Here is a 115343-nt window from a genome sequence, read left to right as displayed (position 1 = left end):
GCCGCAGCAGGACGATTCAGGCTCACTCGCGCAAGCCAGAAGCGGGCAGGAGCAAACCTGAACCGTGAAGCGACCCCCAGTATATGCAGCGCACCAACCTTCAAAAAATGAATTTAAATAATAAAAAACATGCCTTTTTGGCATGATTTAGCACATCAGAAGAGACGGCCCTTTATCCGCTAACAGCACCATCAGGATCAAGGCAGCCCGGGCCCGAACGTCCCGTCGACGGGGTTGTAGTGGTAGGCCCGATAGTCAAAGTCCACCTTATCAAGGCGCGGATTGGCCAACTCGAACAACAGGCGCCTGGGGAGCTGCGCCTGCTCGAGGGAAGGTTTGAAGTGGCGCAGCCAGAGCTGTTGCAGCGAGCCATCCCGCCACGCCAGCTTGAGGCCGACCGAGAGGCGGCGGATGGCGGCCTGATTATCCTTGTGGGTGTAGAAGAGGTGGAGGAAGGGATAGTGCAGCGCCACTCGCCGATCCACGGTGAGACCGGGCAGATCACTGTGCTGCTCCTGCTCGATAAAGAGCTCGTTGGCACCGCGGCAGAAGAGGTCGATGCGACCGCGAGCCACCAGCTTGAACAGCCGCTCGTAACCGTCGATCTCCTGTACCTTGAATCCCCCATGACGCAGGATCTCCGCATCCTGCCAGCCACGCCCCTGCCCGTGCAGAAATTGTTGCAGGTCGGTCAGGGTATTGACCCTTGCCACTGCGTCGGCCTGCTGCGGGCTGACAAAGCAGATGCGATAACCGAGGATGCCCAGCTCCACCGGAAAGCGGACGTAATCCAGCGCTTCGCTCTCTGCGGCCGGGCGCAGACTGTCGGCCACAAACAGATTGGGGTATTGCTGAGTCTGCACAATCTGTCGCATCCGGATACGGTTCATCGGCGGCGCGGTTCGCAGCTCGTAGTCACCGAAGCTGTCGCGGGTCTTCTCCAGCGCCAGCTGCAACAGATCGCGAAAATAGAGGGTACGCAAGTCCCGATCGCTTTCGGGGCTGATATGAGTGATGACGTCACTCGCCCGTAGGGGACTGGCAAGGAGGGAAAGACTGCACAGCAGCAAGCAGGAAGCGAGGCGATGAAAGGTCATACTGCTCATCCCGGAAATACACGCTCACTAGAGTGTAGCGCCGGGACGAGCAGCCTTCTAAAGGGAAGCCCGGCCTACCAGAACAGCTGGCCCAGCAGGGGCGCCAGCAGCACGGTCACCATACCGGCGATCATCATCACCATGCTGGAGACCACTCCCTCTTCATTTCCCATCTGATAAGCCCTGGCAGTGCCGGCTCCGTGGGCCGAGGCACCAAACCCCGCCCCCTTGCCGAGGCGGCTGCGAATGGCCAGCACGGTGAGCACGCTCTCCCCCACCGCCATGCCGATGACACCGGTGAGCACCACAAACAGCGCAGTGAGATCGCTCTGACCACCGATGGCGCGGGTCGCCTCCACCGCAAACGGCGTGGTGATGGAGCGCATCGCCAGACTGCGTTGCAGCATGTCGGAGAGATCGAGCCAGCGAGCCAGCAGCACGGTACTCCCCACCGCCATAATGACCGAGGCGACCACCCCCACCGACAGCGACAGCCAGTGGCGACGAATGAGCTGGCGGTTCTCGTAGACCGGCACCGCGAAGGCGACGGTCGCCGGGCCCAGCAGCCAGAGCAGCCAGTGGGATTCCGCCATGTAGTCCTGATAGGGGATGTGGAACAGCAGCACCACGGCCACCAGCAAAGTCGGCGCCAGCAGCAGCGGCATCAGCGGCAGAATGCGCTTTTTGCCGTAGAGCCATTTGCTGGCGTAGTAGAAGAGCAGGGTGAGGGCGAAACAGATCAGCCCGAGCAGGGTATCAGACATGGCGGCGACTCCGGCGGGCCAGTTTCAGTTCGAGGCGGTAAACCCGATCCACCACCAGAGCCGTGGTACCGAGCACTAGCGTAGTGCTCACCAGCAACACCACCATGATGCGCCACCCCTCCTGCAACAGCAGATCCTGATAGTTGACCACCGCCACCACGGCGGGCACGAAGAAGAGCAGCATCTCGGCCAGCAACCAGCGCGCACCCGCGCTGAACCACTCGGCTTTGACCACTCCGAGCAGGATGCAGGCCAGCAGCAACAGCATGCCGGTGAGGTTGGCGGGCAGCGGCAGATGGAGGGTACGCACCGCGGTATCGGCCAGCAGCCAGATGGCTGCCAGCAACACAATCTGGAAGGGAGTCTGTAACCAGCGCAAGCAGAGGGCTTTCATGATCATCGTCTTTCTGTGAACCGGCTCACAGTATAGAGTTGAGCAAAACCTGCCAGAAATGAATTAAAATTATCGAATTCATGCCGAATAGGCATACTTCATCCCGTACCCGCCAACACGAGTCGAGAGAGTCCATGGATATTCGCGCCCTGCGCTATTTTGTCGAACTGGTGCGGGAAAAGAGCTTCACCCGCGCCTCTGAAAAGCTGTTCGTCACCCAGCCCACCATCAGCAAGATGATCCGCAATATCGAAGAGGAGCTGGGCCAGCCCCTGCTCAACCGGGAAGGGCGCCGCTTCACCCTGACCGACAGCGGCCAGGTGCTGTTCAACCGTGCCCAGACCATCTTGGCGGAGATGCAGCAGCTGGAGGCCGAACTGGCGGATCTGCAGAGCCTGCAACACGGTCGCCTCACCCTCGGCATTCCCCCCATGGTGGGTCACGTCTATGCGGACCTGATCCGCGCCTACCGCACCCGCTATCCCAAGGTGGAGCTGACCCTGGTGGAGTACGGCGGTCGCCGCATCGAACAGGCGGTGCTGGAGGGGGAGCTGGATCTCGCCATCACCATGCTGCCGACCAAAGAGGAAGGCGCCCTCAGCGCGCTGGAGCTGGATCAATACCCGATCCGGGTGGTGCTGCCGGATCAACCCCGCTGGCATGGCGAAGCGCCGCTGCGGCTGGAGTCCCTGCAGGAGGAGCCCTTCCTGCTCTACACCCAGGCGTTTACTCTGAGCGAGCGACTGGAGCAGGCGTGTCAGGAGGCGGGCTTTGTGCCGCAGGTGGCGGCGCGCAGCAGCCAGTGGGATTTTCTCACCGCCATGGTACGCAGCGGCATGGGGGTCGCCTTCTTGCCGGAGCCGGTCTGCAACCGGCTGACCCCGGATGGTCTGGTGCTACGGCCGCTGGAGCCCGAATTGAGCTGGCGACTCGGGGTGATCTGGCCGAGCGAGCGCTATCTGTCGCGCACTGCCGAGGCCTGGCTGGCCCTCTGCCGCCAGCGGCAGGCACCTCAGTAATCGCCGAAGCGATCGGTTTGCGGATTGTAGAAGTAGGGGCGGTAATCGAAGCGGATCCCGTCGAGGAAGGGGTTATCCAGTCGCAACATTCGGCGCTGGGAGAGCTTGGCAAAGGCGATGGCCGGGCCAAAGCTCTTGCGCCACAGAGCCTGTAGCGAGCCATCCTGCCACGCCAGCTGCAACCCCCGCTCGACCCGCTTGAGCGCCTCGCGATTGTTGGGATTGGTGTAGAAAACCCGGGGCAGCGGGTAGTAGATCAACAGTGCGTCATCCACCAGCAGATCCGTCATCTCCTTGTGGGTCAGCTGCTCGCTGCGCAGCTCGCTCACCCCGCGGCAGAAGAGATCGAAGCGGCCCCGCGCCACCATCTTGAACAGCTTCTCGTACCCCTCCACTTCCACCACCTCCATCCCGGCGTAACGCAGGATATCCACATCCAGCCACCCCTTGCCCTGACCGAAGGTGAATTGGCGCAGCCCCTTGAGGTCGGTCACTTTGCTCACCGCCGCCTTTTGCTGCGGGCTGACAAAACAGATGCGGTAGCTGACGATCCCCAGATGGATGGGAAAACGGACATAGGCGAGCCCCAGATCCTCGCGGGTGCTGCTGTAGCTGTCCATTACAAAGAGGTTGGGATAGCTGTCTAGCTGCATGCTGAGCCGCTCGCGCGCCTTGGTCATGGGCGGCGCAGGCTCCAGCAGATAGTCGCCAAACTGGTCGCGGGTCTTGTCGAGGGCGAGCCGCAGCAGCTCCCGATCATAAGTGGTACGCGGATCCCGCTCGCTCTCCGGGCTGATATGGGTAAACCGGGTGGCCGCCTGTCCGGTCAGCGACAACACGCAGAACAGAGCGGCAGCCAGCAGATGCAGGGGTGACATAAACCGCGCCTTGGCTGAAAGGGTACTTTCAGTGTAGCCCTGAGCGTGGGCACCCCACCCTGGCGCGGCCTGTGCGAGGATAAGCAACACGACAAACAGGGGGACGCGGGCAGATATCCTCACGAGTCACATCGCCTCCGGGCCGCCACAGGCCCGGAGAGCAGGTTCACACCGTGCCCGGCACTACTCTTCGCCGATGGGAGCGGCGATCCACTTCATCAGCGTCAGCATATCCTGCGGCGCCACGCCGACCGAGAGGCCGCGCTTGCCGCCGCTCACCAGGATCTCGTCAAACTGCAGCGCCGACTCATCGAGCACGGTAGGCAACAATTTCTTCTGGGCCAGCGGGCTGATGCCACCCACCTTGTAACCGGTCAGCTTCTCCGCTTCCGCCGGTTTCATCATCTCCACCTTCTTGAGACCAGTCGCCTTGGCCAGCTGCTTCAGACTGCACATGCCGGATGAGGGAACGATGGCCACCACCGCCTGCTTGTCGTGATGGGCGATCAGGGTCTTGAACACCTGCGCCTCCGGCAGCCCGAGCTGGGTCGCGGCATGCTTGCCGAAATCGTCGTGGGCTTCGCACTCGTAGGGGTAGAGCTTGTGGGGGATCTTGAGCTTCTTCAGCAGGTTGATGGCAGGAGTCATGATGGTTGCCTTGAATCGAATCGCATAAAAACAAGGCCAAACAGTCTGCGCCTCACTCTGGGGTGATGCAAGGGGGGATGGGGGATGGAAGTTGCAAGGGCCATTGACTGGCCGCCATGCCATGCACGCTTGGTGGCGAGCGACCAGAAGACTTGACCAAACAGAGTCCAAACGGGTATTGCTTTAACCCTTTGACGCCACCACAACCCATACTGCAGGAACCCATATGCAACTAACCCCACCCCAACCGCCTCAGGACGATGATGTTGAAGCGCTGCGCATTGGCCTGACGGGATACAACGTAAGCCAGGCAGGCCCTCAACTGTACGAACTTCGGCGCGAGCGGATCGCCAGCTTTATCAAGGATAAAGAGGGCAAGGTACACGGCGGCATCATCGCCGACATCAAGTGGGGCTGGCTGCACGTCGACTGGCTCTGGATCGACGAAAGCATCCGCCGCGATGGCTGGGGCGGCCGCCTGCTCGGCGCCATGGAGCAGTACGCCCAAAGCAAGGGCATCAGCAACTACCACTTGGAAACCACCAGTTTTCAGGCCCTCCCCTTCTACCAGAAGCAGGGTTACGAGGTCTTTGGCCAGCTGCCCGATATGCCGCCGGGGCATATCAGTTACTTTCTGAAAAAGCAGGATAAGTGATGACACTCCCGCGCCTTGCCAACGCTCAACTCGTGATCCGCCCGTTCGAACCGGCCGATGCCGACGAGTTTGTCCGCGCGGCCCACGAATCCATCGAGACAGTCGGCAAATGGATGAGCTGGCGCACCCACTCATTTACTCGGGAGAGCACGCTGGAGTGGTTTGCCAGCTGCGCGCAGGATTGTGCGGCGGGACGCGCCTTTGACATGGGTATCTTCTGCGCCACCACCGGCCAACTGCTGGGTGGCGCAGGTATCAACCAGCTGTCGCCCCATCATCGCTTCGGCAATATCGGTTACTGGGTACGCCAATCCCGCCAAGGCTGCGGCATCGCCCGTCAGGCGGTCGCCCTGCTCCGTGACTTTGGTTTTCAGCAGTTGGGACTATTTCGGCTGGAGATCGTGATGGGGGTTGGCAACACCGCCAGCGAAGCTGTTGCCATCGCCGCAGGGGCTACCTTTGAGTGCCGGGCAAGGAATCGTATCTTTCTAAATGGCCAGCCTATTGATGCACATATCTATGCCCTGTTTCCGCTGATTGACGCGTGTAACTGATTGTATTCTGCTGACTTCTTTCACGTGAACAGGAGATAATCATCGTAACCACCCTGTTAGGTCGCCTCTGAGCCAAGATAACAACTTGCTCACTCACAATCGTAGATGTATCAAAGTCGTCCAAAAAGGCTTCATTTAAACCTTAACATGGCGATATAATGAGTATCTCTTTTTAGACCTATACAATAAATTTAATATGTGAATTATATATGAACCAACAAGCCACATCATCAAACCTCGTTGTCGGTCAGCATAGAAAATACAATTATTGGGAATCATTGTTTGATGAGAATTTCAATACTGCTAATTTCTCGACATTAAAAATAAACGACATTCCTTCAAGAATGACAAATGGCTGCCACTTCAAAAAGTATGTTATAGATATCACTTTTGCAGAGGTTAGAAGGCGCGTAAAAATTAAAGGCGCTTTTTTTGATGAATGTGACATACATGGCAATAATAAAGGAATGAAAATCACCTTTGAAGGGTGCAGATTTGAGAGAGTTTTTTTTGGATATTCAGAACTAAATGATGTCAACTTCGAGAGCTGTATCTTCATAAACTGTTCATTCTCCCTGACTAGATTTCATCGGTGCTCTTTCGATACTCACTGCACATTCCAAAATATATCTATATCGGGAGGGAGAACTATTTTCATAGACAGCATAATTACCCCCAGCAAGCTACTAAACAATACATTTAAATATGCAACCGAAGATTACTGCAAAAAACACAGCTATGATTTTCAAGAACAAAAATACAGAATGAATTTATCTATCGCTAAGTTAGCTAGAACACTACTGACGTCTGTCTCTACAGCTGGTGATGATGATGATTATTATGATGCGATTAAATCTCTTTTCACATCCAGAATCACAGAGAGAAAATCAAAACGCCTGTTCATAGCAAGACAATATGAGCTACAGATAAATAAAAATAATAGTCGGTTAAAAAACTCATTGTTGCGTATTAAATCAGCATACTATTCATATACTTCTCCTCTATATAATCTAGAGAGCTTGTTTATGCGTCTATTTGGTTTTATAAATGGCTGGGGAGGTAGTTTTATTAGGTGCATTGTTTTTGGCTTTTCCATTCTAGCTACATATTCCGTGGTGTATTTTTTCAAAAATACTGTCGGAGAGAGTGGCGAATTCATAAATGGGGCATTAGAAGCAATAGTAAAAAGCATCGACATAACTTTTGTCGCTGGTTATACAAAACACAGCACTGCTGATGACGGCCTAACCTTGCAACTAATTCACATTTCCAATATGCTTTTAGGATTATCTTGGTACGCGGTAAGCATACCAACCATAGTGAATAAAACTTGCTTAGCCAGAGTATAAAACCATGATTTCAGGTATCAACAAAAATCTACAATGCCTTATCCTTTTTGGAAGTCATGCCAGAGGTGATGTAGATAAAAACTCTGACTTAGATCTATTGGGTATAGATAATACGACTCAACATAAGACAGTTTCAGTAAACAAGGTTAACTTGTCACTTTATACATACGATAACCTTATTGAAATGGCTCAAAATGGAGATTCGTTTTTATTACACTTAATAAAAGAAGGTAAGTGCCTTTTTGGTGAAGATAAGTTTGCTTTAATTCAGGAATCATTCAAATATAAAGATAATAAAAAATACTTGAATGACGCAAAGGCTGCTTATTATCTAGCATCAAAAATCCATGATAGCCAATACGATGTCCCTTCTTCGAAGTGGTGGCTAGCCAATAAAAGAATTAGTTGGTGTGTAAGAACTATTCTGATATCTCTTTTGATGTGTGAGAGAAATGTGGTTTTCTCAAAATCAGCACTTGCAGAATGCCTTTCAAACTCACATAACGACATTAATTTTGACGATGCAATGTTATTAGTGGATGCTAAATCCCATAGAGAAAAAAATGGAAAGATATTGCGACTTCTATCAGCTTTTCTTGCGTCAAAGAAAGAGCTTAGTCATATAAATAAAAGAGAGATTTATGCCAGAGACATTATAAGCAAAACTATCAATAATATCATCTCACATGATGAGTATCACTATTAGAAGGAGTGATATCTATTACATCATTAGAGGATAAACTATCTGTATGACTCTCCTAAAGTTATAACTTCCATGGTATTTCATCCCCCTTCAAACTACTACGATCGGGAGGTGAAAAAATAGGTATAGGATTAGCACAGGAGAAGAACTTTGGTGACTTTGGGTCTTTCCAAAGTCACTCGCCCAAGCCCGAAGGGCGGGCGAAACCCCTTCGAGGCCAGCGGCCTCGCGTCCTGCACGGCAAAGCCGTGCCAACACACAACGGCCCCTGCCGCCAACGCCATACCTCGGAACGGACGATTACGCCTACCGGCTAATCGACCCTACGATTGCATGGCGCAGCCGTGCCAGCTCGCCACAGGCACGAAGTCTGGCTGGACGCCGTGATGCCACCGGCAAAGGGGCGTGGCCGCCCCTATCGGCCCAAGAAGGGTTCCCAATCCTTAAACACCGGCTGCAACCCCGCCTGCCGCACGGCGGCGGCCACTTCCCCCACCGGGCGGTCGTCGTGGATGGCGAACTGCTCCAGCTCCTCTTTATCCCCTTCGGCATAGCCACCCGGCTGGGTGCGCGACTCGGCCGACATCTGGGTGATGCCAAGGCGCACCGCGCCGTTGCGAAACGTAGCCGACTCTCGGGTGGAGAGGGACAAGTCCAGCGTCGGCGAGAAGAGGCGCCAGGCGCAGATCAGCTGGGCCAGCTGACGATCCGACATGATGACGGCAGGCTCCAGCCCGCCGGTGCAGGGGCGCAGGCGCGGGAAGGAGAGCGAATAGCGGCTCTGCCAGTGGTGGCGCTCAAGCCAGCTCAGGTGCTCGGCGACAAAGTAGCTGTCGGCGCGCCAGTCCGAGGAGAGGCCGATCAGCGCCCCCAACCCGATTTTGTCGATACCGGCACGGCCGAGCCGATCCGGCGTGGCGAGGCGCCATGCGATGTCCCGCTTGTTGCCGCGCAGATGGTGGCGGGCGTAGGTGGCGGCGTGGTAGGTCTCCTGATAGACCATGACGGCGTCGAGGCCGAGGGTTTTCAGCTCGGCATACTCGGCCTGCGAGAGGGGCTGCACCTCCATCCCCACCGTGCTGAAGTGGCGGCGAATGATGGGCATCACCTCGCGAAAATAGGCGAGCCCCACCTTGTGCTCGTGCTCGCCGGTCACCAGCAGCACGCTGTCAAAACCGCGCGCCTTGATGGCCAGACACTCGCGCTCAATCTCCTCTGCATTCAAGGTCTTGCGCTTGAGGCGGTTGCTCATGGAGAAACCGCAGTAGGTGCAGTCGTTGGCGCAGAGGTTCGACAGATAGAGCGGCACATAGAAGCCGATGGTGTTGCCAAAGCGCTGGCGGGTCAGCCGCTCGGCCTCGGCCGCCATCTGCGGCAGATAGGCCTCGGCAGCCGGCGAGATCAGCGCCATAAAATCGCTCAGGGTGCGGCGGGGGGCGCTCAGCGCCCGCGCCACATCGGCGGCAGTTTTGCCGCGGATCTGCATGCCGATATCGTCCCACTCCAGCTCCTGCCAACGGCTGATAAAGGATGGCGCATCAGCCCTCCCCCCCAGCCCCTCTCCCTTATTTTGTGAAGAGCCGAGAGGGGGGCTAAACACATCAGCCTCGGGAGAAACCGAGAAAGAGGACATGGCCATTGGCTCTTGCCCCGAGCCAGCATCATGACTCATAACGCCCCCAGAAAATCGGTGAGCGGGCTGGAGGCTTGGGCCTGCAGAGCGCGGGCGCCGAGGCCTGCCTCATAGGCGCTGCGACCGGCGGTGCAGGCCAGCGCAAAGGCGCGACCCATGGCGACCGGATCGCCGCTCACCGCGATGGCGGTGTTGACCAGCACGGCGTCGGCACCCAGCTCAAAGGCGGCTGCGGCATGGCTCGGCGCACCGATCCCCGCATCCACCACCACAGGCACATTGGCCTGCTCGACGATGATGGCGAGAAACTCCCGGGTCACCAGCCCCTGATTGGAACCGATGGGCGCACCGAGCGGCATCACGGCGGCGCAGCCCACCTCTTCCAGCCGTTTGCAGAGCACGGGGTCGGCACCGCAGTAGGGCAGCACCACAAAGCCCTCTTTCACCAGCTGCTCGGCGGCTTTCAGCGTCTCGATGGGGTCGGGCAGCAGATAGCGCGGGTCGGGGTGGATCTCCAGCTTCAGCCAGTTCGTCCCCAGCGCCTCGCGGGCGAGGTGGGCGGCAAACACCGCCTCGGCGGCGGTCTTGGCGCCGGAGGTGTTGGGCAGCAACTTAACCCCGAGTTGCAGCAGGGGGCTCAGGATATCGTCGTGGGCCTTGCCCGGTTCGAGCCGCTTGATGGCCATGGTGACCAGTTGGGAGCCACTCGCCTCGATGGCGGCGGCCATCAGATCCGGGCGAGCAAACTTGCCGGTGCCGGTAAAGAGGCGCGATGAGAAGGTGTGATCGGCAATGGTCAGCATGTCAGCCTCCCGCAATGGCGGTGAAGAGATGGAGTTCGTCTCCGTCATTGAGACGGGTCTCAGCCCAGCGGCCACGGGGCAACACGGAGCCGTTAAGGGCCACAGCAACCCCTTGGGGGTTGACCCCTTGCGCCGCCAGCAGGTCGGCCACACTCTGCCCTGCCGCCAGCGACTGGGCTTTATCGTTGAGTCGAATGGTCAAGGTCATGGGGTGATCTCCTTATCGTGTGTCGGGCATCGGCGCTGCCCGCAAACCGGGCAATCGGGATCGGGGGACAAAGTGAGGGTCTGCCACTGATGGGTCAGGGCATCGAAGCGGCGCAATGTGCCAGCGACCGGGCTCGGCATCCCGAGCAGCTGTTTCAGTGCCTCCAGCGCCTGCAAGGAGCCCATCACCCCCACCAGCGGGCCGGTGACGCCGCTGGTCTCGCAGCTCTGGGCGAGCTTGGTATCCAGCGGATAGAGGCAGGCGTAACAGGCGTGCTCCGAGCTGGTACGCACCATCAGCTGCCCCTGCCAACCCACTGCGGCGGCGGAGATCCAGGGCTTGCCCTGAGCCACGCAGGCGGCGTTGATGGCATGGCGGGTGGCGAGGTTGTCGCAGCAGTCGATCACCAGATCGACCTCGGCCACAAACTCCGGCAGGCTGTCGGCATCGAGCCGCTGGTTGATGGCAATCAGCTCCACCAGCGGGTTGTGGGCAACCAACCGCTCGCGGGCCAGCTCCGCCTTGGAGTGGTTGACCGCCTCGCTATCGAACAGGATCTGGCGCGGCAAGTTGCTGGAATCCACCGTATCCCCATCGGCCAGCCACAAGGTACCGACCCCGGCCCCGGCCAGATAGAGGGCGAGCGGCGAGCCAAGCCCGCCGAGGCCGACGATCAGCACAGACTTATCTTTCAGCCGTGCCTGCCCTTCTTCACCGACTTCCGCCAGCATCAGCTGGCGGCCGTAGCGCAGATACTCTTTGTCACTAAGAGAAGCGGCATCAGAGCGCATGTTCTGCCTCCCGTATAACGGTGGCCGAGCGCGGCTCATCCCCCGCCCCCACGGCCGCGAGCAGCCGTTCGGTCGCCCCCTGCCAGTCGTCGCTGGCCGTGATAGCCGAGACCAGCGCGATACTGCCGACCCCGCTTGCCTTGACCGCCGCCACCCGCTCCTCGCTGATGCCGCCGATGGCCACCGTCGGCCAGTCACACATCAGGGCGCGGTAGCGATGCAGCCGCACCAGCCCCTGCGGGCGTGAAGGCATCGCCTTGGTATTGGTCGGGAAGATATGACCCAGCGCCATATAGGAGGGAGCCAGCTCGCGGGCTCGCATCAGCTCGAAGTAGCCGTGGGTGGAGATGCCAAGGCGTAGCCCGGCCGCCTGAATGGCGGCGAGATCGGCGGTCTCCATATCCTCCTGCCCCAGATGTACGCCCCAAGCGCCCGCCTCGATGGCCTGCTGCCAGTAGTCGTTGATAAAGAGCCGCGCCCCATGGCGGCGACCAAGATCTACCGCATCACGAATAGCCGGCGCCACCTCTGCGGCGGGCAGATCCTTGATCCGCAGCTGGATGGTCTTGACCCCCTGCCCCAGCAGGCGGCGCAGCCACTTGACCGAATCCACCACCGGATAGAGGCCGAGATTGTGCTCGGTGGCGGCAAAGGGGCCATCCGGCAGGCGGGCGATGCTTGTTTCATAAAGTCCGAAGCGGCGATCGAGGGTTGATCCCGCCAAGACGGCGCGGGGGAAGTGGGCAAGATCGGCTGGCCAGCCGAGATGGGCGATGGGGCCCGGGCCTGCGCCCACTCCCTGCGCTGCAGCCAACCCCTGTTGCAGGTAGGCTCGCGCCAGGGTGATGGCGTCCTCCACCGGATAATCCTGCGCCACCACAGCGGCGATGGCGCTGGCGTAACAACAACCGGTGCCGTGGCCATGGCGGGTATTCAGGCGCGGCGCCGCCAGCCAGAATTCGCGGGTCTCGTCCTGGTAGTAGTCGAGGCAGAGCTCACCGCTCCACTCCAGATGACCGCCCTTGACCAGCACGGCGCGGGCACCGAGTTCGCGCAGCCGCTGGGCGGCGAAGCGCACCAGCACAGGGCTGGTCGCAGGAATGCCGGTCAGGGCTTCCAGTTCGGGGCCGTTGGGGGTGATGAGCGACAGACGTGGCAACAGCTGCTCGCGCACCGCTTCCAGCATATTGGGCTCCGCCATCGGGGTGCCGCTGCTGGCAATAGCCACCGGGTCGTAGACCACGAAGGGGGCCGGGGTGGCCGCCAGTCGGCGGGCCAGCACCTCCACATGGAGCCGGGTCGGCAGCAGGCCGATCTTGATGGCGGCGGGCGGCAGATCGACGCCAAGGGCGTCGATCTGGGCGGTGAAGGTCTGCATCAGCACAGGGTCGACCATCTTCACCGCCACCGAGTTCTGGGCGGTAATGGCGGAGATGACCGAGCAGCCGTGCACGCCGAGGTCGTGCAATGTGTGCAAGTCGGCCTGAATACCGGCGCCACCGCCGGAGTCGGAACCGGCGATGGTCCAGACCACAGGGCGAGAGTCGGTCACAGGCGACAGATCGGCGGGGCTGACAGCCCCGCTTGCGCTGCTCACGCCTCCTCCCCTGCAGCCTGTTTCAGCGCCGCCGCCTGATGGTAGATCTCGCCGCCGGTCTCCTTGAAAGTCTCGGCCATGCGGGCCATGCCGCTCTCCACCTGAGCCACTACCTGCTCCTGCTGGCCATCCATGCCGACCAGCTTGATCTCCACGGCCTCGAGTTTCGCCGCGTAATCGCGCACGTCCTGAGTGATCTTCATGGAGCAGAACTTGGGCCCGCACATGGAGCAGAAGTGGGCCACCTTGCCGGACTCCTGCGGCAGGGTCTCATCGTGGTAGGCACGGGCGGTGTCGGGGTCGAGGGCCAGATTGAACTGATCCTCCCAGCGGAACTCGAAGCGTGCCTTGGACATGGCGTTGTCGCGGATTTGGGCACCCGGATGCCCCTTGGCCAGATCGGCGGCGTGAGCGGCGATCTTGTAGGTAATCAGCCCCTGCTTCACATCCTCCTTGTTGGGCAGCCCCAAATGCTCCTTGGGGGTGACGTAGCAGAGCATGGCGCAGCCGTACCAGCCGATCAGCGCCGCACCGATGCCGGAGGTGAAGTGATCGTAACCCGGGGCGATGTCGGTGGTGAGCGGGCCCAGCGTATAGAACGGCGCCTCGTGACAGTGCTCAAGCTGCTCGGTCATGTTGCGCTCGATCATGTGCATCGGCACGTGACCCGGCCCCTCGATCATCACCTGCACGTCATACTCCCACGCAATCTTGGTGAGCTCGCCCAGGGTGCGCAGCTCGGCGAACTGAGCCTCGTCGTTGGCGTCATAGACGGAGCCCGGACGAAGACCGTCGCCCAGCGACAACGCCACATCATAGGCGGCGCAGATCTCGCAGATTTCGCGGAAGTGCTGGTAGAGGAAGTTCTCCTTGTGGTGGGAGAGGCACCACTTGGCCATGATGCTGCCACCGCGCGACACGATGCCGGTGAGGCGCTTGGCGGTCATCGGCACGAAACGCAGCAGGACGCCGGCATGGATGGTGAAGTAGTCCACCCCCTGCTCGGCCTGCTCCAGCAGGGTGTCGCGGAACAGCTCCCAGGTGAGATCCTCGGCGATGCCGTTGGTCTTCTCCAGCGCCTGATAGATGGGCACGGTACCGATGGGGACAGGGCTGTTGCGCAGGATCCACTCGCGGGTCTCGTGGATGTAGCGACCGGTGGAGAGATCCATCACGGTGTCGGCGCCCCAGCGGGTCGACCAGACCAGCTTCTCCACCTCCTCTTCGATGCTGGAGGTGACCGCCGAGTTGCCGATGTTGGCGTTGATCTTCACCAGAAAATTGCGGCCGATGATCATCGGCTCCGCTTCCGGGTGGTTGATGTTGCTGGGGATGATGGCGCGACCGGCGGCCACCTCATCGCGCACAAACTCGGGGGTGATGTTCTGGGGCAGGCGGGCACCAAAATCGCGGCCCGGATGCTGGGTGCGCAGGAGCTCGGAGCGCACCCGCTCGCGCCCCATGTTCTCGCGAATGGCGATAAATTCCATCTCGGGGGTGACGATACCGGCGCGGGCGTAGTGCAGCTGGGTGACCCGGCGGCCTGGCTTGGCACGGCGCGGTTTCGGCAGATGCTCGAAGCGCAGGTGATCCAGCCCCTCGTCGGCCAGCCGCTCCTGAGTGAAGGTGGAGCTGAGCCCCGGCAGTTCGTCGGTATCATCCCGCTCCAGCACCCAGTTCTCCCGCAGGCGCGGCAGACCGCGGCGCACGTCGATGGCGCCCCCCTCCTCCCCGTAACGGCCCGAGGTGTCGTAGACCGGCACCGGCTCGTTGGGCTCGAATTGGGGATTTTCTTTGGTGCCGCCGACGAAGGTGTCGGCCAGTTGGATCTCCCGCAGGGGTACCCGGATATCGGCGCGAGAGCCTTCGATAAAGATGCGCCGGGAGTTGGGGTGAGCCATCCCTTTGAGGCTGTCGATAAAGGCCTGGGCGCTGGAGCGCTGCTCGCGGCGGCTGGATTTGGCGGTATCAGATACAGAAGTAGACATAGCAAAACTCACATTAACTGGTTGAAGTTATGGGTATTTGCTTGTCTGGAGTTCGAGGAGAAGATGAACTTGCGGCGGGGTGTTTATCTCGGGAGGGAGTGCGTGCGGGATGGATCTCCGCGCTGCTGTTCTGCCGCTTCCCGCTATCTGCATGCTGTGGGCAAGGCGCCCCACGTGCTGGACAACCGGACGGGACAGACTCCCTCCTGTGCGCCCTGACCCATCAGGGTTACCCCTTCGATGAGCGGAAGAGGCTTGTTCCTCCTCCGGCGCGGTAACCCGCAAGTTACCCTTGTTCCCTTCGCAGGTTTTAACCTGATCAGGTTCCACGGATCCCGAATTAACGGTCTCAGCTTCGCGTCGTTCGACGGTCAGCACTCCGACAAGATGGCGCCAGTATAAGGGGGAAAATCTAAAGCACAAGCCGTTAACAAAGTCGACCTCTTGCTCCCCTTGGGGTCTAAGGCTAGTCGAGGATGATATGGGGCAGGAAACGGGAGCTGTCTTTGGTGATCAGGGTCGCATCCTCGCGAATGCCAATGCCAGCCGCCGCATCGCCGACCACCCAGCTGCCGATCAAGGTGTAACTGCCAGCAAAGCAGGGTAAGGGGTGAAAGGCCTGAAGCACATAACCCGAGTCGTTGTATGGGCCTGGCTCATGCAAGCGCATACCCTGATAATCCATCAGCTCGATATTGGCCCCCTCTCGTGAATAGAGAGGCTTACGTACCCAACCCGGCGCCATCTGACTAGCGGGATCGGGATCAAAAAAAGCGGGCAGCAGGTTGGGATGGTCAGGAAAGGCCTGCCACAACAGGGGCAACATCCCCTTGTTGGAGAGAATCATCTTCCAGGCTGGCTCGATAAAGCGGGTCTGGCTTGTGAGCAGCGTCTGGCCAAATGGCTCGCGCACCATGAACTCCCAAGGGTAAAGCTTGAATATCTCGTGGATCGGCTCGTTGCCCAGATCCACCAGCTGGCCCTGCAGCTCGCCGATATCCTCCAGATCCACAAAACGGGCATCACAACCAGCCTGCAGGGCGATATCGATGAGGTAGTCGAGGTTCCCCCTGTCTTCCAGGTTCTCGCCCACGCAGGTGAAGTGCAAAGGGCCACGATTGCCACGGGCCGCGAAGGCGCCGTACAGCTTCTCCTGCAGGGAGTTGAACTGATCGACTCCGGCTGGTAGCACACCGCTATGCAGCTGATCCTCCAGCCAGATCCACTGAAAAAAACCCGACTCATAAAGGGAGGTGGGGGTGTCGTAGTTAAGCTCCAGCAGCTTGGCGGGCCCATGCCCGTTATAGGCGAGATCCAGCCGACCATAGAGATGGGGATCCCGACGTCGCCATGAGGCCTCCAGTGCGGGCCAGCAGTATTCGGGAATATCGAGTCGGGTCAGCAACTCTTCGCTGCCCACTATCTTTGAGACCAGCGAGAGGGCCATCTGATGCAGTTCCTCGGTGGGCGCCTCCAGATCATCCTCTATCTGCGAAAGGGTGAAGCGATAGCAAGCGCTCTCATCCCAATAGGGCTCCCCATCGAAGGTGTGAAACTCGAAACCAAGCTCGGCAGCCCGTTCGCGCCAATCCGGACGTTCGGGTAAGGAAATGCGCTCCATCTTTAACCTCCGCTGCTGTAGCTATTGCTATGGCAGAAGTTGGCTCGCCGCGCAGCTTCTCCACCGAAGCCACCACGCCGTACTTGTAAGGCGGGCTCCAGTGTCACCGCACTCTGGCAGACCCGAACCAGGCTACTGCCTGCGGGCAAGCGTGTTCCCTGAGCGGTGCGCAGCGCATAAGGCTCATCTGTACGTTGATAGAGCGGCTGGGTCGGGATCCCGGGGAGAGGGTCTGTTCCGATGGCAACGCCGCTGGTCAGAATCCCCCTCATCCGCGGCACCTTATCCTCACACCCTCCTGCGCCAAAATCCGCCTCACACTCCACCCGGTCAGGATAACGGGGCGCCCGCAGGAGGTGGCGACTGCGGGCCTCTGCAAAGGCCAGCTGGCACCGAGCCGGATCATTACCTGGGACAGCGACACATGTCTCGACCGAGGTGTAGACATAGGCCAGCTCGGGGCGTTCGTTGCACCCCTGCAGCCAGAGGGAGGCTGTCGGCACCATCATGACCAGTGCGACCTGGCTACTTCGCTTGTTGCTGCTCTTCATGGGATCCTCAGTAGGTCATGCAGGCAGCGTTGAGCAGCCCCACCGACAGGGACGCAGCAGCCAGCAAAATGGCGCCAGCCATCTCCCCACGGGAGATCCGTTCGCTCAGGTCGGTGAGCCAGCGTTGCATTACCCGAAACGCGGCAACCTGCACCAGCAGGGCAATCGCGCCCCAGATGGCGCAATCGAGCAGGGAGAGAGAGTGACTGATTGCACTGGCCAAGGGCAGCGCAAAGCCAATCAGCGCGCCGCCAAACGCGGTGGCAGCAGCCGGATTACCCGAACGGATCAGGGCAAATTCGTGGTGTGGCGTCAGCCAAGTATAGAGGCGAATGAAGGTCGCCAGCTGCGCCATGGCCAGCAGAAAGTAGGCGATAAAGGGGAGCAGCCCACTCAAGGAGCCGAGCAATTGGGAGAGCATCTCACAGTTCCTGTGACAAAAAGAGTCGACATCATAATGAAAGGAAAAAGGGACCACAATGGGCCCCTTGAGAACGGCGGATACGAAAACAGGGTCCCCCCGCCAAGGGGATTTACCCCTTGGGTCAATAGGCAGGAGTCACCGTCAGACTGACATTGCCAAACCCTTCGTTGGCAAGGGCCTCCTGATCCAGATCCACACCGGTCAGAGCCACACCTTCAGCAGAGGCGTTACGCAACTGGGCAGAGGCCGCGGAACGGGTCTGGGGCTGACCGATTTCGATATCGCCGGCAAACTGGCTCTCGGCATAGAAGTCACCGGTCACTGCCGAACGGATCGGGCGCAGCACACGACCCAGGTTATTCTGCATGGTCGACAAACCATACTCGCTGATGGTCCAGTTCCAGTCCCACCACTTCACTTCACCCGGGATATAACGCTTGTCCCACTGGTAGCGGATGCTGCTCGCCTTGTCGCGGAACGGGCCGACGGCAAAGGTGTGCTCCCAGGTCGGGCGATTCTCAGGATGGGTATACCAGGCATTGCCGCCCCAACGCAGGAAGCCCTTCATGGTCAGGTCATAATTGACCTCGGCCTTGAACTCGTAGGGGTAGGAGATGTTGGACTTGTAGAGGGCAACCCGCACCGGCAGGCTGGAGTGAGGCGGCACCGTCGGGCGCGCTTCAACCGAGACGGTCTCGGTCGTCGAACCCCCTTTCTGGGAGGCCCAGCTCTGGCTCGCAGCGATCTCGATGGCCAGTTCGGTTTCCCCCACCAGCGGCCACTGAAACTTGTTCTTGGTGGTCACCTTCTCGCTCAGGCTGTAGGTATCGGTCTTCGACCAGTTGGTGGCCTTGTCGTACTTCAGGGTCACCACCACCTGCTGGGGCAGGTCGGTGTAGTTGGTCGCATTGGCCGTGATGGTCTTGACCAGCTGCTTGCCGCTCTCGGTGACCTGACCATGGCTGAAGGAGTCGGGTTCCAGGGTATATGAGAAGTTGCTTACCTTGATGGAGCTCTTCTCCCCGCAACGATATCCGGAGCAGCCGCCGTCATTATTCCCCTTTATCAGCCAGCCATCGCCAACCCGGGTAACATCCATATCTTCCCCGACATAGGGGCTATGATTTCCACCCACCCAAGCGTATCCCAAATAATGGGCGAGATAACTGACCGGTTTGATAAAATAATCATTATCATGGACAAGCCGCCATTGCACATCGACCTCATCACCCGCCGGAATATTCCAGTCAGAGAGTGTTGGTATTTCTCCGGAAACTGGTGAGTTGGGATAACACCAGGTTTCTCCGGCAGTGCCCTGTTTGATTTCGCCATTATATCCCGGCCCCATAATCACCCAGCGATCCGCCAGCCCGGTGATCTGCCACTGCCCCATGCGGCTGACCAGATTACCCTTGATACTCATGGCTTCATCGCGGGTCAGAGGACGATAACCACTGGCACAGACGCCCGTCCCAAGACCCGCCCACTTGACCTGATCAGGGTAGACAGGTTCAGCCGCCTGCACCTGAGCGAGCATCAATGAAGACGCCAAAAACGCCAGATTGGCGGTAATTATTCTATTCATCATTTATCCCTCTTTCAGACATACGATAATTGTTATTGTGTAGAAATATCCTTTTTCATTTGACAGGTATGGACTCCGACAAAACCTGACACAAATAAAATAAACCACCAAAAAACATCCATGACAAACAAAATAATGGTGATACAGGAAAATAATTAGAGCGATGACTTTATTGAGGAATAAATCATAAATATTGTGACAGTCATTATTTAATGGCTGCCACAATATGGTGAAACCATATTAAATAAGAAGATACTGAATTACTCTTCCGGATTGATCACTTCAATTCCCTGCAATATTCCATCCGCCGAACGGATCAATACCAGCTCGCTCCCGGCATGCAGATCGGCGGCGGAACCGTTGACCCAGCGCACCTGCGGATTGAGTGGCACAGTGCCCAGGGTGGCCAGCGTGAGCTGCCGATCATCGAAGGATTGCAGGCGATCTTGCGCTCGCTGCCAGGGCTGATTGGCCAGCGGGGCTCTGGCGGCCAGCAGCTCGATCCGGGTGGCAACGCCATCTGCCACCAGCAGGGCGAGCTGGTCGCCGGGTTTGAGTGGCTGTGGCCAAATCTCCCCCTGCCGCCAGATGGCGGCACTGCCCAGCTCCACTTCGGCCCCCTGAAATTGCAGGCGGATGCCGTCGCTGTGCTCCAGCTCCACCAGCCACAATTCGTCGGCTCCCGCCTGCGCCGCCCAGAGCGGCACACCCAGCATCCATGCACACCACTTTCTCGATTGTTCCATCTTCGTTCGTCCCTGAACAAAAAGCCCATGCTGGACAAGCATGGGCTTCATTCGGGAGCATTTCTAATCGGAACGCAGAGATCGGATCAGTCATCCTCGCGACAGCGGCTCAGGCGCATGCCGTCAAACTTGCACTCCAGCTCGAGCCAGCGCCCTTCAAACGGCGCCAGACTGTTATCCGAGGTGGTGTAGCCCCAGATCCGCCCCCCTTCCACCGGCCCCTCCAGATCCATCTCGTCCTTGTCATCTTCGTCGAGGGCTTCGACCTTGCGTACATAGCGCACGCCGCTCTCCACCACCCCCTTCATCTCGACCCAGGTGCCGCCGAGATCATCCTCGTTGAGCCAATCCTTGAAGCGGGTCTGGTCATCGATCACGAACGGCATGCCGTTGACCATCAACTGGCCAAGCTGCCAGGTGGTGCGGCCGGTCAGTTTGAATTCGGTCGCCTGTGCGGTGCCAAGTGGCAACAAGATCAACAGCAGGAGGGCGCAGAGAGACTTCTTCATCAGGGATCCTCGGGGTTACACTGGCAAACAGGATGCCGAATCCGGTGTGAAAAGAGCGTGAAACGCTCGCCAACCAGGAGAGCAAAGCATGAAGATTTTGGTTGTGGAAGACAATCCTCAGGTGGCGGAAACCATCATGGATTATCTGGAGCTGGCCGGTCACCGCCTCGATTGTGCCTATCACGGTCAGGCGGCGCTGCAACTGCTGGAGGAGCAGCGTTTCGACGTCATCATCATGGATGTGATGATGCCGCGCCTCGATGGCCTCAGCACGGTGGCGCGCCTGCGCGAGCAGGGGATTGCCACTCCCGTGCTGTTTCTCACCGCCCGCGACAGCCTGGAAGACAAGCTGGCAGGCTTCAAGGCGGGAGGGGATGACTATCTGGTCAAGCCGTTCGCCATGGAGGAGCTGGAGGTGCGGCTACAAGCTCTGAGCCTGCGTGGCCCGCGCGGCGATGTGGGGGCCATCAGCTTTGGCGATCTGACGGTCGATGTCGCCAGCGGCCGCGCCACCCGCGCCGGTGAGCCCCTCAAGCTCGGCAAGATCCCGTTCCAAATCCTCGCCCTGCTGGCCCGCCGCGCCCCCGCCATCGTCAGCCGTCAGGAGGTGCTCGACACCGTCTGGGGAGATGAGGAGCCCGACTCCGATGCCCTGCGCAGCCATATCTACGCCCTGCGCAACGCGCTCGACAAACCCTTCCCCACTCCCATGCTGGAGACCCTGCACGGCCAGGGCTACCGACTGGTGAGCGCATGAGCCTGCCGAGCCTGCGCCGCCGCCTGATCATGGCGCTCGGCGGCGCCGGGGTGGTGCTGCTGATCCTGCTCTCCGGCCTGATGCTGGTGGCCGAGGACAAGATGGAGGAGCTGAGCCTGCGCCACTGGCTGGAAGCCGAAGTGACCCGCTACAGCGATGACTGGCTGCGACTCGGCCCGGCCGCCGCCGCCCCAAGCCCCAGACAGTTCTCCAGCTACTGGACCGAGTCGGGCCGCCTGCCGAAATGGCTGAAGCCCTACCAGACCCCCGGCTTTTTCGAGCACCAACTGGGCAAGGAGGACAAACACTTTCTGGTGGCCCGCCACCCCTCCGGCGAGGGACTGCTCTATCTGGTCTTCAACGACGACGCTGACGACTACCTCGACCCCTACGAAGACAAGCTGCATCTGGCGACCCGACTGATCGGGGTGACCCTGCTGCTGGGCTGCCTCGGCTTCGGCATCTGGCTGGTGCGCCATATCACGGGGCCGCTGCAACGGCTGCAACAGAGGGTTGCCCACCTCACCCCGGATCAGGCGGATTTCGAGCCCGATGCCCCCTGGCAGGAGCTGCGGGACATCGAGCTGGCGCTGCTGGCCGGCAAGCAGGAGGTGAGCGCAGTGTTTGCTCGCGAGCAGGAGTTCAGCCGCTTCACCAGCCACGAGCTGCGCACCCCCAACATGGTGATCCAGGGCTCGGCGGCCCTGCTCGGCAAGGTGACGGATCTGCCCGCGCCAGCGGCCCGCGCCACCACCCGCATCCGCGCCGCCGCCGACGAGATGGCGCTGCTCACCGAGACCTTCCTGCTGCTGGGCCGCAAGGAGGCAGTGGAGCGACCGCTGCAGCAGGTCACCCCGCTGATCCGTCAGGAGCTGGCCCGCCTCGCCTCGCTGTTGCAGCGGGAGGCCCTCGATATCCGGCTTAATCTGGATGAGAGCAGCGAAGTAAATGCCCCCCTCTCCCTGCTCGCCATCGCCCTCGGCAACCTGCTGAAAAATGCCCTGAGCTATGCCGAGGGACATATCGACATCGAGCTGTGCGGCCCGGTGCTCACCATCAGCAACCCGACGGCAGCGGCGCCGGATCAGATCCTCGGCTACGGCTGTGGCCTCACCATCATCCAGCGTATCTGCGAGAAGCTGGGCTGGCAGATCGACACCCGGCTCGAGGATGGCGTATTTAGCGCCCGGCTGGCGATGATTGCCGCCGGAGAGTTCCCTCTCCCTTTGGGAGAGGATTAGGGTGAGGGCGCAGTGGCACCGCCAACCCACCAGCCAGATAGCAACAAGGCGCCCGAGGGCGCCCTGTTGCTATCTGACAGATGCAAGCCTAAGGCTCACTCCGCCGGTTTGTTCTTGCGGCTCGCCTTGAGTTCGAGGAACTCGATGATCTTGCCAGCCACATCCTTGCCGGAGGCGGCTTCCACCCCTTGCAGGCCGGGGGAGGAGTTGACCTCCAGCACCAGCGGGCCGCGGGCGCTACGCAGGATATCCACCCCCGCCACATCCAGCCCCATGATCTTGGCGGCCTGCACGGCGGTGGCGCGCTCTTCCGGGGTGATCTTGATCGCCTCGGCAGTGCCGCCACGGTGCAGGTTGGAGCGAAACTCTCCCGGCTGGGCCTGGCGGCGCATGGCGGCAACCACCTTGCCGTTGACCACCAGACAGCGGATATCGGCGCCATTGGCCTCGCGGATATACTCCTGCACCAGAATGTTGTTGTTGGTCTGGATAAAGGCCTCGATCACGCTTTCGGCGGCCTTCTGAGTCTCGCAGAGCACCACGCCAATCCCCTGGGTTCCCTCCAGCAGCTTCACCACCAGCGGCGCCCCGCCCACCATGGTGATGAGGTCGGGTACGTCGTGGGTGCTGTGGGCATAGCCGGTGATGGGCAGGCCGATGCCATGGCGGGAGAGCAGTTGCATCGCCCGCAGCTTGTCGCGAGAACGGCTGATGGCCACCGAGCTGTTGAGGGCCATGGTGTTCATCATCTCGAACTGGCGCAGCACGGCGGTGCCGTAGGCGGTAATGCTGGCCCCGATCCGCGGGATCACGGCGTCATAGCTTCCCAGCTCCCCACCCTCGTAGTGAATGGAGGGGTTGTGGGAAGCGATATTCATATAGCAGCGCAGGGTGTCGAGCACCTCTACCTGATGACCGCGCGCCTGTGCCACCTCGACCAGACGGCGGGTGGAGTAGTTTTTCGGCTCACGGGATAAAATGGCGATCTTCATGACAATTCCGCTAGAAGGCTGTGCCTGGGCAGGATGGGGCGGGAGAGTATAAGGTGCCACAGCGCCAAGACAACGCCAATTGTTTATCCTGACAACAAGACAAACCACACCAAACAGCACTCTACCCTGTCACTGTGACCAACAGGTTAAACGGCGGCTCTGCGCAGGTTGTTCAACCCGTGCAAGGATGCCGCCGTTTCTCGTTAAAGATCAACCGGTGTCACGCGGGAGTCAGTTCAGGTTTGGCCCCAACCAGCGCTCGGCCTCGGCCAGCGTCATCCCCTTGCGAACGGCGTAATCTTCCACCTGATCTTGCTGGATCTGCGCCACCGCGAAGTATTTGCTCTCGGGATGGGAGAAGTACCAGCCCGACACCGCCGCCCCCGGCCACATGGCGTAGGATTCGGTGAGCTGCATGCCGATAGCCTGCTCCACCTCCAGCAGCTCCCAGATGCTCCCCTTCTCGGTGTGCTCCGGGCAGGCCGGATAACCGGGGGCCGGGCGGATACCCTGATAGTTCTCGCGGATCAACTCTTCGTTGCTGAGGGCCTCGTCGGGAGCATAACCCCAATGAACCTTGCGCACCTGCTCATGCAGATACTCGGCAAAGGCTTCGGCCAGACGGTCGCACACCGCCTGAATAAGGATGGCATTGTAGTCATCGTGCTGCGCCTTGTAGGCCTTGGCGATGGCCTCCTCACCGATACCGCCGGTCACCGCGAAGGCGCCGATCCAGTCGGGCTTGCCGCTCTCTTTCGGCGCCACATAGTCCGCCAGACAGTAGTTGGGGAAGCCCTGCTTTTCGCTCTGCTGGCGCAGGTGGTGCAACACCTTGATGACCTCGGTGCGGGACTCGTCGCTGTAGACCTCGATGCTGTCCCCTACCGCGTTGGCCGGGAACAGGCCGACCACCCCGGCGCAGCGCACGCTCTGATCCTTTTCCAGCTGGTCCAGCATGGCGTTGGCGTCGGCAAACAGCTTGGTCGCCTCCTCGCCAATGATCTCGTCCTCGAGGATGCGCGGATACTTGCCCGCCAGCTCCCAGCTGAGGAAGAACGGCGTCCAGTCGATGTATGGGCGCAACACCGAAATGGCCACATCTTCGAACTTCTGCACCCCGAGCTCGCGGGGCTTGGGTGGCTGGTAGCCAACCCAATCCAGCTGATGCCGGTTGGCGCGGGCATGGGCCAGACTGACCGGGCGGGAGCGCGGCTGCTTGCGGGCATGCTGATCCCGGGCGATCTCGTACTCCTTGTCGATGCGGGCGACAAACGCCTCCTTGAGATCCGGGCTGAGCAGGCTCTGGGCCACCCCCACCGCACGGGAGGCGTTGGAGACATAGACCACAGGCTCCGAGTAATTCTGCTCGATCTTCACCGCAGTGTGGGCCTTGGAGGTGGTGGCACCGCCGATCAGCAGCGGCAGCTTGAAGCCCTGACGCTCCATCTCCTTGGCCACGTGCACCATCTCGTCCAGCGACGGGGTGATGAGACCCGACAACCCGATGATATCGGCGCCGACCTCCCGCGCAGTCTTGAGAATGGTCTCGCAGGAGACCATGACCCCGAGGTCGACAATCTCGAAGTTGTTGCACTGCAGCACCACCCCGACGATGTTCTTGCCTATGTCGTGCACATCACCCTTGACGGTGGCCAGCACGATTTTGCCATTGCTGGAGCCGCCCGATTTTTCCGCCTCGATATAGGGCTGCAGGTAGGCCACCGCCCGCTTCATCACCCGGGCCGATTTCACCACCTGCGGCAGGAACATCTTGCCGGCGCCGAACAGGTCGCCGACCACGTTCATGCCATCCATCAGCGGCCCTTCGATGACGTGCAGCGGCTTCTCGGCGCCAGCGCGCGCCTCTTCGGTATCCTCTTCGATAAAGTCGGTGATCCCCTTGACCAGCGCGTGCTCCAGCCGCTTGCCCACAGGCCAGCTACGCCACTCCTGATCCCGCGGGTCCTCCGCCTGGGCACCGGCTCCGCGATACTTCTCGGCGATGGCCAGCAGCTCTTCGGTGGCGTTGTCATTGAGGTTGAGCACCACCGCCTCGACCTTCTCTTTCAACTCCGACGGAATGTCTTCATAGATGGCGAGCTGGCCGGCGTTGACGATCCCCATGTCCATACCGTTCTTGATGGCGTGGTAGAGGAAGACGGCGTGAATGGCTTCGCGCACCGGCTCGTTGCCACGAAACGAAAACGAGACGTTGGAGACGCCGCCAGAGATCATGGCGTGAGGCAGGTGCGTTTTGATGTCCTTCACCGCCTCGATGAAGTCCACCGCGTAGTTGTTGTGCTCGTCGATGCCGGTCGCCACCGCGAAGATGTTGGGATCGAAGATGATGTCTTCCGGCGGGAAACCGACCTGATCCACCAGGATCCGGTAGGCACGCTGGCAGATCTCGAACTTGCGGGCGCGGGTGTCGGCCTGCCCCACCTCATCGAACGCCATCACGATGACGGCGGCGCCGTAGCGGCGCAGCAGTTTCGCCTGCTGAATGAACTTCTCCTCCCCCTCTTTCATAGAGATGGAGTTGACCACCGGCTTGCCCTGCACGCACTTGAGGCCCGCTTCCAGCACCTCCCACTTGGAGGAGTCGATCATCACAGGCACCCGGGCGATATCCGGCTCACCGGCGATGAGGTTGAGGAAGCGCACCATGGCCGCTTCGGCGTCCAGCATCCCCTCGTCCATGTTGATGTCGATGATCTGGGCGCCGTTCTCTACCTGCTGCTTGGCAACATCGAGCGCCTCGTCGTAGAGCCCCTCCTTGATCAGCCGCTTGAACTTGGCCGAACCGGTAACGTTGGTGCGCTCCCCCACGTTCACGAACATGGATTCAGGGGTAATGATCAGCGGCTCAAGACCCGACAGGCGGCAGGCCACCGGCAGCTCGGGCAGCACACGCGGCTTGATGCCCGCCACGGCGTCCGCCATGGCGCGGATATGGGTCGGGGTGGTGCCACAGCAGCCACCGACCAGATTGAGAAAGCCGCTTTGGGCCCACTCGCGGATATGCTCTGCCATCTCACCCGCATCGAGGTCGTACTCGCCGAACGCATTGGGCAGACCGGCGTTGGGGTGGGCGCTGACGCAGGATTCGCTGATGCGCGACAGCTCCTCCACATACTGGCGCAGCTCATCGGGTCCCAACGCACAGTTGAGGCCGAACGACACCGGTTTGACGTGGCGCAACGAGTGATAGAAAGCTTCGGTGGTCTGGCCGGAGAGGGTTCGGCCGGAGGCATCGGTAATGGTGCCGGAGATCATCACCGGCAGGCTGTAGCCCAGCGCCTCGAACACCCCTTCCACCGCGAAGGCGGCGGCCTTGGCGTTGAGGGTATCGAAGATGGTCTCGATCAGAATGATGTCGGCGCCGCCCTCGATCAGGGCATGGGTCGATTCGGTGTAGGCGGCCACCAGCTGGTCATAGGTGACGTTGCGCTTGCCGGGATCGTTCACATCCGGCGAGATGGAAGCGGTGCGGTTGGTGGGGCCCAACACCCCAGCTACGAAACGCGGCTTGGCGGGATCTTTTGCCGTCCACTCGTCTGCCACGGCGCGGGCCAGACGGGCGGCTTCACGGTTGATCTCGGCGGAAAACGCTTCCATCTCGTAATCGGCCATGGCGATGCGAGTGGCGTTGAAGGTGTTGGTCTCGAGAATGTCGGCCCCGGCAGCGCAATACTGCTCGTGGATCTCGCGGATCACCGCCGGACGGGTCAGCACCAGCAGATCGTTGTTGCCCTTGATGTCGGTATGCCAGTCGGCAAACCGCTCACCCCGATAATCCGCCTCCCCCAGCTTGTAGCCCTGGATCATGGTGCCCATGGCCCCGTCGATGATCAGGATCCGCTCCCTGAGGCAGGCTTCCAGCTTCTTTGTTACGTCCGACTGCTTGCTCGGCTCTCTGCTCGACATTACGTTCGACACCGCGTGTTCCTCTTACATCCATGCAACTGCGTAAACAGCATCCTAACAGCAAACAAATAAAATGGAAATCTAGCCGTCTATCAGTCCAAATGCGCCACCATATACTCATTTATGGGTAATGAGTAACATAGGGCCCGAGAGTAACCTATGCCCGTCCTGCATAGGGATACGTGCTTGCTGTCTACCAACGAGAAAAAAATAACTATGAGCGTCTACTACACACTCTGTTTTCTGGCAGCGTTGGCGATTTTTATCGCCTTTGCCAACCAGTATGTTGTGAAGATCCAGACCACCATCGCCATTACTGCGGGCTCCATGCTGATCTCCGCACTGCTGGTGCTGTTTGGCAAACTGGGCTGGTTCAATCTGGAACCTCTTGCCGTCAAGACCATGGAGAGCATCGACTTCCAGAACTTCCTGCTGAAGGGGATTCTGGGCTTCCTGCTGTTCGCCGGTGGCCTTGGCATCAACCTCAAGGCGCTGCGTAGCCAGAAGTGGGAGATCACCATTCTGGCCATCATTGCCACTCTGCTCTCCACCTTCCTCATCGGCTACGGCTTCTGGTTTATCGCCAAGCTGCTGGGCTGGGAGTTGCCGCTGGTCTACTGCATGCTGTTCGGCGCGCTGATCTCCCCCACTGACCCGATTGCCGTACTGGCCATCGTCAAGAAGATGAAAGCGCCACCCCAGATCGCCATCCAGATCGAAGGGGAATCCCTGTTCAACGACGGTGTTGGCCTCGTCATCTTCGCTACCGTGTTTGCCGTCGCCTTTGGCGGTGTCGAGCCCACCTTCGGTAGCGTGGCCGGTCTGTTCCTGCACGAAGCCCTCGGTGGCATCCTGTTTGGCGCCGTGCTGGGCCTCATCGCTCACGTGATGATCAGCGCCACCGATGACGGTTCATTGGAGCTGCTGCTGACCCTCTGCATCCCGACCGCCGGTTTTGCCTTTGCCAACATGATCGGCGTCTCCGGCGCACTGGCCATGGTGGTCACCGGCATCATGATCGGCAACTGGACCCGTCACTCCGGCTTCTCCGAGCAGAGCAGCCATCACCTGGATCACTTCTGGGAGTTGATGGACCAGTTCCTCAACGCCCTGCTGTTCCTGCTGATCGGTCTGGCGCTGGTACTGCTGGATCTCGCCTGGCGTGACTGGATCCTGCTGGTCATTGCGGTGCCGCTCTGCCTGGGTGCCCGCTTTATCAGCGTGTCGCTGCCCTATGTGGCTTTCCGCCGATTCCGCAATTACAACACCTTCTCGGTGCGGATCCTCACCTGGGGTGGCCTGCGCGGTGGTCTGGCGATGGCGATGGCACTGGCACTCCCCTCCGGCGTCATGATGATCCCGGAACATGGCGTCGACCTGCGTCAGGTCATCCTGGTGATGACCTACTCGGTGGTGATGTTCTCCATCGTGGTGCAAGGCATGACCATCACCCCGATGATCACGGCTGCCAAGAAGGCCTGTGGCGACTACTGAGTCGGCCCACTGTGCTGATTGCAGAATGAGAGAGGGCTCCCGTCGGGAGCCCTCTTTTTATGGCGGATAGTTGCGAATATTTGCTGCTGATAGCACCTTGATTACACAGAGGAAAAGCGTACTGGCTTCAACATCGGCAAATTATTGTTTGCTTTTTATTCATTTCGAGGAGAGAATGCGCGTCGGCTAGTTAATCAGCCTGTTTATGTTTGCCCTGCAATGCTTCACCTCACGATGAATCCTGTCAGTACCCGCATAACCTTCTTCTGATTTACTCGCCTTGAGAACCGTCAGGCTGTCTGCCTGCGTTGCCCGGCTCTCACGGTGCAGACCCGATCTGCCCACCCAATTTGATTTATGCATCAGCATATTCCTTGAAAGTGCAGACGCCCCTTAACCGGGCTGGGTATTCCTGCGCGCTTGTCGTTCACCCAATCGACCGCGCCCATTGACCTGACATTTGCCAATACAAGGAGCAAACACCTAATTTATATAGAGAAATACCATGATGAAAGCAGTACAAACACACAAGCCCCTGCGTCGTAGCAAGCCCATCAACCTGCCTGTGCAAGAGCACGACAATGATGCGTTTCTGATCCAGTTCAGCACCCGCTTCAGCGGCGGTTTCGCCATCTCCTGTGATGGGATCGCTGGCGAGTTCTCCATCGAAGACCTCAACTGATCCTGCCTGCCCTCCGGCAGCGCCCGATGCAGACAGGCCGCAACTCACGGCGGCCTCTTTGCTTCTCTCTCACGACTTTAGCCAGACCCGGGCTCTTGCTTGTCACTCAGCCTGACAGCCACCTCGCCATTCGCTTTCCAGCTCTCTGACCCTGATCACTGCTCCAGCAGCAGACACTCATCGGCATCTTCGCTCAACTTGACCAGTCGACTGCGCACCAGCCCCAGCTTGGCCAACAGGCCGATGGATCGCTCGTTGCCCGGAGTGACGATGGCAACTACCTGCCCGATCCCCAACCGGCTTTTGCCATCGGCAAGGGCGGCCTGCGCCGCTTCAATGGCGTAGCCCTGACCGCGATATTGCGGCAGGAAGGCGTAACCGATATCGACCTGCTCCAGGGTATCGCGCTTGATCAGGCCGCAAATACCGAGGCTGACACCGTCCTCCTTACGCTCCACCAGATAGAGCCCGTGACCATAGCGGGCATAGCTGACCGCCGGCCCCTGCTGGATATACTCCTGCGCCTGCTCCAGGGTGCGAATGCCCCGATCACCGATGTAACGATAAAAGTCGCCGTCATTGAGCAGCTCAAGGATGAAGGGGGCATCGGTGGCGATCATTTCGCGCAGGATCAGGCGGGAGGAGGCAATCATGGCAAGGGCTCTCAAACGGAAAGTGAAGGGCAAAGAGTGCCCCGTCACTCCCGAGCTGGCAAGCTTGTGGCGCCATCGGCCATGAAAAAGGGGCCGCGTTGGCCCCTGATGAGATGGAATATACGGGCTCAGGCGGCCAGCAATCCGGCATAGCCATTACCCTGCTCGCGCAGTGCAGTGAACTGGGCGGCGCAATCGGCCCAGTTCAGCCCCAACGCGTCTGCCACCTTGTGGGGCCACTCGGGTGGCGCCTCTTCACCCACATCGGATTGTGCTGCCAGTACGATCGCCAGATGGATCAACCCAGCCTCGGGAGAGAACTCCTTGGCCAGCATGGGGTTGTAGTGATACTCCACCGCATTGCTGATGGTCTCGGGGAACTTCCAGTAGCGTGCCATGGCCGCCCCGACCTGGGCATAGTTGAAGCCAACCACCAGCTCTTCCGCCTTGGCCCGCCCCTTGTGCAATTCCAGATCGTGAATGTGGTGGACGGTGTTTTCCGGCAGGCCCACATGCATCACCAAGCGGCCGAGATCGTAGAGCAGGGCGCAGGTAAAGACCTCATCCCCCTTCATCCCCTTCTTCACCGCCAGACGACGGGCCAGCTCTGCCACGTTGAACACGCTGCCCCAGAAGTGTTTGAGGTCAATGCCGGGCACCGCAGTGACCGATTCGGTGAGCCCGCAGGCCAGCACCATGTTGCGCACCATCGCCAACCCCAGCCGCACCGCGGCCTCATTGACGGTGCCGATCTGGCGACTGCTGCCGAACTTGGCCGAGTTGGCCAGCCGCAGCAACTTGGCGGAGATGACAGGGTCCTTGTTGATCAACTTGCTGATCTTGAGCAGATCCGGATCCTTTTCATTGAAGGTCTGGATCAAATCGCGCATCACTTCCGGGATCTGGGGCAGTAGCTTGGGCTCGGCCAGCAGGGAATCTATCGTGGGCATAGGCGTGTCCATCCGTGTTATCTGTGTTCCAACCTGTTTGCCTTGGCAAACTCCTCCTAATTATGGGTAACAAATGGCCTCCCCATCGGATTGTTTATTCGCTGGCCATTCAAGGTGTTAGTCACATTCAGGCTATACTGGCCGCCACATTCACTGTTGCGGATATCCCATGAACGACACTCAGGAATTTTTTGATGAAGACGCGCTGCTGGAGATGGTGGAGAACCAGCTCAACGACGGTCACCCGCCCCATGTGAAGGCGACACTGATGCGGCTGGTAATGAAGGGCACCCCGCGGGAAGAGGCGCTGCAATATATCGCCTGCGCCCTCGGGGCCGAGCTGATGGCAATGGAGGCCGATCAGGGCCCCTTCAATCTGGCCCGTTACGGCGAGTTCCTCGACAGCCTGCCCGAGATGCCGTGGGCAGACGACTGACCCGAACTGGATAACGGATGCAAAAAGGGCGGGTGCCAATGGCCCCGCCCTTGTTGCATGGATCCTCTCCGGATCAGAACTGGGAGTTGATGATCACCTCTTCCCCCAGCGCCCCTGCCAACGGCAGTGGCCGATAGCTGGAGTTGGCGGCCCGCAGCAGACGAATGCCGCGAATGCCGACCTCCTGCGCTGCCTTGATATCCCCATCGGCGTCGCCGTAGAACAGCTTCATCTGCTTATCCTTGAGCCACTGCACCTTGGTGTTCTGGCCCGGCTGATCACCGGCGAAGATCACCGGATTGAGCTGGTCGGCCGGAATATTCATGGTCTGCTGCAAGGTCTGGCTAACGGTTTCAGTCTTGGTAGCCGAGCGGCCGGTGACGAAATAGATGTGGTCACCGCGCTTGAGATGCATGGCGATGAGCGCCTTACCCACCTCTTTCGGCATGCTGAACGCATCCCAGCCATTGTTCATCTTCTCCCAGAAGGCGGGGTTCTTCAGATAGCTCTCGTCGTTGGGCGAGAACTCCTGCTTGCCGCGATAAAAACCCGGGCTGGAGAAGAGCAGGGTATCGTCGATATCAAACCCGACCGCCATCGGGGGCAGGCCATCCAGACTTTTGGCAATCTGCTCCACCGACACCCAGTGAATCGGCGCCTGCTGGGCCAAAGTGACGGTGGTGACACCGGCAGGGACCGGCTGAACGGTAGCGGCTTGACCCGCGACGGCAGGCAGAGAGAGGGCAGCAGCCAGCAAGGAGGCAAGCAGCGCCGGACGAGAGACGTGTTTCATAAGGCAGGTTGTCATCTTCAATCAAAAGAGGGGGCCAATAGTGCCCCCATCCCGCCCTTCAAATCTGTGAATGCTCCTGCAAAAGGGAGCATTTGACGCCCGATAATTAATCTTCGATTGGCAGCAGATCGGTAAAGACAAAGCCGTCGCGCAGCACTGTCTCGCCGACCCGAAGGCCGAGCGGACGGGAGAACATGGGGCCATCATAGGCCAGGGTGTGAAACTCGCCGTTCTCGCCGCACGGATCGACCCCCTCCGGCAACGCCGCCAGCAGTGCCTCGTCAAAGTCATGGCCACCCAGGCTGGCATCCAGCTTGTTCGGGTCGAGAGCACTGATCCGCGCCTTCAACCCAGCGGCCACCATCTGCGGCGCCAGTTCACGGGTATTGCTGCCCCAGAGCGGGAATAGTGGTTCGATGCCGGTACCTGCCAGCTGCTTTTCACGGTAGGCGCGCACATCCTCGAGGAACAAGTCGCCAAAGGCCATATGGCGGATCCCCTGTGCCATCACATCGGCGATAAAGCCGGTCATGATGCGGGCGTAATCCTCGTTGCTGCAGGGCCAGGGCAGATCGATGGTGATGAGGGGCAGCCCGACACAGGCGGCCTGCTCGGTCAACAACTGCTTGCGCACCCCGTGCATCGCCACCCGCTCGAATGCCTGATTGAGGGTGGTAAACAGCCCCACCACCTCAATGGCGGGATCTTGCCGCAACTGATGCAGTGCCCATGCGCAATCCTTGCCGCTGCTCCAGGAGAGCAATACCCGTTTCTTTTCCATCATTCCTCCGTCAGCGGGGCATTCGGATTGCCCCAAAAAGATGCAAGACAGTGTTGCGAATTGCGCGATTTACACACAAGAGGCAGGCAGCATACTCTCGATCACCTGTATATGCCCCTTGCACGGGGTGACAATAACTAAAAAAAACGATGGGAAACATACGGATATGACCACGACCACACAACAACACGATCACGCCCGCCCCCTCAATCGACAGGATTACAAAACCCTGAGTCTGGCTGCCCTCGGCGGTGCGCTGGAGTTTTACGACTTCATCATCTTCGTCTTCTTCGCCGTGGTCATCGGCGAGCTGTTCTTCCCGGCCGATATTCCCGATTGGCTGCGCCAGTTCCAGACCTTCGGCATCTTCGCAGCCGGTTATCTGGCCCGCCCGCTTGGCGGCATCATCATGGCCCACTTTGGCGATCTCATCGGTCGCAAGCGGATGTTCACCCTCAGCATCATCATGATGGCGCTGCCGACCCTGTTGATCGGTCTGTTGCCGACTTATGCGGTACTCGGCATCGGCGCCCCCATCGCCCTGCTGGGACTGCGGATCCTGCAAGGCGCCGCCATCGGCGGTGAAGTGCCGGGCGCATGGGTGTTTGTCGCCGAGCACGTCCCTGCCCGTCGGGTCGGGGTCGCCTGCGGCACGCTCACGGCGGGATTGACGGCCGGCATCCTGCTTGGCTCCCTGATCGCCACGGCGGTCAACAAGAGCCTGACACCAGCCGAAGTGAGCGAGTGGGGCTGGCGAGTGCCCTTCCTGCTCGGTGGTATCTTCGGCATCGTCGCCATGTACCTGCGTCGCTGGTTGCACGAAACCCCGGTCTTCGCCGAGATGAAAGCCAACAAGACCCTGGCTGACGAACTGCCCCTCAAGTCGGTGCTGCGCAACCACAAGAGCAGCGTGGTGGTCTCCATGCTGCTCACCTGGCTGCTCTCCGCCGGTATCGTGGTGGTGATCCTGATGACCCCCACCTATCTGCAGAAGGTCTATGGCATCAGCCCGGCTGACGCCCTGACCGCCAACTCGCTGGCCATCGTGGCCCTGACCCTCGGCTGCATCGTCTATGGCCGACTGATCGACCTGCTGGGCAGCGGTCTCACCTTCATGTTCGGCTCCCTACTGCTGGCGGGCTCCAGCTACGCCTTCTATCACGGTCTGGCGGCCGGTACGAGTCAGCTGGTGCCGCTCTACATGCTGGCAGGCTTTGCTGTCGGGATTGTCGGCGCAGTGCCTTACGTGATGGTCAACGCCTTCCCGCCGGTGGTGCGTTTCTCCGGTCTGTCATTCTCCTACAACGTGGCCTACGCCATCTTCGGCGGCCTCACCCCGATGGCGGTGACCCTCTGGATGAAGAGCGACATGCTGGCCCCCTCCCACTATGTGGTGAGCCTGTCTGTACTGGGGTTCGCCATCGGTCTCTGGCTCTGGTTCCAGCAACGGGCCATCCGGCAACAGCAAGCGCCGCAAGCGGCCTGACCCGAACAGCAAGCCCCGGCATCTGCCGGGGCTTTTTTGTACTGCTTATGTTCAGTTTCGCCAGCATAAGATAGCCTCCCTCTGGGGCCTGCCACCCGCATCGCCCCATGGCTTCCAACTCTTTATCCGAGGCTCAAGATGTTCTTTCAGGTCGTATTACTCACCTTGCTGGCGCTGCTACCCATGGTCAACCCGCCCACCACGGCCACCCTGCTGCTGGGACTGAGCAAGGGGATGTCGCGCGAACACGTGCGCCGTCAGGTCAATCTGGCCGCCATCTATCTGTTCTGCACCCTCTGCATCACCTTCTTTATCGGATCCTCGATCCTGGATCTGTTCGGGATCTCCATTCCGGGCTTGCGTCTGGCCGGTGGCCTCATCATCGGCTTTATCGGCTTTCGCATGCTGTTCCCCGCCCCCAGCCAGCAGAGCGGGGTCGATATAAACCAGAGCATTGCCTTCGTACCGCTCACCATGCCCAGCATGTGCGGGCCAGGTACCATGGCACTGGTAATAAGCGGAGCCGCCCAGATTGCCGAGCTGCCTGACGAGTACAACCGCCTCACCATCTACGCCGGTGTGGTAACGGCGTTTGCCCTGATGAGCCTGATCAGCTGGGGAGTATTGAAGCTGGCGGACCCGGTCTGCAAGATCCTGGGCGCCACCGGCATCGATGCCATGACCCGCATCATGGGCTTCCTGCTGGTCTGCATGGGTATGCAGTTTTGCATCAATGGCATCAAGGAAGTGGCACAGGATCCGGTATTCCACGGCGGCCAGACCGTGCAAACCGCACCGGCGCTACCAAAGGCTTCCGGCACGTTTGATCAGTTGCCGCAGAAGCCCACCGGCTCTGATTGAAAACGGTATCAAAAAGTCCCTGACGATCTGCACTGATCTTGTTCCTGATCATGTTATTGACACACAAATGAGTTAGTTTGTTTTTCATACAGACTTTATTCAGATGGACGCTGATAGGTTTGTTGATGAATACCCACTCAACTTCAGGAGAGTATGCAGATGGACAAGATGCTGACCGAAATAGGGAGCCATAGCCTGTTTCACGAGTACCTGAACGTGGTTGGGATTGCGAGCCCATCCCTCGCCAAGATCGAGCAACGCTGGGAATATAAAGATCAGGAGCAGCTGGTTGCCAAAATCCAGATCGACAAACAGGGTAACGCTCGCTATTTCATCGACGCCCGCGCCATATCAGTCAACTGATACCGAATCACCCGCCAGCCCCGGTTCAACGACCGGGGCTTTTTGTTGTCTGTGGTTCCCTGAATAGCAAAACCCCGGCAAGGGCCGGGGTTTGAATGCGTCGGGTTACGCCGCTACGCGGCTAACCCAAACCTACGAAGTGCCACCCACGGTGAGCTGATCCAGTTTGAGGGTGGGCTGGCCGACACCGACCGGCACGCTCTGCCCCTCCTTGCCGCAGATGCCAACCCCGCGATCCAGCGCAAGATCGCTGCCCACCATGGAGACCTGGCTCATCGCCTCGGGGCCGTTGCCGATCAGGGTCGCGCCCTTGATGGGAGCGGTGATCTTGCCATCCTCGATGAGGTAAGCCTCGGAGGCGGAGAAGACAAACTTGCCGGAGGTGATGTCCACCTGGCCGCCACCGAAGTTGGGAGCATAAATGCCCTTCTTCACCGAGGCGATGATCTCGGCCGGATCGTACTGACCCGCCAGCATGTAGGTGTTGGTCATGCGCGGCATCGGCATGGCAGCGTAGGATTCGCGGCGCCCGTTGCCGGTGAGCGGCACCCCCATCAGGCGAGCGTTCTGCTTGTCTTGCAGATAACCCTTGAGGATACCGTTCTCAATCAGCACGTTGTAGCCACCCGGTGTCCCCTCGTCATCAATGGAGACGGAGCCGCGCCGACCCGGCAGGGTGCCATCATCGACGATGGTGCAGTGCTTGGAGGCCACCTGCTCGCCGATGCGACCAGCAAATGCGGAAGATCCCTTGCGATTGAAATCCCCCTCCAGACCATGACCTACCGCCTCGTGCAGCAGCACGCCAGGCCAGCCGGAGCCCAACACCACTGGCATGGTACCGGCTGGCGCGTCGATGGCTTCCAGGTTGACCAGTGCCTGACGCACAGCTTCACGCACATAGCCAAAAGCGCGGCTCTCCAGCCCGTCCAGTTCGAGGAACCAGTCGTAACCAAAGCGCCCGCCGCCACCGGCACTGCCACGCTCGCGGCGATCGCCCTTCTCGGCGATCACAGTCACCGACAGACGCACCAGCGGACGCACATCGGCGGCCAGGGTGCCGTCGGTGGCGGCCACCAGCACCTCTTCGTAGACGCCGCTGATGGAGGCCATCACCTGATTGATGGCGGGATCCAGACTTCTGGCGAACTTGTCCATCTGCTCCAGCAGGGCGATCTTCTGATGCTTGTCGAGGGTCTGCAGCGGATCCATGGCCGGATAGAGCAGGTTCGCTTCGGTGCGGGCCCACGCCTTCACCTTGCCGTGAGCACCTGCGGCGGCGATGCCGCGAGCGGCAGTCACCGACTGTTGCAGCGCCAGCAGGCTCAGCTCGTCCGAGTAGGCGAAGCCGGTCTTCTCGCCGCTGACGGCGCGCACACCGACCCCCTGATCGATGTTGTAGCTGCCATCCTTGACGATGCCATCTTCCAGCATCCAGGACTCGTGCCAGCTGCGCTGGAAATAGAGATCGCCGAACTCCACCTGATGGCTCATCAAGCTGCCGAGCAACTGCTGCAGGCGCCCTTCGTCGAGGTCGTTCGGGGCCAACAGGGAGGCACTAACCTGGCTCAATAGACTCAATCTTCTTCTCCAATCTCGACGTGAGATGTCGTAACGGTTAATTCATCCGGTGTGGCCCGGTGTTCAGTTCGTATTCGCAGGGTGCAATGGGCGCCGTGAATGGCGCCGCCAACCCCAAGATCGGCACAGGTGCAATGCGCTTCGCTTGTTGCACCCTACGTCGATCAACACCCCGGGATCACAGCAACCGGGCATGCCTCAGCACTGGCATGGTGCGTTTCAATTCATCGATAAGCCCGGGCTCCATCTTTGCCAGCACTGTGCCGCGCCCGGACTCTTTGCTCGCCAGCACCCGACCCCAAGGGTCGACCACCATGCTGTGGCCCCAGGTCTGGCGCCCCGTCTCGTGAGTGCCGCCCTGATTGGCAGCGACTACGTAGCACTGGTTTTCGATGGCGCGGGCCCGCAGCAGCGGCTCCCAGTGCGCCTCGCCGGTCACGGCGGTAAAGGCGGCAGGCACCAGCAGCACGCGGGCACCGGCACGGGCCAACTGGCGGTAGAGCTCGGGAAAGCGCAGATCATAACAGATCGAGAGGCCGAGGGGACCAAAGGGAGAGTCCACCAACACAGGCGCCTCCCCCGGGCTGAAGGTCTCCGACTCACGGTAGCGACCGTGATTGTCCGCCACATCCACGTCGAACAGGTGGATCTTGTGGTAGTGGCCCCTGAGCTCACCGCTTGGGTCAAACACCAGCGAGCTGGTGTGGATATGGTCGGAACCTGAGATGGTGGTCGGCATAGCCCCGGCCACCAGCCAGATGCCATAATCGCGGGCCCATTCAGCCAGTTGCTGCTGGATCGGGCCCTCACCTATGGCCTCGGCCCCATCCAGATAACCCTGCCGTTCGCCAAACAGGGCAAAGTTCTCCGGCAGCAGCACCAGCAGCGGCCGCTCTTTGGGCAAGGCCGCCAGTTCGGCGGCGATCTGCTCCCGGTTATCCTGCCAGTGACGGCCAGATACCAGCTGTATTGCGGCTAACCACATGACGCTCTCCTTGTCCGCATTAATCGCGATCCACAATATTCGGGTCTTTATCCATCTCGCCCAGCAGCTTGCGAAGATGATGCCTGACCAATCCACGCTGCCCCCGCTCCGCCCATTTGAGGCAATCGAACAACTCCCAAACTAGGCCATCCCCTTCGGCCATATAGGCAGGAAAGTCCCAATGGCTTGGGGCAGGGCCAGAAACCTCAAGCGCACCAAGGGAGGAAGTTTTATCGAACAGTGGCAAATAAGGTTTGGCAAGGGGGAACTCAGCCCCCCGATCAAGGATGTGGATCTCGATGCTGGTCATGTCGAGGAATATGAAGCGCCAGTATGAACAGACCTCTTCATGTCTTCCTTGCCAGCAGTGAAAGATGGGCCGATCCCCCACAATGGTGCGCACCAGTTCGTCTCCCTGCTTATGGAAGCCAGGCTCGGCCAGCAACAAGAGATCGACATCGGATACCCGGTCAGCCTTGCCCTTGGCGAGCGACCCAACCACTACCCCAGCATCAATCGCAGGATGGGCTGCGCCATGTTGCATCACCGATTCCAGCAGTGCGCGCTGCAGTGGCGGGATGGCAGCCCAGTGCTCATCCACCATCATAACGGCCCCTCTGACACAACCCGATCCCCTGCCTGCAGGGTGTAATCCAGCACTATGATGCGCTCCAGCACCGGACGGAAGATGGCCTTGAGGGCATCGTGATCCGGATGGTGCAGATAGCGCTGGCGGGCCGCTTCGTCGGCGAAGGTCATCAGTACGCTGTGGGTAAACCCATCGGCCCGCCCCTCCGGGCTGTCATCCCGCCCCCACTCCACGGCGGTCACGCCGCTGACCTGATGGGGAATGGCGAGAAAGGCGGTACGCACCGCATCTATCTGGGCAGGCTGGGTGCCCGGCTTGAAGGCGATCAGCAGGATATGTCGGATCATGGCTCACTCCTTGTGATGGTGCCGGGCCGCTCGTTCAGCGCTGAGCGGGCCCTGCGTGTTTGGGGCTCAGCAGGAAAGGGGTCACCTCTTGGGTCGGCAGGCTGGGGGCAACGGCATCTACCGCCTCTTTCTGCTGCTGGTTGAGCTTGATGCGCGCGCGATCGCGCCCCGCCTCGATCAGCTTGGGTGCGTCGAGCGGGCCCGAGATGCGAAAATCGATGCGGGTCACCACATCCACTACCGGCTCCAGCAGTTTGGAGAGGGCCAGCACATAGAGACCCGTGACCGGCGTGATGGAGAAAGCCGCCACCACCGGCAGGGTGCCCCCCAGATTGGGGGAAAAACTCAGCTCGTAGTCGAGCTGCCAGCGCACCAGATCGGCGATCCCCTCGCCGCGCAGGTTGCCTGCCGCCCCCTTCATATAGAAATCATCGTTGCTGACCTGCCCCTGCTTGATGGTGGCAGAGGCGGACATGGATTCGAAGTAGAAGCCCTTGTCGAACACATCGCGAAAATCGAGCCGCAGCTTGCGCAGCAGGGAGTCGAGGCTGAGCAGGGAGAGCAGCCGTGCCCCCTTGTCGTTGACCTCGCGCAGGGTGCCACCCTCCAGCTGATAGTTGGCACTGCCCCCCAGAGTCGGCAGGCTCGGGCGATAGGGCACATCCTGCCAGTTCAGATCAAAAGCGAGAGATCCGGGGGCATCGCCTATGGGCGAGGTGTAACCGAGCCGCTTGAGCAGCAGCTCGCTGTTGTTGCTGGTCAGCTTGCCACGGGCGCGGGTCTCCATCCGGTTGCCATCGGCCAGCCAGTCGACGCTGCCGGTGAGCTGACTCCCCGCCAGCCGCACATCCAGCCCCTTGAGGGTCACCTTGTTGGCGCCGGGCACCAGCTCCCCTTTCACTTCCCCAAGAGGTAGCTCGCCAAAGCGGCAATCGACGCAACTCACCTTCAACCAGGGGATGGATGCCATGATGGCGTTGTCCTGCTTGGCATCGGGATCCGGGCTGAGATCCGAACTCTTGCCGGACCAGTAGATGCGGGCAAACTTGGCATCCACCGGACGATTGGCTACTGCAGGCAGGCGGATCACCCCCATCACATCGGGGCTGTCGATCATCACTTCGGTCGCCTGATTGGTCGGCCCCACGGTGAAACGCGCCGCCTTGAGGGTGGCACTGCCGATATAGGCGCGAGCCAGCTGTCCATCCACCCACCACTCCTGCGGCAGGAAGGCCGGGCCAACCACCGCATTGCCAGTCTGGTTCTGCGCTGGCAACCACTGCTTGAGTCTGGCCAGCCAGCCACCCACATCGGCCTCCTGCTGGTTGATGGCGAGCAGCATGGGAGCATCGCGCATTACCCGGGCGCCCGGCTGACCCACATCGACCCGCACCCGGCTGAGATAAGGCCCCCCTTCGCCGTAGACCAGTCGGGTCTGCATATCCACATCAGCCCCCAGTACGGCACGAATGTCGGCGCTGCCATCCCGGCCACGGGCGATCACCTTGAGCGGCAGCCGGCTGGCACTGCTCTTGGCCAGCGGCAGCGGCAGATCCAGTCCCATCCCCTGCAGGTTGGAGTCGAGCGCCAGCTGGAAGCTGAACGGCTTGCTGTCGGGCAGGGTCAACCCGAGCTTGCCGCCCCAGTTGCTGCGGCCGTTGAGAATGCCGAATGAAGAGATGGCGGCGGGTTGGCGGCGACTATCCCACTGCCCCTTGAAATCGAGGTCGACCTGATAGTGATCCGGATGCTGGCGCCCCTGATAGTCGAGGGTCAGCGGCTGGTTCCACAGGCTCGCCTTGAGGTTGCTGAAGCGGGTCTGTTCGTTGTCATATTCAAGGCGTCCCTGCACCTTCTCCAGCGGCAGATCCAGACTGGCGACCCGCACCTTGTTGTTGCTGAAGGTGGCATCGCCGCTCGCCTTCACCTCACTCTCTCCATCGAGAGGAATATCGAGCTTGACCGAACCGGCCATCGGGCCGCGGATCTCGATCTCCCGCAGCGCCTGACCTACCGAACTGCCCAGCGGGGAGTCCTGCAGGTAGTCGCTGATGGCCTTGCCTTCCCCCTGCACCTTGGCATCCACATAGAGGTGGGCGCCAGGGGAGAGATCCGGGATCCAGGCATGCACCGCGTCGGAGCTCGCCTTGCCGAGTTTGGTGGATCGGCTGCGCATATCGAGGCCGGCATTCTGGAACAAGAGATCGATCTGCAGGTCGGTAAGCGGTTGCCAACCGGGGAAGAACTCGTAGGTGGCCTGCTCCAGCGGCACCGCCACCTGGAAGATGCCCTTGCCGTTGTCGTAGGGGAAATCCCGAAACTCCCCATACCAGAGCAGGTCGGCCCCCTTGGCCTTGCCCCCCTTGATGGCGCCGCTCAGGTAATCCACCAGCCCCTTGTCCATCGCCTGCAGCGGGAAGTAGCGATCCGCATGGCCCGCATTCTTCACATCGATGCGACCGGTCAGGGCGAGGAAAGGGTGCTCGAACAGATCGAGGCGGAAACGGCTGGCCAGGGTCAGATCCGGGTTATCCAGCGCGATATCCTGCCCGTAGAGCACCCAGCCCTGTTCCTCGCGCCACCAGTCGAGGCGGGCCGAGAAGTTGTCGACCGGGATCGGCATCTTGAAGTGACGGGCGGGATCCACCTTGTCATTCGCCAGCGCCAATCTGGCGCTACCGCCGGTCGGGGTAAGCCAGAACTCGCCGTTGAGATCCTGCATCCCGGGTATATCTTGCCAGGCCTTGAGGCGCACCTTGCTGAAGCGGCCACTGAGGGAGAGACCCTGCCAGTCGGCGTTGGCCAGCAGCGTCAGATCCTGCACCGAACCCTGCGGATTGGTCTGGCGCAGGGTCTCGCAGAGTGTGGGGTAGAGCGCCGAGACCAGCTGACTGATCTGGGTGATCTTGTCGAACTCTATGCTGGGCAGATAGCCCTGCACCCGATCCCCGATCCGCTCCAGCTGCAAGCGGCTCTGCAACCAGGGTTTGCCGTCCAGCTTGAAGTTGACGTTGTGGCTCGCCAGTTGCCAGTCGGTGCCCTCACGGCGCAGCTGGATCTTGCCGCCATCGAGGCCGAAACGGTGCATCTCCCCTTTCTTGGGATCCTTCCAGATCAGGTAGTTGTTGCCAAACGCCAGCAGGGTATTGCCCAGCTTGCCGCTGTCAAACTCGCTCCAGAGCTGGAAGTCGAGCTGACCGGCAACCTTGGGTTCGCCCGCATGGATCCTGGCCAAGGTCGGGGTGATATCGAGCTGGCGGGCCCCCAGATAGAGTTGCCCTTTGAGGCGATCGAGCCGGGCAGTCGGGGCATCCACATCCAGAATCAGATCGAGGGTGCTCTCGCCCACCCCGTTGATGAGGTAAGCCTTGCCGACCCCCTGATGGCGCTTGCCACGGTTCTGCCAGCGCAGTTGGGCGATGTCGAGGGCGCGCAGATCACCGAGGGAGGTGGTGACGCTGAGGCGGGTGTTGTGCACATCGAAGGTGGAGAGCTGGGTCAGCAGAAAGCGCAGCAGGGCGCCCTGCTGGGGATCGCCAGAGGGGCTCTCGTCAGCCGGTTGGCCCAAGTCGATGGTGATATCGCCATCGCTCAGGATCAGCTCGCCAAACACCGGCTTTAGCTCGTTAATGGTGCGCCAGAAGTCGAGATGCACCCAGGCTTTGCCGAGCTGTACGGCAAAACGCCCCGAATCCGGGGCGATGGCGAGTTGCTGCAGTTCGAGGGCGGGCCCGGACTGTGTCCAGTCCAGCCCCACTTGCTCCACGCTGACCTTGAGTTGTGAATCGCCCAGCAGAGTGTGGATCAGACTCTCCCGGTATTGATTCAGCAAAGGGCCCCCGACCCGTACCAGGGTGACCAGCATGGCCATCAGTACGAACAGAACCCCCAGGGCCAACCAGCCCCGACTCAGCCAGCGATAGACCAATTACATCATCACCACGTCGAACTGCTCCTGACCACAGAGGGGTTCGCTCACTACCCGCACCTGCTTGCCGATGAACACTTCCAGCTCCGCCAGACTGTGGGACTCCTCGCCATGGAGGTAGTCGGCCACGGCCGGGGCCGCGTAGACGGTGAACTGATCCGCATCGTAGGCACGATTGACCCGGATGATCTCCCGCAGGATCTCGAAGCAGACCGACTCCACCGTCTTGACCCGGCCGCGCCCCTTGCACTCGGGGCACTCGGAGCAGAGCACATGCTCCAGACTCTCGCGGGTGCGCTTGCGGGTCATCTCCACCAGACCGAGCTGGGAGAAGCCGTTGACGTTGGTCTTGGCGCGGTCTTTCGACAACGCCTGCTCCAGACTGTGCAGCACCCGACGACGGTGATCTTCCGACTGCATGTCGATGAAGTCGATGATGATGATGCCGCCGAGGTTGCGCAGGCGCAGGTGACGGGCGATGGCCGCCGTCGCCTCGACGTTGGTATTGAAGATGGTCTCTTCCAGATTGCGATGGCCGACAAAGGCGCCGGTGTTGATATCCACCGTGGTCATGGCTTCGGTCTGGTCGATGATGAGGTAGCCGCCGGATTTGAGCTCCACCTTGCGCTCCAGCGCCCGCTGGATCTCGTTCTCCACGTCGTAGAGATCGAAGATGGGCGACTCGCCGGGGTAATACTCCAGCTTGCTGGCCAGCTCAGGCACGTACTCTTCGGTGAAGCGCTTGAGCTGATCGAAGCTTTGGCGGGAGTCAACGCGGATCTTGTCGAGCTCGGCACCGACAAAGTCGCGCACCACCCTAAAGGCCAGACTGGGATCCTCGTAGAGGATCTTGCAGGGTGGATACTTCTGCTTGCGCTCGAGGATCTTGCGCCACAGCCGTTTCAGGAAGGCAGCATCCTGCTCCAGCTCCTGCTCCCCCACCCCTTCGGCAGCGGTGCGGATGATGTAACCACCCAGCTCGTCCACATAACCGGCCACGGTGCGCTTGAGGCGCTCCCGCTCCGCTTCGGACTCGATACGTTGGGAGACACCGACGTGGGCACTGCCCGGCATAAAGACCAGATAGCGGGATGGCAGGGTGATATCGGTAGTGAGACGGGCACCCTTGGTACCCAGCGGATCTTTCACCACCTGCACCATGATGTCCTGCCCCTGACGCACCAGCTCGGCGATGTTACCGACCTGGAACTGCTCCTTCTCCTTCACCGCCACACACTCGGTGTGGGGGACGATATCAGAGGCGTGCAAAAAAGCTGCCTTGTCCATGCCGATATCGACGAAGGCCGCCTGCATACCGGGCAGCACCCGACTGATCTTGCCTTTGTAGATATTGCCGACAATGCCGCGCTTGGCCTGACGCTCTACATGCACTTCCTGCAGCAGACCGTTTTCGACCAGAGCGACCCGGGTTTCGGAGGGGGTAACGTTAACCAGCAGTTCTACCGACATAAGTAACCTTGCCTGTTCCAGTTTTGAATTCTATAGAGCCAATCCGGTACAACGCGCGCAAGGGAGAAACGCAGCAGAGCACAGCTGACGGGAAATTATTTGAGCTGTTCCAGATGATGCTTGATCAGCAGGTCTGTCTCCAGCAGGGGCAGGCCAACCACGGCGCTATAGCTCCCTTCGATGCGGCTGACAAACTTGCCGGCAATACCCTGAATGCCATAAGCCCCGGCCTTGTCACAGGGCTCACCGGTCTGCCAGTAGGCCTCGATCTCGGCCTCGTCCAGCTTGCGAAACGCCACGTTGGTGGTGACCAGACGCACGTCACAACGATCCTTGCTGGCCAGCGCTACCGCCGTCATCACCTGATGCACCTTGCCGGAGAGGGACTCCAGCATATCTTTGGCATCCAGCAGATCGGACGGTTTTTCCAGTACCCGGTCGCCCAGCACCACTATGGTGTCGGCACCCAGCACCGGCAACGCCGTCGGCGCACACGCCACGCCCGCCATCGCCTTGTCACGAGCGAGGCGGCAGACGTAATCCTGCGCCTTTTCACCCTCTTCCCGCTGCTCGGGCACATCCAGTTTCAGCACCTCGAAGCGGTAGCCAATCTGGGTTAGCAGTTCACGGCGACGGGGAGAAGCCGAGGCGAGATAGAGTTGTGGTTCGTTGTTTTTGTTCATATTTACCTGATATTGAAGCGGCGCCGCACCTTGCGCAGCACCAGAAACACCCAGGGCCATATTAGCATCGTCGTCAACGTCGACCAAAAGTAGGAGAAGTTGAGACTGGCCTGGCTGAACAGATGCTCGGCCCAGAATACCGTCATTTTACCCACCAGCGAGAGGCCACCGATGATCAGTGCCTGCTGCCAGAGGGAGAAGTTGCGGATCTTCTGGAACTGGAAGGCCGCCAGATAGGTGGTGATGGCCATCGCCATTGCCCGCACGCCGAGGGTGCTGCCAAGCAGCACATCCAGCAGCAGGCCCGCCACCCAGGCGGTGCCGACGTTGGTCCGGTGCGGCAAAGCCAGTGCCCAGTAGATGAGCACCATGGCCAGCCAGTCCGGACGGAAGGGGTCAAATTCGAAAGGAAGCGGCAGGATCGACAGGCTCAAGGCCAGCAGGATCGAGATCCAGATCCAGATCCTGCCGCTGGCGGGTTCTAGCATCAGCGGGTGGCTCCTGCGGCGGACGCAGCGGGAGCCGCCCGTTCGCCATCCTCATCATGTACTTCAGGCTTCTTGTCGGTCCACAGCAGCAGCAGATAACGCAGTCTGTCCAGCTCCACCAGCGGCTTGGCCTCGACCTGAGCGAAGGGCTTGCCCTCCACATACTCGGAGCGGGTCACTGTCGCCACCGGATAACCTTCCGGGAAGCGACCACCCAGACCCGAGGTGACCAGCAGATCACCCACCTGAATATCGGTATTGCGCGGCAGGTTGCGCAGCTCAAGCTTGTCGAGCTCGCCACTGCCGGAGGCAATGGCGCGCAAGTCGTTGCGCAGCACCCGCACCGGAATGCCGTGGCTGGAGTCGGTGATCAGCAGCACGCGACTGGTGGTGGAGCCCACATGGAGCACCTGACCAATCACCCCCTGATCGTTGATCACCGCCTGACCGTTGTAGACGCCATCCAGCGCCCCCTTGTTGATCAGCACCTGATGGCTGAAGGGGTCAGAATCCACCGACAGCAGCTCGGCCACCATCTTGCGGGACTCCTTGTGCACCGGCGAACCCAGCAGCTCACGCAGCCGCTGGTTCTCGTGTTCCAGCTGATCCATTTTGAGCAGACGGGCCCGCAGAGTGAACAGTTGCTGCTCCTGCTGTTTGGTCTGCTCGATGAGATCGGCGCGGGTCTGCACCTGGGTCGACATGGTGTCGAGCAGGGTACCGGGCGCATTGGCCATGTATTGCAGGGGACTGACTAACGAACTGAGGTAGACGCGGACATGGGTAAACACACCGAAGCGGGAATCCGCGACGATGGCAGCGATGGAGATGATGACGGCGAGAAACAACCGTAACTGAAGCGAAGGGCCTCTACCAAAAATGGGTTTCATGGGTCGTCAAAAAAGAGCCGGCACGCTGGCCGGCTTTGGGTCTTATTCGTAGTGGAACAGATCGCCACCGTGCATATCGATCAACTCCAGCGCCTTGCCGCCGCCACGGGCCACACAGGTGAGGGGATCTTCGGCCACGACGACAGGAATGCCGGTCTCTTCCATCAGCAGACGGTCGATATCTTTCAGCAGTGCGCCACCACCGGTCAGCACCATGCCGCGCTCGGAGATGTCGGAAGCCAGTTCCGGCGGAGACTGCTCCAACGCCACCATGACGGCAGCCACGATACCGGACAGCGGCTCTTGCAGCGCTTCCAGGATCTCGTTGGAGTTGAGAGTGAAGCTGCGCGGTACACCTTCAGCCAGGTTGCGACCACGGACTTCAATCTCGCGCACCTCTTCGCCCGGATAGGCGGAGCCGATCTCGTGCTTGATGCGCTCGGCAGTGGCTTCACCGATCAGGCTGCCGTAGTTGCGACGGACGTAGCTGATGATGGCTTCGTCAAACTTGTCGCCACCGATACGGACGGACTGGGAGTAGACCACACCGTTCAGAGAGATGATGGCCACTTCAGTGGTACCACCACCGATATCAACCACCATGGAACCGGTCGCTTCGGATACCGGCAGGCCGGCACCGATGGCAGCAGCCATAGGCTCGTCGATCAGGTAGACCTCACGGGCACCGGCGCCCAGTGCGGACTCCTTGATGGCGCGACGCTCAACCTGGGTTGAACCACACGGTACACACACCAGCACACGCGGGCTGGGACGGAAATAGTTGTTGTCGTGAACCTGTTTGATGAAGTGCTGCAGCATCTTCTCGGTCACGTAGAAATCGGCGATCACGCCATCTTTCATCGGGCGGATTGCGGAAATGTTGCCCGGGGTACGGCCCAGCATCTGCTTGGCGGCATGACCGACAGCAGCGACCGATTTGGCGTTCCCGCGCTCTTGGCGAATGGCGACAACTGAGGGTTCGTTAAGGACGATCCCTTGATCTTTTACATAGATCAGGGTGTTGGCAGTTCCCAAATCGATCGACAGATCGTTGGAAAAGACGCCTCTGAGCTTTTTGAACATGGCTACGGGAAATCCTAAGAATTTGGAGGTGCAGAAAACCGGCTAACTTTACCAATGCCCACCCCAATGGGCAAGCGCTCAAACTGTCGCCAATCAATCAGTCGCGACAAAAATGCGAGTCATCACTCACTCGCACACGCTTGCAAACACTAATAAACAAGGATTTAGGGGGATGCTGTTGAGCCCCCCCCCCTTACACATCAATTACTGCAATACTTCGCGCCGATAAATAATTCTGTCATTACCCCGGCTGGAGCCGAAAATGGCCTCACCTTGCAGGTTGCCGTCATTGGCACTCGTTGGGTCAGACAACCAGAGTGGCGATGATGGTTGTTTTGCCAATTCGACCTTGTAGGGGATGCGCACCGAGATGTCCGGCTTGGCAAAGTGGAACAGGATCTCCCCATCTTTCGCCAGTGCAGCATCCCCACCCGGTGCAGAACTACCCAACCCCAGCTTGATCTTGCGACCCGCCCCCAGATTCAGCTCGCGAGTCGCCGCATCAAAGGTGTGACTCGAATTGAGGAAAATGAACCCCTGATTGGCCAAAGAGAGCTGGGTACATTTATCTTCCTTGTTTTGCAGCCAGTTGCCCCCTTCGTAATATTGCATCTGCAGTGGAATGGCCAGCGGCGCCGAGGCCAGGCCGGCCGCCGTACCAGCCTGCAGGCGGCCATAATAAGCCGTCATGGTGTTATTCACCCGCGTAGGAATCGTCAACTGCTTGGCATTGCAGTTGACCCCCTTGGTACAACCATTCTTGATGCCAGGATTCAGGTCAGCATCAGCCATGAAAGTGACTGAGGGTGACTCCTCATCAAGCACTTGCAGGCCAAAACGCAGTAACTTAAAGGACTCTTCGGGAGTAGTCAGGCCGGGATCGCGCTCAGAAAGCCGAGCAAAGCGGCTCTGGCTGTCAATATTGGCTTCGCCTGATGCCCAGTTGGCCATCATGCTCCCCACTCGATCCGTGCGATCAATCCCATCATGATTATTGCCTGCAACCAGATAGAGCCGCCCCTTCGCGAACTCGCCACCATAGTTTTTGGTCACCCCGGCACTCTTGTTACGAGCCTGTACCGCTATCTTGACCCCGAATGGCTGACTCATATAGCTGAACTGCCCGCAAGCAGGCGTAAGCACCCCGCTCAGCAAATTGAAATCCCAAGGGACAAAACGTCCCACCGGCACGCTGCTGGCAGGAGGGATGGTGTAGCCGAAATAGCCCGTAGATACAGTGCTTCCTTCTGGCGACTTTGCCACCGGTGGTGTCGCCGTCATCCGGAACACTCCCACCTCGCTCACCGTCTGGCTAACGTTATTGGCACTGTTGGCCGCAGCCACATGGCTATAGGCGGTAGTACCCAGCGTTGCATTGGTGCCCGGATTGGGTGCCACCAGCGTACTGCCCAGAGCAATATTGGGCAGGGCAAAGTTGGGCGTAGTCTGATTCCCTACGCAGATATCCCCATCATTGGCGGATTCCCAGGCCATCGCCTTGATATCTACCTGGAACGTTTCCCCCGCTTTTTTGAATACCGGACAGCTGCTGTCACCTGCCGCGCAGACCCCTTGCGGGGGCGTGATGCACAGACCGACCGGGCGAGCCACAAACTGATCCGCGCCTAGCATCACCAGACCGGCTTCACTGCCAGTACCATCATAGCGGGCATCCAGTTGCACCTTGCCCGCATCCGGGTACTTAACCGTTATGCTCGACTGCCCCTGCGCATCGAATACGAGGGAGAGCGGCGTTGCAGCCCCCTGACTGGCACCAATCGTACTGCTGTTGACGCTCATCTGGCTGTTATAGGGGTTACTGGTGGGGGTGATATAGCTGCTCCAGAACTTGACGCTCTTGGTCTGGCTGGCAAACCCCGGCACACACTGCTTGGTCACATCGCTCTTTTTGACCGCCTTGATGGTCACCGTCTGCGGCTGATTGGAGTAGGTATCAGGCACATCAAAGAAGAAGCCGCTATCGGCAAAATTCAGGGTACAGGCTGCGGCACTGGGAGTCCCCGCCCCGGCCTTGCACAAGGTGGTACTGAATGGCTTGGTCGTCGGAGTCGAGCCGGAAACGCCTATGGTCACCGCGGTCGGCGTATTGTTGCGCAACTGCACCGTGGTCGAACCGCCGCTAAAGGTCACAGTATTGCCGCCAATCCAACCATTGCTGACTGAAGTAGGGGTAAGACTCAGGGTTGCAGTAACCGGGTCTGTGATAAGCGTGGTACAAGCGGCATCGGCGCACGCCTTGACCGTCACCGTCTCGGGGTTGCAGGTCAGTGGCTGACCGGAGTGATCAAGTTGGAAATGATCAATCTGCACCCCGATCGGGTTGGAGCGCAGGGCGCAGATCTGCACATTGTCGAGTTCATGTATGTTGGTCGAACCGCCCGTCGAGCCGGTAAGGGAGAGCAAAAAGTCACTCGGCACCTGAGCCTGGCCGCTCTGACTCTGGGCATTGAACGAGTCGATCAGAGTAACGTAGCCACTACCGGTATCCCGCTCTATTTTCACCATCGACTGCCCGCTAACACGGGAATCAATGGTCAGTTGGTACTTGTGATTGGCGCTGCCATTACCATCCACCCTCGGATTAAGGCAAGCAGTGTTTGTATTGCTCGCACCATTGTTACAGGTGCCGCGTAGATACCTATAACCAGCAGTGCCGGAACCAGACCCTCTAATCACAACTGACTGACGACGCTGCCCTACGTTGGTTGTCCCACCTTCACCGGAGTAATTGCCAAATTCGTCAAGACCAACGCCCAGCCACCCCCCTGCAAAACCGGGGATACCAGGCTTGAAGCCATAGCCAAGCGGGCCACCAAATGCTCCGGGCTGCGGTGTTACTGTCGCGTCGGATAGTACGACCGCCATACCATCAGCCCCGTTTCCTCCATAGGCATAATGATTAAAGGTAATCGTCACCAAGTTGTTGGCAGCAGGAAACAGACGCTGATAGGTAGTGGATGTAGACTGATTGCCAGCAGCTTGAGTCAAACGTAAACGACCGCTGACAATCGAGGGAGTAAACGAGCCGCTGCTGGTTTTAACCACCCAGTCACTGCTCAGCGAACCTGATGAGAAGTTATCGTTAAAACAGGTGAGGGAAGGTGTAAACGCTTGGTCATTGATGGCGCTGTTACTCGCCATTGTCAGAGATCGACTGGTCGTACGACCGTTGATGACTGAGGTATTGTTCATCACTAAAGCCTGATCAGAATAAACAAACCCATTCAGCAAAGTATCGCTGTTCAGAGTGATATTCTGATATCCGAAAAGCAACAGAGAACCCATACTGGATCTGTTCAGAACAGCACCGTTGAACTGCGTAGCCTGATTGACGAAGATCCGCACATCTCCCTGAACTTCAATCTCCGCTCCTTGGTTGAGGGTTAACTGATCGATCCAGTAGTCTCCGCTCGGCAATACCAGCTTGGCACCACTGCCTGCCTCCAGTTTTTGGATCCGATACTCTGTACGGGCTGAAGAAAAGGTCACAGTACAGCTGTTATAAAGAGAGAGGCTGGAAAACTGGTACTGACTGGCACTGCCCAAGTTAATCGAGTCACCGGCATTGCAATAAGAAATGCCGCCATTACTACCATTACTAGTCAGAAATGCGTTGCCACTTGTAATGGAGAGTCCCTGAATCGTCGAGCCGGTGACAGTACATTGGCGACGCGAACCATTACTGTTATCACAGCCATCGAGTGGCAAGCCAGCCCCCAGATTTGACGTGCAATATCTCAAGGCTGCGCCTGCCGTCCCTGAGATTTTGGCCTGACCATTTTGGGTAAGAGCAGGATTACCTAGCGTATTACACGAATAACCGGTATTACCCCGATGACCCTGAGCCACTGCCGGGAAATAGGTCGCAGTATCAATCACCTGAAACGCCCCTGCTGCGCCACTAAATAGCCACACGGCTGCGACGATCCATAAATTGCGCATCAGGGAGTTCCTCCATCATAAGCTTCGACCATCAGGGTTCGGCTCACGGCAAAATCAGGGTTGGCACTGTTAAGGTCCGAGCTGCCACAGGTTCCGACACTCTCGAGACGATAGCCATTGGTCACAGATCCGTTGTAGGTCACCGGCACCGTGACGCAACGAACCACAGCCTGACAGTTGGTCAGCCCTGGATTGCTGGCAAAGCTCAGTGGGCTGCTTGCCAGGCAGACCGCTGGGGGGGTCGGTTGGGCAAGCGTGCGCTTGGGGAACAACCGATAAAGCGCCACTTCCAGCCCGCTCTGGGCGGCCAGCAGGGCCCGCACGCTGCGCACCTCCACGGTATTTTTCTCGCCGCTATCGACCAGAAAACGGCCCATTGCAGCCGCCAGCAGCGCCATCACCACAATCACAAACAGGGCGATCATCAAGGCACTGCCTCGCATCCGTCCGAAAGCCTGTGGATCAGGGCACATTGAACACCTCTATCTTGTGGTTGAAGGTGACCGACTCCCCCTTGCGTTCGAACACAAAGCGCATGCCAAATTCCCCTTCGGCGTTAAACGCCGAGGTTTCCCGATAGAAGGCGCCATTACGAAGGGAGTCCGCCATCAACACGCCCTGTGCAGGTAAGGGTGCCCCAATGGGCGCGGTAGCGCGGGTCAGCGTGTTTCCTTCCACACAGTAGCGAACCTGCTGGTTGGCAAAGTAGACCCGGCTGCCTGGAGAGAGGCCCGTCAGACTCTCGGTGCTGGTATAGCGGATGGTTTGCGCTCCGGATACGGGCGTCAGCACATCCGTAACCCTGGCTACACAACGGCCATAATCGCAGCCTGCCGTAAGCGAACCGACATTTTTGTCCGGCACGGGGAATACTATCAGCTGATCGTCTTTTTTAACGGCGGTGGCATCCACATCCAGCGGATTGGCAGCAGAAGCCGGGGTCGCCATCACCAGCTCAAGGGTGGACGTACTCCCAGACATGGCGCGGTTAAGCGCCAGATAGCGGCTCGAGGTGCTGATGGGCCAGAACCGCAAACAGGCACCGGTGTCGACCCATGTCCCGCCAGTCGTCTCGATCCGCTCCGAGCCCGGCACCGCATCACGCAATTCGCGGTTAAGCCGCTCCATGGCGAAGCGGGCATCGCTCATCAGTTGCTCACGGCTGCTGGCATCGCCATAAATCTGGGTACCGATACCGATAAACTGGCTGGTAAAGGTCGCCATAATCCCGAGCAGCAGGATGACCATCACCAGCTCGACCAGGGTAAAGCCACGGTTACCCCGAGGTTTGAGGTGGGTTCGATTAGCAGCCAGGCGTAATCTGGCGCCGGAGTTGGCTAGGGGCGCTGATATTCTGGTAGAGAGGCAACCCCAGACAGCGGAGCGATCCATCAGTAATTCCCCCGATAGAAGGAGAAGTCGAGCACGCTCTGATCCGGCAGTTTGATCTGCAGATCAATACGCTTGCCCACAGAGCAGGGGGTGGCACAACTCTTGACGGTGCCGTCGCTAAAATCGGCTCCGCTCACCGCAATTTTCACCTGATAGTTGCGATACTCCTCGCTGCTGACTCCCGTCGCAGTCTGAGTCAGCGTGTTGGCATCCACCCAGCTACCTTCGGTATCGAAATCATCCACATCGTTATAGGCATAGGATGCGGGCTCGCCATCCGGACCATAACTGGTGGAGCAGGAAGAGATGGTCACCCCTGCCACCTGCTCGCCACAACGATAACGGCCACCGTTATGATCCGAATGTTCATCAAACGACTTTTGCAAGATCTCGCCGGAGAGGCGCTGGGCCAGCTGGGCGGCACGCACCTGCTGCACCGGGTCCACCGCCTGCGGCGCCTGATTGATGAGCAACCCCAACATGCCGGTCAAGGCCACCGCCAGCAGCACTATGCCGACGATCAGCTCAATCAGGGTGAAACCGCGCTTAAGGGATCTCATGGATATATCCCTCTGACTCAATCTGGATACGGCTGGTTTCGCGACCATCACTCACCAGCAAGGTACAACCGGTGGCACAGCTGCTGCCTAGCGGTCTGCCCATCTGATCGAAGCGCAGCACGAAGCGGTTGTTGTTATCTAGGGAGATGGAGATACCGGCAGAGGGCGTAACCAGTCGACCACGGGTCTCCAACTGGGGAGTCCAGCCACTATTGGTATCCAGATCATCGCTGGCGGGACACGCAGCATAAGTACGGTGGGCAAAACGGGGAGAGGCAACCACCAGCTGGGTACAACGGTTGGCTGGCTCATGCATATTGACGGTCTGCACCAGCCGCAGCCGGGTCAGCAGCTCGTCACGTACGGTTTGAGTTTCAAAGCCGCCTTTGCCCAGCCATTTGGGCACGGCAAAGGCGGCCAGAATCCCGAGTAACAGGATCACCAGTACCAATTCAATCAGGGTAAAGCCCTTGGTTGCAGGCATGGGACTTCTCATTAGGGAAAAGAGAAAGCGAGGCCGAAGCCTCGCTTACTTAGCTATTACGGCTTTTTGCAACCATTAATTTTTGTGCTGAAGATGGCAGTTGATGTCGCTTGAGTATAAACAACAGAACAGCTGTTACCGGCACCATTATCAGGAACAAAAGTGCCAGCTGCACCTGATGTACTCCAGCCTTCCAAAGTTACAGCAGCTGAAATGGTTGCGGCAGTGGGATAGCCATAAATTACCTCTACACCGCTCAGACCAGTAAGAGGTGTTGCAGATGATGCAGCTTCCTTACCTTCCAATGCAGCTTTGCTATAAACCAAATTAGCAGAGCTTTGCAGTGCAGCCTGCACGCCTTGAGCGGCAGAATAACGAGCATCATCCTGCAGATTCAGGAACTTGGGTGCAGCGGTGACCGCCAGAATACCCAGAATGATGATCACGATAACCAGTTCGATCAGGGTAAAACCCGCCTGTTTTTTCATTTCACTTTCCTCTGTTAATTAATATTTGTGGTCACCTGACCGGACGCCGGGCGGTAACTGAAACTCATAAATGCATCAGTCTTGCCTTGCGGATCCTGATACTTGCCATCACTGCCCTTACTCAAACTATTGACCAAATAGTAACGGCAGACCGAATCCAGTCCATTACTGCTCACTGTGGCATAGTATTTCAGGTCATTGCCACTACCGCGCACTTCATTGAAGCTGGCCGTAGCCTTGGGCGGGTTTTGCAGTAACCCCTCCCAAATATTGAGACAACGTTCGGCGGTCAGATTGGCCGGATCCACATCGGGATTACCGCTTGCAACGGTATCCATCGGATAGCCGGGCGACAGCTCGCCGTTACTGATCTGGGTATCGGTCGGAGTGGTCAGATAAAAGCGACTACCGTCATAGAGCACAGTGTTGAGGCTGTCCTGTTTGGCGCGACCTTCCGCCTCCCATTGCGCCCGCACCAGTGAAACGCCGGTAGCAAAACCGCCAGAGACCCCTTCCACGCTGGCCTTTTTCGCTTCGTCAGTCACATCGAGAAAGCGCGGCAGTGCAGTCACCGCCAGGATCCCCAGGATCACGATAACGATCACCAGCTCAATGAGGGAAAAGCCGGCAGACTGTCTCCTCATCCCGTTTTCCGGCATTGTTGGTGCCATTGGTTTCATTGTCATGCTCCCTCCGTAATGCCCCACATTATTTCATGCAGGCCCAAAAAAATCATGTAGTTGGGTCATATGATTAGTTTCATTCAAGGCTTTTTCATCACCCGCCCGTCAGAAAACTGATAAACCAGCCAATAACCATCCCACCCCATCTCGCAGCCATTGCCATCGGGGCGGGCCAGAACCTGCAGAGGAGGCATGCCCCCCTTCGTCTCACCCATCAGTGCCAGCCACAACTGACGGCAATTTTCCGAAGGGGATTGCAGCGGCACCAGCCCCAGAGGCCAACCCCGGGCGTCAAACTGCCACCCCTTGCCGGCAACATGCAGTGTCTGCGGACGCCGCTCATCGAGCCAAATGCCGTGCAAACGCTGTGCCCGCTCGGCAAATTGCTCCCCCAGCAGGGTGAGAGTGAGCTGCTGCGCCTCTTCCCGGTGGCCCTGATAGCTACTCACCAACGTAGCAACAATCACCATCAACAGGGTGATCACGGCGATCCGCCGATATCCGGTCAGCCAGCGATCATCTTGCTGCGTCTGTCTGTTCATCCAGCCCTCGACTCCACCGCTCACTGGCCTCTTACGGCTCGCACATGTCCCACCACTCAGGCGTGAAGATATCCAGTTCCAGCAAGATTACTTGCCGCGAACCGCACGCATCATGTCCCACATGGGGGTGAAGATACCCAGCGCCAGGATCAGCACCATTACTGCCACAATCCCGATCAGGATCGGCTCGATCCGAGCGGTGAGGCTCTTGAGGTCATAATCCACCTCCCGCTCGTAATACTCGGCCGCTTCGTGTAGCAGGTCATCGACCTGACCGGTCTCCTCCCCCACTGCGATCATCTGCATCACCAGCGGGGTGAACAGGCAGCTGCTGCTGGCGGTGCGCAGCAGGCTCTCGCCCCGCTCGATACCGGCGCGCATATCCCGCACCCGCCCCGCCATATAAGCGTTATCCACCGCATCGGCCACCAGGGTCAGCGCCGTGTTTAGCGGCACCCCGGCCTTGAGCATCATGGAAAAACTGCGGGCAAAACGGGCCAGCAGGGAGCGCTCTATGATGGTGCCGACGATCGGCAACTTGAGCTGCCAGCGGTGCCAGGTCAGCTTGCCCTTGGTGGTGGCGACCCAGCGGCGCCAGCCGAACACCATCCCCGCCAGAATGGCGAGCAGCAGCCACCAGTAGTTGACAAAAAAGTGCGAGGTGGCGAGCAGAATGCGGGTCGCCAGCGGCAACTCCACCCCGAATTTGGCGAACATGCCGGCAAACACCGGGATCACCATGATATTGAGGATCACCATGGCGATACCGATGGCGATCATCACGAAGCTGGGGTAGCGCATGGCGGTCTTGATCCGCTTGCGGGTCTCCAGCTCCAGCTCGAAATAGTTCGCGAGCTGCAAGAAGGACTCTTCCAGCTGACCTGTGTTCTCACCCACATGGATGATGGCGACAAACAGGCTGCTGAATACCTTGGGGTGCGCCTGCATCGAGCTCGACAGCGGACGACCGTTGCCGAGATCTTCCCCCAGCGAGTGCAGCGCCCGTTTGAGCGGCTTGCTGTGAGTGCTCTCCTCCAGCCCGGCGATGGCGCGCAGGATCGGGATCCCGGCCCGAGTGAGGGCATACATCTGGCGGCTGAAGATCACCAGCTCATCCAGCTTGACGCCCCCTTCCAGCAACAGTGACCAGTCGATGGCAGCGGATTTGGCCTTGCCCGGTTTGAGCTCGGTGGGCATCACGCCACGGCGCATCAGCTGTTCGGCGGCCGCCATCTCGTTGGCCGCTTCGACCACGCCACTGGTCGCGTTGCCCTGGCTGTCACGCCCCTTGTAAGCAAAGTTAGCCATCGCTTACCCCAAATCCTCGGCCAGTCGCAGCACCTCGTCCACCGAGGTGATCCCCTGACGGGCATAATCGAGGGCTGTGAGGGCCAGCGGCCGATAGTGTTCGTGTTGACGGGCCGCCTTGGCGAACCCTTCCGCATCGTTGCGGCGCAGGGCATCCATCATCGGCTGATCCAGCTCCAGCAGCTCGTAGACCCCGATCCGGCCGGAATAACCGGTAAAGTTGCAGCTCTGGCAACCCCGGCCCTTGTGATAGGTGTATTGGCCAAGCGCCTCGCCGGAGAGTACAGTGAGCCAGGTGGCCTGCCCTTCGTCGGGCGCCTTCTCCTCAACGCAGTGCTCACATACCCGCCGCACCAGCCGCTGGGCGACCACCGCCCGCAGGGCGCTCGCCACCAGATAGCCGGGCGCCCCCATGTCGATAAGGCGCAAGGCACTGGTCACCGCATCGTTGGTGTGCAGGGTGGTCAGCACCAGGTGACCTGTGATGGCGCCACGCAGACCGATCTCTACCGTCTCGTTGTCCCGCATCTCCCCCACCAGCAGGATGTCCGGATCCTGACGCAGGGTGGAGCGCAGCACGTTGGAGAAGGTGAGGCCGATCTTGGGGTTGACCTGCACCTGATTGACACGGGAGAGACGATACTCCACCGGGTCTTCTACCGTGATGATCTTGTTGCTGGACTGGTTGAGCTCGGAGAGCGCGCCATAGAGGGTGGTGGTCTTGCCGCTACCGGTGGGGCCGGTCACCAGGATCATCCCGTGTGGCCGTTTGAGCTGGCGACGGAAACGGGTCAGGATCTCTGGCGGCATGCCGGTCTCGGTCAGCGACAGGATACCGGAGGATTGATCCAGCAGACGCATCACCACTGATTCACCATACTGCACCGGCATGGTGGACATCCGCACATCCACATCGCGGCCGCGCACCTTCATGTTGAAGCGACCATCCTGCGGCAAGCGCTTCTCGGAGATATCGAGCCCCGCCACCAGCTTGAGGCGTAGCACCAACGCCTGGGCGATGCGCACCTCGTTGAGGATGTTCTCGTGGAGGATGCCGTCGATCCGCTGGCGAATGCGCAGCACCTTCTCGTCCGGTTCGATGTGGATATCCGACGCCCCCACCTGCACCGCATCCTCGAACAGGGAGCGCAGCAGCTTGGCCACCGTCGCCTCTCCCTCGTCGTTGGCCCCCAGATTGCTGGAGCCCAGCTCGAAGCCGGAGTCCTGATACTCCTCTTGCAGCTGTTCGGCGAAACTCTCAATCTCGCGGGTACGGCGATAGAGGCGGTCGAAATACTCCAGCAGTTGCCCTTCCCGCGCCACCGCCAGCACCATAATGCGCGGGCTGAGCAGGGCGGCGATGGCATCCAGTGCGCTCAGATCCGCCGGATCCGACATCGCCACCGTCACCTTGTCGTCGGTAAGGTTGACCGCCAGCGCCCGGTAACGGCGCGCCTGCACCTCGGGCAGCAGCGGCACCGCAGCGGCGTCGATGGTGAGGTTGTTGAGATCGAAGAAGGGCACATCCAGCTGGCGGGCGAGGAACTGCAACAGCTGCACCTCGCTGATAAAGCCGAGGTCGATGAGAGTGGTGCCCAGCTTGCGGCCGGTCTGACGCTGCTGCTGCAGGGCAAGCTGCAGCTGATCATCAGAGATGATCTGCTCTTGTACCAGCAGGTCGCCGAGGCGCATTTTCAGTCTGGGTTGTGCCATGTTTGCTCCGATCTCTGTTACTTCACACCCGTTGCCGCATCCGATTAGGCTTAGCTAATCGAACCTGCTGTTTATCAAGGGGTTAGTTGACCAATTCGTTGTTCCAGCCAGTTGGTCGACGCCTCGCCGAGGTTGCCGTGCAGCAAGGCGTTGCGATAGGCATCGAGCGCCCGCTGGCTGTGGCCCTGACCATCCTCGGCCACGCCGAGGCCAAGCCACCAGCGGCCCTGATCCGGCTGCTGACGCAGCAGCTTCACATAGAGCGCCGCCGCATCGGCATTCTGGCCCAGCTCCTGAGTCAGCCCGGCCCAGGTGGCGTAGTAGTCCATGTTGCTGGCGAGATCCGGCTGATAACCGGACAACCAGCCAAGCGCCTGCTGCTGCTGCCCCTCGCTGATGGCAAGGCGGGCCAGCAGCAGACGAAAATCGGCCTGCTGGGGATTGAGCCGGATCCCCTCTTCCAGCAGCTGACGCGCCTCGGTCAGGCGGCCCTCGCCGTAGAGCAGCCCCGCCAGCTGCTCGCGCGCCCCCTGGTTGTAGGGATCGTGGGCCAGCACCTGATAGTAGTTGTCCTGCGCATCCCGCAGGCTTCCCTTGGCCATGGCGGTCGTCGCCTTGCGCTCCGCCAGTGCCGCCAGCTCCTTGGCCGACAGCTCGACCGTCTCGATCTTCAATACGCTCGGTTTGCGCGGCGCGCTGGCGACTGCCTGCTGCTCTGCCGCCAGTTCGGCGTAAAGCTCGGGCTGCAGCTCTTCATCGGTCGGCTCCGTCTCGTCAACATCGCTGGAGGCATCAAAGGGCGCACCGTCGGCCATGCTGTCCGAGTCACTCTCGCCTGCCTCATCATTCACCTCATCCAAACTTGGCAGCGGCAGCGCAGCCGCCACCTCGACCGGCTCGGGCGGGCTGACCGGCGCGGCGGCCCTTGCCACCACATCGGGGGCGATCACTTCGCTGGCAGCCGTCACGGTATGGGTCTGCTGCCAGTAGATCCAGGTTCGCCAACCAAGGATCCCCAGTGCCAGACCGCAGATCAGGGTCAGCAGCAACATCCACCATCCCTGCTGGCGCGCAGGGGCAATATAGACGGCAGCACCTTCGGATCCTTGCTGGCGCCGGTCCAGATCTTTCAGCATCTGGTTGATAACGCTCATGGCCAGACTCCATAAGCCAGGGCGCACCCCAGCAACAGTAACAGGGGCCACCAGCGCCGTGGCGCAAAGCGGCGGGCATCGTCGGTATCGCGAATGGCGAGCCGTACCAGACGGCTATCGATCTGACGCACACCCTGACCATAGGCCAGCATCAGGCACTTCTGCGCCAGGATATTGATAAGTCTCGGGATCCCTCGCGATGCGCGCCACAACAGGCGCATGGCTCGACCTGCAAACAGCGGAGCCCCGCGATACCCGGAGACCTGCAATCTGTGCTCCAGATAGGCGCGAGTCTCGTCAAAACGCAGCGGCCGCAGGCAGTAGGAGAAGCCAATCCGCTGGCGCAGTTGGCGCAGATGCGACTTGGCCAGTCTGGCATCCAGCTCCGGCTGGCCGAACAGCACGATCTGCAGCAGCTTGCTCGATTCGGTCTCGAGATTGCCGAACAGGCGGATCGCCTCCAGCGTCTCGTCCGGCAGCGCTTGCGCCTCGTCGATCAGCACAACCACCCGACTGCCCTGCTGGTGCAAGCTGATCAGGTGACGATGGATACGATCGGTCAGATCCAGCTCGCTCTGATCCCGTACCGCCAACCCCAGCTCCAGCGCCAGCGCGATGCGCAGCTCGGCCGGAGTGAGGTGGGGATTGGGCAACCAGGCAAGCCGCACCGGACGCGCTTCCGAACCCAGCTCGCTGAGCAGCTTGCGGCAGAGCAGGGTCTTGCCGGTGCCCACCTCACCGGTCACCTTGATAAAGCCCTCCCCCTGCGCCAGCGCCCAGTTAAGCACCTGCAGCGCCTCTTCGTGAGGCGGCAGGCCGTAGTAGAAGCCGGTATTGGGAGTGAGGCTGAACGGTGCCTCCTGCAGGCCGAAGTGGGTCAGGTACATGAGACCTCACCTGCCACGACAAGCAAGCAGCCTGTGCTGGCAAGGCAGCACAGGCAGTTCGGAATAAGGGTGACCGCATCTGGTGTCATGGGTCAGCCCTTGGCCGGATACCACTTGTCGAGCAGCTCGGAGGAGCGTTGCAGCTCGTTTTGCCAGGTATCTTTCTCCACCACGGTCGGTTTGAGCATGATCACCAGCTCCACCTTCTTGGTGCTCTCGCGGCGGTTGGTAAAGGCTTCACCCACCCAGGGAATATCCCCCAGCAGCGGCACCTTGCTGACGATCTCCTGCTTGTCGGTCTTCATCAGGCCGCCGATAACGATGATGTCACCGTTATTGGCCTGCACCACGGTATCGGATTCGCGTATCGAGCTTTTCGCCAACGGCAACACCAGCGTATCGCTGTCTGTCACCTTTATGGTCTTGGTTTGCTCTTCAGTATCGATAACGGAGGGATGGATATGCAGCAGCACCTTACCCTCTTCATCGATCTGTGGTGTTACATCCAAAGAGATACCTGAGAAGAAAGGGGTCAACTCTACATTGGGAGTTGTTCGGTCACCGCTCGTCGTGCTCACGGTTGTTGTCGATGCATTGGTGACAAAATATTCGTCCGTCCCCACCTTGATCACCGCCTTCTGGTTGTTGGTCGCGGTGACACGGGGGCTGGAGAGGGTATTCACATCGCCCTGGGTCTTGAGCAGGTTGACCGCCACATTGAAGTTGCCGTCAGAGACCTTGAAACCGGCGCCGCCACCCAGTGCAGTGAAGATCTGATTAGGGGTGGTGGGTAACTGGGTATTGGCCAGTGAACCGCCACCGGTAATCCCCTTGTTGCCATCCCAGCTAGCGGAGAGACCGCTCCAGTCCACTCCCTGCTCATACCCTTCGTTGAGGGCAACTTCGATGATCCGCGCCTCCAGCACCACCTGCCGCTTGAGGTGACTATCGGATTGATTCAGGAATTCACGCACTGCCTTGAGCTCTTTCGGGTAGGCGCGAATGGTGACCAGACCCGCCTGCGGGCTGGTGATCACCGCGCGACCATCACCCGTGCCAATCAGGGTCTGCAGAGAGTCGCGCAGATCAGTCCAGTAGTCGCTGTTGGTATCGGTCTCGATACGGGTGCCATTGCTGCTGTTGCCGTTCGAGTTGTTGCCGGAGGAGTTATTGGTGCTGTTGTTGTTCGATGCACTGTCAAAACTGCTGTCGCTGCTGTTATTGCTGTCATTGGCGGTCACCCCGCCGGTGCTGACCGAGGTGCGGGAGAGGCCACGACGGGACATCATCAGGTAGTTGACCGGGATGGTTTCGGTACGCAGACCCGCCGGATAGATATGGAAGACATTGCCCTTGCGCTGCACGTCGAAGCCGTACATGTCGCCCACCACCGCCAGCACTTCCGGCAGAGTCACATCCTTGAGCTCGACGGAAACCAGCCCGGCCACCCCGGGGTGAACCGCCACGCTGTAGCGGGAGCCCTTGAACAGGGAACCGAAAAACTCCACCGCCTCCACGTCGTGAGCCGCGATACGCAGCCGCTTCTCCGGCATGCCGACCGGCATCTGCGGCCGGTTCAGCTGCAGCAATTCACTTTGCACCGATTTGGGCAACGCGGTCAGAGGGGCAGCCTGTTTCTGCTGTTCGTTCATGGCCTGTTTGAGGGCATCCTTGGCCTGGGTCGGCTCGGGGTGCTGATACGTGGTACAGCCTGCAGCCATCATGGCCACGGAGATCAGACAGAGACGGTGTTTATTCATGTAATTAGGGCACCCTGACTTGCAATTAAACTCGATAAAGCCGATTCACCTCTCGAGAGGCAAGCACGACTCAAACCCGGATCTTGCTGGCAAACAGTGTTACCGCATGGCGTTTTCCCGCCTTTTCCAGCACCACGGCATCGGCATTGATGGCCACCAGCGTATAGCCGTCCACCTGTTGTCCGACCCGATAACTCTTGCCATTGAGTACCGCCAGTGCCGGGCCATTGCCCAGCACCACACTCTGCAGCTTCGGCAAACCGGCACTGCTCTCGCCGGTTGCACGGGCGCCAACCGCCACGTCCGCCAGCGGCGCGGTGGGATCCTGCAATACCTCGACCTGCTCCGCCTGTACCAGCAAGCTGAACAGGCAACAGCACAACGCAAACACTCTAGCCACGGATAAACTCCTTGCTGGTACTCAGGGTGTAGATCTCCATCTCCACCACAGCGCCGGGATAGGCTTTGACCTGATAGTCGAACTGCTTCCAGTAAAAGTGTCGCGGCAAGGCTTCCAGCGCTTTAAGATATTGATACACATCGAAATAGCCGCCTTCAAGCTGAAGCCGGATACCATGCTTGTAGAGATTGACCTTCTGCTCTCCCGCCATCAGCGGGGTCGGCTCCAGCGAACTGAGGGCCAGCATGTGAAGGTTGGCGGAGCGGGAGAGCAGCGCCTCCAGCACCAGCGGCATCTCGTGCGCCGGGATCAGATCGACGGTCTGGGCCTTCAGTTCATCGTCGATCCGGGCCAGATCCGCTTCGACCTGCGCCAGCTGGTCGCGAACTCCCTGGTTGGGATCCCGCTTGAGCCGGGCCTGTTTGCCGAGGTTTTCCAGCTCCATGATCTCGAGGTCACGCTCGGCGGCGCTCAGGGCCATGCGATCCTGCTGCAGGCGAGTATCGGCGCCATCGAGCCAGCCGTAGAGTCCGGCCGCGCCCAGCAGCACCAGACCGGTCAGCAGGATCAACACCCGCTCCCGCTGGCTCAACACGGCGATACGCTGGCCCCATGCCTGCCATTGTGCTTTCAGGTTCATCAGGGTTTCTCCCGCGCAATGCCGCTCAACTGGAAGGTCAGGCGACCCTCCTTGTCACGGCCGAGGGTCAGTTCACCAAACTCCTTGCCCACCAGACTCGGGGTCTGCTTGAAGCGATTGACCCAGGCCGGCACATCCTGACTGCGCCCGGCAAAGCCGGAGAGGTTGATCCGCCCTTCGTTGATCTCGATGCGCTGCAACGAGAGGTTGCTGTTGCGAATGCGGGAGAGATCCGCCATCACGCTGGCGTAGCCCTGGGATTTTTGCAGGGTCAAGCTGCCCAATTGGCGCATCAGCCCCTGCTTGGCCGTCAGCTCATCCTGCTTGTTGACCAGTTGCTGTTGCAGCCTGGGATCTGCCTGATGGCGCGCCAGCTCGGCATCGAGCCGCTGTGCCTCGCTGCGCTTGAGTTCCAGCTCGGCAGAGCGCTGCGCCAGCGCCCGGCTGACCTGCTGCTGTTGCCAGCTGTAACCAACACCCGTCAACAGGATCAGCAGCAGCGCAAAGCCCCATACCAGCGCCATCTGATTGAGGCTGGCCCACTGCCGCTTGGGGCGAAACTCGGCGCCATAGAGGTTTATCTGACGTTTCATCACGCATCCTCCCCGATGGCGGCTGCGTAGGCCGAGAGGTATTCGACGCCGGCCAGGATCGCCTTGTTGGCCATGGCGGAGACGGCAAAGCCGAAGGTCTGCTCCATGTGGCGCACCAGGGTACCGATAAAGGGCGAGGCGACGGCAAACTGCATCTGCCCCAGCTCGGGCAATTTCAGCTGGCCCGCCAGATAGTCGAGGGAGCGCTGGATCTCCAGCGCCAGTGAATCGAGCAGCATGCTGTCCGGCTCATGTTCGCCAGTCAGGCTGGTAAAACCGCGCAACTGGCGGGAGAAGCAGAGCCCGCCCTGATGGAAGACCAGCAGTTGCAGATCCTGCCCCTTGGGCTGCCACAGCAGCATGCGCACCGTCTCGTCAGCATCGTAGAGAGAGGTGAGCGCCAATTCGTCGCTGATGATGGATTGCAGGGTCGCGATGCCGTTGATGGCATCGGCCAGCTGCTGCACCCGGCTCTTGGGCAAGCAGATCACATTGATGCGCGGGCGACCGGCAGGCGGGGTGGGCAAGTCCACATAATCCATCGCCAGTTGCAGCACGGGTTCGCTGACATAATCCTTGATGGCCCAGGGGAGCGCCCCCGCCATCTCGGCGTCAGGCACGGCAGGCTTGTCGATCTGGATCTGTTGATAAAGGCTGGCGGCGAGGGCCACCCGCACCGTAGACTTGGCCAGCCCATGACGGCTGAACAGCTCGTTCATGGCCACAGCCCACTCCTGTGGGCCGTTGATGGTGCGCGTCGCGAAGACGGGGGGATTGCCCACCGCAGCCAGCATGATCCTGTCATTGGCCAGCAAGAGCCCGACCTGGCGGCTTGGCGTCGACCGTCTGAACAGTTGTTTCATGTAAGCCCGCCCATCAATAGTGATTAAATGTATGAAATATTAACATAAACAGCAGATTAGCCTCCAGATTAAAAGACGGACTCACCATTGCAAGCCATCCTTTCCGCCGAGTCAGAGGGTCAAGCCATCCTCCCTTCCCCCCTGCAACGCCTCCACCATCCGTTGCTGACCCGCTATGGCGTCGAGCTGTGGTGCAAGCGGGATGATCTGATCCATCCGGCCATCTCCGGCAACAAGTGGCGCAAGCTCAAGTACCACCTGCTGCATGCCAAAGAGCATGGCAAACAGCATCTGCTCTCGTTTGGCGGCGCCTACTCCAATCATATCCACGCGCTGGCGGCAGCGGGGTGCCAATCTGGTCTTCGTACTACCGGTATCATACGGGGCGAATATGACGCCGTCAGTAACTCTACCCTGCGGGATGCCCGGCGCTGGGGCATGGATCTCGTTTTCGTCGACCGCCAGAGTTACCGGCGACGGCAGGATCCCGACTGGCTGGCCCAATTCGATGCACCCGATACCCTGATCGTGCCGGAAGGGGGTAGCAGCCCGCTGGCCATCCCCGGCGTGGCGGAACTGGTCGGCGAAGTGCCCTTCTCGCCGGATCTCTGGGTACTGCCCTGCGCCAGCGGCGGCACTCTGGCGGGCCTGATCGCTGGCAAACGGGAGCGGGAGCAGATCCTCGCCATTGCGGTACTGAAAGGTGGCGGCTTTATCGCTGACGAGGTGTGTCGCCTCCATCCCGCGGCTGCCAATATCCCCGGCTGGCGCATCGCGCTCGATCACCACGATGGTGGCTATGCCAAGTTCAGCCCGGCCCTCTGGCAGTGGGTGCAGAATTTCAGCGCAACGACCGATCTGCCCCTTGAGCCTATCTACAGCGGCAAGGCGATGTGGGGGCTGTTTCGCGAGCTGGCGGCAGGCCGTATCGCCCCCGGCAGCAAAATCGTCTTTATCCACACTGGCGGCATGCAGGGGCTCGCCGGGCTGCGTGAGCAGGGGCGACTGTGACCCCCATCTGACGGCAACCACAAACAACAGAGGGTCGCCCCAAGGCGACCCTCTGTTGTTTATCTCAATCACCAGCCGGTTCCAGCACCAGACGCTGGGGTTCGGCAAACCAGGGCCCCTGCCCGGCATGCACCCCGAGGTGGCGCAGCATCTTCCACTCGTCGCCACTCTCGACTCCCACTGCCAGCACCCGGGTGCGGGTATTGGCGCAACCGCCTACCAGACTGCGGACCGCCATCTGGTTGACCTGACGGGCATGGATCTCCCGCACCAGACTGGGGTGCAGCTTGAGGAAGTTGATCTCGAACTCCTTGATGTACTGGGTGCTCACCACATCCTGACCGGCATGATCGATGGCCAGCTGGCAGCCCAGCATCCGCAAAGAGCGCAGCGGCCGCTTGAGCGCCTCGAAGTGGCGGGTCACCTGGGATTCGGAAAGTTGCAGGATCAGCCGCTCGTTGGTGCTGCGCGGCAGCTGGAACAGGGCGAAGAAGAGCCAGCGCTGGAACTCGCGGTTGAGCAGGCTCTGGGCACTGAGGGTCAGGCTGATGGGGCAGCTCTGCTCGGATCGTTGGCGCAGCAGGGCGAGAGTGCGCTCCGCCACCAGCCGATCCAGTTGCAGCAACAAGCCCACCTTCTCCGCCATCGGCATGAAGATCCCCGCCTGCAGGGCACGCCCCTGCTCGTCGTGCAGATAGGTGAGCAACTCCTGCTGCAACACCACCTGCCCCCGATCCTGCTGGATCGGCTGGGTGTAAAATTCGATGCCGTGCTCTTCGAGACGGCGGCTGATCAGGGTACGCCAGCGTACCGTACCCTTGCTGCTCTGCTCCTCATCCAGCTGCTTCTCGTAGAGGAACCAGCCGTTGTGCCCTTGCAGACGGGCGCTCTTGAGGGCCAGCTCCGCCTCCTCCTGCACCTTGAGCAGGCTGTCTTGTGCCTGATAACAGACGGCGCCGAGATAGACCGCCGTCTCCGGGTTGACCTCCTGCGGCCAGTGCAACCGTTGCAGGCTCTTGAGCAGCTGGCTGGCGCTATCCACCATCTCGCTCTCGGACATATTGGGCAGCAACACCGCAAAAACCTGACCGGCGTAGCGGGCCTGCAGGGCGCCGTTGTGTTTTCGCACGAAGGCACCTATGGTGGCGCTCGCCTCCATCATCAAATCATGCCCCAGCAGCTCGAACTGATCGGCCTCCAGCTCCTCCAGACAGGCGAGATCGATCAGCAGCACACCGCCGCTCATCACGCTCGCCTCCATGATGGCGCTCTCCAGCCGGTTGTCGAAAAACAGCCGGTTGCCGATGCCGGTCATCTTGTCGACGAAGGCGTTGCTGCGAATGAAGTTGTCGAAGCGGCTGCGCTCCTTGCGGGCATCCGCCAGCTCGGCGAGCAGATGATCGAGGGCCTGACTGGCGGCCACCGGCCACTCTTCGGCGGGGTCATGACTCAGTTTGGATAGTTTGTCATCGAGGATCAGCTGGGCGCGAATGCCCAGCAGCTCGGCCCCGCGCAACTGCTGGCGCAGCCAGCGGATGGAGTACCAGAGACCGAACACCACGATAAAGATGCCCAGAGAGATGCCGGACATCGCCTTGATGGAGTATTCCGCCTCCTTGAAGGGGCGCTCCAGTTTGAAGTTGGCCTGCATGCCGGCCTGATGGGGAAGCGGGTGGCTATATGGCACCAGCAGCTGTTCGTCGACCGGATTGCGCACATCGCGGAACCAGTAGACCCGCTGGTTATTCTGGCGTACCTCCAGCTCCACCACATGGGCAGCCCGCAGCAGGGTGGGCAGCCAGTGGCTCATATCCTCCATGTCGTGAGCAACATCGAGCTGCTTGTCGATCACTTCGACCAGCGCATCGACCTTCTTTTGCTGCAACTCCATGCCCAGCTCGCGAAAGCTGAACACCCCGCCAATCAGCACCGTCGCCATGGCTGCGATCACGCAAAGGGTGATAAATGAGACAAGCTGTGTAGTGAGTTTCATGCGCCTTTCCGTATGCCCAGCATCATCCATGTCGCCTCATGGTAGCAGCGGCGATCGGACCACAGCTATGGATGAAGATCCCGCTTCTGCAATTTAAGCGGGCAAGCATAACCCAAAGTAGAGGGAGAATACCAAGGATGACGGGCTGCAGACGCGGGAAAGGGGCGGGATGACAGACAGAAAAATGGTCCCTCAAAGGGGACCAAAAGGAACACTCATATCAAAACTAACACTCTGTGCTACTGACAAAAAACAGATACAGGAGTATTGAACACACGGTGAGTCAAACCGCAGGGCTACTCTAATGCAGTTCGGATAAGCTGAGCAATTGTCATTTATGACAGGTCAGCGATTGAATCTAGCCAAAGTTAATAATAAACACATTTAAAATCATGCAGTTAAAAAATCAATCAACAAGTGTGACAAGTCGGACTCAAATTGATTGCACTAATGCTCTATGATGGCAAAGTCCATTTGTGTCTCATGAAACTGGCAGGTACTTCCTTTGCGTAAATCACCCGTCTGGATCGCTCTGTTGCTGTTCGTCCTGCCTGTCGTGGGCAGCCAGTTTCTCGGCCTGTGGTTTGCCAAGCCGATGGCCTTTCATATGCTGGAAGAGAAGGTTTCCGAGCTCAAGGGAGCCATGGCAGTACGCCACCGGGAGCTGGATGCCGCCATCAACAAACAGCTGGCACAATTTGAGTTCAACTGTGGCGCCAAAGACATGGAGCTGCTGCGCGATCCGCGCTTCTACAGCGCTCATATCCGCCTGCAAGGGTTGGAGCTCGCCTCCGGCAACAGCTGCTCCAGCCTGGGGGTGGAGATCCCGCTGATCAAAGAGCTCCAGAACAGCGGGCAGAAGTTTGGCAAGTTGGGGATCACCGCCACCGTGGCCAAATACAATACCGAGCAGGAGCTGATGGCCTTTTACCGATCCGGTGACAACCTCGCCTACTGGGTGCTGGATAACAGCTGGAGCCACGACCTGCTGCAACACCCCTGCAGCCACTGCTTCTATCTGGAGTTCAGCCGACAGGATGCCGATGCAAGCACAGTCCACTTTCCCCGTGGCGACCAGGAGATCAAACAGGAAGAGAGCAATATCAGCCTCAGTTTCTTCGATCCCAATGAACTCACCAAACAGACGGTCTGGGCGGGTAAAGCGCTGGAGCAATATGCCTATGACCAACTCAATCACTACGGTCTCTGGTTCGGTATCGCGCTCGGCGCCCTGTTAAGCGTCACATACTGGCTGCTGCGCAGCTATCGGCGCTCCCTCAAGGGACTGCTGCAAACAGGATTGATCCGCAAGGAATTTATTCCCCTCTACCAGCCGATAGTGGATGCCCGTACCCACCAAGTGGTGGGATTCGAGGCGCTGCTGCGCTGGCAGCGGGGAAACGAGCTGATCCCCCCGGGCACCTTTATCGAATATGCAGAGGAGCAGGGGCTGATCCTGCCGATGACCGAACAGTTGCTGGAGCAGGTGATCACCGACCTGCCGCAGCTGGCGCCAGAGCAGTGGGTCAGCGTCAATCTGGTGGCGGCCCATATCGAGCAGCCCCTGCTGCGCACCCTGCTCGCTCACAGCCAAAACCCCTCACCCGCCCGGCTCACCTTCGAGCTGACGGAGCGCAAGCCGATCCTCGACATCAAGGCGGCCACCGAGGAGATCACCCTGCTGCAACAGATGGGGTATCACTTCAAGCTGGATGATTTCGGTACCGGCTACGGCGGCTTTGCCTACCTGCAGAGCCTGGGGATCCGCCAGATCAAGATCGACAAGATGTTCGTCGATACCATAGGCACCAACGACCTCAAGCGCAGCGTACTGGATGCCATCATCGTCTTCGGTCGGGAATCGGGCATGGAGATGATCGCCGAAGGGGTCGAGAGCCAGTTGCAGGTCGACTATCTGAGCCAGCACGGCGTCTATCTGATCCAGGGCTACTTCTTCGGCAAACCCATGCCGCTGAAGATACTGACCCACTGGCAACGGGAGTGGCAGTTGCAACACCAGAAGGCCAGCTAACACAGAGATGGCAGGATTTGGCCGCGAAATGGCTTGGCTATACGCTCGGCATCACCAAAGAGGTGCCGATGGCCGGTAGCCCCCCAGCATACCCGGGTCCGGCTCCATGGTGAAATCGAACCACCTCCTGCCACCCCTTATTTACATTCAGCAACAAAATGATCTGCCCTGACGGGGATAACAACCTTTATCATAAGGAGCCGGTTATTGCGCAACCGATAACCGTGCAGCCTGTTTATGTCATCCGGTCGTCAAGACCCCCAATAGAGAACCATTGCCTATGAAGACAGTTATCCGGCAAGAGATTGCCCTGCCCGTTGGCCTGCTGACCCTGCTCTTTTTCAAGACCCTGGGCAGTGACCTGCTGACAGAGACAACTCCGCTCGGGATCTATCTTCCGGTTTCGGCGGCACTACTGGCCATCGTCACCTGGGCCATCTTCTCGGTGGTGCGCCACTCCGATGCCCTCGCCATCAAGCTGGGCGAGCCCTTCGGCACTCTGATCCTCACCCTGTCGGTCATCTCGCTGGAAGTGGTGATGATCTCCTCGGTGATGCTGACCGGTGAACCCAACCCCACCATGGCCCGCGATACCATGTTTGCGGTAGTGATGCTGGTGAGTACCGGTCTGGTGGGCTTCACCCTGCTGTTTGGCGGCTGGCGCTACCACACCCAGAGCTTCAATCTGGACGGGGTCAAATCCTATCTGGTGGCCATCATCCCACTGGCCCTGCTCTGTCTGGTTCTGCCCAACTTCACCGAGGGCGGTGCAATCGGCAGTATGTCGCGCGCCATGTCGTGGATGCTGATCATCATCTCGATCCTGCTCTACGGGGTCTTTCTGCTCATCCAGACCCGCAGCCACAGCCACTTCTTCGTCGACAGCGATCACGAGGATTATGAGGAGCACCACGGCCCGCTGCAGAGCAACGTCTATCACACCATCCTGCTGCTCGCCTACCTGCTGGTGGTAATCCTGCTGGCCAAGACCCTGGCCATCCCCATCAACTACGGGGTGCATGTGATGGAAGCACCCGCCGCACTGGGCGGCTTTATCGTGGCCTGCATCGTGCTGGCCCCCGAAGCAGTCGGCGCCATCAAAGCCGCCTTCAACAACCAGCTGCAGCGGGCAATGAACCTCTACTTCGGCTCTGTGCTGGCCACCATCGCCCTCACCGTGCCTGCCGTGCTCTTTATCGGCTCCATGCTGGGTCAGGAGGTACGCCTCGGCCTCTCCCCCGCCGATATGGTGCTGCTGGTCACGACCTTGATGGTCTGTAAAGTAACCTTCAGCAGCGGCCGCACCAATGTGCTCCATGGTGCGACCCATCTGGTGTTGTTCGTGGTCTATCTGTTCCTGATGTTCGAACACGAATAACCGCGTTCAACCAACGTCAGAAACGCAAAGACCGCCCGATTGGGCGGTCTTTTATCATCTGCTCCCGGCTGTCACCGGCTCCTGTGAAGCGGCTTCCCCCTCATCCCCAACCCTTCTCCCGCCAGGAGAGAAGGGGGATCAAGGCTTACAGGCTGGGCAGTACCCCGACCGGGATCAGGTCGTTGTAGCTGGCACGGCCCAGCAGGGCGGCGGCCGCTTCGATGTCCGGCGCGAAGTACCTGTCCTTGTCGTAGAAGCTCACCTCAGCCCGCAGTCGTCCCTTGGCCTGCTCGATCAGCTCGGTACTGCGCAGCGGCGCGCGGAAATCGAGCCCCTGTGCCGCCGCCAGCAGTTCAACAGCCAGAATGCCGCGGGTGTTCTCCGCCATGTCTGCCAGCCGGCGGCCAGCGAAGGTCGCCATGGAGACGTGATCCTCCTGATTGGCGGAAGTGGGCAGACTATCCACCGAGGCGGGATGGGCCAGGGTCTTGTTCTCGGAGGCCAGCGCAGCCGAGGTGACCTGAGCGATCATAAAGCCGGAGTTGACCCCGCCATTATTGACCAGAAACGCCGGCAGACCGGACATCCGCGAGTCAATCAGCAGTGCCATCCGCCGCTCGGAGAGCGAGCCGATTTCGGCGATGGCCAGCGCCAGATTATCGGCGGCGAAGGCGACCGGCTCGGCATGGAAGTTGCCGCCGGAGAGGATCTCCTCATCCTCGGCAAACACCAGCGGGTTGTCGGAGACCGCGTTGGCCTCGCACACCAGCACCTCGGCGGCGTGGCGGATCTGGGTCAGGCAGGCACCCATCACCTGCGGCTGGCAGCGCAATGAGTAGGGATCCTGCACCTTCTCGCAGTTGTGATGGGACATGCCGATCTCGCTGCCATCCACCAGCAGGTGGCGATAGCAGGCGGCCGCATCGATCTGGCCACGCTGACCGCGCACTTCGTGGATGCGGGCATCGAACGGACGGCGGCTGCCAAGGGCGGCCTCCACACTCATGGCACCTATGATGATGGCACCAGCGAACAGATCCTCGGCATGGAACAGCCCCTCCAGCGCAAAGGCGGTGCTGGCCTGGGTGCCGTTGAGCAGCGCCAGCCCCTCTTTCGGCGCCAGCGCGATGGGCTCAAGCCCGGCAATTTTCAGCGCAGTAGCGGCGTCGATCAGCTCGCCCTTGTGGCGGGCCTTGCCCTCCCCGATCAGCAGGCAGCTCATATGGGCCAGCGGCGCCAGATCGCCGGAGGCACCGACGGAGCCCTTCTTCGGTACCACCGGATAGACTTCGGCATTGATGAGGGTCATCAGGGCCTCAAGCACCGTCAGCCGGATCCCGGAGAAGCCGCGTGCCAACGAGTTGAGCTTGAGCACCATCATCAGCCGCACGGTGGCGTCATCCATGTACTCGCCAATCCCTGCCGCATGGGAAAGCACGATGGAGCGCTGCAGCTCGTCCAGCTGCTCCACCGGAATGCGGGTGTTGGCCAACAGGCCAAAGCCGGTGTTGATGCCATACACCACCCGGTTCTGCTCGATCACCTTGGTGACCACGGCGGCGGAGGCGTGGATCCCCGGCAGCGCGGCCGGATCCAGTGAAACATGTACCGGCTCGCGGCTGACGCGGCGCAGGGTGGCAAGCTCCAGCTCGCCCGGAGTAATCGTCAATTCAAACATGGTGTTACACCTTTCCTTTGACACCGTTGGCGCCGTCAATCATCGGCAGATCCAGTTTCGCCTCGTGGGCGCAGTTGATGGCAATCTCGTAGCCGGCATCGGCATGGCGCATCACCCCGGTGGCCGGGTCGTTGCGCAGCACCCGACCGACCCGCTTGGCAGCATCATCGGAGCCGTCACAGACGATCACCACGCCGGAGTGCTGGGAGAAGCCCATGCCGACTCCGCCGCCGTGATGCAGCGACACCCAGGTCGCGCCACCGGCGGTGTTGAGCAGGGCGTTGAGCAGCGGCCAGTCGGAGACGGCATCGGAGCCATCCATCATCGACTCGGTCTCGCGGTTCGGGCTCGCCACCGAGCCGGAATCCAGATGGTCGCGACCGATGACGATGGGGGCTTTCAGCTCGCCATTCTTGACCATCTCGTTGAAGGCCAGTCCTAGGCGTACCCGATCCTTGACCCCGACCCAGCAGATCCGCGCCGGCAGCCCCTGAAACGCGATGCGCTCGCGGGCCATGTCGAGCCAGTTGTGCAGGTGAGGATCATCGGGGATCAGCTCTTTCACCTTCTGATCTGTCTTGTAGATATCTTCCGGATCGCCAGAGAGGGCCACCCAGCGGAACGGGCCGATCCCCTCGCAGAACAGCGGGCGAATGTAGGCGGGGACGAAGCCGGGGAAATCGAAGGCGTTCGCCACCCCCTCTTCCAGCGCCATCTGACGGATGTTGTTGCCGTAATCCAGAGTCGCCGCGCCGCGCTCTTGCAGGGTCAGCATCGCCTCCACTTGACGGGCCATGGAGCGACGGGCGGCCACGTTTACCTCGTTCGGTGCACTCTTTTGCAGCTCGCGCCACTGGGCCACGCTCCAACCCTGTGGCAGGTAGCCATGGATCGGGTCGTGGGCGGAGGTCTGGTCGGTCACCACATCCGGTGTGATGCCCCGGGCCACCAGCTCGGCGAAGACGTCGGCGGCGTTGCCGAGCAGGCCGACGGAGACGGCGGTGCCGCTCTGCTTGGCCTCTTCGATCATGGCCAGCGCCTCATCCAGACCGTGAGCCTTCTTGTCCACATAACGGGTGCGCAGACGAAAATCGATGCGGGTCTCGTCGCACTCGACGGCGATCATCGAGAAGCCGGCCATGGTGGCGGCCAGCGGCTGGGCGCCGCCCATGCCGCCGAGCCCGCCGGTGAGGATCCAGCGGCCCGCAGGCGAGCCGTTGAAGTGCTGATTGGCCACCGCGAAGAAGGTCTCGTAGGTGCCCTGCACGATCCCCTGAGTACCTATGTATATCCACGAACCCGCGGTCATCTGGCCGTACATCATCAGGCCCTTCTTATCGAGTTCGTTGAAGTGCTCCCAGTTGGCCCAATGCGGCACCAGGTTGGAGTTGGCGATCAACACCCGAGGCGCATCCTTGTGGGTCTGGAACACCCCGACCGGCTTGCCGGATTGCACCAGCAGGGTCTGATCCTCCTCCAGCCGGGTCAGCACCTCGACGATCTTGTCGAAGCAGGCCCAGTTGCGTGCGGCGCGACCGATGCCGCCATAGACCACCAGCGACTGGGGATGCTCGGCCACCTCGGGATCCAGGTTGTTCATCAGCATCCGCAGCGGCGCCTCGGTGAGCCAGCTCTTGGCGGTCAGCTCGGTACCGCGCGGGGCACGGATCACGCGGTTCGGATCATGACGGGGATCCTGCTGTTGCACAGACATACACACTCCTTGTTGTATCAATAGGGTGCCTTCGGCGATATGCGGCCAAAGGGTTAACGGGTCAACAGATGAACCAGCCGCGCAGCCACGCGGGCACTGCGGTTATCCTGATCCAGCGTCGGGTTGTACTCGGCCAGATCGGCAAGCCGCAGCTTGCCGCTGGCCCGGATATGGGCAATGAGCGGTTCGATCACCGCCAGCTCCACGCCACGAGCGGCGGGGGCGCTCACTCCCGGCATCAGGTTGCCGGGCAGCACGTCGAGATCGATGGTCAGATAGAGGTGATCACAATCGGCGATAAAGGCGTCCAGCCCGCTTAGCAAGGCTGGCAGCTCGGTCTGAGTCATCGCCTCGTCCAGCACATGCCACACACCCAGCGCCTTGGCACGGGCAAACAGGGCTTGGGTATTGGCGGTCTCGGCTACCCCGAGGCAGGCGTAGTGAAACGGCGTGCCCTGAGCGGCGCACTGCTCGGCGATCTGGAAGAAGGGGGTGCCGGAGCTTGCCAATTCCTGCTTCATGCGCAGGTCGAAGTGGGCGTCAAAATTGATAATGCCGACTCTCCCCTGACCCGCCAGATGCAAGTTGAGGCCGCTCCAGCTGCCGAAGGCCACCTCGTGGCCGCCCCCCAGCACCAGCGGGAAGTGGCCCAGATCGAGCGCAGCGGCGACCCGCTCGGCTAGACGAGCATGGGCGGCATCGAGATCCCCATCGGTACAGCACACATCCCCGCCATCATAGACGGGACGATTCAGGTGCCAGGCGGTGTTGGCCAGCAGCTTGCGCACCGCTTGCGGCGCACCGGCGGCGCCGACACGCCCCTTGTTGCGGCGCACCCCTTCATCGCAGGCAAAACCGAGCAGTACCACACCGGCAGCCTCTTGTGCTCCAGCGGTCCAGGGCTGCGCCTCTTGCCAAGGCAGAACTTTGTCATGCCAGCGCAGGGCCAGTTCGCCATCTTCCGGATCCTGCCGCCCTTGCCAGAGCGACATGTCGATCGGGTTGAACTTATCCATGGAGGGTCTCCTCACCGTTGAAGATGCGGCCTGCCAGCTGATCGACGCCGACCATGTAGCTCAGCTCGGCCGGATGGGCGCAGTGCCAGATCAGAAAATCAGCCGCCATGCCCACCCTGAGCTGGCCAAGGCGATCCTGCTCGCCGAGCGCTTTGGCGGCGTGACGGGTCACCCCAACCATGGCCTCCACCGGCGTCAGACCAAACAGGGTACAAGCCATGTTCATCGCCATCCGCAGCGAGATGATGGGCGCGGTACCCGGGTTGATATCGGAGGAGACCGCCATCGCCACCCCCGCCTTGCGCAAGGCGGCAACCGGCGGCAGCTTGGTCTCTTTTAGGAAGTAGAAGGCAGTGGGCAGCAGGGTGGCGACCACGCCACGGTGGGCCAGCGCCAGGATCCCTTCCGGATCCAGATACTCCAGATGGTCCACCGAGAGGGCGCCAAAGTTGGCGGCGAGTGTGCTGCCACCGAGATTGGAGAGCTGATCCATATGTCCCTTCACCGGCAGGCCGTACTGATCCGCCGCCAGATAGACCTGCTCGGTCTGGGCCAGCGAGAAGCCGATGTGCTCGCAGAAGACATCTACCGCATCGGCCAGACCCGCCTCGGTGGCGGCCGGGATGATCTCCTGACAGATGGTCTCGACCCAGCTGTCAGGATCGTCGCGATATTCCGGCGGCACCGCATGGGCCGCCAGCAGAGTGGTCTTGACCCGGATCGGCAACGCCTCTCCCAGTCGACGGGCCACCCGCAGCATCTTGAGTTCGTCATCCAGCGTCAGGCCATAGCCGGACTTGATCTCCACCGTGGTGACCCCTTCGCGGATCAGGGATTTCACCCTCGGCAACGCCAGCTCGAACAGCAGCTCTTCGCTGGCGGCACGGGTGGCACGCACCGTGCTGATGATGCCGCCTCCCCGACGGGCGATCTCGGCATAGGGCACTCCCTGCTGACGCAGCTCGAACTCCTCGGCACGGCTGCCGGCGAAGATGAGGTGTGTATGGCAATCGATAAGGCCGGGAGTGACCAGCTTGCCCTGCATATCCTGCCAGTGAGCGGGATACGACCCCTTCAGTTCGGCCATCGGCACCAGCGCGTGGATCTTGCCATCCTTCACGCCGATGGCGTGGAGCGGCAGCAGGCCGTAGTCGGCTAGCTCATCATTCAGGGTGGCGGGTATCACATTGAGCCAGACCCGCTCGCAGTTCAACAGTTCCTTGTTCATAGCGACCTCAAATGTATATACATATTCTTATAGTCGATCTCTATGACGAAAGAAAGAGCGAAGTTCACATCCTGATAACAGCATCAAACTTAGAGTTTAAGCACAAAAAAGCCCACCAGGAGGTGGGCTTTGCAAAATCGAGTTGTATATACATTCACTCCAGCTGAGTCTTGGAGCTGAGCTTGTAGCGGGAACCGGGGGAGAGCAAACGGGCGTAGGAGACCAGATGCCCCTCCGACCAGGTACGCCGGTGCAACAACAGGCAGGGAGAATCTACTCGGATCTGCAACAATCCCGCCTCACCGGCGCTGGGTAACACGGCTTCCACTACGTGCTCCATCTCGGAGAGGGGGCAGACATCCATCAGATAGCGGTTGGGAGTTTGCAGGGTGAAATCCTGCTCGCCGTAGCCAGGCAGGCGCCCGGCATCGACAAAGCGCTCCTCCAGCTGCAACGGCTCCCCATCGGCCTGATGGACGATGAGGCTGTGAAAGATGGGGGCGCCCACCCGCAGCCCCAGTTGCACCGCCACCTTCTCGTCGGCGGCCAGCCGCTGCAGCCGGATCACCCGGGCGCTGTACTCGCCGCCACGCTCGGCGATCTCGTCGGCAATATTGCGAATAGCCAGCAGCGGCGATTCGGTGCGCCGGTCCGCCACGAAGCTGCCGGAACCGGCGGTACGCACCAACCAACCTTCCGCCACCAGCTCCCGCAGCGCCCGGTTGACCGTCATCCGGCTCACGGTGAACTGCTCGCACAGGGCCGCTTCGGTCGGGATCCTGTCCCCCGCCTGGTAGTGGCGTTCGCGGATCCCGTCCAGAATGTGCTGCTTGATCTGCAGATAGAGAGCTGGCGCCACCATGAAGCTCCCTAGCGCCGACGGTGGGGCGGACGCATGTCCGGCCAGGCACGATAGACATCGGGGATCTGATCCGGGCCGCTGATGCAGAGATCGAGATCATGCAGCAAGCCATCCTTGATCCCGTAGATCCAGCCGTGGACGGCCAGCTCCTGCCCCTTGCGCCAGGCGTTCTGGATAATGGTGGTGTGGCAGACGTTGGCGACCTGCTCGGCGACGTTCAGCTCGCACAGGTAGTCGAAGCGCTCATGCTCATCCTCGATGGCCTCGAGCTCTTCACCATATTTGAAGTAGACATCCTTGATGTTGCGCAGCCAGTTGTCGATGAGACCCAGCTCCTGGTTCTGCATCGCGGCCTTGACGCCACCGCAACCGTAGTGACCGCAGACGATGATGTGCTTCACCTTGAGGACTTCTACCGCGTATTGCAGCACGGAGAGGCAGTTGAAATCGGTATGTACCACCAGATTGGCGACGTTGCGGTGGACGAAGACATCCCCCGGCAGCAACCCCATCAGCTGGTTGGCGGGAACCCGGCTGTCGGAACAACCGATCCAGAGGTATTCGGGGGCCTGCTGGGCAGAAAGAGTGGCAAAGAAATTGGGATCTTCGGCTTTGATCCGTTCGGCCCACTCACGGTTGTTGGTAAACAGGTCGTTCAACAGTTTCACTTCTGCTCTCCCTAATGTGGCAGTGGCGGCAACATAACACACTCAAGGGTAACCAAAGCAAGGCCGACCAGATCCCTGCGAAACAAAAACAGGGCCATCAGGCCCTGTTTTTATGAGAGGAAGCATCAGGCTTCCATGGCATCTTTCAGCTTCTTGAGTGCGTTTTTCTCAAGCTGACGCACACGCTCGGCAGAGACGCCGTAGGTATCGGCCAGCTCCTGCAGAGTGGTCTTGCTGTCATCATCGAGCCAGCGGGCGCGGATGATGTGCTGGCTGCGCTCATCCAGGGTGGCGAGGGCCGAGCTCAGACGGCGGGTCGCATGATCGTCCCAGTTGTCATTCTCGATGGTCGCGGCCAGATCGGAGGATTTGTCCTCCAGATAGTGAACCGGAGCGAAACCGCCCTCTTCCTCATCGTCACCCACCAGATCGAACGCCTGATCGTAGTTGGCCATCCGCGCTTCCATCTCGGTCACATCGCTTGCGGAGACGCCGAGATCGGCCGCCACGGCCTGAACCTCTTCGTGGTTCAGCCAGCCCAGACGTTTTTTGGATTTGCGCAGGTTGAAGAAGAGCTTGCGCTGGGCCTTGGTGGTCGCCACCTTGACCATGCGCCAGTTGCGCAGGACATATTCGTGGATTTCGGCCTTGATCCAGTGCACGGCAAAGGAGACCAGACGCACGCCGACCGTTGGGTCGAAGCGCTTGACCGCCTTCATCAGGCCGATGTTGCCTTCCTGAACCAGATCGGCCTGAGGCAGGCCGTAACCGGCATAACTCTTGGCGACATGAACGACAAAGCGCAGGTGCGACATTACCAGCTGACGGGCAGCCTCGAGATCGCCATCCTGCTGCAAACGCTCAGCCAGTTCACGCTCTTCCTCTGCGCTCAGCACAGGAATAGAGTTTACTGCCTGGATATAGCCTTCCAGACTACCTTGCGGAATCAGAGCCATAGTGCGCTGCAATGAAGTTCCCATCTGTTACCTCTTACTTTTCAATCGAATCAGTCTAACACCCTGAGAGGGTCTGTCTACTGACCGGATGCCATTCTGCGGCGTGTATCAAAGAACATGCCCAGTTTTAGACCGGCTTATCTTAAGCCTGCAGGATGAATCATGAATGAACAGTCAAAAAAAGGGGGTCACAATGAAGGACCCCCGAAAAGTAGCATGCTAAGTCCATTGTTGCGGAGCTCGCAACCTTCACATGCTTGCCAAGTCTGACGAGCAAGGCAGAGGGGCCACACCCGTATAAATGCTTCAGCTTTAATAGACTGCTTATAAATCAGAAGGTTCACTGGATCTAGCGAAGATCCGGAAGATCATTGTTATTCAGAATACTCTGACTATGGGGGCCAAGCCAGAAACGGCCCCTCTTTTACTTGATCCGCCTCTCAAAATCCAGCGATTTACTTTGATGACAAAATAATCAGGATGGTTCGATGTCGCGAATGTGGCGATGGACCGAGAACCAGGAGGCGATCAGCCCCAGCAGGGCGCCCAGCAAGATCAGATTGATCCCGTCTACCGCTCCCATGCCAACCAGCCGGAAGTTACTGTTATACAAGCCCGCCAGCTCCTTCACCACCCCTTCGCTCCAGATCACCATCACTTCGGTCAGCCACCAGGCCAGCATGCCGCCGATCACCCCGAACCAGATGCCGGTATAGAGGAAAGGACGATGAATAAAGGAATCGGTCGCCCCCACCAGCTTGAGCACTTCAATCTCGGAACGCTGGTTGAGGATGTTGAGACGCAGGGTATTGCCGACGATCAGCAACACGGCAGAAAGCAGCAGCACCGCGATACCGGTAATGGTGTGGCGCAGCAGGTTCATGATCCCCTGCAACCGGGTCAACCACTGCAGATCCAGTTTGCCCTGTTCGACCCCCACCTCGTTGTTGAGCTTGCTGAGCAGCTCGGCGGCCCCTTCCGGGTTCTGCCAGCGTGGATCCGGAATGACGCTCAGCACCGGCGGCAGCGGGTTGCTGTCCAGATAATCGAGGGCATCGCCGAAGCCGGAGATCTCGCGAAACTCCCGCAACGCATCGTCACGACTCAGGTAGGTGACCGAATCCACCTCGGGATAGAGCAGGATCCTGTGCTGCAGATCGAGAATGCTCTGCTCCGGCAGATCCTTGCGCAGGTAAAGAGAGATCTGGGAACTGCTCTGCCAGCTCCCCTCCACCACCTCGGCGTTTTTCAGCAGCACGTGGAAGCAGGATGGCAGCGCCAGACTGACGCCAAGCACCGCCAGCGTCATCAGGGAGGCGAGCGGATTGCGCCACAGCTCCCCGAGACTGGCAAACGCCTGCCGCACATGATCAACCCCGTACATCATCAGACGGCGCAGCGGCGGTTGTTTATGACGAACGATAGCCATCAGAGCTCCTCCCCGGCCGAATACATGCGGCCCGCCTTGAGGGTCAGGGTGCGATAGCGCATGCGAGCGATCAGCCCCAGATCGTGGGTGGCAATCAGTACCGAGACCCCAAAATTATTGAACTCCTGGAATAGCCGCATGATATCCATGGAGAGCTGGGGATCCAGGTTGCCGGTCGGTTCATCCGCCAGTAACAACGGCGGCTTGTTGACGATGGCGCGGGCGATGCCGACCCGCTGCTGCTCACCACCGGAGAGCATGCGCGGCTGGTAGCGCTCCTTGCCGAGCAACCCCACCTTGTCCAGCGCCGCCGCCACCCGCTTGTTGATATCGGCGTGGCTGTAACCATCGATCACCAGCGGCAGCGCCACGTTGTCGAACACGGTTCTGTCCATCAGCAGGCGGTGATCCTGAAAGATCATCCCGATCTGGCGGCGAACATAGGGGATCTGACTGCGCTGGATATGGCTGACATCATCGCCATGAAAGAAGACACGACCATCGGTCGGGCGCTCCATCACGCTGATCAGTTTCAGGAGGGTACTCTTGCCCGCCCCCGAGTGCCCGGTCAGAAAAGCCATCTCCCCCTTGCGCAGGTGAAAGCTGACCTTTTGCAGCGCCTGATGGCCGCCGCTGTATACCTTGCTGACCTTGTCAAAACGAATCATAACGGTTCCCTGAAATTGACAAACCCCGACCGGAGTCGGGGCATGGAACACTTACTCATCACGGCTGAGCTGACTCATCGCGGCCGGACTTATTCATCGCGGCTAAAGAGCGCCTCGATGAAATCGTTGGCAACGAAGGGACGCAGATCGTCGATCCCCTCGCCCACCCCGATGTAGCGGATCGGGATCTGGAACTTGTCGGCCACCGCGAAGATGACGCCGCCCTTGGCCGTGCCATCCAGCTTGGTGAGGGTGATGCCGGTCAGGCCAACCGCCTCGCTGAACAGCTTGGCCTGGCTCAGCGCGTTCTGGCCGGTGCCGGCGTCCAGCGTCAGCATGATCTCGTGGGGCGCCTCTTCATCCAGCTTCTTCATCACCCGCACCACCTTCTTGAGCTCTTCCATCAGGTTGCTCTTGTTCTGCAGGCGGCCGGCGGTGTCGGCGATCAGCACGTCAGCTCCGCGGGAGCGGGCAGCCTCGATGGCGTCATAAATGACGGAAGCGGAGTCGGCACCGGTATGCTGGGCAATCACCGGAATGTTGTTGCGCTGACCCCAAACCTGCAGCTGTTCGACCGCAGCAGCACGGAAGGTGTCACCCGCCGCCAGCATCACGCTCTTGCCTTCAGCCTGGAACTGCTTGGCCAGCTTGCCGATGGTGGTGGTCTTGCCGACGCCGTTTACGCCGACCATCAGGATCACATAAGGCTTCTTGCTGGTGTCGATCACCAGCGGCTGCTCGACCTTGGCCAGCATCTCGCCCATGTCCTGCTTGAGCAGGCCGTAGAGCGCCTCGGCATCCTTGAGCTGCTTGCGATCCGCGTGCTGCACCAGCCCCTCGATGATACGAGTAGTGGTATCCACACCGAGATCGGCGGTCAGCAGCTGGGTTTCCAGCTCTTCAAACAGCTCATCGTCGATCTTCTTGCCACGGAACAGGCCGAAGAAACCGGAGCCGATATTCTCCTTGGTGCGTACCAGACTGCGCTTGAGGCGAGCAAAGAAGCCCTCCCGCTGCGGTTTGTCCTGGGTGTCGTCGTCCACCTTGGCGGCCAGCGGCAGAGCGGCCAGGGCGGCGGCCTCAGCCTCCATCGCGGCGACCAGGCGCATATCTTCCGCTCGCTGGGCTTCTTTGGCGATACGGGCTTCTTCCGCAGCCTGAGCTTCAGCGGCAATGCGAGCCTCCTCCGCAGCGCGAGCTTCGGCAGCGATACGGGCCTCTTCCGCAGCACGGGCTTCGGCAGCAATACGGGCCTCTTCCGCGGCGCGAGCCTCGGCAGCGATGCGAGCCTCTTCCGCAGCACGGGCTTCGGCAGCGATGCGAGCCTCTTCCGCGGCGCGAGCCTCTTCCGCGGCGCGAGCCTCTTCCGCGGCGCGAGCCTCTTCCGCGGCGCGAGCCTCGGCAGCAATACGAGCCTCCTCCGCAGCACGGGCTTCGGCAGCAATGCGAGCCTCTTCTGCAGCACGAGCTTCGGCAGCGATACGAGCCTCTTCTGCAGCACGAGCTTCGGCAGTGATACGAGCCTCTTCTGCGGCGCGAGCTTCGGCAGCAATGCGAGCTTCTTGCGCGGCGCGAGCCTCGGCAGCGGTACGGGCCTCTTCCGCAGCACGGGCTTCGGCAGCAATACGGGCCTCTTCCGCAGCACGAGCTTCGGCAGCGATACGTGCCTCTTCTGCAGCACGAGCCTCGGCAGCAATACGAGCCTCTTCCGCAGCACGAGCTTCGGCAGCAATACGAGCCTCTTCGGCTGCCTTGACCTCAGCGGCTTGCGCCTCTGCGGCAGTGCGAGCGGCTTCAGCGGCACGCTCCTCTTCGGCGATCAGCGTTTCGTTGACGATCACCGGCTCCAGATCGGAGGCGCACTCCTCCACCACCAGCGGGCCGTGGTCGTCCAGCTCGGTCGGCAGGCAGCAATCATCTTGCAAAACGGGATTCTGTGCGCTGGCAGGCACTTCGGGGGCAACAGCCGGCGTACTATCGGAAACAGTGGTATCGGAAACGGGAGCGGGGGTAGCAGTGACCTCGGGCTCAACGGTAACGTGGGTGGCTTGGGGTGTCTGTGGTTGGACAGCCTCAGCCTCTTCTTTCTTGCGGCCGAAACCCAGCCAGGAAAACAAACCTTTTGCCATCTAAAAATACTCACATCAAAGGCTGACTGCTAAGATAGCCGTCCCTTGGCGGGTCGGCATAAAAATGAACCGCCTTATACTACCACTTTATTTTCTGACGATGAAACGCGATGCCCAGAGTGAAATCCAGCCGTAGCAACCCGAGCAAGAGTCCCGCCCCGCAAGGAAAATCGGGCTTTGTAAGAATCATCAGCGGCCAGTGGCGAGGCCGCAAATTGCCGGTCAAGGATGTGGAGGGGCTCAGACCCACCACGGATCGCGTCAAGGAGACCATCTTCAACTGGCTGGCCCCCCACATTCGCGGCACCCGCTGCCTGGATCTGTTTGCCGGTAGCGGCGGACTCGGACTGGAGGCACTGTCGCGCTATGCCGAGCAGGTGACCCTGATCGAGATGGACAAAGGGGCCGCTGACCAGATCAAGAAGAACCTGACCGCCCTCGGCAGCAGTCAGGGTCAGGTGATCCAGTCAGATGCAGTGAGCTGGCTACAAGGCCCGGCCACGCCGTTTGATCTGGTGTTCCTCGATCCGCCGTTTCGCCGCGAGCTGCTGCCGCAGGTGTGCGAACTGCTGGAGCAGCGCGGCTGGCTGGCAGCGGACGCCCTCATCTATCTGGAGCGGGAGAAAGAGATGGCCGATCTGGCGCTGCCTGCCAGCTGGCAACTACTCAAGGACAAACAGGCAGGTCAGGTCTGTTATCAACTCTATCTACGGGAGGTAAACAATGAAGCGGGTCTTTAATCTGTTGGCGATGGGGCTGATACTGTTCTTCTGGTTTGGCGTACTGGTGAGCCTGATTGCCCCGCTGCCCGGCAAACTCAACGGCTTTCTGCCGGTCTGCGGCGTGATCGTCGCCCTGCTGCACTGGCTGCAGGCCAGCATGATCAAGGCAGCTTGCAAACGCTACTTCGCGGTCACCAAAGCCGAATTTGTCACTGTGCTGATCTTTGGTGTGTTTGGCATGGTCGACATTCGTCAGCGCCTGCAAGAGATCGTCAACGCCGCCCAGCGCGGCAATCTCTCGGGCAAACCATAAAAGAAAAGGGGACGGCGGTAGCCGTCCCCTAGAGTCGTGTCGTCCTGTCCGTAGAACTGCAATGCTCCCTGCAATCCCTGACGTTATCCTAATCCTTTGGAATATCCCCTTTCCAATCCGTTGGCGTGTCCTGCGGCGTTCCTGGCCTGGCAATTCATCCTGAACTGCTTCACTGTCTCCATCCTGGAGGTGTCCATTACCACGTCCTGTGGGGTTCCTTGCGTCTTCCTGACAGATAACCATCCGGGTTATCTCACTTCATCCTGAAGTATTCCTCTCGCATCCGGCGAGGTCCTGTTCATCCTGAAGAACGAGGTTCCGTTCGTTCTGCTCCCATCCCGAGAGTGTCCTGCCGCATCCCGCGGTGTTCCTTTATTCATCCGTGACGATAATCGTCCTGATTATCGAGCTCATCCTGAGGTGTCCCTTGTCCACATCCTGCGGACTATTCCATCTTTATGCGCTGCCCTGCATCCTGCCGGACCAGCTTCGTCCTTGTGAGACCCATACTAAGGAAATGCGCACCCCGAACAAGGGCCATCCGATGATAAAGATCCGATGCAGCTCCCATCTCAAAAAATGAACTTAAAAACTAACCCTTTAATATCAGTTAGTTATTTAGTTTCACGGGAAAGCTCGATCATTCTGGCATGGCTTCGCGTACGGCTCAAAGCGCCAGCCTCTTACAGTCGCTATGGCAGATCTCTTACACGGGTTTCGCCCCCAAAAACGGGGCAGGAAAACGGTTCAATCCTGACGTTAAGACTTAAAAATTAGTTGAATAAATATGCTTAAAAAAACCGCAAAAAAAGAGCCGAGACCAGGCTCGACTCTTCAACATTCCAATTTTTTAATCAGCTCAAGCGGTTGGCCGGATTGAGATAGGCCTTGCGCAGCGATTCCGGTGCCAGCACCTCCAGTTCACCGCCGATGTTGTTCAACCAGCTGCGAAACTCCGGGGTGTCCTGCACTTCGGTCTCCACCACCACGCTGCGCTTGTCATAGCGGGTCATGCGCGGATTGTTGCCGGGGATCTGGTTATCCACCAGCGACTGGCTGTTGGCATCGATCCGGCCGACGAAGCGGATCGGGCCGCTCACATCCTGATAGCCCTGATCGCGGATCAGCTTCTGGATATTGAAATCCTTCGGCTGGGTGGCGCTGAAGTTGGTCAGCTCCACGTTCTTGATATGGTCAAACGGAATGCCGTAGACCTTGGGATCCAGCTCGGACAGAGTGCAGAGCAGGATCGGACCGTCCGGCTGATTGAGAATGCCGAGCGGGTTGATACGGTCGTAGCAGAGCCATACGGTGCGCTCTTTGATCACGCGCTGGATCTCGGCACTGAACTTGCGACCACGCCAAAGCGCATCGCGGATCAGGGTGCTGCGGCGGATCTCCGGGTTGCCAGCAAACGGACGCGGTGACTGATGGACACTCTCCAACCAGCGTTCGGCCAGTTCACTCTGGCTGTCGCGGATCACCTGGCTCGCCTTGTCGACCAGCGGATTCAATTCGGTCAGTACACTCGCCGGCAACAGTTGGCTCGCCTGATCACTCCAGGTTTTCAGGGCCACCGCCAGCGAGAGCGGCATGATATTGGCAAAGTCGTTGAGGCCGTGGCGCTCGAAGCACCAGCCATGGGGTTTGCTGCGCTCGTCCGAGGTGAGGTCGAACAGTCCCATGCCGGACATCTCCTCCAGGTCCCGTTGCACGGTACGCAGACTGACGTGGATACCTTCCTCTTCCAGTTTTACCTGGAGTTGGCTGGCGGTCAGCTTGTAAGGGCGGTGCGGGATGCAACGCGCCAAGGTCAGTTGTCGTAACAGCTTCTTGCTCATGGTGCTTGCCTTCACTGGTTTAGCGTTGACTGTATGCTAGTCGTGACTTGCGACAGTCTATGTCGCAAGTTTTGCTGCGACAACTGTCGCCATTTTCATACAAAACACACTAAACAATTGATTTTCAAAGACAATACACTCAAAAAAGGAGCCGCTAGAGGCTAAAATTAGCCAAAAATCCCTCAAATGAAAGTTCTATGTTGCGATTTATTGTTAGCATAAAACTCCGATTAATTAATTCATCACAGAATATGATTTCAGGGGAGAGCATAGCTCTCCCCTTTTGCTCACATCAGCCACGACCAGGCTGACTTGGTGATGGCCGCACCGACCATGTAGCCAAACACCGCCAGTGCCGCCACACCGGCCACCAGCTTCTGACCGCGGGCCGGGCGCTTGAGCGCCATGACTCCCAGACCGATATAGAGTACCAGTGCCATCAGCTTGGCCATCAGCCAGGGTTGTTGACCCGGGCTCAACTGCAAGGCCACCGCCAGCAACACACCAAACAGCAGCAGGAAGGTGTCGTTGATATGCGGGAGGATCTTCAGCCACTTCTGCTGCAACCGAGCGCTGCCGGCAAGCGCCAGACTCCAGCGATAGATAAAGAGCAGCAGACTGACCAGCGCCAGCGTCATATGCAGGTGTTTGAACATGGGGTAATAGGCAATCATTTTGCTTCCTTGTCGTCGTCGGGTAACCCGCTATTCCAGTTGTGGGCATGGATACGCTCCTGCCCCTCCTCGTCGTCTTGCAACAGATCAGAGAGGATCTCCCGGTATTGCAGGCTCTTGTTGATATAAGTGTGTTCGTCGTCCAGATAGTTGACCTGCTCGCGCAACAGCCAGTTATCGTGCTGCTTGAAGGTCTGCCCCGCCCGCCAGGCCTGGTTGGCCCGAAAACCGAGCTGGGTCAGGGCTTCCACCCCCAGATCGACCGCAGAGCCCAGGGTTTCCCGGTGCACGCTTTCGACCCCGTGGCGCAGGATCTCGTGGGCGTGGGGCCGATCCAGCGCGCGCGCCAGGATCTTCAGGTGCGGGAAGTGCTTCTGCACCATCTCGATCACCGCCAGCGAGGTAGCCGGATCGTTGATGGAGAGCACCAGCAGCTTCGCCTTGTGCGCCCCGGCGGCATGGAGCAGGTCGATCCGGCTGGCATCACCATAGAAGACCTGATAGCCATACTTGCGCAGGGTCTCTATCTGGCTGGCATCCTGCTCGAGGATGGTGGTACCGATGCCGTGACCGTGCAGCAGACGCCCCACGATCTGACCAAAGCGGCCGAAGCCCGCGATGATCACCGGATGCTCCACCAGCTCAGGTTGTTCATGCTGCGGTGCGTCGCTCTGGTTACGGTAATCGAACCAGGGCTGGATCACCCGATCATTGAGGATCAGCAGCAGCGGGGTGAGCGCCATGGAGAGCGCCACCACCAGCGTCAGCAGCGAGATGGTCTCGCCGGGCAGCACCCGATTTTGCGCGGCAAACGAAAAGAGCACGAAGGCAAACTCGCCCCCCTGCGCCAACGCCAGTGCGAAGGTCCAGCGCTGGCTCGGCGAGATGCGGATGATGAAGCCAAGCGCCATCAGCACCAGCCATTTGAGCACCATCAGGCCAACGACCAGGGTTGGTATCAGGAAGGGGTGCTCGGCAAACAGCCCGAAGTCGATCCCCGCCCCCACCGACATAAAGAAGAGGCCGAGCAGCAAGCCCTTGAACGGCTCAATGTCTGCCTCCAGCTCGTGGCGATATTCGCTATCGGCCAACACCACACCGGCGAGGAAGGAGCCGAGAGCGGGCGAGAGCCCCACCGACTCCATCAGCACAGCGATAGCGATCACCAGCAGCAGGGCGGCGGCGACGAAGATCTCCCGCATATGGGACTGGGCGATGGCACGAAACACCGGCCGCATCAGGTAGTGGCCACCCAGCACTATGCCGGAGATGGCCGCGACCACCAGCAGACCATGCTGCCAACCCGCCAGCTCGGAGCCGCCATTACTGGCGACCGGGGCCATGGCCAGCAGCGGCAGCAGCGCCAGGATCGGAATGACCGCAATATCCTGAAACAGCAGCACTGCAAAGGCGGAGCGACCGCTCTCGCTCTGCATCAGCTTGCGCTCCTGCAGGCTCTGCAGAACGATGGCGGTGGAGGAGAGCGCCAAGATCAGACCGATGGCCAACCCCTGTTGCAGCGGCAGACCGATCAGGTGCGCCACGCCGGTCAGTGCCGCCGTGGTGAGCAGCACCTGCAGGCCACCGGTGCCGAGGATCGGCCCCTTCAGCTGCCACAAGAGGGCGGGACGCAATTCAAGACCGACCAGAAACAGCATCAGCACCACGCCAAACTCGGCGAAGTGCATCACATCCTTCTGCTCCCCCACCAGCCCCAGCAAAAAGGGGCCTATGATGATCCCCGCCAGCAGGTAACCGAGCACCGAGCCCAGCCCCCAGCGCTTGGCCAGCGGCACCGCGATAACGGCGGCGGAGAGGTAGATAAAGGCATCAAACAGGATACCGTGGCCCATCAGTCGGCCCTCCGAGTGAACATCCGGTCCGGCTCATAAGCTCGGCCAACAAGCTGCCCGTGTTTCATCAGAGCACCTCCAGCAAGTCGCGCAGATAAGGACGCCCGGCCAGCTGCTCCGGGGTCAGCTGATCGTCACGCAGGGCACAGAGCAGCTGACGGTAGTCCTGCCCACAGCGGCGCAGGGCGGCGGGATCCTTGATCTTGTGAAAGGAGTGGAGCACGAAGGGGGGCAGCCAGTTCATGCCGCACAAGGTGGCAGCCTGCTGAAATGGCAGCAGAAAATCGAGCAGCGGTCGGCTGTTGTACCCCTCGCTGCAGTAGGACTCCGGCGCCCCGCCGGTGGTGATGGCGCTCAGCCACTGCTTGCCCTTGAGGGCATGAGCCTCGGGGCCATAGGCATAGCCATACTCCAGCACCAGATCCATCCACTCTTTCATGATGGCCGGGCAGGAGTACCAGTAAAACGGGTGCTGGAAGACGATGATGTCGTGCTCACAGAGCAGCGCCTGCTCCCGCTTCACATCGATAAACATGTCGGGATAGTGCTGATAGAGGTCGTGAACCGTGACCCCCTCCAGCCCCTCAATCGCCTGCAACAGCTGCTTGTTGGCCCGCGAGCTCTGCAGCGCGGGATGGGAAAAAATAACCAGAATGCGTTTCATGACCACATCACCCGAACAAAGCCTTGCGGAGCAAGGCGAGGTAAACAGAACAGGGGAGTCTGGGGAGCTGCATCGTAAAGGTGCACAGGAGAGCGACCTTATCAGGAAGCGCCATAGCCTGCCAACTCGGGGATCAGCTCCCGCAGCGCCGGATTGAGGGTCTGGTGGGCGGGATAGCAGAGCCCAATCCGGCGAAACATCCGCGGCCCGCTCACCGGCAGGGTACAGAGCCCCGCCTCATCCTCGACCAGCCCGTCCGGCAGAAAACTGATGCCGACCCCCGCCAGCACCAGCGCCATCACCAGCCCCTTGCTCTCGGCCTTGGCCACCAGATTGAGGGTAAGGCGGTCACAGGCCAGCAGGCCGATAGTCTGCTGATGGGCTTCGCAGGGCGGGCACTCAATAAAATCATAATGTTGCAGCTCGGCCAGCTCGATCCTTTCGCGACTGGCAAGGGGGTGGTCGACCGGCACGCAGAGCACGTAATCCTCCTCCCACAGCGGCAGAAAGATCTCGTCCTCCCGGCGCAAGGCATCCAGCGTCAAGCGGCAGTCGGCGGGGGTGGCGTAGTCGGAAAGGGTGAGATCCAGCTGCGGCAACACGCGCTGTACTTGCTGCAGCAGCCCGGCCACCCGGCGGCGACTCAAGTCCGGCATGATGGCGATATTGAGCCTCGCACGCGTCGCTTTCTGGCGAAACAGCTCCGGCAGACGGCGCGCCTCCTCCACCAGCTTGACCGCGTGAGGATAGAGATAGTGGGCCGGATCTTTCGCCACCACCCCCTTCTTGCCCCGGACAAACAGGCTGTCACCGAGCGCCTCTTCCAGCTGGCGCAGCCCCGCCGAGAGGGAGGGCTGGCTGACATGGCAGCGTTCGGCCGCCGCCGTGATGTTCTTCTCTTCATAGATGGCGATGAAGAAACGCAGCAATCTCAAGTCCAGCATAAACCAACCATAGTTTTTTCAGATGATAACCAGCGGAAAACAATATTTATCACTTATAGATACAGTGACTATAGTGATTGGGTTCCGTGCTGGCCAGCCACCTGTTTGCTCAAACCGACTCTTGAATCAGAAGGAAAGACCCATGTCCAAATCTCTCGTCGTGATCACCGGTGCCTCCGCCGGGATCGGTGCCGCCATCGCCCGTGCCTTCTCTGCCGCCGGTCATCCGCTGCTACTGCTGGCCCGCCGGGTCGAGCCGATGCAGGCACTGAACCTGCCCGATACCCTCTGCATCGGGGTCGATGTGACCGACACCGCCGCCATGAAAGCCGCCGTCCAGCAGGCAGAAGCCAAATTTGGCCCGGTCGGCTGCATGGTCAACAACGCCGGTGTCATGCTGCTGGGTCAGGCCGATGTGCAGGATCCCGCCGAATGGCAGCAGATGCTCAACATCAACGTGATGGGGGTGCTGAACGGCGTCCACGCAGTGCTGGCAGGCATGAAGGAGCGCCGCAGCGGCACCATCATCAACATCAGCTCCATCGCCGGTCGCAAGACCTTCCCGAACCATGCTGCCTACTGCGCCACCAAGTTCGCCGTGCACGCCCTGACCGAGAACATCCGGGAAGAGGTAGCCGATGTCGGCGTGCGGATGGTGACCATTGCCCCGGGTGCGGTCGAGACCGAGCTGCTCAGCCACACCACTGACGAGAGCATCAAGGCCGGTTACCACGACTGGAAAGATCAGATGGGTGGCGTCATTGCGCCGGAAGTGATCGCCGATGCCGTGCTCTACGCTTGGAACCAGCCTGCCAACGTCTGCGTGCGCGAGATCGTGCTGGCGGCGACCCGTCAGCAACCTTAATCCTGGCTGACTGACACTATGGGGAGGGCTTGACCCTCCCCCGGGGCACAGGGTTACCATGTGCCCTTTGTTTTTTCCGAGTCATTCCATGGTTCTCACCCGTCGCCAACTCGCTCACGCCCGTCGCTGGCTCCCCTTGTGGAGTCTGGTGCTGGTGTTGATGTCGTTTGGCAGCCGGGCCGCAACCGACCTCTGTACCCTGACCACCCACTGCAGCCAGAGCGAGCGTACCCTGGAAAAAGCGATGCCCTGCGGCAGCTTTACCACCGCCCTCTCGATGACGCTGGTAGGCAGCGACAGCCTGACGGTCGCCGTGCTGGAACCTGATAGTCCCGACTTCGCCTCCCCCTCTCTCTTTATGCCGGACGCCCCGTGCGAGCGGCTCGAACGTCCCCCACGCCCCTAGATCTGAAACGCATCCCGTATCGGGCATCTTTTCTTTCAATCTGAGGTGAGTGATGTACAAACCCCTGTTACTGGCCATGCTGGCCGGTACCGTCAGCTTTTCGGCTCTCGCGGCCGAGAAGATGACCGTCTACAAATCCAAATATTGTGGCTGCTGCCAAAGCTGGAACGAGCACATGGAGCAGAATGGCTTCGAACTGGAGGTCATCGAAACCGAACAGCTCGGCTCAGTGAAGCAGCAATACGGTATCGCGCCGGAACTGGCTTCCTGCCATACCGGTATCGTAAATGGCTATGTGATCGAGGGGCATGTACCGGCCGCCGATGTGCAGAAGCTGCTCAGGGAAAAACCGGCGATCCGTGGCCTGACCATTCCGGGCATGCCCCAGAGTGCGCCGGGCATGGATATTCCGGGCCATCCCTATGAGGTACTGAGTATCAGCAACGAGGGCGCGACCAACCGCTGGTCGAGCTACCCCGGCTGACGAAAACTGGCCATGAGAGGGCACTCCCATATCATGTGAGGCACACCTGAGCGGACTCTTGCCGCTCATGGCCAGAAAGAGGGCCGCTATCGCGAGATAGCGGCTTTTTTTGATTACATTTCCTGCAATAACAAGGGATTGCTTGCAACCACCGGCAACAAGGGGCAGATTTAACGCCAATTCATGGAGCCGATGCTCAGGTCTACCAACCCTTTCCAGCGCCAAGGATGCGACATGTTTACCTTTTCCCGAGGAGTTCTGCTGCTAGCCTTTCTGACAGTTCTCCCCCCCACTTATGCCAATGAAGAGCCCGCCATGCTGACAAGCGAACATCCAATCCAGCCGCCCGTGGCCGCCAAACATCCCCGCACGCTGAAAAAACACGGGGATACCCGCATCGACAACTACTACTGGCTGCGCGACGACGAGCGGCAGAAGCCCGAGGTATTGGACTATCTCAAGGCCGAGAACGCCTATACCGAGGCCATCCTCAAGCCGACCCAACCCCTGCGCGAACAGCTTTACAAAGAGATGGTCGCCCGCATCCCCCAGCAGGATGAGTCGGTACCCTATGTGAAGAACGGCTACCGCTACCAGACCCGCTATGAGCCGGGCAAGGAGTACGGGATCTACTCGCGCACCAAGCTCGGTGAAGAGCAGGCGAGCCTGCTGCTCGACAGCAACCAGCGGGCAGAAGGGCACGAGTTCTATGCCCTCGGCGCCCTTGAGGTGAGCCGCAACAACCGCTGGCTGGCGGTGGCGGAAGATTTCCTCTCCCGCCGTCAGTACCAGATCCAGTTCCTCGATCTGGAGAGCGGCCAGTGGGCCACCGACAAACTGGAAAATACCTCCGGCAATCTGGTGTGGGCCAACGACAACAAGACCGTCTTCTATGTGCGCAAGCACCCGCAGACCCTGCTGCCCTATCAGGTCTATCGCCATACGCTCGGGACGGATCCGGCCACGGACAAGCTGGTCTATGAAGAGAAAGATGACTCCTTCTACATCAGCCTCTACGCCACCACCTCGGAAGATTTCATCGTCATCGCCCTCTCCAGCACCACCACCGGCGAAGCGCGGCTGATCGATGCCAACCTGCCGGAGCACGCCCCCCGCCTGTTCCTGCCCCGCCAGGTGGATCACGAATACAGCCTGGATCACTACCGCGGCCGCTTCTATGTGCGCTCCAACAAAGATGGCAAGAACTTCGGCCTCTACGAGACCAAAGAGAGCCCGGTGGATCGCTGGAAGGCGGTGATTGCCCCCAATCCGGATGTGCTGCTGGAGAGCTACGCCCTGTTCAAGGATTGGCTGGTACTGGAAGAGCGCAACAAGGGGCTGACCCGACTGCGCCAGATCAACTGGCAGAGCGGTGACGAGAAGGAGATCGCCTTCGACGATCCCGCCTATGTCACCTGGCTCGCCTACAACCCGGAGCCGGATACCAGCGCCCTGCGTTATGGCTACTCCTCCATGACCACCCCCGCCTCTACCTATGAGCTGGATATGGCGAGCGGCAAGCGCATCCTGCTCAAGCAGCAGCCGGTGGCAGGCTTCAAGGCCGACCAGTACGCCAGCGAGCGACTCTGGGTGACCGCCCGCGACGGTGTATCGGTGCCGGTGTCGCTGGTCTATCGCAAGGACAAGTTCAAGAAAGAGCAGGCCGATGCGCCCAAGAATCCGCTGCTGGTCTATGGCTACGGCTCCTACGGCGCCAGCATGGATCCCGACTTCAGCAGCTCGCGCCTGAGCCTGCTGGACAGAGGCTTCGTCTACGCCATCGCCCATATCCGGGGTGGTGAAGAGCTGGGCCGTCACTGGTACGAAGATGGCAAACTGCTGAAAAAGCAGAACACCTTCAATGACTTCATCGATGTCACCAAGGCGTTGGTGGAGCAAGGCTACGGTGCCAGGGATCAGGTCTACGCCATGGGCGGCAGCGCCGGTGGCCTGCTGATGGGGGCGGTCATCAATCAGGCGCCCGAACTCTATCGCGGCGTGGTGGCGCAGGTGCCGTTCGTCGATGTGGTCACCACCATGCTGGACGAGTCGATCCCCCTCACCACCGGGGAGTATGACGAGTGGGGCAACCCGAACCAGAAGCGCTACTACGACTACATGAAGAGCTACAGCCCCTACGATCAGGTCAAGGCGCAAGCCTACCCCAACCTGCTGGTCACCACCGGACTGCACGACTCGCAAGTGCAGTATTGGGAGCCCGCCAAGTGGGTCGCCAAGCTGCGCGAACTGAAGACAGATGATAACAAGTTGTTACTGAATACCGACATGGACGCCGGCCACGGCGGCAAGTCGGGCCGCTTCAAAGCCTACGAGGATATCGCGCTGGAATACGCCTTTATCCTGGATCTGGCCACCCCGGCCAACTGATCTCTCATGACTCCGGCCCTTGTCATTCAAGGGCCGCATAAGAATCCTCTCGTAGTTTTTCCCTCTTCCATTTCCCTCCATATCAAATTAATCTTCGGCAAGAAAATGAATGATCGAGGTCATGTTTCTCAAGATTTAACTCCGTTATTTTGCCATTTCGTTTGATTTATGTTGGGTGAATGTGCTTAATCGGAGTGCTTGCAACTTTTTATTTGGCCCCTCAGGGGCCAATTTATCTTCGACCGACAGGAGGTCGGTAGCCTCACCACAGGATGAGGGTGACTGCCGGAAAGGGGGTGATCAACTCCCCCGCTTTCGCGCAACGAGAAGAGCGGGCAAGCCCGGCGCAGAACGGGATTGCCATCAATTTATCCGGGGATCGGATAAACAAAATCAAAGAAAAGGGAGAAAAAATGAAAGGATTAACTTTGGCATGCGCCCTGTCGGCGGCTCTAGTCGGTGTCTCATTCGGTGGTCCGGTACAAGCGCAGGAGCGCTTCGTGACCATAGGCACCGGCGGTCAGACCGGCGTCTACTATGTCGCTGGCCAGTCCATCTGCCGCTTCCTCAATCGCGGCGCCGCCGATCACCAGATCAAGTGCAACGCCCCGGCCAGTGGCGGTGGTGTTGCCAACGTCAACGGCATCCGCAGCGGTGAATTCAACTTCGGCATCATGCAATCCGACCACCAGTTCAAGGCGATGAAGGGGCTGCCGCCGTTCCAGGCCGAAGGGGCCATGGACGATATGCGCGCCGTCTTCTCCCTGCAGAGCGAGGTGTTCACCATCCTGGCTCGCCGCGATGCCAAGATCGCCAGCTTCGACGATCTGAAGGGCAAGCGCGTCAACATCGGCAACCCGGGCTCCGGCCAGCGTGACACCATGGAAGAGATCATGGCGGTCAAAGGCTGGAAGAAGGGTGACTTCGGTCTGCTCTCCGAGCTGAAGCCGGCCGAACAGGCCTCCGCCCTCGGTGACAACAACATCGACGCCATGAGCTACTTCGTCGGTCACCCGAACGGTGCCATTCAGGAAGCCTCTACCACCACTGATGCGGTACTGGTACCTGTGACCGGCGCCGACATCGACAAGCTGCTGGCCGAGAAGAGCTACTACAGCAAGGCCGAGATCCCGGGCGGCATCTACAAGGGCAGCGACAAGCCGACCCCCTCCATCGGTGGCAAAGCGGTGCTCTCCACCAGCGCCAAAACCGATCCGGAAGTGGTCTATCAGCTGGTCAAGTCGGTGTTCGACAACCTGGATCGCTTCAAGCGCCTGCACCCTGCCTTTGCCGACCTGAAAGAGGCCGACATGATCAAGGTAGGTCTCTCTGCACCGCTGCATGAAGGGGCTGCTCGCTACTACAAAGAGCGCGGCTGGCTCTGATTGAAGGCCCCGGGGCCTTTGTCACTCTCTTCGACACCCGTCTGCCGCCTGATTGCGGGGGCGGGTGTCGCTCTTGTTGTACTCGTTGGCACAAGTTAACCCTATGCAAGATAAACAACTCTCTACCGAGGAACTGATCGCCCAGGATGTGGGCGCTCGCCTGCCGCTGGGCCCGCTGGGCTGGATCATCACAGCACTGGCACTGGCCTGGTCGCTGTTCCAGCTCTGGATCGCCTCGCCACTCCCCTTCATGGTGGGGTTTGGCGTACTCAATGACACCGAAACCCGCTCCATTCACCTCACCTTTGCCCTGTTGCTGGCTTTTCTGGTGTTCCCGGCATTTCGCTCCTCGCCGCGGGATCGGGTTCCCCTCGGCGATATCGCCCTCGGTCTGATCGCTGCTGGCGCCGCCTCTTACCTGTTCGTGATGTATGAAGCGCTGGCACTGCGTCCTGGCACCCTCACCACCGCCGATCTGGTGACCGCCTGCATCGGCATTCCGCTGCTGCTGGAAGCGGCGCGCCGCGCCCTGGGGCCAGCACTGGCGGTCATCGCCATCGTCTTTCTGATCTACAGCCTGGCGGGCCCCTGGATGCCGGGACTGCTGGCACATCGCGGGGTAGGTTTCACCGCGCTGGCCAACCACCAGTGGATCACCACCGAAGGGGTGTTCGGCATTGCCCTTGGCGTCTCCACCAGCTTCGTGTTCCTGTTCGTGCTGTTTGGCGCCCTGCTGGAGCGGGCCGGTGCCGGTCACTACTTTATCCAACTCGCCTTCAGCCTGCTCGGTCACCTGCGCGGCGGCCCGGCCAAGGCGGCAGTGGTCGCCTCCGGCCTGACCGGTCTGATTTCCGGCTCGTCGATTGCCAACGTGGTGACCACCGGTACTTTCACCATCCCGATGATGAAGAAGGTGGGCTTCAGTTCAGAGAAAGCGGGGGCGGTGGAAGTGGCCTCCTCGGTCAACGGCCAGATCATGCCACCCGTGATGGGGGCTGCGGCTTTCCTGATGGTCGAATACGTGGGCATCCCCTATGTGGAGATCATCAAGCACGCCTTCCTGCCTGCCGCCATCTCCTACATAGCGCTGCTCTACATCGTCCATCTGGAGGCACTGAAACTGGGCATGCAGCCCATCGGCAACCATCAACCCAAACCCTGGCTGCGTCGCCTGACCGGTTTTGCCTTTGGCGCGGCCCTCATCAGCGGCCTGTCACTGGCGGTCTACTATGGCCTCGGCTGGCTCAAACCTGCGCTGGGTGAGTACGCACTGCCGGGGATCTCGGTACTGCTGGCTGCCACCTATGTGGCCCTGTTGAAGATCGCCGCCAGCAATGAACCACTGCCTGCCGAAGATCCCGACAAGCCGCTCACCGAGTTGCCCAACACCCGCGCCGTGCTGCTCTCCGGCCTGCACTTCCTGCTGCCGGTGGTGGTACTGGTATGGTGCCTGATGGTGGAACGCCTCTCGCCGGGGCTGTCGGCCTTCTGGGGTACCGTGATGCTGGTGATCATCCTGCTGACCCAGCGCCCGCTGCTCAACTGGCTGCGCAAGGACGGCAAGCACGACTACGGCACCGTCGCTGACGGCGTGGTGGATCTGCGGGAAGGGCTGGTTGCCGGTGCCCGCAACATGATCGGTATCGGCATTGCCACCGCCACCGCGGGGATTATCGTGGGTGCGGTCTCCCAGACCGGGGTTGGTCTGGTGCTGGCGGATCTGGTGGAGTTCCTCTCCATGGGCAACCTGCTGCTGATGCTGCTGCTCACCGCCCTGCTGAGCCTGATCCTCGGCATGGGGCTGCCGACCACGGCCAACTACATCGTCGTCTCCAGCCTGCTGGCGCCAGTTGTGGTGACGCTGGGGCAGCAAAACGGGCTGATCGTGCCGCTGATCGCGGTGCACCTGTTCGTCTTCTACTTCGGCATCATGGCGGATGTGACGCCGCCGGTGGGACTGGCCTCCTTCGCGGCTGCCGCTGTCTCCAAGGGTGATCCCATCAAGACCGGGATCACGGCGTTTTACTACAGCCTGCGTACCGCGGCGCTGCCGTTCCTGTTTATCTTCAACACCGATCTGCTGCTGATCGACGTGGACTTCGCCCACGGGGTGCTGATCTTCATCGTGGCGACCATCGCCATGCTGATCTTCGCCGCCGCCACTCAGGGCTGGTTCCTGGTGAAGAGCCGCTGGTACGAGAGCGTGCTGCTGTTGCTGGTCGCCTTTACCCTGTTCCGCCCGGGTTTCTGGATGGACATGGTGCACGACCCCTATCGCGAGACCCCGCCTGCCCAGCTGGCCCAAACCATGGGTGAAGTGGAGGCGGAGAGCACCCTGCGGCTGCGGATCCTCGGTGAAGATGCAGTGGGCAAGCCACGTAAGTTCACCCTGCTGGTCGCCGTACCGGATGGGGCGAATGGCGAAGAGCGGCTGGCCAATCTGGGGCTGAGCCTCTATGAGCAGGATGGCAAGACGCTGATCGACAACGTCGCCTTTGGCAGCCCGGCCGCCACCATGGGACTGGAGTTCGATCAGGAGATCCTCACCGTCAAGGCGCCGACCGAGCGCTGGACCAAGGAGTGGATGTGGATCCCGGGCTTCCTGCTGTTCGGGGCGATCGTCTGGCTGCAGCGTCGCCGCAGCGTCAAGGCTGGTTAATCCACCGGGCAGATGAGACAGAGGGCCGCTATTGCGGCCCTCTTTTTATTGCCTTGCCCTCTGCGGCTCTTGCGATGAGCGACAGTCATGGAAAGGGTAAACGGTGGCGAGCGGCCAAAAAAGTGGGGTGACATGTCCATGTCACCCCCTCGCAAATAGCATGTTCCATATTGGAGTCCGACCGCGCCGGGTCTCTGTTTCACTTTTCGATAGTTCGCGACCCATCTGACGTGAGCGCCAATTGCAGCGATGCAACTGGCCAGCTACCCGTTACAACCTTCGTCCACACGGCAGACAAGCCGCCGTGTTTGTCCTTGCAACTGAAATATTACGCATAAAAACAAAATAAAAAACGTTTTTATGCCCATTTCATTCACATCAGAGTACAAAAAACAGCCTTATCATCACCAACAAATTGTTATAAAACAGTAAGATAGGTTCATGCATGGTTATTCACCCGCAAAGGGCATCAGCAATGGCTTACAAGGCTTTGCGAGATCTCGCACAAAAAATGGCCGCCTCACAGCCAACGGCGCAGGGGCAACCAGTCGCTAAGGCGGGCTATCAGTCGCCTTGACCACCCTTCGGGTTTGCGCGGCAATCCACCCGCCTGCTCCTGCCAGTGAGCCAGCCAGGTTCGCAGCGCCTCGCAGATCGGCGGGCAGTGCAGATGCAGCATCAGTTCGGTATTGAGAAAGAGTGAGCGAGGATCGAGGTTGAGGCTGCCGAACAGCGCCCGCTCCTCCCCCAGCAGGATCAACTTGGCGTGCAGGCTGCCGTGGCCATGGTCAAACTCGGCGACCCGGATCCCTTGGCGCAGCAACCAGCCGAGATAACGCTGATAGGCACCATAGACCAGTGGCACATCGGTGCTGGCCAGCGAGTTGGTGAGAATGTCGATGGCGATCCCCTGCTGGCGCAGCCGCGCCAGACGGTGCCGGAACCCGCGGGTCAGGATGAGGTAAGGGGTCACCAACCCCAGCGAGCCGGGATTGTCATCCAGCTGGCGCCAGAGCTGACGGGCGGTGGTGGGACGGGAGATCAGCCCCTTGCCGGGACGGTCGAACCACACCTCGGCCCGCCCTTCATGCCACTGCAGCGGCAAATCGCGCTCGTCAAACAGCGCCGCAGGCAGATCGTAGACCGTGGCCACCGCCGGATCCGTCATGGTGAACAAGAAGTCGTTGACCACCTCTATTTCGGCGGGCAGCAGCTCGCGGCGCAGCAGATGGCGGATGGGATGACTCCAGCGGCTGTGCCAGAACTGCTCGAACCCCTGCGCCATCTGCTGACACAGGCCCCCCTGACAGACGAGATCGAGATCCACGAAGGGAGCTTGCGGATCCAGACCGAAGTAGCGATCGCCGATGTTGCGCCCGCCGATCAGCGCCAGCTTACCATCCACCAGCAGCAGCTTGTTGTGCATCCGGTGGTTGATGCGGCGAAAGCTGAGCAGCCCCTCCAGCAGCAGTGACAGCGGGCGCCAGCCCCGCAGCCAGAAGGGGTTGAACAGCCGCACCTCGATCCCCGGGTAGTGAGCCACCATTTCCAGAAAGCGGTTGTCACCGGCATAGAGATCATCCACCAGCAGCTGCACCTTGACGCCGCGCCGAGCGGCGTGGAGCAGCTCGCTCAGCAGCAGCTTGCCGCTGCTGTCCTCTTCCCAGCTGTAGTACTGCGCCTGGATCCGCTCGCGGGCATGACGGATCCAGTGGCAGCGCACCTTGAGCGCCAGCAGGGGATCGTCGATCAGGGCAAAGGATCCGGGGATCATGGTGTCATCCTGCTGTCATGGCCGGGTGTCATAACGCTGGCGAGCCTCTTCACATATTCAAAAGGAGTTGCTGATGGAACTGCATGATACCCCGATGTTGCGCTATCTGGGCCAGCTCAGCCAGCCAGATCTCATCCCGGCCACCGGCCCTGCTCACTGGTTTTTGCAACACAGGGACGGTGGCTGGCAATTGCCGACCGTGCAGGCGACCCTGCCGGTCAACCGGCTCAGGGCTGAGCCGCTTCGATAGCGGCAGCCTTGCCCTCGATCTGGGGCAGGCTGAAACGATAGGCCACGTAGTACTTGTAGATGGTGCCGACATAGTTGATCGGCCCCTGTCCGACTTCGTTGGCCACCAGCTGATCCACGTTGCCGAACCAGACGTTGGGATCGAGCCCCAGCTTCTCCGCCTTGCCTCGCAGCGCCTGCACCCGGTTTGGCCCGGCGTTGTAGGCGGCGAGGGCAAACAGGTGGCGGTTGAGCCGATCCAGCTTGGGATCATTGAAGTAGGTATCGAGGATCAACCGCATGTAGCGGCAGGCGGCCTCCACATTGCCCTCCAGCGTGGTGAGTCTAGCACCGTTAATGCCGACTTCCCGCCCCGTACTGGGCAGCAGCTGCATGAGGCCCACGGCCCCCTTGGGCGAGCGCGCCTTGGGATTGAGGCCGGACTCCTTGTAGCCAAGCGCCGCCAGCATCAGCCAGTCGAGATCGTATTGATTGGCGTACTTCTCCAGCACCTTGCGAATGGTCGCGAGGCGCCCCATAGGATCCGGCGCCAGGATATTGCTCATCTGATCGCTGCGAACCAGCAACCGGCGCAGGGTCATGTCACTGTAAAGGCTGTTGCGGCTGACACTCGCCAGATAACCATTGACCGCCTTGAGCAGCTCGGGGCTGTTCTTGCGCAGCGCCCAGGCACTGGTGCCGTTGCTGCGCAGGGGGATCAACTTGTGGGCCTTGAGGCCGGAGATCATGCCACCCAGCCAGATCCTCCCCTTGTAGCTGTCGGTCACCGTCAGGGGAATAATGCCAGCGGCCACCATCTCCAGCAGATCGCCATCCTGTAGATATTCGGGCACCGTCTCGATATAGACGGGGGGCAGCCCCAATTCGCGAAACAGCCAGTTGAGCTGGCGCAGACTCTCGTAGTAGCTGGAGCTGGCGCGCACCCAGACCCGCCTGCCGGAGAGCTGGGTAATGCGGCTGAAGGCGGGCAGGCTCTGCTGGCTCACCACCCACTCCTCGATGGAAGAGATGAGCGGCCGGGAGAAGGCCACCTGTTCACGCCGGGTCGGGGTCACCGTCATGGTCGCCGCCACCAGATCGCCGCGCCCCTCGGTCAGATAGTCCAGCAGCTTGTCCTGCCGCACCGGGATGTAGACCACCTTGAGTTTGACCTTCTCTTTGGCGAGATAGGTCTTGTTCAGCCAGCGCTCGAACCCTTGCAGCTGATTGACCAGAATGCCGTACTGGGCGCCGCGATCGAGAAAGTAGAAGCCGCGCTCATAGACCACCAGAGCCCTGAGTTCGCGCTTTTGCAGAATGCTTTCGAGGTCACCGGGTTGGGGCAGACGCTGTGGCTTGAGTTCAGCCGCGAGCAGGGGAAAACAGCAGAGGGCCAGCAGAGCCCAGATCCAGCGTCGCATCACGATGGCTGCCCCTGTGCTGAGGTCACGCCTGCTGCCTGTTGGCAGCACGGATCACGATAGAGGGTGGGATTGGGGGCAGAGATCCATCGCTGCGTCATGATGTTTGCGCCTTCTGTTGGCCGACTCGCGCCGGGCAAAAACGTCTGTGGGATAGAGTAACTATAGAACGCCGACCCACAGCAGAAGGGTCAACACGGCAGGCAAACCTGCCGCGTTATCAGACAACTCAGATAGAGCGGGCCCGCATTTCGAAAATCAGTTTTTCGGCGGTGCAGGTGAATTGCAGGCGGGCTTTCAGGATCACGCCGTTGGCGCCCTGGGTCAATTCGCTGCTCACTTGAGCTTCGGCAGTGACCTGTTTGGCCAGCGCTTCATAGGCAGCCAGCTTGGCGCGGGCATCAGCCTCGGCAGCGGCTTCAATAACCAGATCCATCACATCGTCGCCTTCGCCGATGATGGTGCCGATCTCGGCAAAACAGCCACAGCTGTCACAGGTTTCGTTCAGTTCAACTTTCTCGTCTACAGACATTTTCTACTCCTACTGCTTATTTCGGATGATTTGTGTCGTCACGCATCGCCTTGCGAAAATCTTTGATGGCGGTACCCAGATCCTCACCTGCACTGGCAAGACGCTTGCTGCCGAAAACCAGCACAACGACCAGCAAGAGGATCAACATATGCCAGATATGAATTCCACCGAGTCCCATAGGGATACTCCCTCACAAAGAGATATCTGTTACTTGTATCAAAATAGAGCGCAGGGATTGTTGGGCAAAATCAAGGCAGGTGCAAGTGAGCAAATAAATCATAGCCAAAAAATAGGGCGACCCTGAGGTCGCCATATTGATTGTGCTACATGTCCCCTCAACCGCTACATCCTGTACCAGTGGTTCATGCGAACCTGAGACCATTCGAGGATAAGATCGCCAAGATATGAAAACAAATGGTATAAATTCATCTTAGAATTGAAGAGGATTCATATCATGCTGCTGGAACAACTGGGTCGCATCGACCTCAATTTGCTGATTATCCTGCAGGTACTGCTGGAAGAGCGCAACGGCAGCAAGGCGGCACGCCGCCTTCATCTGAGCCAGTCCGCGGTCAGTAAAGCCCTTGGCCGTCTGCGCGATACCTTCAATGATCCCCTCTTCATCCGCTCTGCCTACGGGCTGGAACCCACCGGCCGCGCCCTTGCGCTGCAACAGCAGTTGCAACCCATCCTGCTGTCGCTGGATAACCTGATCCAGCCGCCCGAGTTCGACCCCGCCAGCTCGGAGCGAGAGTTCGTCATCGCCAGCATGGACAGCGCCTTCACCCTGTTTGCCCCGCTCTATCTGAGCGAGCTGAAGCGGCAGGCACCAAGGATCCGCTTGCGTTACGAGGAGTGGACCGAGAACAGTCTGACCGAGATGAGTCAGGGACAGGTGGACATCGCCTTCGCGGTGCGGGAGAACTGCATCAGCTCCGATTATCGGCTCGATACCCTGCCCGACAGCATCTGTCAGCGAGTGCTGGCGGTCGATGATCTCACCTGTCTGGTGCAGCAACACCACCCCGCGCTGCGGGAGCCCAACTGGAATCTGGAGCACTACCTCAGCTATCCCCATGTGCAGACTTACTGCGAGGGGCGGGACCGCTGGATGCTGGATCACAAGCTGGCAGAGCAGGATCTCTACCGGCGTATCGAGGCAACCGTGCCCTCCTTCGAGGCGGCGCTGCGGATGGGGATGCACTCCGACATGATAGTGACGCTATCCCGGCTCTACGCCCGCCACGCCACCCAGGTCTATCCGCTGTTACAGCTGCCGCTGCCCATCGGGCTGGACAGCATCTCCCATCTGCTCATCTGGCATCAGCGTCACAGCGAGGATCCGGGCCACCGCTGGCTGCGGGAGCTGCTGCTGTCCCTCATCATGAGCAAACTGGAACCTGCAGCGACCACTCACGGGTGACGGCACGTCCTCTCGGTAGGAAAAAAGAACGGGGCTCTGCGTAGCCCCGTTTCATTCACTTCAAGATGTAAATCACTCAGCCCTGGCCTGTCACCGCCAGATAGTGATGTACCCCGTCCAGCAACATCTGAACCGAGATCATCACCAGCAGCATCCCCATCAGCCGCTCCACCGCAGTGAGTCCCCGCTCACCCAACAGTTTGTTGAATACCTCGTAGAACATCAGGATCACCGCGCTGGCAGCCCAGGCCAGAAAGAGTGCCAGCGACCAGTCCACCATCCGGGTCGGCTCCTGATTGGCCAGCAGCATCAAAGAGGCGAGGATCGAGGGGCCGGCAATCATCGGGATCGCCATCGGCACCAGGAAGGGCTCCTCGCCCGCCGCCAGCCCGGTCACGCCCCCCTCACTCGGGAAGATCATCTTGATGGCGATCAGGAACAGGATAATGCCCCCCGCAATGCTGACCGCCTCCTGCCGCAGGTTGAGGAAGCCGAGGATCTGCTGACCGACGAACAGGAACAGCATCATGATGGCCAGCGAGAAGAGCAACTCGCGCACCATCACCTTGCGACGTCGCTTGGGATCGATATGACGCAGGATAGAGAGGAAGACCGGCAGGTTGCCCAGCGGGTCCATGATCAGAAACAGCATGACTGCGGCAGAGAAAGTATCCATACAACGCCCGGGCTACGCCCTGAATAGGGAAAAGAGAGGGGGCGAAATATAGCAAAGGGCGAAGAATTGAGCGAGCGCCATGATGCGCTCGCAGCGGGATTAACCGTGGTTGCAGATCTTGTCGGCGCGGGTCTGAAAACCCTCGGCCGAGTCGATGAATTTGCCACGGGCGGCCAGAAAGTCGATCAGCGCTTCTGCATCCATCTCGCTGGCGCTGCAGGTATGAAAACGGGCCTCGGCACCGAACCGCTCGGCCATCGCCTGCTTCAGGCTGGCACGGGTAAATTGCCCCCCTTGTGCCAACATCATCTCCATCACTTCGTGACCATGAACCGATTGCGACATCTCTCACCTCAATAATAAACATATTTAATGCCAATTAAATATCTCCACGCCCGGAGGGATCTTGATATAGGCCAATAAATTGCGCATTTCCTGGTCAGGGGAGTGGTCACCGCCACCGCTTTGTCGATAATGTGGCAACCCGCGTCAGGGATCGCTACACTAGCGCCCCTTTTTGGCCATCGCAGACAATGTATAAGGATATTGGCGTCATGCTGTTCCATGGAGAGGCTCTCAAGCCCTGGCAGATCTGGACCCGCCGACCACTCTGGCTCAAGACCCTGATCGGCATGCTGACAGGGGTGGGTCTGGGCGTCGGCTTTGAAGAGCAAGCCCTGTTGCTCAAGCCCCTTGGCGTCCTGTTCGTCAACACCATCCAGATGCTGATGGTGCCCCTCATTTTCTGCTCGGTCATCGCCGGTCTCACCTCGCTGCTCAAGGGCAAGGCCCTCGATCGCATCGGCAGCAAGGCGATCTGTCTCTACTTCTGTTCGACCGCCATCGCCATCTGCATCGGCCTGATGATGGGCTGGCTGCTGGAACCCGGCATGGGTGCCGACATGGGCCCCTATGAGCGGGTCGGTATGTCGGAACCACCCACCCTGGCCAGCGTGCTGAGCCATCTGGTGCCGAGTAACCCGGTACAGGCGATGGTGGATGGCAAGATCCTGCAAGTGATCGTCTTTGCGGTGGCGCTGGCGGTCGCCCTCAATGCCAGCGGTCGCCGTGGCCGCCCCGCTATCCTCTTCTTCACCTCGCTGGCCGAGGGGATGTTCAAGCTGACCCAGATGGTGATGGCGCTCGCCCCTTACGGTGTCTGCGCCCTGATGGCCTGGATGACCGGCAAGTACGGCCTCGACCTGCTGCTACCGCTGCTCAAGGTGATCGGCGCCGTCTACCTCGGCTGCCTGCTGCACGTGCTCGGGGTCTACAGCACCCTGCTGCTCCTGCTGGCACGGCTCAATCCACTGCACTACTTCAAGAGCATCGTTGACGCCCAGGCGGTTGCGTTTACCAGCAGCTCCAGCAACTCCACCCTGCCCATCAGTCTGGCCTGCGCCGAGAAGCGGCTGGGAGTCTCCCCCGCCATCACCGCCAAGGTGCTGCCCATCGGCGCCACCATCAACATGGATGGCACCGCCCTCTATCAGGGAGTGACTGCGCTGTTCGTAGCCCAGGCATTCGGTGTGGATCTGCACATGGTCGATTACCTGACCATCATCAGCATCGCCACCCTGGCCAGTATCGGCACCGCAGGCACCCCAGGCACCGGGCTGATGCTGCTGACCCTGACCCTGACGGCGGTGGGCTTGCCGCTGGAAGGGGTGGCACTGATTGCGGGCATTGACCGGATCCTCGACATGGCGCGCACCACGGTCAATGTTTCGGGGGATATTCTGGTGTCGGTGCTGATCGCCCGCAGCGAAAACGAACTGGATCTGGCGACCTATCACGATGCCAGCGCAGGGGAAGATATCGAGTTCCCGCCGCGCTAGCGGAAGAGAGATCAGCTGTCGTGGGGATCGTGATGACAGCGCCAGCAGACGTCGAAGTTGGCGCCGTTCTCCTCCCCGCACTGACCGCACAGCCAGCCGTTACCCTGGCGCTGCTGGTAACGCTCGATGACCCTTCCTGCCTTGCTGCGATCCTCGGCCCGCACCATCAGGGTCACCTGCAACATGTCGACCGGCAGCTCGCCAAGGGCGCCAGACAGCCCCTCGCCATTGAGGCGCACCAGCACCCCTTCCGCCTCCAGCGCCCCTTTCAACGCGTGCGCCTCCAGGGTGTGTGAGGCGCGATAGAGATTGATCCAGTTATCCATAGCTCCCCCTTACAACAACTTGTCGATGCCAAACTCGGCGCCGTTCTCAATCATGAAATCGATGAAGGCCCGCAACTTGCGCGGCATCAGTTGCCGCTCCGGAAACAGCAAATAAATCGGCACCCTGGGTTGCTGCCACTCTGGCAGCAGGATCACCAATTCGCCGCTGGCAAGCTCATCCTGACAGAGCATAGCGGGTAACGAGGCCAACCCCAGCCCCGCCTTCGCCGCCTCCCGGGCACAGGTAATATTATTGACCCGAAAACGGGATGGGGGGTCAACCAGCACCTCTCTGCCATCCAGCTCGAAGCACCAGTGAGAGGCGAGAAACCCGCTGCTTACCGTCACCCGCTCGAGGTTAGCCAGATCCTCCGGCCGCTCAATGACCGGGCTGCGGGCCAGATAGTCCGGGCTGGCACAGAGCAGCCTCCCGGTGCTCCAGAGTCGGCGCGCCGCCAGATTGGAGTCGCTCATGTCGCCAATCCGCACCACCGCATCCAGCCCTTCGCTGATGGGGTCCACCACCCGGTTGGTCAGCTCCAGCTCCACCTGCAGGGCGGGATAGGCCTGCAAAAACTTGGCGACCAAGCGCCCGACCACCAGTTGCCCCGTCTCGATGGGCACCGCCAGTTTGAGGGTGCCGGTCACCTCCTGCTGGCTGGCGCTCAGCATCAGCTCGGCTTCGGTCAGGGCATCGACCGCCTTGCTGCAGTGCAGGTAGTACTTCTCCCCCTCCTCAGTCAAAGTGAGCTGACGGGTGGAGCGATAGAGCAGACGCACTCCGAGCCGCTGTTCCAGTTCGGCGATGCGGCGGCTGACCATCGCCTTGGTCATCCCCAGCTCGCGGGCGGCCCCCGTAAACGAGCCCTTGTCGACGATACGCACCAGAATTAACGCGGCATTGAGATCCATTGTTGCACCAGTGAAACTGTATATCTCGTGAACCAATACTAATCGAAACAGTTGACCAGTGTTAGCCTGCGCCCCTTAAGTTCAGGAATCACAAAAATGAGTCAACACAAAAAAATTCCCCTGCTGGCAGCCATGATATTGGCGCTGCTCGGTCTGCTGTTCGCCGGTTACTGGTATCTTCACGGCCGCTATTTTGAAAGCACCGACAACGCCTATCTGCAAAGTGAAGTGACCGGGATCAGCTCCAAGCTGCCCGGCTATATCCGCGAAGTGCTGGTCACCGACAACCAGCCAGTCAAAGCGGGCCAACTGATCGCCCGTCTCGATGATCGCGAATACAAAACCAGGGTCGCGGAGGCCGAAGCCGACCTGCGCCTCAATCAGGCGACGGCCGAAAATCTGGCCGCCACCCGCACCCAACAACTGAGCCTGATCCAGCAAGCCGAGGCCAAGGTCGCCTCCGCCAAGGCCGAACAGCTGCGCGCCAGCCAGCAGGTCAACCGGATCAGTCAGCTCAACCAGCGCCACTACAGCTCGCAAGACAGTCTGGACGAGGTGCGTGCCGGCCTGCAGGTCAATCAGGCGCAAGCCCGGGAGGCCCAAGCCGCCCTGCAGGCGGCCCGTGAGCGACTGCTGGTACTGGATGCCGAGCGCAAACAGAATCTGGCCAAGCTGGCATTGAGCGAAGCACAACTGGAGCAGGCCAAGCTGGAGCTAGGTTATACCGAGCTGCGGGCACCGGCCGATGGCATCATCGGCAAGCGCAGCCTGCGGGAGGGGCTCTACGTCCAGTCCGGCATGCAGGTCGCCAGCCTGGTGCCGCTGCAGCAGGTGTGGGTAGAGGCCAACTTCAAGGAGACCCAGCTCGCTCATATGCAGCCGGGCCAGAAGGTCGAAGTGGTACTCGATGCCTACCCGGATCAACCGGTCGAGGGGATCATCGACAGCCTGGCCCCGGCGACTGGCGCCAAGTTCGCCCTGCTGCCGCCGGAAAATGCCACCGGCAACTTCACCAAAATCGTGCAGCGGGTACCGGTGAAGATCCGCATCCCCGAGCCGGGCCCGCTGGCAGGCAAGCTGCTGCCGGGTCTCTCCACCGAAGTGATCGTGGATACCCGCACTCCTGATCCCGTGGTGGCTGCCAACTGATGGAACCCATTCCTCGTCGCAACTGGATCGCGGTCATGGGGGGCCTTATCGGCGCCTTCATGGCCATCCTCGATATCCAGATCACCAATGCCTCCCTGAAGGACATTCAGGGGGCCCTGTCGGCCACCCTGAGCGAGAGCTCCTGGATCTCCACCTCCTATCTGGTGGCGGAGATGATCGCCATCCCCCTGAGCGGCTGGTTGAGCCGGGGGTTGAGTGTGCGCCGTTACCTGCTCTGGACCACCGGCGCCTTTATCGCTGCCTCCGTACTCTGCTCGTTCAGCTGGAACCTCACCAGCATGATCGTCTTCCGGGCGCTGCAAGGCTTCACTGGCGGGGCGCTGATCCCGATGGCCTTTTCCCTCATCGTCACCCTGTTGCCGCTACAGAAGCGGGCCACCGGCATGGCGCTTTTTGGCCTCTGCGCCACCTTCGCCCCCGCCATCGGCCCGACCCTCGGTGGCTGGCTCACCGAGCAGATGTCGTGGCACTACATCTTCTATCTCAACGTGCCGCCAGGATTGCTGGTGATGGCCATGCTGGCCCACGGGCTGGATAAAAAACCGGTGGACTGGGCCGTGATCAAGCGGGTAGACCTCATCGGCATCGTCACCATGGCGCTTGGCCTCGGCTTGCTGGAGGTGGTACTGGAAGAGGGCAACCGGGAAGACTGGTTCGGCTCAAGCTTCATCGTGCGACTGGCAGTCATTTCGGCGGTGGCGCTGGTGTTCTTCGTCATCAGCCAGCTGATCCGCCGTCACCCGCTGGTCAATCTGCGGCTGCTGCACAACCCGCGCTTCGCGCTGGCCTGCTTCGCCTATCTGATCCTCGGCATGGCGTTGATGGGATCTATCTATGTGCTGCCGCTCTACATGACCCAGATCCACAACTACAACGCGCTGGAAATCGGCGAAGTCCTGATGTGGATGGGACTACCGCAACTGCTGGTGCTGCCGCTGGTGCCCAAACTGACCCACAAGATAGACCCGCGCTATCTGGTGAGTTTCGGCTTCCTGATCTTCGCCGTCAGCTGCTTTATGAACGTCAACATGAGTGCCGACTACGCCGGGCCGCAGCTGATCCATTCGCTCATCGTGCGAGCGCTGGGACAGCCCTTCATCATGGTGCCGCTCTCCCTGGTCGCCACCGCCAGCCTGAGCCACGACGAGATCCCCTCCTCCTCGACCCTGCTCAACGTGCTGCGCAACCTGGGTGGTGCGTTCGGTATCGCCATCATCGCGACCATGCTCGACAACGATACCCGCACCCATGTGCTGCAGATTGGCAGCACTCTGGCCGCCAGCAGTATCGAGGGGCAGAGCTATCTGCTGCAGCTGGCCCAGAGCATGATGGCGCAGGGTTCAGGTCCCGAGATTGCCCAGCAGCAAGCCCACGCCATGCTGGCCAATACCATCAACCGGGAAGCGGCCATCATGGCCTACAACCAGGTGTTCTACATCATGGGGATCTTCCTGCTGATCGCCAGCGGCCTGATGTTGTTGCTCAAATCCCCCACCCCACGGGCAGCGGATGCCGAACCGCTAGAGGCGTGAAAAACGCCGGGCATAAAACGAAAAACGGGCTAATGCCCGTTTTTCGTTATCTGTTACCTGCACTCAACCAGAAGACGTTATCCCGCCAGCGACCCTGCAATCAGGAATTGCGCTGCGAAGTAGCTGCTCATCACCCAGGCGCGGGCGTGGGGAAAGGGGCGACGGAAGCGATCGAGCGCCAGCATGCTGTCGGAGAAGAGGAACATCAGCGCCCCCACCAGAGCGGCGGCCGAACCAGCAGTGAGAGAGGCGTGCCAGGCACCTGCGGCCACCCAGGCCATGCCGATGATCACCAGCATGTAGCAGAAGACCGGGATCCGCATCTCCCCCAGCTTGCCCCACAGCAGGCCGAATACCATGCCGGCGATCAGCAACAGCAGCAAACCATCCACCAGATTGAGCAGCAATGGTCCTTGGGCAAAACCGACGATATAGCAGAGATGCGCGACAAGAAATGCCGCCAACCCCTGAATGAAGCGATCGCTTGGCAGCATCAGCAGCACATCGCCCGCCAGCGAGAGACAAAGGCCGAGCAGGATCCAGGCGTGTGAACCGTCGTGGTCATAACTCTGGTAGCCGAACGCTAACGCGATGATAAGCAGCATGGTCAGCGGCTTGCTGATATAGAACTGGCGGCTGTCTGAACCGTAGGCAGCACGGATGTGCCACCAACCTGAAGCGATGATCAAGAAACTCAATAACATGCCCTGCTCCTCACCTGTTGCTCGCAGTCATACGGCAACCGTTTTTATCATGGTGCAGGGTAACAAATTCCCTCCCCCAGTGGCAGGGGTGCTGATCAAATGGGCAGGCTAAGCCTAAAGTCTAATTGCCGCCCCGAGTAGTTCAGGGCATAAGTGACGGGTCTGGAGGATCACCATGGAAGAAGCTATGAAGAACTATCTGCCCGCCATCGATATCATGATGTGCCATCTGGGGATCAGCTTTGAGCAGGCCTGTGAACAACTGGGTCTTAGCCAGCAGGAGCAACAGGCACTGGATCAGTTGCAGCAACAGCAGAGCCAAGCCAACTAGCCCGTTCAAACATGCATACCAAAGAGAAGACCGCCAGCAGGCGGTCTTCTCTTTTAGTCTGTGTGATACCTCGGCAAGGCATCATGCAATGCCTGCCAGCAGGCGACTCCAGTTGCGTTTACCAGCGATGAAGCCGTCCCGCAGGGCCCGGTACTCCAGTTGCAGCTTGAGACGGTCATAGCGCGCCAGCGCCTTGCGCTTGCGCAGCTCCAGCAGCCGCTTACGACTGGCATAATAGTGTTGCAACTGCTGGCTCAGCTTGTCGTACTCCTCCTGCAGCAGCGCCTGCCACAGTTCTAGATCTTCCTGCTTGCGCAACTTGGCTTGTGCCCGTTTCAGCTGCATCTGCAGCCGGGCCTGCTCGATACGCTCCTCCGGCGAAGATCTGAGATCTCCCGCCAGACCGCACCAGGAGGCGAGCCGGATCAACCACTTGGTCGGATCGAACTGCCACCAGTGAATGCCATTACGGTAGTCATTCTCGAACAGGTGGTGAAAGTTGTGGTACCCCTCGCCAAAGGTGAAAAAAGCCAGGATGCCGTTATCGCGAGCGGTATTGCGGTCGGTATAGGGCTGACTGCCCCAGATGTGGGCCAGCGAATTGATGAAGAAGGTGGTGTGGTGAGTCATCACCATTCTCAGCACGCCTGCCAACAGCAACATGCCGAGCATATCCCCGTGCCACAGGCCGAGCAGCAGCGGCAGCCCCAGATTGGCCGCGAGCGCCAGCGTCAGATAGTTACGGTGCTGAAACGCGACCACCGGGTTGTTCTGCAGGTCACGCACATTATTGTAATCGCCATAGCGATCTCCCTGATGCTCCCGCAGCATCCAGCCGATGTGGGAATACCAGAAACCGCGCCCCGCGCTGTAGGGGTCTTTATCGTTGTCATCCACATGACGATGGTGACGGCGGTGATCGGCCGACCAGTGCAGGGCAGAATTCTGCAGCGCCAACGCACCGCCGATGGCAAATAACCACTGCAAAGCGGGGTGCGCCTTGTAAGCCTTGTGCGACCAGAGCCGGTGATAGCCTGCGGTGATGGAGAAACCACTCAGGCAGAACAACAACAGGAAACTGGCCCACTGCCAGAAATCGTAACCGTGGCTCATGCCGTACCAGGGTACGACAATCAACGCCACTATCCCGGAGAGGGAAAACAGAAGGGTATTGGTCAAAATAATGGGAGGTCTGGCCATCTCATTGCATCCTTTCAGCGAACAGCTGTTAGCCATTTTCTATGGTGATTTCCTCACGGTCAATGGTAAAAAAGTAGGATACAAACCTGATCCTGAGGCGCCTTCGGGTTATCATTTGGCCTCAATAAGCTGAAGGTGACTGATTTCGTGGGTATTCGCGCTCAACAAAAAGAAAAAACTCGGCGTACATTGATCGATGCTGCATTCAGCCAACTGTGCGCCAATCGGAGTTTCTCCAATCTCAGCCTGCGGGAAGTCGCTCGTGAAGCGGGTATCGCTCCTACCTCTTTCTATCGCCACTTTCGCGATATGGAGGAACTGGGCCTGACCCTGGTTGACGAAGGAGGTCTTACCCTGCGCCAACTGATGCGACAGGCACGCCAGCGCATTGCCGGTGGTGGCAGTGTCATCAGCACCTCGGTGCAGACCTTTATGGAGTTCGTCGAGAACAACCCCAACATCTTCCGGCTACTGCTGCGGGAACGCTCCGGCACCTCGGCCGCCTTTCGTCAGGCGGTGGCTCGCGAAATCCAGCACTTTATCGCAGAGCTGACCGATTATCTGGAAGCCACCACAGAAGCACCACGGGAAGATGCCTACATCCAGGCAGAAGCCATGGTCACCATCGTCTTCAGTGCCGGTGCCGATGCACTCGACATGACCAGCGAAGAGTGCCGTGCACTCTCCGACCGAACAATTCGCCAACTGCGGATGATCGCCATGGGCGCCGAGGTACAAAACCAGAAGCGCCGTGAACCTCACCCATGACCACAGGATGGAGAACGATATGACTGAACAGCTTATGATTCCGAAAAAACCGCTCGCCATGGCCATGCTGATTGGTATCTGTGGCGATGCCTCTCTGGCCGTGCTGACCAACTCGGTCGTGCCTTTCTCCTTCTTCCCGCTGATTGCCCTCTGGCTGGCGGCCTATCAGCTGTTCCAGCACTATCGCCATGAACCTATGGTGGGCAACACCCCCATCTGCACCCTGCTTTGCTTCTTTATCGGTGTCTTCGGCCACTCCGCGCTGCTCAAGGTGCAATACCCGGAGCTTGGCAGCAACTTCTTCTCCCTGGTCATGATGCTGCTGTTACTGGCGGCCCTCTCCATCAAGCTCGGCCTGAGCATTGGCAACAAAGAGAAGCGCTGATAAATCGACCTAGTGATGGTAATCAGCTGATAGATAAAGCAAATAGGCCTTCCCGTCGGGAAGGCCTATTTGCTTGAGCGATACCTGATTAATACGGCAATCTCGGTATTCCCAACCTAGCCAAGCTGCTGGGCTTCAAGATCGATGTGCAAATGGAAGAGGGGGTGGTCAATATGAAACTGCCCTGTAGTCAGCAGGCGGCAGAAGGCTGATTTGACCACCTGCAGAGTCGTTCAAATTGCTGTGAATGAAACTGATAGGGCTCGGATATAGCCCGAAAATGGTGGAAATAATCGGCTATCTGGCCATTCTTCCGACAGGTAAAAGCCTGACATTGGCGATATAACGCACTAAAAATACAAAAGCCCGGTCGTGAAGCCGGGCTTTTGTATTCGTTCTGGTATGCAAACCTGTGGGTCTTATGGACAAAACCGCCCATAGCAAAAAGGCCTTCCAATTCGGGAAGGCCTTCATATTAGTGGCGGAGCGGACGGGACTCGAACCCGCGACCCCCGGCGTGACAGGCCGGTATTCTAACCGACTGAACTACCGCTCCGCATTCGGTTAGCTTGCGCTAAATCATTTGCTGCTTCTTCTGAGGTGTCATCCTCGCAGCCAGTGACGTGATTCTTCACATCGCTGTTTAATTGGGTGCCTGGCAGTGTCCTACTCTCGCATGGCGAATGCCACACTACCATCGGCGCTACCGCGTTTCACTTCTGAGTTCGGCATGGGATCAGGTGGTTCCACGGCGCT

Annotated in this window: 108 protein-coding genes, 1 tRNA gene, 1 rRNA gene and 1 riboswitch; of the genes, 32 read left to right on the top strand and 78 right to left on the bottom strand. The window is 59.9% G+C overall.

What is annotated here, in order from left to right:
• Nucleotides 1-197: 197 nt before the first annotated feature.
• The 3 genes from ACB042_RS15800 to ACB042_RS15790 all read right to left on the bottom strand — a co-directional run bounded on the left by ACB042_RS15800 (nt 198) and on the right by ACB042_RS15790 (nt 2255).
• Nucleotides 198-1097, bottom strand: a complete 900-nt coding sequence (locus tag ACB042_RS15800; protein WP_076494002.1) for a hypothetical protein — start codon at nt 1095-1097, stop codon at nt 198-200.
• A gap of 74 nt (nt 1098-1171) precedes the next feature.
• A complete protein-coding gene (locus ACB042_RS15795; RefSeq protein WP_042081343.1) occupies nt 1172-1861 on the bottom strand; it encodes an LrgB family protein in 690 nt (229 codons plus the stop codon).
• Nucleotides 1854-2255: a CidA/LrgA family protein gene (locus tag ACB042_RS15790; protein WP_040069042.1), complete on the bottom strand. Its 402-nt coding sequence runs from the start codon at nt 2253-2255 to the stop codon at nt 1854-1856. Before ACB042_RS15790 ends, ACB042_RS15795 begins: the two co-directional genes overlap by 8 nt.
• A gap of 134 nt (nt 2256-2389) precedes the next feature.
• Here ACB042_RS15790 and ACB042_RS15785 point away from each other — a divergent pair, with 134 nt between their 5' ends.
• Nucleotides 2390-3274 carry a LysR substrate-binding domain-containing protein gene (locus tag ACB042_RS15785; RefSeq protein ID WP_371178705.1) on the top strand — a complete coding sequence of 295 codons (885 nt, stop codon included), beginning with the start codon at nt 2390-2392 and terminating at the stop codon, nt 3272-3274.
• On the opposite strand, the gene ACB042_RS15780 is transcribed toward ACB042_RS15785, so the two are convergent.
• Both ACB042_RS15780 and ybaK read right to left on the bottom strand, forming a co-directional pair.
• Nucleotides 3268-4152 (bottom strand): hypothetical protein, encoded by an 885-nt coding sequence (locus ACB042_RS15780; RefSeq protein WP_371178704.1) that lies wholly within the window; start codon nt 4150-4152, stop codon nt 3268-3270. The genes ACB042_RS15785 and ACB042_RS15780 overlap by 7 nt on opposite strands.
• Before the next feature lie 183 nt (nt 4153-4335).
• On the bottom strand, nt 4336-4800 hold the full coding sequence (gene ybaK, locus ACB042_RS15775) for a Cys-tRNA(Pro) deacylase (protein WP_033135644.1): 465 nt from the start codon (nt 4798-4800) through the stop codon (nt 4336-4338).
• A gap of 226 nt (nt 4801-5026) precedes the next feature.
• Between ybaK and ACB042_RS15770 the strand changes: the two genes are divergently transcribed.
• The 4 genes from ACB042_RS15770 (at nt 5027) to ACB042_RS15755 (ending at nt 8064) form a co-directional block, all read left to right on the top strand.
• Complete coding sequence (locus tag ACB042_RS15770) at nt 5027-5455, top strand: GNAT family N-acetyltransferase (protein ID WP_058056327.1); 429 nt, start codon at nt 5027-5029, stop codon at nt 5453-5455.
• Nucleotides 5455-6009, top strand: coding sequence for a GNAT family N-acetyltransferase (locus ACB042_RS15765; RefSeq protein ID WP_371178703.1), 555 nt, complete (start codon nt 5455-5457; stop codon nt 6007-6009). Before ACB042_RS15770 ends, ACB042_RS15765 begins: the two co-directional genes overlap by 1 nt.
• Nucleotides 6010-6218: 209 nt before the next feature.
• The gene (locus ACB042_RS15760; RefSeq protein WP_371178702.1) at nt 6219-7358 is read left to right on the top strand and encodes a hypothetical protein; all 1140 of its coding nucleotides are present in this window, start codon (nt 6219-6221) and stop codon (nt 7356-7358) included.
• A 4-nt stretch (nt 7359-7362) separates the two neighbouring features.
• The gene (locus ACB042_RS15755; RefSeq protein WP_371178701.1) at nt 7363-8064 is read left to right on the top strand and encodes a nucleotidyltransferase domain-containing protein; all 702 of its coding nucleotides are present in this window, start codon (nt 7363-7365) and stop codon (nt 8062-8064) included.
• A gap of 412 nt (nt 8065-8476) precedes the next feature.
• Here ACB042_RS15755 and thiH read toward each other — a convergent pair whose 3' ends face one another.
• The 12 genes from thiH to ACB042_RS15695 form a co-directional block, all read right to left on the bottom strand.
• Complete coding sequence (gene thiH, locus ACB042_RS15750) at nt 8477-9694, bottom strand: 2-iminoacetate synthase ThiH (RefSeq protein WP_371178700.1); 1218 nt, start codon at nt 9692-9694, stop codon at nt 8477-8479.
• Nucleotides 9695-9729: 35 nt separating this feature from the next.
• Complete coding sequence (locus tag ACB042_RS15745; protein WP_042032220.1) at nt 9730-10497, bottom strand: thiazole synthase; 768 nt, start codon at nt 10495-10497, stop codon at nt 9730-9732.
• Between the two features lies 1 nt (nt 10498).
• Complete coding sequence (gene thiS / locus ACB042_RS15740) at nt 10499-10705, bottom strand: sulfur carrier protein ThiS (protein ID WP_371178699.1); 207 nt, start codon at nt 10703-10705, stop codon at nt 10499-10501.
• On the bottom strand, nt 10702-11496 hold the full coding sequence (locus ACB042_RS15735) for a ThiF family adenylyltransferase (RefSeq protein ID WP_371178698.1): 795 nt from the start codon (nt 11494-11496) through the stop codon (nt 10702-10704). The genes thiS and ACB042_RS15735 overlap by 4 nt, the downstream gene beginning before the upstream one ends.
• Entirely contained in the window at nt 11486-13093 is a 1608-nt protein-coding gene (thiE, locus tag ACB042_RS15730; RefSeq protein WP_371178697.1) for a thiamine phosphate synthase, read from the bottom strand. The genes ACB042_RS15735 and thiE overlap by 11 nt, the downstream gene beginning before the upstream one ends.
• Nucleotides 13090-15081: a phosphomethylpyrimidine synthase ThiC gene (thiC, locus tag ACB042_RS15725; RefSeq protein WP_371178696.1), complete on the bottom strand. Its 1992-nt coding sequence runs from the start codon at nt 15079-15081 to the stop codon at nt 13090-13092. Before thiC ends, thiE begins: the two co-directional genes overlap by 4 nt.
• A gap of 279 nt (nt 15082-15360) precedes the next feature.
• A riboswitch (TPP riboswitch) is annotated at nt 15361-15473 on the bottom strand.
• Nucleotides 15474-15547: 74 nt separating this feature from the next.
• Nucleotides 15548-16702: a glutathionylspermidine synthase family protein gene (locus tag ACB042_RS15720; protein WP_236397990.1), complete on the bottom strand. Its 1155-nt coding sequence runs from the start codon at nt 16700-16702 to the stop codon at nt 15548-15550.
• A 2-nt stretch (nt 16703-16704) separates the two neighbouring features.
• On the bottom strand, nt 16705-17253 hold the full coding sequence (locus tag ACB042_RS15715) for a DUF1190 domain-containing protein (protein WP_139740285.1): 549 nt from the start codon (nt 17251-17253) through the stop codon (nt 16705-16707).
• Nucleotides 17254-17260: 7 nt separating this feature from the next.
• Complete coding sequence (locus ACB042_RS15710; protein WP_371178695.1) at nt 17261-17674, bottom strand: DUF350 domain-containing protein; 414 nt, start codon at nt 17672-17674, stop codon at nt 17261-17263.
• Between the two features lie 124 nt (nt 17675-17798).
• Entirely contained in the window at nt 17799-19262 is a 1464-nt protein-coding gene (aerA, locus tag ACB042_RS15705) for an aerolysin AerA (RefSeq protein ID WP_162850489.1), read from the bottom strand.
• Between the two features lie 260 nt (nt 19263-19522).
• Entirely contained in the window at nt 19523-20008 is a 486-nt protein-coding gene (locus ACB042_RS15700) for a hypothetical protein (protein WP_236397984.1), read from the bottom strand.
• A gap of 86 nt (nt 20009-20094) precedes the next feature.
• Nucleotides 20095-20517, bottom strand: a complete 423-nt coding sequence (locus ACB042_RS15695) for a hypothetical protein (RefSeq protein ID WP_201981781.1) — start codon at nt 20515-20517, stop codon at nt 20095-20097.
• An 88-nt stretch (nt 20518-20605) separates the two neighbouring features.
• Between ACB042_RS15695 and ACB042_RS15690 the strand changes: the two genes are divergently transcribed.
• Both ACB042_RS15690 and ACB042_RS15685 read left to right on the top strand, forming a co-directional pair.
• Nucleotides 20606-21274 (top strand): response regulator transcription factor, encoded by a 669-nt coding sequence (locus ACB042_RS15690; RefSeq protein WP_019446511.1) that lies wholly within the window; start codon nt 20606-20608, stop codon nt 21272-21274.
• Nucleotides 21271-22515, top strand: a complete 1245-nt coding sequence (locus tag ACB042_RS15685) for a sensor histidine kinase (RefSeq protein WP_371178694.1) — start codon at nt 21271-21273, stop codon at nt 22513-22515. The genes ACB042_RS15690 and ACB042_RS15685 overlap by 4 nt, the downstream gene beginning before the upstream one ends.
• A 95-nt stretch (nt 22516-22610) precedes the next feature.
• Here the strand turns inward: ACB042_RS15685 and rimK are convergent, their stop codons facing one another.
• Together rimK and metH are read right to left on the bottom strand one after the other, a co-directional pair.
• A complete protein-coding gene (gene rimK / locus ACB042_RS15680) occupies nt 22611-23507 on the bottom strand; it encodes a 30S ribosomal protein S6--L-glutamate ligase (RefSeq protein ID WP_005340088.1) in 897 nt (298 codons plus the stop codon).
• Nucleotides 23508-23738: 231 nt separating this feature from the next.
• On the bottom strand, nt 23739-27434 hold the full coding sequence (gene metH / locus ACB042_RS15675) for a methionine synthase (protein WP_371178693.1): 3696 nt from the start codon (nt 27432-27434) through the stop codon (nt 23739-23741).
• Between the two features lie 216 nt (nt 27435-27650).
• Here metH and ACB042_RS15670 point away from each other — a divergent pair, with 216 nt between their 5' ends.
• Together ACB042_RS15670 and ACB042_RS15665 are read left to right on the top strand one after the other, a co-directional pair.
• Complete coding sequence (locus tag ACB042_RS15670) at nt 27651-28928, top strand: sodium:proton antiporter (RefSeq protein ID WP_021231596.1); 1278 nt, start codon at nt 27651-27653, stop codon at nt 28926-28928.
• Nucleotides 28929-29433: 505 nt separating this feature from the next.
• Nucleotides 29434-29610: a hypothetical protein gene (locus ACB042_RS15665; protein WP_005340085.1), complete on the top strand. Its 177-nt coding sequence runs from the start codon at nt 29434-29436 to the stop codon at nt 29608-29610.
• 155 nt (nt 29611-29765) lie between these two features.
• On the opposite strand, the gene ACB042_RS15660 is transcribed toward ACB042_RS15665, so the two are convergent.
• Nucleotides 29766-30263, bottom strand: a complete 498-nt coding sequence (locus tag ACB042_RS15660; RefSeq protein ID WP_042081371.1) for a GNAT family N-acetyltransferase — start codon at nt 30261-30263, stop codon at nt 29766-29768.
• A gap of 128 nt (nt 30264-30391) precedes the next feature.
• Nucleotides 30392-31213 carry an HDOD domain-containing protein gene (locus ACB042_RS15655; protein WP_323930619.1) on the bottom strand — a complete coding sequence of 274 codons (822 nt, stop codon included), beginning with the start codon at nt 31211-31213 and terminating at the stop codon, nt 30392-30394.
• A gap of 169 nt (nt 31214-31382) precedes the next feature.
• On the opposite strand from ACB042_RS15655, the gene ACB042_RS15650 reads away from it, so the two are divergent.
• A complete protein-coding gene (locus tag ACB042_RS15650; protein WP_106844155.1) occupies nt 31383-31649 on the top strand; it encodes a hypothetical protein in 267 nt (88 codons plus the stop codon).
• A gap of 73 nt (nt 31650-31722) precedes the next feature.
• On the opposite strand, the gene aphA is transcribed toward ACB042_RS15650, so the two are convergent.
• On the bottom strand, nt 31723-32442 hold the full coding sequence (gene aphA, locus ACB042_RS15645; protein WP_371178692.1) for an acid phosphatase AphA: 720 nt from the start codon (nt 32440-32442) through the stop codon (nt 31723-31725).
• A 106-nt stretch (nt 32443-32548) separates the two neighbouring features.
• Entirely contained in the window at nt 32549-33223 is a 675-nt protein-coding gene (locus ACB042_RS15640; RefSeq protein ID WP_371178713.1) for an ATP-binding protein, read from the bottom strand.
• Between the two features lie 166 nt (nt 33224-33389).
• Here ACB042_RS15640 and ACB042_RS15635 point away from each other — a divergent pair, with 166 nt between their 5' ends.
• The 3 genes from ACB042_RS15635 (at nt 33390) to ACB042_RS15625 (ending at nt 35933) form a co-directional block, all read left to right on the top strand.
• Complete coding sequence (locus ACB042_RS15635; RefSeq protein ID WP_371178691.1) at nt 33390-34709, top strand: MFS transporter; 1320 nt, start codon at nt 33390-33392, stop codon at nt 34707-34709.
• A 138-nt stretch (nt 34710-34847) separates the two neighbouring features.
• A complete protein-coding gene (locus ACB042_RS15630) occupies nt 34848-35570 on the top strand; it encodes a MarC family NAAT transporter (protein WP_005348656.1) in 723 nt (240 codons plus the stop codon).
• Nucleotides 35571-35729: 159 nt separating this feature from the next.
• Nucleotides 35730-35933: a hypothetical protein gene (locus tag ACB042_RS15625; protein ID WP_005340062.1), complete on the top strand. Its 204-nt coding sequence runs from the start codon at nt 35730-35732 to the stop codon at nt 35931-35933.
• 132 nt (nt 35934-36065) lie between these two features.
• On the opposite strand, the gene tldD is transcribed toward ACB042_RS15625, so the two are convergent.
• The 27 genes from tldD to ACB042_RS15490 form a co-directional block, all read right to left on the bottom strand.
• Nucleotides 36066-37514 carry a metalloprotease TldD gene (gene tldD, locus ACB042_RS15620; RefSeq protein ID WP_026035085.1) on the bottom strand — a complete coding sequence of 483 codons (1449 nt, stop codon included), beginning with the start codon at nt 37512-37514 and terminating at the stop codon, nt 36066-36068.
• 178 nt (nt 37515-37692) lie between these two features.
• Nucleotides 37693-38499: a carbon-nitrogen hydrolase family protein gene (locus tag ACB042_RS15615; RefSeq protein ID WP_064338893.1), complete on the bottom strand. Its 807-nt coding sequence runs from the start codon at nt 38497-38499 to the stop codon at nt 37693-37695.
• 19 nt (nt 38500-38518) lie between these two features.
• Entirely contained in the window at nt 38519-39106 is a 588-nt protein-coding gene (locus ACB042_RS15610; protein WP_323925083.1) for a nucleotidyltransferase domain-containing protein, read from the bottom strand.
• Nucleotides 39103-39435, bottom strand: coding sequence for a Dabb family protein (locus ACB042_RS15605; RefSeq protein ID WP_323925082.1), 333 nt, complete (start codon nt 39433-39435; stop codon nt 39103-39105). The genes ACB042_RS15610 and ACB042_RS15605 overlap by 4 nt, the downstream gene beginning before the upstream one ends.
• A 34-nt stretch (nt 39436-39469) precedes the next feature.
• Nucleotides 39470-43363 (bottom strand): YhdP family protein, encoded by a 3894-nt coding sequence (locus ACB042_RS15600; RefSeq protein ID WP_323925080.1) that lies wholly within the window; start codon nt 43361-43363, stop codon nt 39470-39472.
• A complete protein-coding gene (rng, locus tag ACB042_RS15595; RefSeq protein ID WP_005340056.1) occupies nt 43364-44833 on the bottom strand; it encodes a ribonuclease G in 1470 nt (489 codons plus the stop codon).
• Between the two features lie 95 nt (nt 44834-44928).
• Nucleotides 44929-45516, bottom strand: coding sequence for a nucleoside triphosphate pyrophosphatase (locus ACB042_RS15590; RefSeq protein ID WP_005340055.1), 588 nt, complete (start codon nt 45514-45516; stop codon nt 44929-44931).
• A 2-nt stretch (nt 45517-45518) separates the two neighbouring features.
• A complete protein-coding gene (gene mreD, locus ACB042_RS15585) occupies nt 45519-46004 on the bottom strand; it encodes a rod shape-determining protein MreD (protein WP_005340054.1) in 486 nt (161 codons plus the stop codon).
• A complete protein-coding gene (gene mreC / locus ACB042_RS15580; RefSeq protein WP_005340053.1) occupies nt 46004-46894 on the bottom strand; it encodes a rod shape-determining protein MreC in 891 nt (296 codons plus the stop codon). The genes mreD and mreC overlap by 1 nt, the downstream gene beginning before the upstream one ends.
• A gap of 42 nt (nt 46895-46936) precedes the next feature.
• Nucleotides 46937-47977: a rod shape-determining protein gene (locus tag ACB042_RS15575; protein WP_005340051.1), complete on the bottom strand. Its 1041-nt coding sequence runs from the start codon at nt 47975-47977 to the stop codon at nt 46937-46939.
• Nucleotides 47978-48181: 204 nt separating this feature from the next.
• Complete coding sequence (locus ACB042_RS15570; protein ID WP_371178690.1) at nt 48182-51940, bottom strand: DUF6701 domain-containing protein; 3759 nt, start codon at nt 51938-51940, stop codon at nt 48182-48184.
• Nucleotides 51940-52365: an MSHA biogenesis protein MshP gene (locus tag ACB042_RS15565; protein ID WP_371178689.1), complete on the bottom strand. Its 426-nt coding sequence runs from the start codon at nt 52363-52365 to the stop codon at nt 51940-51942. Before ACB042_RS15565 ends, ACB042_RS15570 begins: the two co-directional genes overlap by 1 nt.
• A 37-nt stretch (nt 52366-52402) precedes the next feature.
• On the bottom strand, nt 52403-53332 hold the full coding sequence (locus tag ACB042_RS15560; RefSeq protein ID WP_371178688.1) for a PilW family protein: 930 nt from the start codon (nt 53330-53332) through the stop codon (nt 52403-52405).
• Complete coding sequence (locus ACB042_RS15555; protein ID WP_371178687.1) at nt 53332-53892, bottom strand: prepilin-type N-terminal cleavage/methylation domain-containing protein; 561 nt, start codon at nt 53890-53892, stop codon at nt 53332-53334. The genes ACB042_RS15560 and ACB042_RS15555 overlap by 1 nt, the downstream gene beginning before the upstream one ends.
• Nucleotides 53879-54376, bottom strand: a complete 498-nt coding sequence (locus ACB042_RS15550) for a prepilin-type N-terminal cleavage/methylation domain-containing protein (protein WP_120416281.1) — start codon at nt 54374-54376, stop codon at nt 53879-53881. The genes ACB042_RS15555 and ACB042_RS15550 overlap by 14 nt, the downstream gene beginning before the upstream one ends.
• Nucleotides 54377-54432: 56 nt before the next feature.
• Nucleotides 54433-54864 carry a prepilin-type N-terminal cleavage/methylation domain-containing protein gene (locus tag ACB042_RS15545; RefSeq protein WP_124930345.1) on the bottom strand — a complete coding sequence of 144 codons (432 nt, stop codon included), beginning with the start codon at nt 54862-54864 and terminating at the stop codon, nt 54433-54435.
• 14 nt (nt 54865-54878) lie between these two features.
• Nucleotides 54879-55550, bottom strand: a complete 672-nt coding sequence (locus ACB042_RS15540) for a prepilin-type N-terminal cleavage/methylation domain-containing protein (RefSeq protein ID WP_129504847.1) — start codon at nt 55548-55550, stop codon at nt 54879-54881.
• 77 nt (nt 55551-55627) lie between these two features.
• Nucleotides 55628-56089 carry a hypothetical protein gene (locus ACB042_RS15535; RefSeq protein ID WP_371178686.1) on the bottom strand — a complete coding sequence of 154 codons (462 nt, stop codon included), beginning with the start codon at nt 56087-56089 and terminating at the stop codon, nt 55628-55630.
• A gap of 87 nt (nt 56090-56176) precedes the next feature.
• Nucleotides 56177-57397: a type II secretion system F family protein gene (locus tag ACB042_RS15530; RefSeq protein WP_371178685.1), complete on the bottom strand. Its 1221-nt coding sequence runs from the start codon at nt 57395-57397 to the stop codon at nt 56177-56179.
• A gap of 3 nt (nt 57398-57400) precedes the next feature.
• Nucleotides 57401-59110, bottom strand: a complete 1710-nt coding sequence (gene mshE / locus ACB042_RS15525; protein ID WP_139438632.1) for an MSHA fimbrial ATPase MshE — start codon at nt 59108-59110, stop codon at nt 57401-57403.
• 74 nt (nt 59111-59184) lie between these two features.
• Nucleotides 59185-60264 carry a tetratricopeptide repeat protein gene (locus tag ACB042_RS15520; RefSeq protein WP_371178684.1) on the bottom strand — a complete coding sequence of 360 codons (1080 nt, stop codon included), beginning with the start codon at nt 60262-60264 and terminating at the stop codon, nt 59185-59187.
• Nucleotides 60261-61151 (bottom strand): MSHA fimbrial biogenesis protein MshM, encoded by an 891-nt coding sequence (gene mshM / locus ACB042_RS15515; RefSeq protein WP_129504851.1) that lies wholly within the window; start codon nt 61149-61151, stop codon nt 60261-60263. Before mshM ends, ACB042_RS15520 begins: the two co-directional genes overlap by 4 nt.
• 92 nt (nt 61152-61243) lie before the next feature.
• Nucleotides 61244-62911: a pilus (MSHA type) biogenesis protein MshL gene (mshL, locus tag ACB042_RS15510; RefSeq protein WP_042052547.1), complete on the bottom strand. Its 1668-nt coding sequence runs from the start codon at nt 62909-62911 to the stop codon at nt 61244-61246.
• Between the two features lie 70 nt (nt 62912-62981).
• A complete protein-coding gene (locus ACB042_RS15505; RefSeq protein WP_005342886.1) occupies nt 62982-63311 on the bottom strand; it encodes an MSHA biogenesis protein MshK in 330 nt (109 codons plus the stop codon).
• Complete coding sequence (locus ACB042_RS15500) at nt 63304-63951, bottom strand: hypothetical protein (RefSeq protein WP_005340017.1); 648 nt, start codon at nt 63949-63951, stop codon at nt 63304-63306. Before ACB042_RS15500 ends, ACB042_RS15505 begins: the two co-directional genes overlap by 8 nt.
• Nucleotides 63951-64544, bottom strand: coding sequence for a PilN domain-containing protein (locus tag ACB042_RS15495; protein ID WP_005348605.1), 594 nt, complete (start codon nt 64542-64544; stop codon nt 63951-63953). Before ACB042_RS15495 ends, ACB042_RS15500 begins: the two co-directional genes overlap by 1 nt.
• Nucleotides 64544-65407, bottom strand: a complete 864-nt coding sequence (locus ACB042_RS15490) for a hypothetical protein (RefSeq protein ID WP_047434655.1) — start codon at nt 65405-65407, stop codon at nt 64544-64546. Before ACB042_RS15490 ends, ACB042_RS15495 begins: the two co-directional genes overlap by 1 nt.
• Nucleotides 65408-65494: 87 nt before the next feature.
• On the opposite strand from ACB042_RS15490, the gene ACB042_RS15485 reads away from it, so the two are divergent.
• Nucleotides 65495-66418: a 1-aminocyclopropane-1-carboxylate deaminase/D-cysteine desulfhydrase gene (locus ACB042_RS15485; protein WP_042052545.1), complete on the top strand. Its 924-nt coding sequence runs from the start codon at nt 65495-65497 to the stop codon at nt 66416-66418.
• Between the two features lie 64 nt (nt 66419-66482).
• On the opposite strand, the gene ACB042_RS15480 is transcribed toward ACB042_RS15485, so the two are convergent.
• Nucleotides 66483-68411, bottom strand: a complete 1929-nt coding sequence (locus ACB042_RS15480; RefSeq protein WP_047434652.1) for an EAL domain-containing protein — start codon at nt 68409-68411, stop codon at nt 66483-66485.
• Nucleotides 68412-68916: 505 nt separating this feature from the next.
• On the opposite strand from ACB042_RS15480, the gene ACB042_RS15475 reads away from it, so the two are divergent.
• Together ACB042_RS15475 and ACB042_RS15470 are read left to right on the top strand one after the other, a co-directional pair.
• Nucleotides 68917-70443 carry an EAL domain-containing protein gene (locus tag ACB042_RS15475; RefSeq protein WP_371178683.1) on the top strand — a complete coding sequence of 509 codons (1527 nt, stop codon included), beginning with the start codon at nt 68917-68919 and terminating at the stop codon, nt 70441-70443.
• 280 nt (nt 70444-70723) lie between these two features.
• Entirely contained in the window at nt 70724-71821 is a 1098-nt protein-coding gene (locus ACB042_RS15470) for a calcium:proton antiporter (RefSeq protein ID WP_040069504.1), read from the top strand.
• Between the two features lie 145 nt (nt 71822-71966).
• Here the strand turns inward: ACB042_RS15470 and hutH are convergent, their stop codons facing one another.
• From hutH to ftsY, 10 genes are all read right to left on the bottom strand, one after another.
• Nucleotides 71967-73499: a histidine ammonia-lyase gene (hutH, locus tag ACB042_RS15465; RefSeq protein WP_371178682.1), complete on the bottom strand. Its 1533-nt coding sequence runs from the start codon at nt 73497-73499 to the stop codon at nt 71967-71969.
• A gap of 4 nt (nt 73500-73503) precedes the next feature.
• Nucleotides 73504-75213: a urocanate hydratase gene (gene hutU / locus ACB042_RS15460; RefSeq protein WP_371178681.1), complete on the bottom strand. Its 1710-nt coding sequence runs from the start codon at nt 75211-75213 to the stop codon at nt 73504-73506.
• A gap of 53 nt (nt 75214-75266) precedes the next feature.
• Nucleotides 75267-76229, bottom strand: coding sequence for a formimidoylglutamase (gene hutG, locus ACB042_RS15455; protein ID WP_371178680.1), 963 nt, complete (start codon nt 76227-76229; stop codon nt 75267-75269).
• Nucleotides 76222-77457, bottom strand: a complete 1236-nt coding sequence (gene hutI / locus ACB042_RS15450; RefSeq protein WP_193860624.1) for an imidazolonepropionase — start codon at nt 77455-77457, stop codon at nt 76222-76224. Before hutI ends, hutG begins: the two co-directional genes overlap by 8 nt.
• A gap of 154 nt (nt 77458-77611) precedes the next feature.
• On the bottom strand, nt 77612-78316 hold the full coding sequence (gene hutC, locus ACB042_RS15445; protein WP_041202733.1) for a histidine utilization repressor: 705 nt from the start codon (nt 78314-78316) through the stop codon (nt 77612-77614).
• 11 nt (nt 78317-78327) lie between these two features.
• Nucleotides 78328-78987 carry a carbonate dehydratase gene (can, locus tag ACB042_RS15440; RefSeq protein ID WP_042076162.1) on the bottom strand — a complete coding sequence of 220 codons (660 nt, stop codon included), beginning with the start codon at nt 78985-78987 and terminating at the stop codon, nt 78328-78330.
• Between the two features lie 125 nt (nt 78988-79112).
• Nucleotides 79113-79967: an RNA polymerase sigma factor RpoH gene (gene rpoH, locus ACB042_RS15435; protein WP_033137699.1), complete on the bottom strand. Its 855-nt coding sequence runs from the start codon at nt 79965-79967 to the stop codon at nt 79113-79115.
• 451 nt (nt 79968-80418) lie between these two features.
• A complete protein-coding gene (gene ftsX / locus ACB042_RS15430; RefSeq protein ID WP_005339996.1) occupies nt 80419-81372 on the bottom strand; it encodes a permease-like cell division protein FtsX in 954 nt (317 codons plus the stop codon).
• The gene (gene ftsE / locus ACB042_RS15425; protein WP_005339995.1) at nt 81372-82040 is read right to left on the bottom strand and encodes a cell division ATP-binding protein FtsE; all 669 of its coding nucleotides are present in this window, start codon (nt 82038-82040) and stop codon (nt 81372-81374) included. The genes ftsX and ftsE overlap by 1 nt, the downstream gene beginning before the upstream one ends.
• An 89-nt stretch (nt 82041-82129) precedes the next feature.
• Nucleotides 82130-84169 carry a signal recognition particle-docking protein FtsY gene (gene ftsY, locus ACB042_RS15420; RefSeq protein ID WP_371178679.1) on the bottom strand — a complete coding sequence of 680 codons (2040 nt, stop codon included), beginning with the start codon at nt 84167-84169 and terminating at the stop codon, nt 82130-82132.
• A 110-nt stretch (nt 84170-84279) separates the two neighbouring features.
• On the opposite strand from ftsY, the gene rsmD reads away from it, so the two are divergent.
• Together rsmD and ACB042_RS15410 are read left to right on the top strand one after the other, a co-directional pair.
• On the top strand, nt 84280-84909 hold the full coding sequence (gene rsmD / locus ACB042_RS15415; RefSeq protein ID WP_005348566.1) for a 16S rRNA (guanine(966)-N(2))-methyltransferase RsmD: 630 nt from the start codon (nt 84280-84282) through the stop codon (nt 84907-84909).
• On the top strand, nt 84893-85204 hold the full coding sequence (locus tag ACB042_RS15410; RefSeq protein ID WP_005348564.1) for a DUF1145 domain-containing protein: 312 nt from the start codon (nt 84893-84895) through the stop codon (nt 85202-85204). The genes rsmD and ACB042_RS15410 overlap by 17 nt, the downstream gene beginning before the upstream one ends.
• Nucleotides 85205-86058: 854 nt before the next feature.
• Here the strand turns inward: ACB042_RS15410 and ACB042_RS15405 are convergent.
• From ACB042_RS15405 to ACB042_RS15385, 5 genes are all read right to left on the bottom strand, one after another.
• The gene (locus tag ACB042_RS15405) at nt 86059-87045 is read right to left on the bottom strand and encodes a YafY family protein (protein ID WP_005339987.1); all 987 of its coding nucleotides are present in this window, start codon (nt 87043-87045) and stop codon (nt 86059-86061) included.
• 287 nt (nt 87046-87332) lie between these two features.
• Complete coding sequence (locus ACB042_RS15400; protein WP_323911175.1) at nt 87333-87719, bottom strand: SirB2 family protein; 387 nt, start codon at nt 87717-87719, stop codon at nt 87333-87335.
• Nucleotides 87716-89572, bottom strand: coding sequence for a monovalent cation:proton antiporter-2 (CPA2) family protein (locus ACB042_RS15395; protein WP_005357666.1), 1857 nt, complete (start codon nt 89570-89572; stop codon nt 87716-87718). The genes ACB042_RS15400 and ACB042_RS15395 overlap by 4 nt, the downstream gene beginning before the upstream one ends.
• A 67-nt stretch (nt 89573-89639) precedes the next feature.
• A complete protein-coding gene (locus tag ACB042_RS15390; RefSeq protein WP_005339958.1) occupies nt 89640-90236 on the bottom strand; it encodes an NAD(P)H-dependent oxidoreductase in 597 nt (198 codons plus the stop codon).
• A gap of 101 nt (nt 90237-90337) precedes the next feature.
• Nucleotides 90338-91180, bottom strand: coding sequence for a LysR family transcriptional regulator (locus ACB042_RS15385; protein WP_042081422.1), 843 nt, complete (start codon nt 91178-91180; stop codon nt 90338-90340).
• Between the two features lie 142 nt (nt 91181-91322).
• Here ACB042_RS15385 and ACB042_RS15380 point away from each other — a divergent pair, with 142 nt between their 5' ends.
• The 6 genes from ACB042_RS15380 (at nt 91323) to ACB042_RS15355 (ending at nt 99367) form a co-directional block, all read left to right on the top strand.
• Complete coding sequence (locus tag ACB042_RS15380) at nt 91323-92045, top strand: SDR family oxidoreductase (RefSeq protein ID WP_005348556.1); 723 nt, start codon at nt 91323-91325, stop codon at nt 92043-92045.
• A gap of 88 nt (nt 92046-92133) precedes the next feature.
• Nucleotides 92134-92451 carry a hypothetical protein gene (locus ACB042_RS15375; RefSeq protein ID WP_157161567.1) on the top strand — a complete coding sequence of 106 codons (318 nt, stop codon included), beginning with the start codon at nt 92134-92136 and terminating at the stop codon, nt 92449-92451.
• A 52-nt stretch (nt 92452-92503) separates the two neighbouring features.
• Entirely contained in the window at nt 92504-92935 is a 432-nt protein-coding gene (locus ACB042_RS15370; protein WP_371178678.1) for a DUF411 domain-containing protein, read from the top strand.
• 234 nt (nt 92936-93169) lie between these two features.
• Complete coding sequence (locus ACB042_RS15365; RefSeq protein ID WP_371178677.1) at nt 93170-95323, top strand: S9 family peptidase; 2154 nt, start codon at nt 93170-93172, stop codon at nt 95321-95323.
• Between the two features lie 413 nt (nt 95324-95736).
• Nucleotides 95737-96708 carry a TAXI family TRAP transporter solute-binding subunit gene (locus ACB042_RS15360; RefSeq protein WP_371178676.1) on the top strand — a complete coding sequence of 324 codons (972 nt, stop codon included), beginning with the start codon at nt 95737-95739 and terminating at the stop codon, nt 96706-96708.
• Nucleotides 96709-96811: 103 nt separating this feature from the next.
• A complete protein-coding gene (locus ACB042_RS15355; protein ID WP_371178675.1) occupies nt 96812-99367 on the top strand; it encodes a TRAP transporter permease in 2556 nt (851 codons plus the stop codon).
• Between the two features lie 520 nt (nt 99368-99887).
• On the opposite strand, the gene ACB042_RS15350 is transcribed toward ACB042_RS15355, so the two are convergent.
• Nucleotides 99888-101141: a phosphatidylserine/phosphatidylglycerophosphate/cardiolipin synthase family protein gene (locus ACB042_RS15350; protein WP_247823814.1), complete on the bottom strand. Its 1254-nt coding sequence runs from the start codon at nt 101139-101141 to the stop codon at nt 99888-99890.
• Between the two features lie 73 nt (nt 101142-101214).
• On the opposite strand from ACB042_RS15350, the gene ACB042_RS15345 reads away from it, so the two are divergent.
• Nucleotides 101215-101391, top strand: coding sequence for a hypothetical protein (locus tag ACB042_RS15345; RefSeq protein WP_005339947.1), 177 nt, complete (start codon nt 101215-101217; stop codon nt 101389-101391).
• On the opposite strand, the gene ACB042_RS15340 is transcribed toward ACB042_RS15345, so the two are convergent.
• From ACB042_RS15340 to tatA, 3 genes are all read right to left on the bottom strand, one after another.
• Nucleotides 101369-102790, bottom strand: coding sequence for a lytic transglycosylase F (locus ACB042_RS15340; RefSeq protein WP_021231555.1), 1422 nt, complete (start codon nt 102788-102790; stop codon nt 101369-101371). The two genes, ACB042_RS15345 and ACB042_RS15340, sit on opposite strands and share 23 nt — an antisense overlap.
• A gap of 229 nt (nt 102791-103019) precedes the next feature.
• Nucleotides 103020-103322 carry a YfcZ/YiiS family protein gene (locus tag ACB042_RS15335; protein ID WP_005339945.1) on the bottom strand — a complete coding sequence of 101 codons (303 nt, stop codon included), beginning with the start codon at nt 103320-103322 and terminating at the stop codon, nt 103020-103022.
• 16 nt (nt 103323-103338) lie between these two features.
• Nucleotides 103339-103500: a twin-arginine translocase TatA/TatE family subunit gene (gene tatA, locus ACB042_RS15330; protein ID WP_201905994.1), complete on the bottom strand. Its 162-nt coding sequence runs from the start codon at nt 103498-103500 to the stop codon at nt 103339-103341.
• Nucleotides 103501-103776: 276 nt separating this feature from the next.
• On the opposite strand from tatA, the gene ACB042_RS15325 reads away from it, so the two are divergent.
• Nucleotides 103777-104745, top strand: a complete 969-nt coding sequence (locus ACB042_RS15325) for a LysR family transcriptional regulator (RefSeq protein ID WP_005357635.1) — start codon at nt 103777-103779, stop codon at nt 104743-104745.
• A 76-nt stretch (nt 104746-104821) separates the two neighbouring features.
• Here the strand turns inward: ACB042_RS15325 and ACB042_RS15320 are convergent, their stop codons facing one another.
• A complete protein-coding gene (locus ACB042_RS15320; RefSeq protein ID WP_013724175.1) occupies nt 104822-105421 on the bottom strand; it encodes a YhgN family NAAT transporter in 600 nt (199 codons plus the stop codon).
• A 99-nt stretch (nt 105422-105520) separates the two neighbouring features.
• Nucleotides 105521-105766 carry a YecH family metal-binding protein gene (locus ACB042_RS15315; protein ID WP_005357633.1) on the bottom strand — a complete coding sequence of 82 codons (246 nt, stop codon included), beginning with the start codon at nt 105764-105766 and terminating at the stop codon, nt 105521-105523.
• 209 nt (nt 105767-105975) lie between these two features.
• Here ACB042_RS15315 and ACB042_RS15310 point away from each other — a divergent pair, with 209 nt between their 5' ends.
• Entirely contained in the window at nt 105976-107259 is a 1284-nt protein-coding gene (locus ACB042_RS15310) for a dicarboxylate/amino acid:cation symporter (RefSeq protein ID WP_005357632.1), read from the top strand.
• Nucleotides 107260-107270: 11 nt separating this feature from the next.
• On the opposite strand, the gene ACB042_RS15305 is transcribed toward ACB042_RS15310, so the two are convergent.
• A complete protein-coding gene (locus ACB042_RS15305; protein ID WP_005339933.1) occupies nt 107271-107585 on the bottom strand; it encodes a DUF2007 domain-containing protein in 315 nt (104 codons plus the stop codon).
• Nucleotides 107586-107594: 9 nt separating this feature from the next.
• The gene (locus ACB042_RS15300; protein WP_157161571.1) at nt 107595-108497 is read right to left on the bottom strand and encodes a LysR family transcriptional regulator; all 903 of its coding nucleotides are present in this window, start codon (nt 108495-108497) and stop codon (nt 107595-107597) included.
• A gap of 96 nt (nt 108498-108593) precedes the next feature.
• On the opposite strand from ACB042_RS15300, the gene ACB042_RS15295 reads away from it, so the two are divergent.
• Both ACB042_RS15295 and ACB042_RS15290 read left to right on the top strand, forming a co-directional pair.
• Nucleotides 108594-109646, top strand: a complete 1053-nt coding sequence (locus ACB042_RS15295; protein WP_005357630.1) for an HlyD family secretion protein — start codon at nt 108594-108596, stop codon at nt 109644-109646.
• Nucleotides 109646-111199 (top strand): DHA2 family efflux MFS transporter permease subunit, encoded by a 1554-nt coding sequence (locus ACB042_RS15290; RefSeq protein WP_371178674.1) that lies wholly within the window; start codon nt 109646-109648, stop codon nt 111197-111199. The genes ACB042_RS15295 and ACB042_RS15290 overlap by 1 nt, the downstream gene beginning before the upstream one ends.
• 77 nt (nt 111200-111276) lie before the next feature.
• Here ACB042_RS15290 and ACB042_RS15285 read toward each other — a convergent pair whose 3' ends face one another.
• A complete protein-coding gene (locus ACB042_RS15285) occupies nt 111277-111903 on the bottom strand; it encodes a lysoplasmalogenase (protein ID WP_005348507.1) in 627 nt (208 codons plus the stop codon).
• A gap of 175 nt (nt 111904-112078) precedes the next feature.
• Here ACB042_RS15285 and ACB042_RS15280 point away from each other — a divergent pair, with 175 nt between their 5' ends.
• Nucleotides 112079-112234, top strand: coding sequence for a hypothetical protein (locus tag ACB042_RS15280; RefSeq protein ID WP_005348505.1), 156 nt, complete (start codon nt 112079-112081; stop codon nt 112232-112234).
• A gap of 81 nt (nt 112235-112315) precedes the next feature.
• Here ACB042_RS15280 and ACB042_RS15275 read toward each other — a convergent pair whose 3' ends face one another.
• Entirely contained in the window at nt 112316-113434 is a 1119-nt protein-coding gene (locus tag ACB042_RS15275) for a fatty acid desaturase (protein WP_144715965.1), read from the bottom strand.
• A 147-nt stretch (nt 113435-113581) separates the two neighbouring features.
• On the opposite strand from ACB042_RS15275, the gene fabR reads away from it, so the two are divergent.
• Nucleotides 113582-114202, top strand: a complete 621-nt coding sequence (gene fabR, locus ACB042_RS15270) for an HTH-type transcriptional repressor FabR (RefSeq protein ID WP_005339921.1) — start codon at nt 113582-113584, stop codon at nt 114200-114202.
• Nucleotides 114203-114221: 19 nt separating this feature from the next.
• Nucleotides 114222-114587, top strand: coding sequence for a YijD family membrane protein (locus tag ACB042_RS15265; RefSeq protein WP_371178673.1), 366 nt, complete (start codon nt 114222-114224; stop codon nt 114585-114587).
• A 479-nt stretch (nt 114588-115066) separates the two neighbouring features.
• Here the strand turns inward: ACB042_RS15265 and ACB042_RS15260 are convergent.
• Together ACB042_RS15260 and rrf are read right to left on the bottom strand one after the other, a co-directional pair.
• Nucleotides 115067-115143: transfer RNA gene (locus ACB042_RS15260), tRNA-Asp, on the bottom strand.
• 97 nt (nt 115144-115240) lie between these two features.
• Nucleotides 115241-115343 (bottom strand): 5S ribosomal RNA (gene rrf / locus ACB042_RS15255); the annotation flags it as partial.

This window comes from Aeromonas sp. S13(2024) (genome assembly GCF_041402405.1).
In the GTDB taxonomy this organism is placed as follows: domain Bacteria; phylum Pseudomonadota; class Gammaproteobacteria; order Enterobacterales; family Aeromonadaceae; genus Aeromonas; species Aeromonas veronii.
This window is presented reverse-complemented; position numbering and strand designations above follow the sequence as displayed.

Coding starts and splice junctions, on each gene's coding strand:
- ACB042_RS15800 (WP_076494002.1), bottom strand. CDS start 1,097: ATGACCTTTCATCGCCTCGCTTCCTGCTTGCTGCTGTGCAGTCTTTCC.
- ACB042_RS15795 (WP_042081343.1), bottom strand. CDS start 1,861: ATGTCTGATACCCTGCTCGGGCTGATCTGTTTCGCCCTCACCCTGCTC.
- ACB042_RS15790 (WP_040069042.1), bottom strand. CDS start 2,255: ATGAAAGCCCTCTGCTTGCGCTGGTTACAGACTCCCTTCCAGATTGTG.
- ACB042_RS15785 (WP_371178705.1), top strand. CDS start 2,390: ATGGATATTCGCGCCCTGCGCTATTTTGTCGAACTGGTGCGGGAAAAG.
- ACB042_RS15780 (WP_371178704.1), bottom strand. CDS start 4,152: ATGTCACCCCTGCATCTGCTGGCTGCCGCTCTGTTCTGCGTGTTGTCG.
- ybaK (WP_033135644.1), bottom strand. CDS start 4,800: ATGACTCCTGCCATCAACCTGCTGAAGAAGCTCAAGATCCCCCACAAG.
- ACB042_RS15770 (WP_058056327.1), top strand. CDS start 5,027: ATGCAACTAACCCCACCCCAACCGCCTCAGGACGATGATGTTGAAGCG.
- ACB042_RS15765 (WP_371178703.1), top strand. CDS start 5,455: ATGACACTCCCGCGCCTTGCCAACGCTCAACTCGTGATCCGCCCGTTC.
- ACB042_RS15760 (WP_371178702.1), top strand. CDS start 6,219: ATGAACCAACAAGCCACATCATCAAACCTCGTTGTCGGTCAGCATAGA.
- ACB042_RS15755 (WP_371178701.1), top strand. CDS start 7,363: ATGATTTCAGGTATCAACAAAAATCTACAATGCCTTATCCTTTTTGGA.
- thiH (WP_371178700.1), bottom strand. CDS start 9,694: ATGTCCTCTTTCTCGGTTTCTCCCGAGGCTGATGTGTTTAGCCCCCCT.
- ACB042_RS15745 (WP_042032220.1), bottom strand. CDS start 10,497: ATGCTGACCATTGCCGATCACACCTTCTCATCGCGCCTCTTTACCGGC.
- thiS (WP_371178699.1), bottom strand. CDS start 10,705: ATGACCTTGACCATTCGACTCAACGATAAAGCCCAGTCGCTGGCGGCA.
- ACB042_RS15735 (WP_371178698.1), bottom strand. CDS start 11,496: ATGCGCTCTGATGCCGCTTCTCTTAGTGACAAAGAGTATCTGCGCTAC.
- thiC (WP_371178696.1), bottom strand. CDS start 15,081: ATGTCTACTTCTGTATCTGATACCGCCAAATCCAGCCGCCGCGAGCAG.
- ACB042_RS15720 (WP_236397990.1), bottom strand. CDS start 16,702: ATGGAGCGCATTTCCTTACCCGAACGTCCGGATTGGCGCGAACGGGCT.
- ACB042_RS15715 (WP_139740285.1), bottom strand. CDS start 17,253: ATGAAGAGCAGCAACAAGCGAAGTAGCCAGGTCGCACTGGTCATGATG.
- ACB042_RS15710 (WP_371178695.1), bottom strand. CDS start 17,674: ATGCTCTCCCAATTGCTCGGCTCCTTGAGTGGGCTGCTCCCCTTTATC.
- aerA (WP_162850489.1), bottom strand. CDS start 19,262: ATGAATAGAATAATTACCGCCAATCTGGCGTTTTTGGCGTCTTCATTG.
- ACB042_RS15700 (WP_236397984.1), bottom strand. CDS start 20,008: ATGGAACAATCGAGAAAGTGGTGTGCATGGATGCTGGGTGTGCCGCTC.
- ACB042_RS15695 (WP_201981781.1), bottom strand. CDS start 20,517: ATGAAGAAGTCTCTCTGCGCCCTCCTGCTGTTGATCTTGTTGCCACTT.
- ACB042_RS15690 (WP_019446511.1), top strand. CDS start 20,606: ATGAAGATTTTGGTTGTGGAAGACAATCCTCAGGTGGCGGAAACCATC.
- ACB042_RS15685 (WP_371178694.1), top strand. CDS start 21,271: ATGAGCCTGCCGAGCCTGCGCCGCCGCCTGATCATGGCGCTCGGCGGC.
- rimK (WP_005340088.1), bottom strand. CDS start 23,507: ATGAAGATCGCCATTTTATCCCGTGAGCCGAAAAACTACTCCACCCGC.
- metH (WP_371178693.1), bottom strand. CDS start 27,434: ATGTCGAGCAGAGAGCCGAGCAAGCAGTCGGACGTAACAAAGAAGCTG.
- ACB042_RS15670 (WP_021231596.1), top strand. CDS start 27,651: ATGAGCGTCTACTACACACTCTGTTTTCTGGCAGCGTTGGCGATTTTT.
- ACB042_RS15665 (WP_005340085.1), top strand. CDS start 29,434: ATGATGAAAGCAGTACAAACACACAAGCCCCTGCGTCGTAGCAAGCCC.
- ACB042_RS15660 (WP_042081371.1), bottom strand. CDS start 30,263: ATGATTGCCTCCTCCCGCCTGATCCTGCGCGAAATGATCGCCACCGAT.
- ACB042_RS15655 (WP_323930619.1), bottom strand. CDS start 31,213: ATGCCCACGATAGATTCCCTGCTGGCCGAGCCCAAGCTACTGCCCCAG.
- ACB042_RS15650 (WP_106844155.1), top strand. CDS start 31,383: ATGAACGACACTCAGGAATTTTTTGATGAAGACGCGCTGCTGGAGATG.
- aphA (WP_371178692.1), bottom strand. CDS start 32,442: ATGAAACACGTCTCTCGTCCGGCGCTGCTTGCCTCCTTGCTGGCTGCT.
- ACB042_RS15640 (WP_371178713.1), bottom strand. CDS start 33,223: ATGGAAAAGAAACGGGTATTGCTCTCCTGGAGCAGCGGCAAGGATTGC.
- ACB042_RS15635 (WP_371178691.1), top strand. CDS start 33,390: ATGACCACGACCACACAACAACACGATCACGCCCGCCCCCTCAATCGA.
- ACB042_RS15630 (WP_005348656.1), top strand. CDS start 34,848: ATGTTCTTTCAGGTCGTATTACTCACCTTGCTGGCGCTGCTACCCATG.
- ACB042_RS15625 (WP_005340062.1), top strand. CDS start 35,730: ATGGACAAGATGCTGACCGAAATAGGGAGCCATAGCCTGTTTCACGAG.
- ACB042_RS15615 (WP_064338893.1), bottom strand. CDS start 38,499: ATGTGGTTAGCCGCAATACAGCTGGTATCTGGCCGTCACTGGCAGGAT.
- ACB042_RS15610 (WP_323925083.1), bottom strand. CDS start 39,106: ATGATGGTGGATGAGCACTGGGCTGCCATCCCGCCACTGCAGCGCGCA.
- ACB042_RS15605 (WP_323925082.1), bottom strand. CDS start 39,435: ATGATCCGACATATCCTGCTGATCGCCTTCAAGCCGGGCACCCAGCCT.
- rng (WP_005340056.1), bottom strand. CDS start 44,833: ATGTCGGTAGAACTGCTGGTTAACGTTACCCCCTCCGAAACCCGGGTC.
- ACB042_RS15590 (WP_005340055.1), bottom strand. CDS start 45,516: ATGAACAAAAACAACGAACCACAACTCTATCTCGCCTCGGCTTCTCCC.
- mreD (WP_005340054.1), bottom strand. CDS start 46,004: ATGCTAGAACCCGCCAGCGGCAGGATCTGGATCTGGATCTCGATCCTG.
- mreC (WP_005340053.1), bottom strand. CDS start 46,894: ATGAAACCCATTTTTGGTAGAGGCCCTTCGCTTCAGTTACGGTTGTTT.
- ACB042_RS15575 (WP_005340051.1), bottom strand. CDS start 47,977: ATGTTCAAAAAGCTCAGAGGCGTCTTTTCCAACGATCTGTCGATCGAT.
- ACB042_RS15570 (WP_371178690.1), bottom strand. CDS start 51,940: ATGCGCAATTTATGGATCGTCGCAGCCGTGTGGCTATTTAGTGGCGCA.
- ACB042_RS15565 (WP_371178689.1), bottom strand. CDS start 52,365: ATGATCGCCCTGTTTGTGATTGTGGTGATGGCGCTGCTGGCGGCTGCA.
- ACB042_RS15560 (WP_371178688.1), bottom strand. CDS start 53,332: ATGGATCGCTCCGCTGTCTGGGGTTGCCTCTCTACCAGAATATCAGCG.
- ACB042_RS15555 (WP_371178687.1), bottom strand. CDS start 53,892: ATGAGATCCCTTAAGCGCGGTTTCACCCTGATTGAGCTGATCGTCGGC.
- ACB042_RS15550 (WP_120416281.1), bottom strand. CDS start 54,376: ATGCCTGCAACCAAGGGCTTTACCCTGATTGAATTGGTACTGGTGATC.
- ACB042_RS15545 (WP_124930345.1), bottom strand. CDS start 54,864: ATGAAAAAACAGGCGGGTTTTACCCTGATCGAACTGGTTATCGTGATC.
- ACB042_RS15540 (WP_129504847.1), bottom strand. CDS start 55,550: ATGACAATGAAACCAATGGCACCAACAATGCCGGAAAACGGGATGAGG.
- ACB042_RS15535 (WP_371178686.1), bottom strand. CDS start 56,089: ATGAACAGACAGACGCAGCAAGATGATCGCTGGCTGACCGGATATCGG.
- ACB042_RS15530 (WP_371178685.1), bottom strand. CDS start 57,397: ATGGCTAACTTTGCTTACAAGGGGCGTGACAGCCAGGGCAACGCGACC.
- mshE (WP_139438632.1), bottom strand. CDS start 59,110: ATGGCACAACCCAGACTGAAAATGCGCCTCGGCGACCTGCTGGTACAA.
- ACB042_RS15520 (WP_371178684.1), bottom strand. CDS start 60,264: ATGAGCGTTATCAACCAGATGCTGAAAGATCTGGACCGGCGCCAGCAA.
- mshM (WP_129504851.1), bottom strand. CDS start 61,151: ATGTACCTGACCCACTTCGGCCTGCAGGAGGCACCGTTCAGCCTCACT.
- mshL (WP_042052547.1), bottom strand. CDS start 62,911: ATGAATAAACACCGTCTCTGTCTGATCTCCGTGGCCATGATGGCTGCA.
- ACB042_RS15500 (WP_005340017.1), bottom strand. CDS start 63,951: ATGAACCTGAAAGCACAATGGCAGGCATGGGGCCAGCGTATCGCCGTG.
- ACB042_RS15495 (WP_005348605.1), bottom strand. CDS start 64,544: ATGAAACGTCAGATAAACCTCTATGGCGCCGAGTTTCGCCCCAAGCGG.
- ACB042_RS15490 (WP_047434655.1), bottom strand. CDS start 65,407: ATGAAACAACTGTTCAGACGGTCGACGCCAAGCCGCCAGGTCGGGCTC.
- ACB042_RS15480 (WP_047434652.1), bottom strand. CDS start 68,411: ATGAAACTCACTACACAGCTTGTCTCATTTATCACCCTTTGCGTGATC.
- ACB042_RS15470 (WP_040069504.1), top strand. CDS start 70,724: ATGAAGACAGTTATCCGGCAAGAGATTGCCCTGCCCGTTGGCCTGCTG.
- hutH (WP_371178682.1), bottom strand. CDS start 73,499: ATGTTTGAATTGACGATTACTCCGGGCGAGCTGGAGCTTGCCACCCTG.
- hutU (WP_371178681.1), bottom strand. CDS start 75,213: ATGTCTGTGCAACAGCAGGATCCCCGTCATGATCCGAACCGCGTGATC.
- hutG (WP_371178680.1), bottom strand. CDS start 76,229: ATGGATAAGTTCAACCCGATCGACATGTCGCTCTGGCAAGGGCGGCAG.
- hutI (WP_193860624.1), bottom strand. CDS start 77,457: ATGAACAAGGAACTGTTGAACTGCGAGCGGGTCTGGCTCAATGTGATA.
- rpoH (WP_033137699.1), bottom strand. CDS start 79,967: ATGGGAACTTCATTGCAGCGCACTATGGCTCTGATTCCGCAAGGTAGT.
- ftsX (WP_005339996.1), bottom strand. CDS start 81,372: ATGGCTATCGTTCGTCATAAACAACCGCCGCTGCGCCGTCTGATGATG.
- ftsE (WP_005339995.1), bottom strand. CDS start 82,040: ATGATTCGTTTTGACAAGGTCAGCAAGGTATACAGCGGCGGCCATCAG.
- ftsY (WP_371178679.1), bottom strand. CDS start 84,169: ATGGCAAAAGGTTTGTTTTCCTGGCTGGGTTTCGGCCGCAAGAAAGAA.
- rsmD (WP_005348566.1), top strand. CDS start 84,280: ATGCCCAGAGTGAAATCCAGCCGTAGCAACCCGAGCAAGAGTCCCGCC.
- ACB042_RS15410 (WP_005348564.1), top strand. CDS start 84,893: ATGAAGCGGGTCTTTAATCTGTTGGCGATGGGGCTGATACTGTTCTTC.
- ACB042_RS15405 (WP_005339987.1), bottom strand. CDS start 87,045: ATGAGCAAGAAGCTGTTACGACAACTGACCTTGGCGCGTTGCATCCCG.
- ACB042_RS15400 (WP_323911175.1), bottom strand. CDS start 87,719: ATGATTGCCTATTACCCCATGTTCAAACACCTGCATATGACGCTGGCG.
- ACB042_RS15395 (WP_005357666.1), bottom strand. CDS start 89,572: ATGGGCCACGGTATCCTGTTTGATGCCTTTATCTACCTCTCCGCCGCC.
- ACB042_RS15390 (WP_005339958.1), bottom strand. CDS start 90,236: ATGAAACGCATTCTGGTTATTTTTTCCCATCCCGCGCTGCAGAGCTCG.
- ACB042_RS15385 (WP_042081422.1), bottom strand. CDS start 91,180: ATGCTGGACTTGAGATTGCTGCGTTTCTTCATCGCCATCTATGAAGAG.
- ACB042_RS15380 (WP_005348556.1), top strand. CDS start 91,323: ATGTCCAAATCTCTCGTCGTGATCACCGGTGCCTCCGCCGGGATCGGT.
- ACB042_RS15375 (WP_157161567.1), top strand. CDS start 92,134: ATGGTTCTCACCCGTCGCCAACTCGCTCACGCCCGTCGCTGGCTCCCC.
- ACB042_RS15370 (WP_371178678.1), top strand. CDS start 92,504: ATGTACAAACCCCTGTTACTGGCCATGCTGGCCGGTACCGTCAGCTTT.
- ACB042_RS15365 (WP_371178677.1), top strand. CDS start 93,170: ATGTTTACCTTTTCCCGAGGAGTTCTGCTGCTAGCCTTTCTGACAGTT.
- ACB042_RS15360 (WP_371178676.1), top strand. CDS start 95,737: ATGAAAGGATTAACTTTGGCATGCGCCCTGTCGGCGGCTCTAGTCGGT.
- ACB042_RS15355 (WP_371178675.1), top strand. CDS start 96,812: ATGCAAGATAAACAACTCTCTACCGAGGAACTGATCGCCCAGGATGTG.
- ACB042_RS15350 (WP_247823814.1), bottom strand. CDS start 101,141: ATGATCCCCGGATCCTTTGCCCTGATCGACGATCCCCTGCTGGCGCTC.
- ACB042_RS15345 (WP_005339947.1), top strand. CDS start 101,215: ATGGAACTGCATGATACCCCGATGTTGCGCTATCTGGGCCAGCTCAGC.
- ACB042_RS15340 (WP_021231555.1), bottom strand. CDS start 102,790: ATGCGACGCTGGATCTGGGCTCTGCTGGCCCTCTGCTGTTTTCCCCTG.
- ACB042_RS15335 (WP_005339945.1), bottom strand. CDS start 103,322: ATGTCTGTAGACGAGAAAGTTGAACTGAACGAAACCTGTGACAGCTGT.
- tatA (WP_201905994.1), bottom strand. CDS start 103,500: ATGGGACTCGGTGGAATTCATATCTGGCATATGTTGATCCTCTTGCTG.
- ACB042_RS15325 (WP_005357635.1), top strand. CDS start 103,777: ATGCTGCTGGAACAACTGGGTCGCATCGACCTCAATTTGCTGATTATC.
- ACB042_RS15320 (WP_013724175.1), bottom strand. CDS start 105,421: ATGGATACTTTCTCTGCCGCAGTCATGCTGTTTCTGATCATGGACCCG.
- ACB042_RS15315 (WP_005357633.1), bottom strand. CDS start 105,766: ATGTCGCAATCGGTTCATGGTCACGAAGTGATGGAGATGATGTTGGCA.
- ACB042_RS15310 (WP_005357632.1), top strand. CDS start 105,976: ATGCTGTTCCATGGAGAGGCTCTCAAGCCCTGGCAGATCTGGACCCGC.
- ACB042_RS15305 (WP_005339933.1), bottom strand. CDS start 107,585: ATGGATAACTGGATCAATCTCTATCGCGCCTCACACACCCTGGAGGCG.
- ACB042_RS15300 (WP_157161571.1), bottom strand. CDS start 108,497: ATGGATCTCAATGCCGCGTTAATTCTGGTGCGTATCGTCGACAAGGGC.
- ACB042_RS15295 (WP_005357630.1), top strand. CDS start 108,594: ATGAGTCAACACAAAAAAATTCCCCTGCTGGCAGCCATGATATTGGCG.
- ACB042_RS15290 (WP_371178674.1), top strand. CDS start 109,646: ATGGAACCCATTCCTCGTCGCAACTGGATCGCGGTCATGGGGGGCCTT.
- ACB042_RS15285 (WP_005348507.1), bottom strand. CDS start 111,903: ATGTTATTGAGTTTCTTGATCATCGCTTCAGGTTGGTGGCACATCCGT.
- ACB042_RS15280 (WP_005348505.1), top strand. CDS start 112,079: ATGGAAGAAGCTATGAAGAACTATCTGCCCGCCATCGATATCATGATG.
- ACB042_RS15275 (WP_144715965.1), bottom strand. CDS start 113,434: ATGGCCAGACCTCCCATTATTTTGACCAATACCCTTCTGTTTTCCCTC.
- ACB042_RS15265 (WP_371178673.1), top strand. CDS start 114,222: ATGACTGAACAGCTTATGATTCCGAAAAAACCGCTCGCCATGGCCATG.